Origin of the sequence: Streptomyces virginiae (genome assembly GCF_000720455.1) — a bacterium.
Classification (GTDB): Bacteria; Actinomycetota; Actinomycetes; order Streptomycetales; family Streptomycetaceae; genus Streptomyces; species Streptomyces virginiae.
On the sequence record NZ_JOAK01000010.1, the window covers coordinates 1 to 115,343 of the forward strand.

At 72.4% G+C, this 115,343-nt stretch carries 96 protein-coding genes, 1 tRNA gene, 1 rRNA gene and 1 pseudogene (1 of these 99 running past the window's edge); 56 read left to right on the plus strand and 43 right to left on the minus strand.

Features of this window, described 5'->3' with window-relative positions; translation table 11 throughout:
* Window positions 1-97 (plus strand): 5S ribosomal RNA (rrf, locus tag IG86_RS39995); the annotation flags it as partial.
* A 5-nt stretch (window positions 98-102) separates the two neighbouring features.
* Window positions 103-178: transfer RNA gene (locus IG86_RS0116930), tRNA-Thr, on the plus strand.
* A gap of 50 nt (window positions 179-228) precedes the next feature.
* Here IG86_RS0116930 and IG86_RS0116935 read toward each other — a convergent pair.
* Entirely contained in the window at window positions 229-741 is a 513-nt protein-coding gene (locus tag IG86_RS0116935) for a DinB family protein (RefSeq protein ID WP_030821142.1), read from the minus strand.
* A gap of 42 nt (window positions 742-783) precedes the next feature.
* On the minus strand, window positions 784-3,366 hold the full coding sequence (locus tag IG86_RS0116940; protein WP_063761540.1) for a SpoIIE family protein phosphatase: 2,583 nt from the start codon (window positions 3,364-3,366) through the stop codon (window positions 784-786).
* 168 nt (window positions 3,367-3,534) lie between these two features.
* On the opposite strand from IG86_RS0116940, the gene IG86_RS0116945 reads away from it, so the two are divergent.
* The 9 genes from IG86_RS0116945 to IG86_RS41255 all read left to right on the plus strand — a co-directional run bounded on the left by IG86_RS0116945 (window position 3,535) and on the right by IG86_RS41255 (window position 17,826).
* A complete protein-coding gene (locus IG86_RS0116945) occupies window positions 3,535-9,060 on the plus strand; it encodes a HAMP domain-containing protein (protein WP_173429187.1) in 5,526 nt (1,841 codons plus the stop codon).
* A 274-nt stretch (window positions 9,061-9,334) separates the two neighbouring features.
* Complete coding sequence (locus tag IG86_RS0116950; protein WP_030897637.1) at window positions 9,335-10,018, plus strand: response regulator; 684 nt, start codon at window positions 9,335-9,337, stop codon at window positions 10,016-10,018.
* 115 nt (window positions 10,019-10,133) lie between these two features.
* Complete coding sequence (locus IG86_RS0116955; protein WP_045937230.1) at window positions 10,134-12,938, plus strand: FtsK/SpoIIIE family DNA translocase; 2,805 nt, start codon at window positions 10,134-10,136, stop codon at window positions 12,936-12,938.
* Window positions 12,939-13,158: 220 nt separating this feature from the next.
* On the plus strand, window positions 13,159-14,055 hold the full coding sequence (locus tag IG86_RS0116960; protein WP_030821154.1) for a helix-turn-helix domain-containing protein: 897 nt from the start codon (window positions 13,159-13,161) through the stop codon (window positions 14,053-14,055).
* A gap of 126 nt (window positions 14,056-14,181) precedes the next feature.
* Window positions 14,182-15,687 carry a 30S ribosomal protein S12 methylthiotransferase RimO gene (gene rimO / locus IG86_RS0116965; protein WP_030821156.1) on the plus strand — a complete coding sequence of 502 codons (1,506 nt, stop codon included), beginning with the start codon at window positions 14,182-14,184 and terminating at the stop codon, window positions 15,685-15,687.
* Entirely contained in the window at window positions 15,684-16,340 is a 657-nt protein-coding gene (pgsA, locus tag IG86_RS0116970) for a CDP-diacylglycerol--glycerol-3-phosphate 3-phosphatidyltransferase (protein ID WP_030821158.1), read from the plus strand. Before rimO ends, pgsA begins: the two co-directional genes overlap by 4 nt.
* A 23-nt stretch (window positions 16,341-16,363) precedes the next feature.
* Window positions 16,364-16,903, plus strand: a complete 540-nt coding sequence (locus IG86_RS0116975; RefSeq protein WP_051785260.1) for a CinA family protein — start codon at window positions 16,364-16,366, stop codon at window positions 16,901-16,903.
* 109 nt (window positions 16,904-17,012) lie between these two features.
* Window positions 17,013-17,390 (plus strand): helix-turn-helix domain-containing protein, encoded by a 378-nt coding sequence (locus IG86_RS0116980; RefSeq protein ID WP_030664971.1) that lies wholly within the window; start codon window positions 17,013-17,015, stop codon window positions 17,388-17,390.
* Window positions 17,391-17,532: 142 nt separating this feature from the next.
* Complete coding sequence (locus IG86_RS41255) at window positions 17,533-17,826, plus strand: hypothetical protein (protein ID WP_078848556.1); 294 nt, start codon at window positions 17,533-17,535, stop codon at window positions 17,824-17,826.
* Here IG86_RS41255 and IG86_RS0116985 read toward each other — a convergent pair.
* Window positions 17,774-18,544 carry an SDR family NAD(P)-dependent oxidoreductase gene (locus IG86_RS0116985; RefSeq protein WP_030897653.1) on the minus strand — a complete coding sequence of 257 codons (771 nt, stop codon included), beginning with the start codon at window positions 18,542-18,544 and terminating at the stop codon, window positions 17,774-17,776. The genes IG86_RS41255 and IG86_RS0116985 overlap by 53 nt on opposite strands.
* A 114-nt stretch (window positions 18,545-18,658) precedes the next feature.
* Entirely contained in the window at window positions 18,659-19,453 is a 795-nt protein-coding gene (locus tag IG86_RS0116990) for an Fpg/Nei family DNA glycosylase (protein ID WP_030821166.1), read from the minus strand.
* Between the two features lie 306 nt (window positions 19,454-19,759).
* Here IG86_RS0116990 and IG86_RS0116995 point away from each other — a divergent pair, with 306 nt between their 5' ends.
* Window positions 19,760-20,467, plus strand: a complete 708-nt coding sequence (locus IG86_RS0116995; RefSeq protein ID WP_030897656.1) for an NADPH-dependent F420 reductase — start codon at window positions 19,760-19,762, stop codon at window positions 20,465-20,467.
* Here the strand turns inward: IG86_RS0116995 and IG86_RS0117000 are convergent, their stop codons facing one another.
* A complete protein-coding gene (locus IG86_RS0117000) occupies window positions 20,468-25,057 on the minus strand; it encodes an ATP-dependent helicase (RefSeq protein WP_030897659.1) in 4,590 nt (1,529 codons plus the stop codon). It lies immediately after the preceding gene.
* 80 nt (window positions 25,058-25,137) lie between these two features.
* On the opposite strand from IG86_RS0117000, the gene IG86_RS0117005 reads away from it, so the two are divergent.
* The 3 genes from IG86_RS0117005 (at window position 25,138) to IG86_RS0117015 (ending at window position 27,124) form a co-directional block, all read left to right on the plus strand.
* Entirely contained in the window at window positions 25,138-26,037 is a 900-nt protein-coding gene (locus tag IG86_RS0117005; RefSeq protein ID WP_051785239.1) for an AraC family transcriptional regulator, read from the plus strand.
* Window positions 26,038-26,129: 92 nt separating this feature from the next.
* Window positions 26,130-26,819: an AzlC family ABC transporter permease gene (locus IG86_RS0117010; RefSeq protein ID WP_030821174.1), complete on the plus strand. Its 690-nt coding sequence runs from the start codon at window positions 26,130-26,132 to the stop codon at window positions 26,817-26,819.
* A complete protein-coding gene (locus IG86_RS0117015; protein WP_030664986.1) occupies window positions 26,816-27,124 on the plus strand; it encodes an AzlD domain-containing protein in 309 nt (102 codons plus the stop codon). The genes IG86_RS0117010 and IG86_RS0117015 overlap by 4 nt, the downstream gene beginning before the upstream one ends.
* On the opposite strand, the gene IG86_RS0117020 is transcribed toward IG86_RS0117015, so the two are convergent.
* Window positions 27,093-28,151, minus strand: coding sequence for a hypothetical protein (locus tag IG86_RS0117020; RefSeq protein WP_234316293.1), 1,059 nt, complete (start codon window positions 28,149-28,151; stop codon window positions 27,093-27,095). The genes IG86_RS0117015 and IG86_RS0117020 overlap by 32 nt on opposite strands.
* 81 nt (window positions 28,152-28,232) lie before the next feature.
* On the opposite strand from IG86_RS0117020, the gene IG86_RS0117025 reads away from it, so the two are divergent.
* On the plus strand, window positions 28,233-28,427 hold the full coding sequence (locus IG86_RS0117025; protein WP_030033419.1) for a DUF3046 domain-containing protein: 195 nt from the start codon (window positions 28,233-28,235) through the stop codon (window positions 28,425-28,427).
* Window positions 28,428-28,652: 225 nt separating this feature from the next.
* Entirely contained in the window at window positions 28,653-29,849 is a 1,197-nt protein-coding gene (locus IG86_RS0117030) for an AI-2E family transporter (RefSeq protein ID WP_045937233.1), read from the plus strand.
* On the opposite strand, the gene IG86_RS0117035 is transcribed toward IG86_RS0117030, so the two are convergent.
* Entirely contained in the window at window positions 29,803-30,558 is a 756-nt protein-coding gene (locus IG86_RS0117035) for a Clp protease N-terminal domain-containing protein (RefSeq protein WP_030650229.1), read from the minus strand. The genes IG86_RS0117030 and IG86_RS0117035 overlap by 47 nt on opposite strands.
* A 117-nt stretch (window positions 30,559-30,675) precedes the next feature.
* On the opposite strand from IG86_RS0117035, the gene IG86_RS0117040 reads away from it, so the two are divergent.
* Window positions 30,676-31,311, plus strand: a complete 636-nt coding sequence (locus IG86_RS0117040) for a class I SAM-dependent methyltransferase (protein WP_030897666.1) — start codon at window positions 30,676-30,678, stop codon at window positions 31,309-31,311.
* A gap of 49 nt (window positions 31,312-31,360) precedes the next feature.
* Here IG86_RS0117040 and IG86_RS0117045 read toward each other — a convergent pair whose 3' ends face one another.
* The 3 genes from IG86_RS0117045 to IG86_RS0117055 form a co-directional block, all read right to left on the minus strand.
* Window positions 31,361-32,404 carry a S66 family peptidase gene (locus IG86_RS0117045; protein WP_030897670.1) on the minus strand — a complete coding sequence of 348 codons (1,044 nt, stop codon included), beginning with the start codon at window positions 32,402-32,404 and terminating at the stop codon, window positions 31,361-31,363.
* 119 nt (window positions 32,405-32,523) lie between these two features.
* On the minus strand, window positions 32,524-33,132 hold the full coding sequence (locus tag IG86_RS0117050; RefSeq protein WP_030897673.1) for a cadmium resistance transporter: 609 nt from the start codon (window positions 33,130-33,132) through the stop codon (window positions 32,524-32,526).
* Window positions 33,133-33,213: 81 nt separating this feature from the next.
* Window positions 33,214-34,269, minus strand: a complete 1,056-nt coding sequence (locus IG86_RS0117055; RefSeq protein WP_037848126.1) for a PP2C family protein-serine/threonine phosphatase — start codon at window positions 34,267-34,269, stop codon at window positions 33,214-33,216.
* A gap of 236 nt (window positions 34,270-34,505) precedes the next feature.
* On the opposite strand from IG86_RS0117055, the gene recA reads away from it, so the two are divergent.
* Window positions 34,506-35,624, plus strand: a complete 1,119-nt coding sequence (gene recA / locus IG86_RS0117060; RefSeq protein WP_030821191.1) for a recombinase RecA — start codon at window positions 34,506-34,508, stop codon at window positions 35,622-35,624.
* Window positions 35,625-35,627: 3 nt separating this feature from the next.
* Complete coding sequence (gene recX / locus IG86_RS0117065; protein WP_045937228.1) at window positions 35,628-36,194, plus strand: recombination regulator RecX; 567 nt, start codon at window positions 35,628-35,630, stop codon at window positions 36,192-36,194.
* Between the two features lie 432 nt (window positions 36,195-36,626).
* On the opposite strand, the gene IG86_RS0117070 is transcribed toward recX, so the two are convergent.
* The 8 genes from IG86_RS0117070 to IG86_RS0117105 all read right to left on the minus strand — a co-directional run bounded on the left by IG86_RS0117070 (window position 36,627) and on the right by IG86_RS0117105 (window position 44,379).
* On the minus strand, window positions 36,627-37,052 hold the full coding sequence (locus IG86_RS0117070; RefSeq protein ID WP_051785240.1) for a rhodanese-like domain-containing protein: 426 nt from the start codon (window positions 37,050-37,052) through the stop codon (window positions 36,627-36,629).
* Window positions 37,043-37,588, minus strand: a complete 546-nt coding sequence (locus tag IG86_RS0117075) for a cupin domain-containing protein (protein ID WP_030821197.1) — start codon at window positions 37,586-37,588, stop codon at window positions 37,043-37,045. The genes IG86_RS0117070 and IG86_RS0117075 overlap by 10 nt, the downstream gene beginning before the upstream one ends.
* A 78-nt stretch (window positions 37,589-37,666) precedes the next feature.
* On the minus strand, window positions 37,667-37,753 hold the full coding sequence (locus tag IG86_RS45525; RefSeq protein WP_311318651.1) for a putative leader peptide: 87 nt from the start codon (window positions 37,751-37,753) through the stop codon (window positions 37,667-37,669).
* A 40-nt stretch (window positions 37,754-37,793) separates the two neighbouring features.
* On the minus strand, window positions 37,794-39,395 hold the full coding sequence (locus tag IG86_RS0117080; protein WP_030897679.1) for an FAD-dependent monooxygenase: 1,602 nt from the start codon (window positions 39,393-39,395) through the stop codon (window positions 37,794-37,796).
* A gap of 1,609 nt (window positions 39,396-41,004) precedes the next feature.
* Complete coding sequence (locus IG86_RS0117090) at window positions 41,005-41,898, minus strand: amino acid ABC transporter permease (RefSeq protein ID WP_030897682.1); 894 nt, start codon at window positions 41,896-41,898, stop codon at window positions 41,005-41,007.
* Complete coding sequence (locus IG86_RS0117095) at window positions 41,895-42,569, minus strand: amino acid ABC transporter permease (RefSeq protein ID WP_030650261.1); 675 nt, start codon at window positions 42,567-42,569, stop codon at window positions 41,895-41,897. Before IG86_RS0117095 ends, IG86_RS0117090 begins: the two co-directional genes overlap by 4 nt.
* Window positions 42,570-42,652: 83 nt before the next feature.
* Window positions 42,653-43,504, minus strand: coding sequence for a glutamate ABC transporter substrate-binding protein (locus tag IG86_RS0117100; protein WP_030897699.1), 852 nt, complete (start codon window positions 43,502-43,504; stop codon window positions 42,653-42,655).
* An 89-nt stretch (window positions 43,505-43,593) separates the two neighbouring features.
* Window positions 43,594-44,379, minus strand: a complete 786-nt coding sequence (locus IG86_RS0117105; protein WP_030650266.1) for an amino acid ABC transporter ATP-binding protein — start codon at window positions 44,377-44,379, stop codon at window positions 43,594-43,596.
* Between the two features lie 348 nt (window positions 44,380-44,727).
* Here IG86_RS0117105 and IG86_RS0117110 point away from each other — a divergent pair, with 348 nt between their 5' ends.
* A complete protein-coding gene (locus tag IG86_RS0117110; RefSeq protein WP_030650269.1) occupies window positions 44,728-45,432 on the plus strand; it encodes a response regulator transcription factor in 705 nt (234 codons plus the stop codon).
* A 12-nt stretch (window positions 45,433-45,444) separates the two neighbouring features.
* Window positions 45,445-46,857, plus strand: coding sequence for a sensor histidine kinase (locus IG86_RS0117115; protein WP_030821212.1), 1,413 nt, complete (start codon window positions 45,445-45,447; stop codon window positions 46,855-46,857).
* A gap of 21 nt (window positions 46,858-46,878) precedes the next feature.
* Here IG86_RS0117115 and IG86_RS0117120 read toward each other — a convergent pair whose 3' ends face one another.
* Together IG86_RS0117120 and IG86_RS0117125 are read right to left on the minus strand one after the other, a co-directional pair.
* Complete coding sequence (locus tag IG86_RS0117120) at window positions 46,879-49,074, minus strand: endo-beta-N-acetylglucosaminidase (RefSeq protein ID WP_420711508.1); 2,196 nt, start codon at window positions 49,072-49,074, stop codon at window positions 46,879-46,881.
* A gap of 129 nt (window positions 49,075-49,203) precedes the next feature.
* Window positions 49,204-50,457: a glycoside hydrolase 5 family protein gene (locus tag IG86_RS0117125; RefSeq protein ID WP_030821219.1), complete on the minus strand. Its 1,254-nt coding sequence runs from the start codon at window positions 50,455-50,457 to the stop codon at window positions 49,204-49,206.
* A gap of 393 nt (window positions 50,458-50,850) precedes the next feature.
* Here IG86_RS0117125 and IG86_RS0117130 point away from each other — a divergent pair, with 393 nt between their 5' ends.
* The gene (locus IG86_RS0117130) at window positions 50,851-51,966 is read left to right on the plus strand and encodes a LacI family DNA-binding transcriptional regulator (protein WP_107056247.1); all 1,116 of its coding nucleotides are present in this window, start codon (window positions 50,851-50,853) and stop codon (window positions 51,964-51,966) included.
* A gap of 21 nt (window positions 51,967-51,987) precedes the next feature.
* On the plus strand, window positions 51,988-53,019 hold the full coding sequence (locus IG86_RS0117135) for an ROK family protein (protein ID WP_385872701.1): 1,032 nt from the start codon (window positions 51,988-51,990) through the stop codon (window positions 53,017-53,019).
* Window positions 53,020-53,022: 3 nt separating this feature from the next.
* On the opposite strand, the gene IG86_RS0117140 is transcribed toward IG86_RS0117135, so the two are convergent.
* The gene (locus IG86_RS0117140) at window positions 53,023-54,018 is read right to left on the minus strand and encodes a TAXI family TRAP transporter solute-binding subunit (RefSeq protein ID WP_030821226.1); all 996 of its coding nucleotides are present in this window, start codon (window positions 54,016-54,018) and stop codon (window positions 53,023-53,025) included.
* 175 nt (window positions 54,019-54,193) lie between these two features.
* Here IG86_RS0117140 and miaB point away from each other — a divergent pair, with 175 nt between their 5' ends.
* Both miaB and IG86_RS0117150 read left to right on the plus strand, forming a co-directional pair.
* The gene (gene miaB / locus IG86_RS0117145; protein WP_037942627.1) at window positions 54,194-55,717 is read left to right on the plus strand and encodes a tRNA (N6-isopentenyl adenosine(37)-C2)-methylthiotransferase MiaB; all 1,524 of its coding nucleotides are present in this window, start codon (window positions 54,194-54,196) and stop codon (window positions 55,715-55,717) included.
* A 35-nt stretch (window positions 55,718-55,752) separates the two neighbouring features.
* Window positions 55,753-56,475 (plus strand): class III extradiol ring-cleavage dioxygenase family protein, encoded by a 723-nt coding sequence (locus IG86_RS0117150; protein ID WP_030897708.1) that lies wholly within the window; start codon window positions 55,753-55,755, stop codon window positions 56,473-56,475.
* Between the two features lie 79 nt (window positions 56,476-56,554).
* On the opposite strand, the gene IG86_RS0117155 is transcribed toward IG86_RS0117150, so the two are convergent.
* Window positions 56,555-56,800, minus strand: coding sequence for an antitoxin (locus IG86_RS0117155; protein WP_030027316.1), 246 nt, complete (start codon window positions 56,798-56,800; stop codon window positions 56,555-56,557).
* Window positions 56,801-56,823: 23 nt separating this feature from the next.
* The gene (locus tag IG86_RS0117160) at window positions 56,824-56,991 is read right to left on the minus strand and encodes a gliding motility protein (RefSeq protein ID WP_234316294.1); all 168 of its coding nucleotides are present in this window, start codon (window positions 56,989-56,991) and stop codon (window positions 56,824-56,826) included.
* Between the two features lie 227 nt (window positions 56,992-57,218).
* Between IG86_RS0117160 and miaA the strand changes: the two genes are divergently transcribed.
* The 6 genes from miaA (at window position 57,219) to hflX (ending at window position 65,359) form a co-directional block, all read left to right on the plus strand.
* Window positions 57,219-58,157: a tRNA (adenosine(37)-N6)-dimethylallyltransferase MiaA gene (miaA, locus tag IG86_RS0117165; protein WP_030821236.1), complete on the plus strand. Its 939-nt coding sequence runs from the start codon at window positions 57,219-57,221 to the stop codon at window positions 58,155-58,157.
* 132 nt (window positions 58,158-58,289) lie between these two features.
* Window positions 58,290-58,802 carry a hypothetical protein gene (locus tag IG86_RS0117170; RefSeq protein ID WP_030821237.1) on the plus strand — a complete coding sequence of 171 codons (513 nt, stop codon included), beginning with the start codon at window positions 58,290-58,292 and terminating at the stop codon, window positions 58,800-58,802.
* A 53-nt stretch (window positions 58,803-58,855) separates the two neighbouring features.
* The gene (dapF, locus tag IG86_RS0117175; RefSeq protein WP_030897711.1) at window positions 58,856-59,731 is read left to right on the plus strand and encodes a diaminopimelate epimerase; all 876 of its coding nucleotides are present in this window, start codon (window positions 58,856-58,858) and stop codon (window positions 59,729-59,731) included.
* A gap of 140 nt (window positions 59,732-59,871) precedes the next feature.
* The gene (locus IG86_RS0117180) at window positions 59,872-61,953 is read left to right on the plus strand and encodes a RelA/SpoT family protein (protein WP_030821240.1); all 2,082 of its coding nucleotides are present in this window, start codon (window positions 59,872-59,874) and stop codon (window positions 61,951-61,953) included.
* Window positions 61,954-62,118: 165 nt separating this feature from the next.
* Window positions 62,119-63,720 (plus strand): M1 family metallopeptidase, encoded by a 1,602-nt coding sequence (locus IG86_RS0117185; RefSeq protein WP_051785241.1) that lies wholly within the window; start codon window positions 62,119-62,121, stop codon window positions 63,718-63,720.
* Between the two features lie 133 nt (window positions 63,721-63,853).
* On the plus strand, window positions 63,854-65,359 hold the full coding sequence (gene hflX / locus IG86_RS0117190; protein WP_030821245.1) for a GTPase HflX: 1,506 nt from the start codon (window positions 63,854-63,856) through the stop codon (window positions 65,357-65,359).
* A 107-nt stretch (window positions 65,360-65,466) separates the two neighbouring features.
* On the opposite strand, the gene IG86_RS0117195 is transcribed toward hflX, so the two are convergent.
* Entirely contained in the window at window positions 65,467-66,636 is a 1,170-nt protein-coding gene (locus tag IG86_RS0117195) for a trypsin-like serine peptidase (protein ID WP_030897715.1), read from the minus strand.
* A 294-nt stretch (window positions 66,637-66,930) separates the two neighbouring features.
* Between IG86_RS0117195 and IG86_RS0117200 the strand changes: the two genes are divergently transcribed.
* From IG86_RS0117200 to IG86_RS0117220, 5 genes are all read left to right on the plus strand, one after another.
* Window positions 66,931-68,280, plus strand: coding sequence for a diaminobutyrate--2-oxoglutarate transaminase family protein (locus tag IG86_RS0117200; protein WP_078848560.1), 1,350 nt, complete (start codon window positions 66,931-66,933; stop codon window positions 68,278-68,280).
* A gap of 20 nt (window positions 68,281-68,300) precedes the next feature.
* Window positions 68,301-70,658, plus strand: a complete 2,358-nt coding sequence (locus tag IG86_RS0117205; RefSeq protein ID WP_078905933.1) for an IucA/IucC family protein — start codon at window positions 68,301-68,303, stop codon at window positions 70,656-70,658.
* Between the two features lie 33 nt (window positions 70,659-70,691).
* The gene (locus IG86_RS0117210; protein ID WP_078848561.1) at window positions 70,692-71,399 is read left to right on the plus strand and encodes a GNAT family N-acetyltransferase; all 708 of its coding nucleotides are present in this window, start codon (window positions 70,692-70,694) and stop codon (window positions 71,397-71,399) included.
* A gap of 98 nt (window positions 71,400-71,497) precedes the next feature.
* Entirely contained in the window at window positions 71,498-73,354 is a 1,857-nt protein-coding gene (locus IG86_RS0117215) for an IucA/IucC family protein (RefSeq protein ID WP_030897720.1), read from the plus strand.
* Between the two features lie 54 nt (window positions 73,355-73,408).
* Window positions 73,409-75,379 carry an ATP-dependent DNA helicase gene (locus tag IG86_RS0117220; protein ID WP_030821259.1) on the plus strand — a complete coding sequence of 657 codons (1,971 nt, stop codon included), beginning with the start codon at window positions 73,409-73,411 and terminating at the stop codon, window positions 75,377-75,379.
* Window positions 75,380-75,451: 72 nt separating this feature from the next.
* Here the strand turns inward: IG86_RS0117220 and lexA are convergent, their stop codons facing one another.
* Window positions 75,452-76,246: a transcriptional repressor LexA gene (gene lexA, locus IG86_RS0117225; RefSeq protein WP_030027001.1), complete on the minus strand. Its 795-nt coding sequence runs from the start codon at window positions 76,244-76,246 to the stop codon at window positions 75,452-75,454.
* A gap of 473 nt (window positions 76,247-76,719) precedes the next feature.
* Here lexA and nrdR point away from each other — a divergent pair, with 473 nt between their 5' ends.
* A complete protein-coding gene (gene nrdR / locus IG86_RS0117230; RefSeq protein WP_030821262.1) occupies window positions 76,720-77,232 on the plus strand; it encodes a transcriptional regulator NrdR in 513 nt (170 codons plus the stop codon).
* A 145-nt stretch (window positions 77,233-77,377) separates the two neighbouring features.
* Window positions 77,378-80,269, plus strand: coding sequence for a vitamin B12-dependent ribonucleotide reductase (locus IG86_RS0117235; RefSeq protein ID WP_030821265.1), 2,892 nt, complete (start codon window positions 77,378-77,380; stop codon window positions 80,267-80,269).
* A gap of 112 nt (window positions 80,270-80,381) precedes the next feature.
* Here the strand turns inward: IG86_RS0117235 and IG86_RS0117240 are convergent, their stop codons facing one another.
* Window positions 80,382-80,777, minus strand: coding sequence for a winged helix-turn-helix transcriptional regulator (locus tag IG86_RS0117240; protein ID WP_045937237.1), 396 nt, complete (start codon window positions 80,775-80,777; stop codon window positions 80,382-80,384).
* A gap of 68 nt (window positions 80,778-80,845) precedes the next feature.
* On the opposite strand from IG86_RS0117240, the gene IG86_RS0117245 reads away from it, so the two are divergent.
* Window positions 80,846-81,535: a nitroreductase family protein gene (locus IG86_RS0117245; RefSeq protein ID WP_037848131.1), complete on the plus strand. Its 690-nt coding sequence runs from the start codon at window positions 80,846-80,848 to the stop codon at window positions 81,533-81,535.
* 7 nt (window positions 81,536-81,542) lie between these two features.
* Here the strand turns inward: IG86_RS0117245 and IG86_RS45700 are convergent.
* A pseudogene (locus tag IG86_RS45700) lies at window positions 81,543-81,650 on the minus strand (DUF1152 domain-containing protein); the annotation flags it as partial.
* Window positions 81,651-81,737: 87 nt separating this feature from the next.
* Between IG86_RS45700 and IG86_RS0117250 the strand changes: the two are divergent.
* The 5 genes from IG86_RS0117250 (at window position 81,738) to IG86_RS0117270 (ending at window position 86,833) form a co-directional block, all read left to right on the plus strand.
* On the plus strand, window positions 81,738-82,586 hold the full coding sequence (locus IG86_RS0117250) for an arylamine N-acetyltransferase family protein (protein ID WP_030821281.1): 849 nt from the start codon (window positions 81,738-81,740) through the stop codon (window positions 82,584-82,586).
* Window positions 82,587-82,618: 32 nt separating this feature from the next.
* Entirely contained in the window at window positions 82,619-83,224 is a 606-nt protein-coding gene (locus tag IG86_RS0117255; RefSeq protein WP_030650343.1) for a YdbC family protein, read from the plus strand.
* 72 nt (window positions 83,225-83,296) lie between these two features.
* Window positions 83,297-83,956, plus strand: coding sequence for a histidine phosphatase family protein (locus IG86_RS0117260; RefSeq protein WP_030821283.1), 660 nt, complete (start codon window positions 83,297-83,299; stop codon window positions 83,954-83,956).
* Between the two features lie 11 nt (window positions 83,957-83,967).
* The gene (locus IG86_RS0117265) at window positions 83,968-84,882 is read left to right on the plus strand and encodes an ADP-ribosylglycohydrolase family protein (protein WP_030821285.1); all 915 of its coding nucleotides are present in this window, start codon (window positions 83,968-83,970) and stop codon (window positions 84,880-84,882) included.
* Between the two features lie 163 nt (window positions 84,883-85,045).
* The gene (locus IG86_RS0117270) at window positions 85,046-86,833 is read left to right on the plus strand and encodes a DUF4153 domain-containing protein (protein ID WP_030897727.1); all 1,788 of its coding nucleotides are present in this window, start codon (window positions 85,046-85,048) and stop codon (window positions 86,831-86,833) included.
* A gap of 67 nt (window positions 86,834-86,900) precedes the next feature.
* Here IG86_RS0117270 and IG86_RS0117275 read toward each other — a convergent pair whose 3' ends face one another.
* On the minus strand, window positions 86,901-88,454 hold the full coding sequence (locus tag IG86_RS0117275; RefSeq protein ID WP_030897730.1) for an MFS transporter: 1,554 nt from the start codon (window positions 88,452-88,454) through the stop codon (window positions 86,901-86,903).
* A 143-nt stretch (window positions 88,455-88,597) separates the two neighbouring features.
* On the opposite strand from IG86_RS0117275, the gene IG86_RS0117280 reads away from it, so the two are divergent.
* From IG86_RS0117280 to IG86_RS0117290, 3 genes are all read left to right on the plus strand, one after another.
* On the plus strand, window positions 88,598-89,200 hold the full coding sequence (locus IG86_RS0117280) for a TetR/AcrR family transcriptional regulator (protein ID WP_030897731.1): 603 nt from the start codon (window positions 88,598-88,600) through the stop codon (window positions 89,198-89,200).
* A gap of 115 nt (window positions 89,201-89,315) precedes the next feature.
* On the plus strand, window positions 89,316-90,026 hold the full coding sequence (locus IG86_RS0117285) for a ribonuclease HII (protein ID WP_030821293.1): 711 nt from the start codon (window positions 89,316-89,318) through the stop codon (window positions 90,024-90,026).
* A gap of 59 nt (window positions 90,027-90,085) precedes the next feature.
* Complete coding sequence (locus tag IG86_RS0117290; RefSeq protein WP_030821296.1) at window positions 90,086-90,724, plus strand: hypothetical protein; 639 nt, start codon at window positions 90,086-90,088, stop codon at window positions 90,722-90,724.
* 205 nt (window positions 90,725-90,929) lie between these two features.
* Here the strand turns inward: IG86_RS0117290 and IG86_RS0117295 are convergent, their stop codons facing one another.
* Window positions 90,930-91,559: a hypothetical protein gene (locus IG86_RS0117295; RefSeq protein WP_030821299.1), complete on the minus strand. Its 630-nt coding sequence runs from the start codon at window positions 91,557-91,559 to the stop codon at window positions 90,930-90,932.
* Between the two features lie 302 nt (window positions 91,560-91,861).
* Here IG86_RS0117295 and IG86_RS0117300 point away from each other — a divergent pair, with 302 nt between their 5' ends.
* From IG86_RS0117300 to IG86_RS0117315, 4 genes are all read left to right on the plus strand, one after another.
* The gene (locus IG86_RS0117300; protein ID WP_030897735.1) at window positions 91,862-94,021 is read left to right on the plus strand and encodes a RecQ family ATP-dependent DNA helicase; all 2,160 of its coding nucleotides are present in this window, start codon (window positions 91,862-91,864) and stop codon (window positions 94,019-94,021) included.
* Window positions 94,022-94,164: 143 nt separating this feature from the next.
* Entirely contained in the window at window positions 94,165-95,358 is a 1,194-nt protein-coding gene (locus IG86_RS0117305) for a serine hydrolase domain-containing protein (RefSeq protein WP_063761541.1), read from the plus strand.
* Window positions 95,359-95,466: 108 nt separating this feature from the next.
* The gene (locus tag IG86_RS0117310; protein ID WP_030650380.1) at window positions 95,467-96,276 is read left to right on the plus strand and encodes an SDR family NAD(P)-dependent oxidoreductase; all 810 of its coding nucleotides are present in this window, start codon (window positions 95,467-95,469) and stop codon (window positions 96,274-96,276) included.
* A gap of 70 nt (window positions 96,277-96,346) precedes the next feature.
* Window positions 96,347-97,099, plus strand: a complete 753-nt coding sequence (locus IG86_RS0117315) for a TylF/MycF family methyltransferase (RefSeq protein ID WP_030821305.1) — start codon at window positions 96,347-96,349, stop codon at window positions 97,097-97,099.
* A 111-nt stretch (window positions 97,100-97,210) separates the two neighbouring features.
* Here the strand turns inward: IG86_RS0117315 and IG86_RS0117320 are convergent, their stop codons facing one another.
* Genes IG86_RS0117320 through IG86_RS0117335 form a run of 4 tightly spaced genes read right to left on the minus strand, consistent with a single transcriptional unit; the run spans window position 97,211 to window position 100,913 of the window.
* On the minus strand, window positions 97,211-98,143 hold the full coding sequence (locus IG86_RS0117320) for an aromatase/cyclase (RefSeq protein ID WP_030897741.1): 933 nt from the start codon (window positions 98,141-98,143) through the stop codon (window positions 97,211-97,213).
* 3 nt (window positions 98,144-98,146) lie between these two features.
* Window positions 98,147-98,404, minus strand: a complete 258-nt coding sequence (locus IG86_RS0117325; RefSeq protein ID WP_030650389.1) for an acyl carrier protein — start codon at window positions 98,402-98,404, stop codon at window positions 98,147-98,149.
* Between the two features lie 35 nt (window positions 98,405-98,439).
* Window positions 98,440-99,651, minus strand: a complete 1,212-nt coding sequence (locus IG86_RS0117330) for a ketosynthase chain-length factor (protein ID WP_030897745.1) — start codon at window positions 99,649-99,651, stop codon at window positions 98,440-98,442.
* Window positions 99,648-100,913, minus strand: coding sequence for a beta-ketoacyl-[acyl-carrier-protein] synthase family protein (locus IG86_RS0117335; protein WP_030650395.1), 1,266 nt, complete (start codon window positions 100,911-100,913; stop codon window positions 99,648-99,650). The genes IG86_RS0117330 and IG86_RS0117335 overlap by 4 nt, the downstream gene beginning before the upstream one ends.
* Before the next feature lie 167 nt (window positions 100,914-101,080).
* Here IG86_RS0117335 and IG86_RS0117340 point away from each other — a divergent pair, with 167 nt between their 5' ends.
* Entirely contained in the window at window positions 101,081-102,217 is a 1,137-nt protein-coding gene (locus tag IG86_RS0117340; RefSeq protein ID WP_030821315.1) for a glycosyltransferase, read from the plus strand.
* Window positions 102,218-102,310: 93 nt separating this feature from the next.
* On the opposite strand, the gene IG86_RS0117345 is transcribed toward IG86_RS0117340, so the two are convergent.
* From IG86_RS0117345 to IG86_RS0117365, 5 genes are read right to left on the minus strand one after another with little or no spacing between them, the layout of a single operon-like run.
* On the minus strand, window positions 102,311-103,318 hold the full coding sequence (locus tag IG86_RS0117345; protein ID WP_030897748.1) for an NAD-dependent epimerase/dehydratase: 1,008 nt from the start codon (window positions 103,316-103,318) through the stop codon (window positions 102,311-102,313).
* Window positions 103,315-103,929 carry a dTDP-4-dehydrorhamnose 3,5-epimerase family protein gene (locus IG86_RS0117350; RefSeq protein WP_030821319.1) on the minus strand — a complete coding sequence of 205 codons (615 nt, stop codon included), beginning with the start codon at window positions 103,927-103,929 and terminating at the stop codon, window positions 103,315-103,317. Before IG86_RS0117350 ends, IG86_RS0117345 begins: the two co-directional genes overlap by 4 nt.
* Window positions 103,926-104,678 carry a class I SAM-dependent DNA methyltransferase gene (locus IG86_RS0117355; RefSeq protein ID WP_051785242.1) on the minus strand — a complete coding sequence of 251 codons (753 nt, stop codon included), beginning with the start codon at window positions 104,676-104,678 and terminating at the stop codon, window positions 103,926-103,928. Before IG86_RS0117355 ends, IG86_RS0117350 begins: the two co-directional genes overlap by 4 nt.
* 33 nt (window positions 104,679-104,711) lie before the next feature.
* Window positions 104,712-105,836 (minus strand): DegT/DnrJ/EryC1/StrS family aminotransferase, encoded by a 1,125-nt coding sequence (locus tag IG86_RS0117360; protein WP_030897756.1) that lies wholly within the window; start codon window positions 105,834-105,836, stop codon window positions 104,712-104,714.
* Complete coding sequence (locus tag IG86_RS0117365) at window positions 105,833-107,191, minus strand: NDP-hexose 2,3-dehydratase family protein (RefSeq protein WP_030821326.1); 1,359 nt, start codon at window positions 107,189-107,191, stop codon at window positions 105,833-105,835. Before IG86_RS0117365 ends, IG86_RS0117360 begins: the two co-directional genes overlap by 4 nt.
* Before the next feature lie 286 nt (window positions 107,192-107,477).
* On the opposite strand from IG86_RS0117365, the gene IG86_RS0117370 reads away from it, so the two are divergent.
* Both IG86_RS0117370 and IG86_RS38800 read left to right on the plus strand, forming a co-directional pair.
* Window positions 107,478-108,644, plus strand: a complete 1,167-nt coding sequence (locus IG86_RS0117370) for a serine hydrolase domain-containing protein (protein WP_078905934.1) — start codon at window positions 107,478-107,480, stop codon at window positions 108,642-108,644.
* Between the two features lie 32 nt (window positions 108,645-108,676).
* Complete coding sequence (locus IG86_RS38800; protein WP_030821329.1) at window positions 108,677-109,900, plus strand: nucleotide disphospho-sugar-binding domain-containing protein; 1,224 nt, start codon at window positions 108,677-108,679, stop codon at window positions 109,898-109,900.
* Window positions 109,901-109,986: 86 nt separating this feature from the next.
* On the opposite strand, the gene IG86_RS0117380 is transcribed toward IG86_RS38800, so the two are convergent.
* The 5 genes from IG86_RS0117380 to IG86_RS0117400 form a co-directional block, all read right to left on the minus strand.
* The gene (locus tag IG86_RS0117380; protein ID WP_030897761.1) at window positions 109,987-111,021 is read right to left on the minus strand and encodes an LLM class flavin-dependent oxidoreductase; all 1,035 of its coding nucleotides are present in this window, start codon (window positions 111,019-111,021) and stop codon (window positions 109,987-109,989) included.
* A gap of 14 nt (window positions 111,022-111,035) precedes the next feature.
* The gene (locus IG86_RS0117385; RefSeq protein WP_030821333.1) at window positions 111,036-111,767 is read right to left on the minus strand and encodes an SDR family NAD(P)-dependent oxidoreductase; all 732 of its coding nucleotides are present in this window, start codon (window positions 111,765-111,767) and stop codon (window positions 111,036-111,038) included.
* 50 nt (window positions 111,768-111,817) lie between these two features.
* Complete coding sequence (locus IG86_RS0117390) at window positions 111,818-112,285, minus strand: nuclear transport factor 2 family protein (RefSeq protein ID WP_030821335.1); 468 nt, start codon at window positions 112,283-112,285, stop codon at window positions 111,818-111,820.
* A gap of 177 nt (window positions 112,286-112,462) precedes the next feature.
* Window positions 112,463-113,392: an MBL fold metallo-hydrolase gene (locus IG86_RS0117395; protein WP_030821337.1), complete on the minus strand. Its 930-nt coding sequence runs from the start codon at window positions 113,390-113,392 to the stop codon at window positions 112,463-112,465.
* On the minus strand, window positions 113,389-114,129 hold the full coding sequence (locus IG86_RS0117400) for an AfsR/SARP family transcriptional regulator (RefSeq protein WP_244305904.1): 741 nt from the start codon (window positions 114,127-114,129) through the stop codon (window positions 113,389-113,391). The genes IG86_RS0117395 and IG86_RS0117400 overlap by 4 nt, the downstream gene beginning before the upstream one ends.
* A gap of 491 nt (window positions 114,130-114,620) precedes the next feature.
* On the opposite strand from IG86_RS0117400, the gene IG86_RS0117405 reads away from it, so the two are divergent.
* On the plus strand, window positions 114,621-115,343 hold the 5' portion of the coding sequence (locus tag IG86_RS0117405; protein WP_030821341.1) for an acyl-CoA dehydrogenase family protein. It continues 468 nt past the right edge of the window; only the first 723 of its 1,191 coding nucleotides appear in the window; its start codon is at window positions 114,621-114,623; its stop codon lies off the right edge, out of view.

Below are 115,343 nucleotides of genomic sequence, written 5' to 3' on the forward strand. Positions count from 1 at the left end.
GGAAACGCCCGGTTACATTCCGAACCCGGAAGCTAAGCCTTTCAGCGCCGATGGTACTGCAGGGGGGACCCTGTGGGAGAGTAGGACGCCGCCGAACAACCCGCCCTTTTAGCTCAGTCGGTAGAGCGTCTCCATGGTAAGGAGAAGGTCAACGGTTCGATTCCGTTAAAGGGCTCCAAACGAAAAGGCCCCCGCCTCTTGGCGGGGGCCTTTTTGCGTTCTCAGGGCTCAGTAGTAGCCCTTCTCGCCGTCCACCAGTTCGCGGATCGCGTCCAGGTGGCCGGCGTGGCGGGCCGTCTCCTCGATCATGTGGAGCAGGACCCAGCGCACCGAAGCGGCACCGGACTTGAATTCCGTGTTGCGGCCCGTGTCGTCCAGGGAGAGCGAGGCCACGATCTCGTTCGACACCGCGCACTGGCGGTCGTACTCCTCGAGGAGCCGACCGAGGGGTATCCCGTCGGCCTGCATGTCCGCGTCCTCCACGTCCCCGAACTGGGGGTTGGCGTCGGAAGGCCGGTCCAGCAGCATCACCTCGAACCAGCAGTGCTCGACCCAGCGCATGTGGGAGACGAGACCCGCCACCGTCATCAGCGGAGAGGACGGCAGGACGGGGCGGTGGGCGGCCTCGTCGGAGAGGCCCTCGCACTTCCAGCGGATGATCGAACGCTGCATGTCGAGCCAGCCCAGGAGCTGGGTGCGTTCGTCGGCGGTGTAATCAGGGCGTGTACGGGGAGTCGGCATGGGCGCCGACGCTAGCCCAAACCACAGCCGACCGCACTGCGATTAATCGCCCGCCCGCGGGTGGGGCACGCGGAAGGCCAGGATCGCCATGTCGTCCGAGGCGGGCTCGGCCGCGAAACGCTCCACCGCGCGCAGGACACGGGAGGCGACCGCGCCGGCGGTCAGCCCCGTACAGGTCGTCAGGACCTCCGTGAGACCGTCGTCCCCGAGCATCCGGCTGCCCTCGCGCCGCTCCGTCACACCGTCGGTGACGCACAGCAGGACATCGCCAGGGTCGAGGGTGAGGGTCTGCTCGTACAGGTCCAGGTCCTCGATCACACCCAGCAGGGGCTGCGGGTCCGCCGCCGCGTCGACCATGCCGTTCGGACGCAGGCGCAGCGGGAGCGGGTGGCCCGCGCAGACGACCTTCATCAGCGCGCCGCCGTCCGGCTGCGGGTGGAGCTCGCCGTAGAGGAGGGTGAGGAAGCGGCTGCGGGCTCCCTCGTCGAGGATGGCCGCGTTGAGGCGTTCGAGGACGGCCGGGCCGCCGAGGCCCTCGCGGGCCAGCAGGCGCAGCGCGTGCCGGGCCAGGCCGGTCACGGCGGCCGCCTCCGGGCCCGTGCCGCACACGTCGCCGATGGCGAAGCCGTACGCGCCGTCGCGGATCGGGAAGACGTCGTAGAAGTCGCCGCCCACCTCGTTGCCCTCGCCGGCCGCGCGGTAGATGACCTCGACCTCCATCCCGGGGATGGCGGGGGAGCCGGGCGGCAGCAGGCTGCGCTGGAGGGAGCGGCTGATCGCGGTGCGCTCCGAATAGAGGCGGGCGTTGTCCAGGGCGAGGGCGGCCCGGCGGGAGAGGTCCTCGGCGAGTTCGAGGATCTCCTGGCGGAAGTGCTCCTCCCGCGGCTTGCCGAGGGTCAGCATGCCGATCACGCGGTTGCGGGCGAGGAGGGGCAGGACCACCGTCTCGCCGCCGACCGCGAGGGCGGTTTCCGGCCACGGGCGGGCACCGGCCTCACGGACCGGTTCGGGCGGGCTGACCCTGGACAGCAGTGCCTTCAGGCCGTCGATGCGGTCCTCGTCCTCGTGGAGGACGTAACTGAGGTACGGGTCCGAGGACTGGTCGGCGATCGTGTAGACGGCGCACCAGGTGGCGAGCGTCGGGACGGTCATCTGGGCCATGAGGGCCAGGGTCTGGTCCCGGTCCAGGGTGCCGGCCAGCAGGTCGGACGCCTCGACGAGGAAGGACAGGGACCCGCGGCGCAGGCGCTCCAGTTCGCCGAGGCGGGCGGACTCCACCGCCAGGGCGATGCGGTCGGCGGCGAACTGGAGGTGGAGCGCCTCCTCGTTCGAGTAGCGGCCGGCGGCCTCGGCGGCGACGCCGAGGGAGCCGGTGAGGCGGCCCTCGACCTTGAGGGGGACGGTGACCGCGGAGCGCATGCCGGTGGCCTCCAGGAGCGGAACGGCCCCGGGGACGGCGACGAGGTCGTCGTGGACGGCGGGCATGCGGGCGGAGCCGTAGCGGTTGGTGCCGGCCTCGACGGGGACGCGGGCGAAGCGCTGGCGTGTGGAGGGCAAGCCGGTGGTGGCCCGGACCTCCAGCTCGGTCTCGTCGTCGGTGGCGAGCAGCAGGAAGGCGGCGTCGGCGTCCAGGAGGTCGCGGGCGCGCTCCACGGTGCGCTGGAGCAGGCCGTCCAGGTCGTCGGGGGCGGGCGAGCCGATGAAGACCTCGAAGGGGTCCGCGGTGCGGGGCTCGGCGAAGTGGCCGCTGTCCGTGGGGACCCGTACGGGGCTCTGCAGGAGGGCGCGCTCGTCGTCGTGGACGAGCAGGCACACGGTGGACGGTTCGCCGTGGGCGTCACGGACCCGCAGGTGCGAGGCGTAGACGGGGATGACGCGCCCGTCGGCGCCGCGGACGCCGTAGCTGCCCTCCCAGCGGGACAGGCGCAGCGCCTCGGCGATGCCGGTACCGGTGCCCGGGGTCTGCGGCCAGGCGGCGAGCTCGGCCAGGGGGCGGCCCACCGCCTTCTCGGCGGGGTGGCCGAAAATGTGCTCGGCGTCCTCGTTCCAGGCGGAGACGGCGTCGGCCGAGTCGACCTGGAGGACGGCGACGCGGACCCGGCTGTCGGCGAGGGGGAGCAGCTGGTCGGGGACGACGGGGCCCGCAGAGCGGGTACCGACCGGCCGGTCTGGCAGGTCGAGGCGGAACCACACGTGCTTGTGGGTGGCCGTGTACTCGACGCCCCAGCGGGTGGCCAGTGCGGCGCAGAGCATCAGCCCGCGGCCGTTCTCGCGGTCGGGGTCGGCGTAGGGGCGCTCGCCCGGGTGTCCGAGGGGCAGCTCCCGCTCCGGGTAGCGGTCGGCGACCTCGACGCGGACGCCGTCCTCGGTGCGCAGGCACAGCACTTCCGCCCGGGTGCCGGCGTGGACCACGGCATTGGTGACGAGCTCGCTGGTGAGGACCACCGCGTCGTCGACGATGTCCGCGAAGCCCCAGCCCTGCAGGGTGTCGCGGACGAACGCGCGAGCGGCGGCGACCGAGCGCCCGAGGGGGTCGAAGCTGGCAGCCGCCCGTGCCGTGATCACGAATCTCCTTCGACGCGGTTGGACATCGGTTGCCAGGTTACTTACCTTCGCGGACGGCATGGTGCCGTCGTCCGGGAATCCACTCGCAGGGTACGGCGGGTGTGCGATGGTGCCGAAGTGTTATGGCCGGGTTCGGCCAGGGTGAAACACTGGGCAGGCTTGCAGAGCCGGCTTGTGATGAGTCAGGTGTCCGGTGGAACAGCGGTCGACCCTTTCGGGAGGGACACGGTGGAGTCTGGCGCAGTGGTGCGGCGTACGGGGACGCGGCCGAAGGGCGGGCGGTCCCGGCGCAGCGGCACGACAGAGGTCGATACCGCCGCTCTGAACCGGCTGCTCACGGCCCTGGTGTCGATGCGGGACGGAAACTTCCGCAAGCGGCTGACGGTGTCCGGCGAAGGCGTGATGGCGGAGATCGCCGCCGTCTACAACGAGGTCGCCGACCGCAATCTGCACCTGACCGGGGAGCTGTCCCGGGTCCGGCGGATGGTGGGCCGTGAGGGGAAGCTGAGCGAACGGCTGGAAACGGGTGCCTGCGAGGGCTCCTGGGCGGCCGCGATCGACGCCTCGAACCAGCTGGTCGACGACCTGGCCCGGCCGGTGTCCGAGGTGGGACGGGTGCTGTCGGCGGTGGCCGAGGGCGATCTTGACCAGCGGATGGACCTGCGGACGCAAGCCGCCGAGGGGGCCGGGCACCCGCTGCGCGGCGAGTTCCTGAAGGTCGGGCGTACGGTCAACAACCTGGTCGACCAGCTGTCCGCGTTCACCGACGAGGTGACGCGCGTGGCGCTGGAGGTGGGCACCGAGGGCAAGCTCGGCGGCCAGGCCCAGGTGCGCGGAATGTCCGGTTCCTGGAAGGATCTGACCGACTCCGTCAACACGATGGCGTACCGGCTCACCGCGCAGGTGCGTGACATCGCTCTCGTCACGACGGCCGTCGCGAAGGGCGATCTGTCGCGCAAGGTCACCGTGCACGTGGCCGGCGAGATGCTCCAGCTGAAGAACACCGTGAACACCATGGTGGACCAGCTGTCGTCCTTCTCCTCCGAGGTGACGAGGGTCGCCCGCGAGGTGGGTACGGAGGGCGAGCTGGGCGGCCAGGCCAAGGTGCCGGGGGTCGCGGGCGTGTGGAAGGACCTGACCGACTCCGTCAACACGATGGCCGGGAACCTGACGGCCCAGGTGCGCGGGATCGCGCAGGTGACGACGGCGGTCGCCAACGGCGACCTGTCGCAGAAGGTGCGGGTCAGCGCGCGCGGCGAGGTCGCGCAGCTGGCCGAAACGATCAACCAGATGACGGAGACGCTGCGGACCTTCGCGGACGAGGTCACGCGGGTGGCCAGCGAGGTCGGCGCCAAGGGTCTGCTCGGCGGGCAGGCGCAGGTGCCGGGGGCCGCGGGGACGTGGAAGGACCTCACCGACTCGGTGAACACGGTCTTCCGCAACCTCACCACCCAGGTGCGGGACATCGCGCAGGTGACGACGGCAGTGGCCAACGGCGATCTGTCGCAGAAGGTCACCGTCGACGTGGCCGGCGAGATGCTGGAGCTGAAGAACACCGTCAACACGATGGTGGACCAACTCCAGTCCTTCGGTGCGGAAGTGACGCGAGTGGCCCGTGAGGTCGGCGTCGAGGGCGAGCTGGGCGGACAGGCTCAGGTGCCCGGGGCCGCCGGTACCTGGAAGGACCTCACCGACTCGGTGAACACCGCCTTCCGCAACCTCACCGGGCAGGTCCGCAACATCGCGCAGGTGACCACGGCGGTGGCCAACGGCGACCTGTCGCAGAAGGTCACCGTGGACGTCTCCGGCGAGATGCTCCAGCTGAAGAACACCGTGAACACGATGGTCGACCAGCTGTCGTCCTTCGCGGACCAGGTGACGCGGATGGCGCGGGACGTGGGTACGGAGGGCCGCCTCGGCGGCCAGGCCCGGGTGGAGGGGGTGTCGGGCACCTGGAAGGAGCTGACCGACTCCGTCAACTTCATGGCCGGGAACCTGACCTCGCAGGTGCGTCAGATCGCCCAGGTGACCACGGCGGTGGCGCGCGGCGATCTGTCGCAGAAGATCGACGTGGACGCCCGGGGCGAGATCCTGGAGCTGAAGAACACCATCAACACGATGGTCGACCAGCTCTCCGCCTTCGCCGAGCAGGTGACGCGGGTGGCCCGGGACGTGGGTACGGAGGGCCGCCTCGGCGGCCAGGCGCAGGTGCCCGGCGTGGCCGGCGTCTGGCGCGACCTGACGGACTCGGTGAACGGCATGGCCGGGAACCTCACCTCGCAGGTGCGCAACATCGCCCAGGTCGCCACGGCGGTGGCGCGCGGTGACCTGTCGCAGAAGATCGACGTGGACGCCCGCGGCGAGATCCTGGAGCTGAAGAACACGCTCAACACCATGGTCGACCAGCTCTCGAACTTCGCGGAGCAGGTGACCCGGGTGGCCCGGGAGGTGGGCACGGAGGGCATCCTCGGCGGTCAGGCCGAGGTCAAGGGTGTCTCCGGCACCTGGAAGGACCTCACCCAGTCCGTCAACTTCATGGCGAACAACCTGACCTCCCAGGTGCGCAACATCGCCGAGGTGACGACGGCGGTCGCCATGGGCGACCTCTCCAAGAAGATCACCGTCGACGCCAAGGGCGAGATCCTCGAACTCGTCACGACCGTCAACACGATGGTGGACCAGCTGTCCTCCTTCGCGGAGCAGGTGACGCGGGTGGCCCGCGAGGTGGGCACCGAGGGCATCCTCGGCGGCCAGGCCCGGGTCCGCGGGGTCACCGGCATCTGGAAGGACCTCAGCGACAACGTCAACACGATGGCCGGGAACCTGACGGCCCAGGTGCGCGGGATCGCCCAGGTCTCGGCGGCCGTCGCCAACGGTGACCTGACGAAGAAGGTCACGGTCGAGGCGCGGGGCGAGGTCGCGCAGCTCGCCGACACGGTCAACACGATGGTGAAGACCCTGTCGTCCTTCGCCGACGAGGTGACGCGGGTGGCCCGCGAGGTGGGTACGGAGGGCCGCCTGGGCGGGCAGGCGCACGTGCCCGGGGTCTCGGGGACGTGGAAGGACCTCACCGACTCGGTGAACTTCATGGCCTCCAACCTCACCGGTCAGGTGCGGCAGATCGCCATGGTCACGACCGCCATCGCCAAGGGCGACATGACCAAGAAGATCGACATCGACGCCCGGGGCGAGATCCTGGAGCTGAAGACCACCATCAACACGATGGTCGACCAGCTCTCCTCCTTCGCCGACCAGGTGACGCGGGTGGCCCGCGAGGTGGGCACCGAGGGCATCCTGGGCGGCCAGGCCCGGGTGCGCGACGTCGACGGCACCTGGCGGGACCTGACCGAGTCCGTGAACGAGATGGCCGGGAACCTCACCCGGCAGGTGCGCGCGATCGCGGCCGTGGCCACCGCGGTGACCCGCGGCGACCTCAGCCTGAAGGTCGACGTGGACGCGGCGGGCGAGATCCAGGTCCTCCAGGACAACATCAACACGATGATCGTCAACCTTCGCGACACCACCTTGGCCAACAAGGAGCAGGACTGGCTCAAGGGCAACCTGGCCCGCATCTCCGCCCTGATGCAGGGCCGCCGCGACCTCGACGACGTCGCCTCGCTGATCATGAGCGAGCTGACCCCGGTGGTCTCCGCGCAGCACGGCGCCTTCTTCCTGGCGGTGCCGGCCGGCGGTACCACCGAGATCGGGACGGACGGCGGCGCGGACGGCTCGTACGAGCTGCGGATGCGCGGGAGCTACGCGTACGCAGGCGGGCAGATGCCCATCTCCTTCCGGCCGGGGGAGGGGCTGATCGGGGCGGTCGCCGAGGAGAAGCGGACGATCCTCGTCGAGAACACCCCGCCCGGCTACCTGAAGATCTCCTCGGGTCTCGGCGAGGCGCCGCCGGCGCACGTGATCGTGCTGCCGGTGCTCTTCGAGGGGAAGGTGCTCGGCGTCATCGAGCTGGCCTCCTTCACGCCCTTCACGCAGATCCAGAAGGACTTCCTCAGCCAGATCGCCGAGATGATCGGTACGAGCGTCAACACCATCAGCGTCAACTCCAAGACGGAGATGCTGCTGAAGCAGTCGCAGGAGATGACCGAGCAGCTGCGCGAGCGTTCCGACGAGCTGGAGAACCGGCAGAAGGCCTTGCAGGCCGCCAACGCGGAGCTGGAGGAGAAGGCCGAACTGCTGGCCCAGCAGAACCGGGACATCGAGGTGAAGAACACCGAGATCGAGGAGGCTCGGCAGGTCCTGGAGGAGCGCGCCGAGCAGCTCGCGGTCTCGATGCGCTACAAGTCCGAGTTCCTGGCGAACATGTCGCACGAGCTGCGCACCCCGCTCAACTCGCTGCTGATCCTGGCCAAGCTGCTCGCCGACAACGCGGACGAGAACCTGTCGCCGAAGCAGGTGGAGTTCGCCGAGACGATCCACGGCGCGGGCTCCGACCTGCTCCAGCTGATCAACGACATCCTCGACCTGTCGAAGGTCGAGGCCGGGAAGATGGACGTCTCGCCGACCCGGATCGCGCTGGTCCAGCTCGTGGACTACGTGGAGGCGACCTTCCGGCCGCTGACGGCGGAGAAGGGCCTGGACTTCTCGGTGCGGGTCTCCCCGGAGCTGCCCGCCACCCTGCACACCGACGAGCAGCGGCTGCTGCAGGTGCTGCGCAACCTGCTGTCGAACGCGGTGAAGTTCACCGACACCGGCGCGGTGGAGCTGGTGATCCGGCCCGCCGGGGCCGATGTGCCGGCGGCGATCCGCGAGCAGCTGCTGGAGGCCGGCTCGCTCCGGGAGGCGGACGCGGACCTGATCGCCTTCTCGGTCACCGACACCGGCATCGGGATCGCGGCGAGCAAGATGCTGGTCATCTTCGAGGCGTTCAAGCAGGCCGACGGGACCACGAGCCGCAAGTACGGGGGCACCGGTCTGGGGCTGTCCATCAGCCGGGAGATCGCCCGGCTCCTGGGCGGCGAGATCCACGCGGCCAGCGAGCCCGGCCGCGGCTCCACCTTCACGCTGTACCTGCCGCTGCACCCGAGCGAGCTGCCGCCGCAGGGGTACGCGCCGCCCACGCCCGGGGGCGCCCGCGGCGAGCTGTACCGCCGGTCCCTCGACGGGGCGCGCCCCGGGCTGCCGGTGCTGCCGGCCGGAGCCTCGGCGCCGCCGGCGGCGCCGCCCCAGCCCGAGCCGTCGGCGGCGTCTGCGGCCGGAGCGGGACAGAACGGCGGGACCGGGCTGTTCCGGCGCCGGCGCAAGGCGCTGAGCGACCTGGAGCCGCGTACGGCGGTGCCGGGACAGCCGAACGCGACCGGGGCCGAGAACGCCTGGGACAGTGCGGAGGAGGAGCTTCCGGCGGCGGCGCGGACGTACGACTTCCGCGGCGAGCGGGTGCTCATCGTGGACGACGACGTCCGCAACGTCTTCGCGCTCACCAGCGTGCTGGAACAGCACGGGCTGGCGGTGCTGTACGCGGAGAACGGGCGGGAGGGCATCGAGGTCCTGGAACAGCACGACGACGTGAAGGTCGTGCTGATGGACATCATGATGCCCGAGATGGACGGCTACGCCACGACCTCGGCGATCCGGCGGATGCCGCAGTTCGCGGGCCTGCCGATCATCGCGCTGACGGCCAAGGCGATGAAGGGGGACCGGGAGAAGGCGATCGACTCCGGTGCTTCCGACTACGTCACCAAGCCGGTCGACCCCGACTACCTGTTGTCGGTGATGGAGCAGTGGATGCTCGGTAAGTGACAGGAGGGAGAGCGGACGGGAACCGGTCGCTGACGCACTGTGGCCGCAGCGGTGTGGGAGTGCGGTAAACGGGGAACCTTCTGCTCTCCCACCACGTTTCTGCTTCGTGCACAGTGACATCTTGGTGACAGGGTGTGGCGATCTCGGGACTGGGGCTACGATGACCGGCACAAGGACGGACGGCGCACGGGTGTCGTCCTCTGGGGCGGGGCCCGGCGCACAGGCCGGTGCCAAAAGCCGGGGAGGCCCCATGCCGGGGCGAGGAGGACAGGGCATGGTGCAGAAGGCCAAGATCCTCCTGGTCGACGACCGGCCGGAGAATCTGCTGGCGTTGGAGGCCATCCTCTCCGCGCTCGATCAGACACTGGTCCGGGCGTCGTCGGGGGAGGAGGCGCTCAAAGCGCTGCTCACGGACGATTTCGCGGTCATCCTGCTGGATGTCCAGATGCCGGGCATGGACGGGTTCGAGACGGCCGCGCACATCAAGCGGCGCGAGCGCACCCGCGACATTCCGATCATCTTCCTCACCGCGATCAACCACGGACCGCACCACACCTTCCGCGGTTACGCGGCGGGTGCGGTCGACTACATCTCCAAGCCCTTCGACCCGTGGGTGCTGCGGGCCAAGGTCTCCGTCTTCGTGGAGCTGTACACGAAGAACTGCCAACTGCGGGAGCAGGCGGCCCTGCTGAGGCTCCAGCTGGAGGGCGGCGGCTCCAACGGCGTGGACGCCGGCAAGGAGACGGCGGGCCTGCTGGCCGAGCTGTCCGCGCGGCTCGCGGCGGTCGAGGAGCAGGCCGAGGCGCTGACCAAGCAGCTCGGCGAGGACTCCGCCGACGCCGGCGTGGTGGCGACCGCGGCCCATCTGGAGCGCAGACTCACCGGACTGCGGCGGGCACTCGACGCGCTGGAGCCCGGCAGCGCCGGAGGGGCTCCGGCTCTGCCCTCGCAGAACTGACCGCGCACGCGTCCGGCTTGGCGGAGCGTCAAAGCACCTGCCCCGGCGACGACACGAACGGGTGAAGGGGTGGGCACGCGTGTCCACCGGCGTGCGCACCGGTAACCTCGGCCCCATGGCCTCAAGTACGTCCGGCAAGGGTTCCCCTGGCACCGCGGGCACCGCGAAGGGCCGTACCGGCCGTACGACGGCGCCCGCCAAGAAGGCGGCCCCCGCACGCAAGCCCCCGGCGAAGAAGGCCGCGGCCGCCAGGCGCGCCCCGGTCAAGAAGGCACCGGCCAAGCCCGTGCCGTCCCCGACGAGCGGCGTGCTGCGACTGGTGCGGGCCCTGTGGCTGGGCTGCGCGCACGCGGTCGGCGCAGTCTTCCGCGGGATCGGCCAGGGGGCGAGGAACCTCGATCCCGCCCACCGCAAGGACGGCCTCGCGCTGCTGCTCCTCGCCCTCGCGCTGATCGTCGCCGCCGGTACCTGGTCGAACCTGAGCGGCCCCGTCGGGGATCTGGTGACCATGCTGGTCACCGGCGCCTTCGGGCGACTGGATCTGCTCGTTCCGATACTGCTCGGCGTCATGGCGGTACGTTTCATCCGCCACCCCGAGCAGGCCGACGCCAACGGCCGGATCGGCATCGGGCTGTCCGCCCTCGCCATCGGCGTCCTCGGCCTGGTCCACATCGCCTGCGGAGCGCCCGGCCGGGACGAGGGCACCACCGCCATGCAGAACGCGGGCGGGCTCATCGGCTGGGGCGCCTCGAAGCCGCTGATCTTCACGATGGGAGCGCCACTGGCGGTGCCCATGCTGGTGCTGCTCACCGTCTTCGGCCTGCTCGTCGTCACCGCGACCCCGGTCAACGCGATCCCGCAGCGGCTGCGCCGCCTCGGCATCCGGCTCGGGATCATCGCCCCGAACGAGTACGACGAGGGCTACGGCGAGGCCGAGGGCGGCGGCGTCGCCCGGCACGACCCGGAGCAGTGGCGGGCCCGCGCCGGGGCCGGCGCGGGCTCCGGCGACCCCGCGGACGCCGCCGAGGAAGAGGCCCTGAGGCGGCGCCGGCCGCGCAAGACCGCCGCCCGCCCGGCGATGGACCGCGGGATGGACGCCGTCGACGTGGCCGCGGCGGCCGCCGCCGCGCTGGACGGGGCGGTCTACGGCGGCATGCCGCCCTCCCCGCTGGTCGCCGACCTCACGCACGGGATCTCCGGCGAGCGGGACGGCGTGGAGGTCACCGCCCCGGTGCCGACCGCCCGCGGCGGGCGCCCCACCGTGAAGGCGGCGCCCGGGGTGTCCGAGGCCCCCGCCGCGCCCGGGGCCGACGCGGAACCCGCCGGGCAGCCGCACGCCACCACCGCCGCGGTCTCCGGAACGCTGGCGGTGCCCGACCTGACGAAGGCCGCGCCCGAGGCCCAGCCGCTGCCGCCCCGCGCCGAGCAGCTCCAGCTGCGCGGGGACATCACGTACTCCCTGCCCTCGCTGGACCTGCTGGAGAAGGGCGGGCCCGGCAAGACCCGCAGCGCCGCCAACGACGCGGTGGTCGCCGCCCTGCGCAACGTGTTCACCGAGTTCAAGGTGGACGCCGACGTCACCGGCTTCACCCGGGGCCCGACGGTCACCCGCTACGAGGTGACCCTCGGCGCGGCCGTGAAGGTCGAGCGGATCACGGCGCTGACCAAGAACATCGCCTACGCCGTGGCCAGCCCGGACGTGCGGATCATCAGTCCGATCCCGGGCAAGTCCGCGGTCGGCATCGAGATCCCCAACACCGACCGCGAGATGGTCAACCTGGGCGACGTCCTGCGCCTCGCGGACGCGGCCGAGGACGACCACCCGATGCTGGTGGCGCTCGGCAAGGACGTCGAGGGCGGCTACGTCATGGCCAACCTCGCCAAGATGCCGCACGTGCTGGTCGCCGGCGCCACCGGATCCGGCAAGTCCTCCTGCATCAACTGCCTGATCACCTCGATCATGGTGCGGGCCACCCCGGAGGACGTCCGGATGGTCCTCGTCGACCCCAAGCGCGTCGAGCTGACGGCGTACGAGGGCATCCCGCACCTGATCACGCCGATCATCACCAACCCCAAGCGGGCCGCCGAGGCGCTCCAGTGGGTCGTGCGCGAGATGGACCTGCGCTACGACGACCTGGCCGCCTTCGGCTACCGGCACATCGACGACTTCAACCAGGCGATCCGGGACGGGAAGATCAAACTCCCGCCGGGCAGCGAACGGGAGCTCAGCCCCTACCCGTACCTGCTGGTGATCGTCGACGAGCTCGCCGACCTGATGATGGTGGCCCCGCGCGACGTCGAGGACTCCATCGTCCGCATCACCCAGCTGGCCCGCGCCGCCGGCATCCACCTGGTGCTCGCCACCCAGCGGCCCTCGGTGGACGTGGTCACGGGCCTGATCAAGGCGAACGTGCCCTCGCGCCTCGCCTTCGCCACGTCCTCCCTCGCCGACAGCCGGGTCATCCTCGACCAGCCCGGCGCCGAGAAGCTCATCGGCAAGGGCGACGGGCTGTTCCTGCCGATGGGGGCGAACAAGCCCGTCCGCCTCCAGGGCGCCTTCGTCACCGAGGACGAGATCGCCGGGATCGTCCAGCACTGCAAGGACCAGATGGCGCCGGTCTTCCGGGACGACGTCACCGTGGGGCAGAAGCAGAAGAAGGAGATCGACGAGGACATCGGCGACGACCTGGACCTGCTGTGCCAGGCGGCGGAGCTGGTCGTCACCACGCAGTTCGGCTCCACCTCGATGCTCCAGCGCAAGCTGCGGGTGGGCTTCGCGAAGGCCGGCCGGCTCATGGACCTCATGGAGTCCCGGGGCATCGTCGGCCCGAGCGAGGGTTCGAAGGCGCGCGACGTCCTGCTGAAGGCCGACGAGCTGGACGGGGTGCTCGCGGTGATCCGCGGCGAGACGCATTCGTAGCCTTTTGGCGGGCAACCGTTTCCCTTGGGGCCGCGTCAAGTTGAAGAGAGGTGGCGGCACCGTGCACGACGTCATGTACGGCATGGCACCGCCGCGCCGGAGGGGACCTTCCCACGCCATTCGGATGGCGTAGGAAGAGCACCCTCCGGTTGCTTCACCCTTTCGTCACCCCCCTAGACTGGACTTCCAGCAGGTGGCTACACGCTCGAAAGGCGCCCTTGTGTCCATCGGCAACTCCAACTCCCCCGAAGAAGACCGGCCTTCGGCCGACGACCGGTCCGAGGACCGTCTCGTCGAACGTTCCGTCGAAGAGCCGTCCATCGGGACGGCCCTCAAGAAGGCCCGGATCGCCGCCGGGCTCACAGTCGACGAGGTCAGTTCCATCACCCGCGTGCGCATCCCGATCGTGCACGCGATCGAAGAGGACGACTTCACGCGGTGCGGCGGCGACGTCTACGCCCGCGGTCACATCCGTACGCTCGCCCGCGCCGTCCACCTCGACCCGGCACCCCTGGTCGAGAGCTACGACGCGGCCCACGGCGGCCGGCCGGCACCCACCCCCGCCGCGCCGATGTTCGACGCCGAACGGATCCGCCCCGAGCGGCAGCGGCCCAACTGGACCGCCGCCATGGTCGCCGCCATCGTCGCCGTGATCGGCTTCGTGGGCTTCACCGCCTTCGGCGGCGGCGACGAGAAGGAAAAGCGCCCGGTGGCGGAAGGATCCGCCTCCCCCAAGCCCGCACCCAAGCAGACCGGCGGCAAGCCTGCCGCGCAGCCCTCCCAGGTCCCGCCGGCCGCCAAGCCGGAGCCCTCGGACAGCGCCATCGCCGCCGCGCCCAAGGACCTCGTCACGGTCGTCCTGACGGCCGACACGGGCGAGAGCTGGATCTCCGCGAAGGACTCCACGGGCCGGCTCCTCTTCGACGGCACCCTCGTGCAGGGCGAGTCGAAGACGTTCACGGACAAGGAGTCCGTCGACCTCGTGCTCGGCGACGCCGGGGTCGTGAAGCTCTTCGTGAACGGCAAGGAGATCAAGGACGACTTCCAGCCGGGTCAAGTGGAACGCCTCACATACACCAAGGAGGACCCCTCCCGGGACCAGCCGCAGGCGGGCTGACCGAGGGGCCGCCGCAGGGCGGAAGGCGTCAACCGGGATCCCCGGGGTGCTGCTCGCACCCCGGGGATCTTGATGTGCGGGGGCTGGCGGCCGGGGCCGACGCCGGGACGAAGTAGTCTTGAGTCCATGCCCGAACGCCGTACCGTCGCCCTTGTCACTCTTGGCTGCGCCCGTAACGAGGTGGACTCGGAGGAGCTCGCAGGCCGCTTGGCGGCGGATGGCTGGGAGCTCGTCGAGGACGCCGCCGACGCGGACGTAGCCGTCGTCAACACCTGTGGCTTCGTCGAAGCCGCCAAGAAGGACTCCGTAGACGCCCTGCTGGAAGCCAACGATCTCAAGGATCACGGCAAGACCCAGGCCGTCGTCGCCGTCGGCTGCATGGCCGAGCGCTACGGCAAGGAGCTCGCCGAGGCCCTTCCCGAGGCCGACGGAGTCCTCGGCTTCGACGACTACGCCGACATCTCCAACCGCCTCCAGCTCATCCTCAGCGGCGGCAGCGTCGAAGCCCACACCCCACGTGACCGCCGCCAGCTGCTGCCGATCAGCCCCGCCGCGCGCCAGGCCGCCGACGTCGCCCTCCCCGGGCACGCCCAGGCGACCGCCGAGGAGCCCGCCGAGGCCCCCGCCGACCTGCCCGAGGGCGTCGCGCCCGCCTCCGGTCCGCGCGCCCCGCTGCGCCGCCGCCTGGACAAGAGCCCGGTGGCCTCGGTCAAGCTGGCCTCCGGCTGCGACCGGCGCTGCTCCTTCTGCGCCATCCCGTCCTTCCGCGGGTCCTTCATCTCCCGCCGCCCCAGCGACGTGCTGGGCGAGACCCGCTGGCTCGCCGAGCAGGGCGTCAAGGAGATCATGCTGGTCTCCGAGAACAACACCTCGTACGGCAAGGACCTCGGCGACATCCGGCTCCTGGAGACGCTGCTGCCCGAGCTGGCCGCCGTCGACGGCATCGAGCGCGTCCGCGTCAGCTACCTCCAGCCCGCAGAGATGCGCCCGGGCCTGATCGACGTGCTGACCTCGACCCCCAAGGTCGTGCCGTACTTCGACCTGTCCTTCCAGCACTCGGCCCCCGACGTGCTGCGCGCCATGCGCCGCTTCGGTGACACCGACCGCTTCCTGGAGCTGCTGGACACCATCCGCTCCAAGGCCCCGCAGGCCGGTGTCCGCTCGAACTTCATCGTCGGCTTCCCCGGCGAGACGGAAGCCGACTTCGCCGAGCTGGAGCGTTTCCTCACCCACGCCCGCCTCGACGCGATCGGCGTGTTCGGCTACTCCGACGAGGACGGCACCGAGGCCGTCACCTACGAGAACAAGCTGGACGAGGACACGATCGCCGAGCGCCTGGCGCACATGCAGCGCCTCGCCGAGGAGCTCACCGCCCAGCGTGCGGAGGAGCGGATCGGCGAGACCCTGGAAGTGCTCGTGGAGACGGTCGTGCCGTTCGACGAGGCCGAGGACGGCGAGGGCGCCTACGGGCGCGCCGCCCACCAGGCCCCCGAAACCGACGGCCAGGTCGTCTTCACGGACGGCACGGGCCTGGTCCCCGGGCGTATCGTCACGGCGAAGGTCGTCGGCACCCTGGGAGTGGACCTGGTGGCCGAGCCCCTGGACATGGACTTTGAGGAGGCGACCGGATGACCGGTGTCCCGGCATCTGCGGCGGGCGGGACCGGCCGCCGGCCCGTACCCGGCGCGAAGCTGGGGGCCGCGGCGGTCGATCAGGCCAGCCTGTGGAACATCGCCAACATCCTGACGATGATCCGGCTCGTGCTGGTGCCGGGGTTCGTCCTGCTGCTGCTCGCCGACGGCGGCTACGACCCGGCCTGGCGGGCCTGGGCATGGGCGGCCTTCGCCGTCGCCATGATCACGGACATCTTCGACGGGCACCTGGCCCGGACGTACAACCTGGTCACGGACTTCGGGAAGATCGCCGACCCCATCGCCGACAAGGCGATCATGGGCTCGGCGCTGATCTGCCTCTCCTGGCTCGGCGACCTCCCGTGGTGGGTGACCGGGGTGATCCTCGGACGGGAGCTCGGGATCACGCTGCTGCGCTTCTGGGTCATCCGCTACGGCGTGATTCCGGCCAGCCGCGGCGGCAAGCTGAAGACGCTGGCCCAGGGGACGGCCGTGGGCATGTACGTCCTCGCACTGACCGGTGCGCTGGCGACGATGCGCTTCTGGGTGATGGCGATCGCGGTCGTGCTGACCGTCGTCACCGGTTTGGACTACATCCGCCAGGCGATCGTGCTGCGTCGCCAGGGACTCGCCGCGGAGCGGGCCGCGCAGTGACGTACGGGGCGGGGGATTCTCCGGTGGCGCAGGGGCGCTCCGGAGCGAGCGAGGGGCGCACGGCCGCTGCGTACGCGCTCCAGCTGCTCGCGGAGAGTGACCAGACCCTCGCTGTCGCCGAATCCCTGACCGGCGGAATGGTCGCGGCCGAGCTGACGGCCGTCCCGGGGGCCTCCCGGTCCTTCCGAGGATCGGTCACGGCGTACGCGACGGAGATCAAACACCGGGTCCTGGGAGTCGACGCCGGCCTGCTCGCGGCCGAAGGCGCCGTGAACGCCCAGGTGGCCGCCGAGATGGCCGCCGGGGTGCGCCGGGTGATGGGTGCCTCGTGGGGGATCGCGACGACCGGGGTGGCCGGTCCGGAGCCCCAGGACGGCCAACCGGTTGGCACGGTTTTCGTCGCCGTGGACGGTCCGGGGGGCAGGAAAACGGTCCGGCTGAGGTTGAACGGCTCCCGGACGGAAATCCGTAGGGAGAGTGCACGGACAGTGCTCGGGCTTCTCTCGGACGAACTCCGTGAGAATGCGCGGGGGCAGGATACGGAACAGAACGGGGGGATTTGATGTTTGCAGCCCTGAGTGAACACGACATCGCTCCCCGCACGGCCGCGGCGCGAGGCGGTACGGTGGGGCGTGAAGGATGCGGCTACACGGTCAGAGGAGGGAGCCACCGATGATTCTGCTCCGTCGCCTGCTGGGTGACGTGCTGCGTCGGCAGCGCCAGCGCCAGGGCCGTACTCTGCGCGAAGTCTCCTCGTCGGCCCGAGTTTCGCTCGGCTATCTCTCCGAGGTGGAGCGGGGGCAGAAGGAGGCATCCTCCGAGCTGCTCTCCGCGATTTGCGACGCGTTGGACGTACGGATGTCCGAGCTGATGCGCGAAGTCAGTGATGAACTGTCGCTCGCTGAGCTGGCACAGTCGGCCGCGGCAAGCGAACCGGTCACCGTACCGGTCCGCCCGATGCTCAATTCGGTCTCGATGGCTTCGGTCGCGGGTCCGGAACGGGTGACCATCAAGGCGCCTGCGGAAGCGGTGAATGTAGTAGCCGCGTGAGCGAGCACGTGCGTGTTTGAGCTTGGCCGGAGCCCCGGCCGGTGCGTGGAGCACCGGTCGGGGCTCCCGGCCGTTCTGGGTGCGGGCGCGGGGGGCGTGCGAGACGATGGGGCCGTCCGGGTCCCGGCCCCTGGAGGTGGCAGTGCGGACGTCGCTGCGCATACCCGTGCTGTCGGCCCTCGCGCTGACGGTGGGGGCCCTGTGGTGGTGGGCCGTGCTGCGGCTGGTCCTGGCGCCCGCGGAGTCGGGAGCCGTGGAGGGCGCGGTGGCGGTGGGCGGCTGGGGGCTGGGGCTGCTGCCGGTGCACTGTGTGCCCGCTCCGCTGCGCAGGGCACGGCGGCGGGCCGGCCGGGACGCCGGGGTGCCGGGCGGGCCCGGGGCGGTCACCAGGGCATCGACACCCCACCGTTCGGACGCAGGATCTGGCCCGTCATGAAGGACGAGGCGTCCGAGGCCAGGTAGAGCACGGCCTGCGCGATGTCCTCCGGCTCGCCGACCCGGCGCAGGGGGGACATGCGGACCATGGCGGCCTCGGTCTGCTCCTGGACCTCGGGGCCGTGGCGGCCGGTCATCGGAGTGCGGATCCAGCCCGGGGCGACGGCGTTGACCCGTATGCCGTGCGGGCCGGTCTCGGTGGCGAGGGTCTTGGTGAGCTGGACGACCGCGGCCTTGGCTGCGCTGTAGCACAGCAGGCCGGGCTGGGCGGCGTCCACGGCGCCGGAAGCCATGGTGACGATCGATCCGGGACGGCCCGCCGCGATCATGGAGCGGGCGGCTTCCTGGCAGGTGCGCAGCACCCCCTTGAAATTGATGTCCAGGACCCGGTCGAGGTCCTCGTCGGCCGTCTCCAGGACGCTGCTGGTGTGCATGATCCCGGCGATGGCGGCGGCGATGTCGAGCGGGCCCGCCGCGGTGACGGCCGCCCGGATCGCCGCCCGGTCGGTGACGTCGAGCGGGTGGACGGTGGCGCCGCCGCCGGCCTTGGCTGCCAGGGCGGCCGTCTCGGCCAGGCCCTGTTCGTCACGGTCCGCGCAGTGCACGTGGGCGCCGGCCGCGGCGAGGAGGACGGCGGTGGCGCGGCCGATGCCGCTGGCGGCTCCGGTGACCAGGGCGGTGCGGCCGGTGAGGTCGTACGAGGCTGTGGGTGTGGGCATGCCGGGACGGTACGACCGGATCTGACGGGTCGTCAATCATCGCGTCCCGTCGCCTGGACGGGGACGGGCGTGGGCACGGGCGCGGGCGACGCGGCGGGCGGCGGGCACGGGTGCTCAGGGAGTGGGCCCCGGCTGGCAGCGGGGGCACCAGTAGGTGGGCCGGTCGTCCTGGGGGGCCTCACGGACGGGGGTGCCGCAGCGCAGGCAGGGGCGGCGGGCGCGGCCGTAGACGAAGAGCTCCTGGCCGGGGCGGTGGATGCCGGTGGTGTTGCGGTGCCCGGGCCGGTCGCCGATGTTCGCCGACAGCAGCCGGTGGGCGGCGGCGGCCAGCCGCGGCAGCTTGGGCTCGGGGAGCTCGCCGACCGGGGTCCAGGGGGTGACCTGGGCCAGGAAGCAGAGCTCGGCCTTGTAGATGTTGCCGATCCCGGCGAGGTTGCGCTGGTCGAGCAGGGCCTCGCCGAGGGGGCGCTCCGGGGCGGCGAGGAGGTTGGCGGCGGCGCGGGCGGGATCCCAGTCCGGGCCGAGGATGTCGGGACCGAGGTGGCCGACGGCGCGGTCCTCCTCGGCGGTGCGGATCAGTTCCAGGACGGGGAGGCGGTAGCCGACGGCCGTGTGCCCCTGCGTGCCGAGGACGGCGCGGATCTCGTGGTCCGGGCCGCCGCGCCACTTCTCGCCGGCGGCGAAGACGTGCCAGGCGCCGTCCATGCGGAGGTGGCTGTGCAGGGTGAGGCCGCCCTCGAAGCGGGCGAGGAGGTGCTTGCCGCGGGGGGTGACGTCGAGGGTGACGCGGCCGGTGAGGTCCGCCGTGGCGAAGCGGGGGACGCGCAGGTCGCTGCGGGTCAGTTCCCGGCCTGCCAGGGCCGCGTGCAGGCGGGTCGCCGCGCGCCGGATGCTGTCGCCTTCGGGCATGCCCCCATTGTCGTCCGCGGGGGCCCCCGGTGGAACGGTACGGGGCTCCGCCGGTGTGGCCGGGCCGCCCGTTCGCCGGGGGTTCCTCGGCCACCTCGGCGATCCGCTCCCGTCGGTTCGGGTCGTGTCGACGGGTTCGGCGGTGATTCTCGGTCACTGTGGTCAGGCTCCTTCCGGGTACGGAACGCGCTCGCGCGCAGCTGCCGGTACGTCCGTACGGATGTACGGATGTACGGATGTGCCGATGCTGCGGTGGACGCGGGGGCCGGAGGGGACGACACGCATCAGCCAGAACGGAGCGACACCATGAAGATCGCAGTCCTCGGCACCGGCGCGGGCGGCCGGGCGCACGCGGCCAAGCTGCTGAGCCTCGGCCACGAGGTGTACGTGGGCACCCGCGACTCCCAGGTAACCCTGGGCCGCACCGACCCCGACTTCATGGGCGTCGAGCCGTTCGGCCAGTGGCTCGCGGACTACCCGGGCATCGAGCTGCGGAGCTTCGGCGAGGCTGCCGCGGCCGCCGACTTCGTCATCAACGGGATCGACGGCGCCAACGCCGTCAGCGTGCTCGAAGGCATCGGCAAGCACCTGGCGGGCAAGACCCTCATGGACTACGCCGTCCCGTACGTCTACAACCCCGAACAGGCCCACCCCTGGCCGACACCGTGGGGTGTGATGCCCGCCCTGGACCCGGTCGACCACGACAGCCTGGGGGAACGGATCCAGCGTGCGCTGCCGGCGGCCAAGGTGGTCAAGGCCTGCGTCACCCAGGAGCAGGAGACCGTCGTCGACCCGCGGGCCGTGGCGGGCGGCGACCACACCATGTTCATCGCGGGCGAGGACGCCGACGCGAAGGCGGAGGTCACCGAGCTGCTGCGGTCCTACGGCTGGCAGGACGTCCTGGACCTCGGCCCGCTGGTGAGCGCCCGGGGCATGGAGATGTACGCCCACATGCACAGCGCCATCCAGTTCGCGCTCGGCGGTGGCCGCTTCGGCGTCAAGGTGATGCGCTGATCACTGCCGCAGGCGCAGCCCCCGGGGCGTGGCATGGAACCCGGCGGATTCGAGCGGGGGCCCCAGCGGCGAGGTGAGCGCGGCCGCGGCATTGATCCGCTCCACCGTCAGCGCCGGCAGACTGCCCGAGCGGCAGCCCGCGGCGAGGGCGGCGACCGCCGCCGTCAGCCGCGGGTCCTCCGGGCCCGGCCACGCCAGCAGGGTCTTGCCGCCGCGCTCCAGGTACAGGGTCAGCTCCCCGTCCACCAGGACCACCAGGGAGCCCGCCTTGCGGCCCGGCTTGTGGGTGGCGCCGGCCGGGGGCTCGGGCCAGGGCAGGGCCGCGCCGTACGCGTTCGCCGGGTCGGCGGCGGCCAGGACCACCGCCGCCAGCGGGGGCGGGGTGCGCTCGGCGGCCCGGAGCCGGTCCACCGCGCCGTCCATCGCGAACTGGGCCGCGCCCAGCCCCTCGACCACATAGCCCCGACGGGCCTGCCCGCTGTCCTCGAAGGCCGACAGGACGCGGTAGACCGCGCTGAAGCCCCCCTCCACGCCCTCCGCCGCGACCGCGCCGCGGGTCACCACCCCGTGCCGGTCCAGCAGGGTGCGGGCCAGGGCATGGGCGCGGTGCGTCGGGTCCGGCGCCGGGGACGGCAGCAGCGACCAGCGCCCGGAGACCGTGGGCGGGCCCGTACGCGACGCCGTCGCGCTCAGCGTGCCGTACCGGCCGCGCGGGACGGTGCGGCGGGCCCGGTGGGCCGTGGCGCCCGCCGTACGGCCCGAACCGAGCAGCGAGCGCAGCGGGGCGAGGGTGTCGTTGGTGAGCCGGCCCGACCAGGCCAGGTCCCACACCGCGTCGGCGAGGGCGAGGTCCGACGCCTCGGGGAACTCGGCGCGGACCGCCTGGGAGATCTGCCGGAAGAACAGGCCGTATCCGCCCGAGAGAGCTGCCATGACCGCCTGCTGGAGCGGGCTCGGCTCCAGCGGGTGCGGCGGCGGCAGGAGCAGCGGGGCGGCGTCCGCCAGGTAGAGGGACACCCAGCCGTCCTTGCCCGGGAGGGCTCCGGCTCCCGCCCAGACCACCTCGCCCGTGGTGGTCAGTTCGTCCAGCAGGCCGGGGGAGTACCCGGCCACCCGCGACGGGAGGATCAGCCGCTCCAGCGCGGACGCCGGGACCGGGGCGCCCTGGAGCTGCTCGACCGCCCGGGCCAGGCCGTCGAGACCGCGCAGGGCTCCGCCCAGGTGCTGCCACTGGGGCAGGAACGTGGCCAGCGAGGTCGGCGGGACCGGCTCCAGCTCCTGGCGGAGCGCGGCCAGGGAGCGGCGGCGGAGCCGGCGCAGAACCGTCGCGTCACACCACTCCTGACCGATGCCCGCCGGATGGAACTCGCCCTGCACCACCCGCCCCGCCGCCGCGAGACGGTTCAGGGCGCCCTCGGTCACCGCCGATCCCAGACCGAAGGCGGTGGCCACGGCGGCCGTGGTGAACGGCCCGTGGGTGCGCGCGTACCGGGCCAGCAGGTCCCCCAGCGGGTCCTTGACCGGCTCGGTGAACGCCTCCGGGACGCCGACGGGCAGCGCCGTGCCCAGCGCGTCCCGCAGCCGGCCCGCGTCCTCGATCGCCGCCCAGTGGTCCGCGCCGCCGATCCGGACCCGGATGGCGCGGCGCGCCGCCGCGAGCTCCTGAGCCCAGGCCGGATCCGCGCCTCGCGCCGTCAGCTGGTCCTGCGTCAGCGGGCCCAGCAGCCGCAGCAGGTCGGCCACCGACTCGGCGTCCTTGGCCCGCCGGTCCTCGGTGAGCCACTGCAGCTCCCGCTCCAGCTCCTCCAGCACCTGCGCGTCGAGCAGCTCGCGCAGCTCCGCCTGGCCGAGCAGCTCCGCCAGCAGCCGCGAGTCCAGCGACAGCGCGGCCGCCCTGCGCTCGGCCAGCGGGGAGTCGCCCTCGTAGAGGAACTGGGCGACGTAACCGAAGAGGAGGGAACGGGCGAAGGGGGAGGGCTCCGGGGTGGTGACCTCGACCAGCCGGACCCGGCGCGCCTCGATGTCACCCATCAGCTCGGTCAGGCCGGGCACGTCGAAGACGTCCTGCAGGCATTCGCGTACGGCTTCGAGCACGATCGGGAAGGAGCCGAACTCGGACGCCACCTGCAGCAGTTGGGAGGCCCGCTGGCGCTGCTGCCACAGCGGGGTGCGGCGGCCCGGGCTGCGGCGCGGCAGCAGCAGTGCGCGGGCCGCGCACTCGCGGAAGCGGGAGGCGAACAGCGCGGAGCCGCCCACCTGGTCGGTGACGATCTGGTTGATGTCCCCGTGGTCGAAGGCGACGTCGGCGGCGCCCAGCGGCGCCTGCTCGTCGTCGAACTCGAAGGAGGGGGCTCCCGCCGGGTCGTGGTCCAGGAGGTCCATGGACAGCAGGTCCGCGTCGGGAAGACGCAGCACGATGCCGTCGTCGGCGTGCATCACCTGCGCGTCCATGCCGTACTTCTCGGCGAGGCGGGCCCCGAGGGCCAGCGCCCACGGGGCGTGCACCTGCGCGCCGAACGGCGAATGGACGACGACCCGCCAGTCGCCCAGCTCGTCGCGGAACCGCTCCACCACGATCGTCCGGTCGTCCGGGACGTGGCCGCACGCCTCGCGCTGCTCTGCCAGGTACGCCAGCACGTTCTCCGCGGCCCAGGCGTCCAGCCCGGCCGCCACCAGCCGCAGCCGGGCGTCCTGCGCGGAGAGGCCGCCGAGCTCGCGCAGGAACGCGCCCACCGCGCGGCCCAGTTCGAGCGGGCGGCCGAGCTGGTCGCCCTTCCAGAACGGCAGCCGGCCCGGCACCCCCGGGGCGGGCGTGACCAGGACCCGGTCGCGGGTGATGTCCTCGATGCGCCAGGAGGTGGTGCCCAGCGTGAAGACGTCCCCGATGCGGGACTCGTAGACCATCTCCTCGTCGAGCTCGCCGACCCGGCCGCCGCCCTTCTTCGGGTCCGAGCCGGCCAGGAAGACGCCGAAGAGCCCGCGGTCCGGGATCGTGCCGCCGGAGGTGACCGCGAGGCGCTGCGCCCCCGGCCGGCCGGTGACCGTCCCCGCCACCCGGTCCCACACCACGCGCGGCCGCAGCTCGGCGAACGCGTCCGACGGATAGCGGCCGGCCAGCATGTCGAGCACCGCCGTGAACGCCGACTCCGGGAGCGCCGCGAACGGCGCCGCCCGCCGCACCAGCGCCAGGAGGTCGTCCAGCTGCCAGGTGTCCATCGCGACCATGGCGACCAGCTGCTGCGCCAGGACGTCGAGCGGGTTGGCGGGGATGCGCAGGGACTCGATCGCACCCGTCCGCATCCGCTCGGTGACCACCGCCGCCTGCACCAGGTCACCCCGGTACTTGGGGAAGACCACCCCGGTGGAGACCGCGCCCACCTGGTGCCCGGCCCGGCCCACCCGCTGGAGCCCGGAAGCCACCGACGGCGGGGACTCCACCTGCACCACCAGGTCCACCGCACCCATGTCGATGCCCAGCTCCAGGCTGGAGGTGGCGACCACGGCCGGCAGCCGGCCCGCCTTCAGGTCCTCCTCCACCAGCGCCCGCTGTTCCTTGGACACCGAGCCGTGGTGCGCCCGGGCCAGCAGGGGCGGGGCGCCCAGGGCCGCACCCGACTGGGCCATCACCTCGGCCGGCGACGCGTGCTCGGGCAGCTTCTCGCCGACGGCCCGCTCGTACGCGATCTCGTTGAGCCGGTTGCACAGCCGCTCCGCGAGGCGGCGGGAGTTGGCGAACACGATCGTCGAGCGGTGCGCCTGCACCAGGTCGGCGATCCGCTCCTCCACATGCGGCCAGATCGACGGCTTGTCCCCGCCCTCCCTGCCCTCCGTCGCGGGGGAGCCGCCCAACTCGCCCATGTCCTGCACCGGGACGACCACGGACAGGTCGAACTCCTTGTCCGAGGGCGGCTGGACGATCTCCACCCTGCCGCGCGGCGCGAGGTACCGGGCCACTTCCTCCACCGGCCGGACCGTCGCCGACAGCCCGATCCGGCGCGCCGGCCGCGGAAGCAGCTCGTCCAGCCGCTCCAGCGACACGGCGAGGTGCGCGCCGCGCTTGGTCCCGGCGACCGCGTGCACCTCGTCCACGATCACGGTCTCGATCCCGGCCAGCGCCTCGCGCGCGGCCGAGGTCAGCATCAGGAACAGCGACTCGGGGGTGGTGATCAGGATGTCCGGCGGCCGGGTGGCCAGCGCCCGCCGCTCCGCCGCGGGGGTGTCGCCGGAGCGGATCCCCACCCGGATGTCGGGCTCGGGCAGCCCGAGGCGGACGGACTCCTGCCGGATCCCGGTCAGCGGGCTGCGCAGGTTGCGCTCGACGTCGACGGCCAGGGCCTTCAGCGGAGACACGTACAGCACCCGGCAGCGCTTCTTCGCCTCGGCGGGCGGCGGGGTCGAGGCGAGCCGGTCGAGGGCGGCGAGGAACGCGGCCAGGGTCTTGCCGGAGCCGGTGGGCGCCACCACCAGCACGTCCGAACCCTCCCCGATCGCCCGCCAGGCGCCCTCCTGAGCGCTGGTGGGCGCGACGAAGGCCCCCGTGAACCAGGAGCGGGTCGCGGGGGAGAACGAGTCGAGCGCAGCGCCTGCCATGCCCCCATCGTGCACCCCACCACTGACAACGCCCCGGACCTGGGCAAACGCGCGTCGGCGAGGGGGCGCAGAATGGGGGGATGGGGAAGGACGAAGGCCGCGGGGAGTGGGCCCGGCACTGGCAGTACCCGGAACTGCCCGGGCTCGACCTGCTGCGCGCCCACTACGTGCGCCACACCTTCCCGCGCCACGCGCACGACGGCTACGTCATCGCGGCCGTCACCGGCGGCATCGAGGAGGTCGGCCTCCCCGGCCACATCGTGCGCGCCGGACCGGGCAGCGTGGTCCTGATCAACCCCGAGGTGCCCCACACGGCGCGCGCCGGGGCTCCCGAAGGGTGGGCGTACGCCACCCTCTATCCGTCCAGCGGCCTGATCGCCGAGGTCGCGGCCGAGATCGGCACGCTGCGCGGCACCCCCGGCTTCACCGCCGACATCGTCGCCGACCCGCAGGCCTCGCGCACGATCACCGAGGTGCACCGGGCCGCCGAGGCCGGCAACGCGCTCGCCGCCGACACTCTCCTGCGGGGCGTGGTCGCCCGCATGCTGACCCGGTACGCAGGACCGCTGCCCGTCCGTACGGTCCGCGGCACGGGCGGCCCCGAAGCGGCGGCGGCCCGGGCCGTGCTGGAGGAGCGCCTCGCCGACCCGCCGTCCCTGGAGCAGCTCGCGGCGGAGCTGGGTACGAGCCCCTTCGCCCTGCTGCGGGCCTTCCGGGACCGGTACGGGATGCCGCCGCACACCTGGCTGACCGACGCCAGGGTCCGGCGGGCGCGCCGGCTGCTCGACGCGGGCACCCCGCCGGCGGAGGCGGCGCTCGCCGTCGGCTTCACCGACCAGCCCCACCTGAACCGGCACTTCACCCGCATCGTGGGGGTCCCACCGGGGGCGTACCGGCGGGAGCGGACCGCCTGGCTGCCGATCATGGACACCGGCGGCGGATCCCCGAACGCCCGCCGCCCGGCGCGGCGCCGGGACTGACGCCCGGGCGCGCAAGAACGTACAAGACCATCCGGCCGGGCTCCGCGTAGTTTCGCGGTGTGGGAGAGAAGCAGCTGGTCACAGAGCCAGAGATACGAGAGACACCGGCGCCCGACGGGCGGCCGCGGGCCGCGGTCGTACGGGACGCGCTCGGGGTCGGCGTCGCCGTCGGCCTGTCCGGGTTCGCCTTCGGGGTGACCGCGGCCGGAGCCGGCATCAGCACCCTCCAGGCCTGCGTGCTGAGCCTGCTCGTCTTCACCGGGGCCTCGCAGTTCGCCCTGGTCGGCGCGCTGGCCGCGGGCGGGAACCCGTTCACCGCAGCCGCCGGGGCCTTCTTCCTCGGGACCCGGAACGCCTTCTACGGCCTGCGCCTGTCGCAGCTGCTCCGGCTGCCGCGCGCCCTGCGGCCCCTCGCCGCGCACTGGGTGATCGACGAGACCACCGCCGTGGCGCTGGCCCAGCCCGACCGCAGGTCGGCCCGGCTCGGCTTCACCGTCACCGGGCTCACCCTGTACGTGCTGTGGAACGTCACCACCCTGCTGGGAGCGCTCGGAGCCGAGGCCATCGGCGACACCAAGGCCTGGGGGCTGGACGCCGCCGGACCCGCCGTGTTCCTGGCCCTGCTCGCGCCGATGCTGAAGACGGCCACGGAGCGGGCCGTCGCCGCCCTCGCGCTCGTCCTCGGGCTGGGATTCCTGCCCGTGCTGCCCGCCGGGGTGCCCGTGCTGATCGCGGCCCTGGCCGCACCCGTCGTGCTGTGGATGAAGGGACGCCGCTCGTGAACGTCTGGATCGCCATCGGGCTCACCGTCGTCGGCTGCTACGCCGTGAAGTACGCGGGGCTGCTCGTTCCCGCCGGGGCCCTGGAGCGGCCGCTGGTGCGCCGCCTGGCCGCGCTGCTGCCGGTCGCGCTGCTCGCCGCGCTCACGGCCCAGCAGACCTTCAGCACCGGCTCCGCGCTCGTCGTCGACGCCCGCGCCGCCGGGCTGGCCGCCGCCGGGCTCGCGCTGCTGCTGCGGGCCCCGTTCCTGGTCGTGGTCGCGGCCGCCGTCGTCGTCACTGCGGGGGTACGGGCCCTGGGCGGCTGACCCGCGCCGGCAGGCGGCCGTACGCCCGCAGGGTCAGCAGCGCCTCCAGCGTCGCGATCGGCCGCCGCTCCAGGGAACTCCCCGGCGCCCAGGCCTCGCGGCGGACCGGCCAGCCCCCGTCCGGCTGCTGCTGGGCGGCCAGGAAGTCCAGCGAGCGGCGCATCTCCTCGTCCGTGAACCAGCCGCGGGCCAGCGACTCCGGCCGCCGCGCGAAGTCGTGCGGGAACAGCTGCTCGCCCGGGGCGTATCCCGGAGCCGGCGGGAACTCCGCCCGCCGCCGCGGATCCAGCACCACCAGGCGCTGCTCGCGCACCAGCCGTCCCAGCCGGTCCGCGGCCGCCGCCGCCCGCGCCCGGTCGGGGACGCCGTCCAGGAACGCCACGGCGCTCTGGACCTCGTACGGGTGCGTGCGGTGCAGGTTCTCGACCCGGTCCCAGCAGAAGTCCGTGGCCCGGAAGAGCCAGGCGTGCCAGACGCGGTTGCGGTGCAGCAGGCCGACGACCGGGCCGGTGGTCAGGAGCTCACCCGGAGGGTTGTCGTGCGTCGGGTGGTACGGGGCCGTCGGGTAGTCGTGCGGGGCCGGGAAGACCACCGGAAGCGCGCCGTCCGGGGTGGAGACCCCGGTCAGGTGGCGGCAGAGCCGCTCGATGCGCTGCCCGGCGCAGCGGCCCAGGCCGTCCAGTACGCGCAGGGCGTGCGCGGTGTGCAGGGGCTGGCTCAGCGGGCCGCGCAGATCCGGATCGAGCGCGTGACCGTAGCCGCCGTCCGGGTTGAGGTACGAGCCGAGGGCGGTGTCCACCGGGTCGGCGTCCCCGCCGAGGAAGTGGAACGCGAACCTGCGCTGCTCCAGTACGCGGGCGGTGAGCCAGATGAAGCGCTCGGCGCGCTCCAGCGCGGGCAGCGGGTCCGAAGGGGGCCGGGGGCCGGGCGGGGCGGGCGGTGTGCGCGGGGTGTGCGCGGGAGCCTGTGGGGGGCGCGGGGAACGCGGGGATTGCGGGCTCTGCGGGGAAGCTTCGTCTCCGGGCATGCCTGCAACGTAGGACGCGGTGACGCGGGGGCGCGGGGCGAACGCCGCCGGTGCACTCTCCCGGGGCGGGATACTGGGGGCATGCGGTTGACGATTTTCTGGGAGCGGATGGCCGAGCACTTCGGCGCCGGCTACGCCGACTCCTTCGCACGGGACCACGTGATGGCGGAGCTGGGCGGCCGGACCGTCCACCAGGCGCTGGAGGCCGGCTGGGAGGCCAAGGACGTGTGGCGCGCGGTGTGTTCGGCGATGGACGTGCCGGCCTCGCTGCGCTGACGCTCCGAGGGGCGGGAGCGTGGTGGGGGACGCCCCTTTCGCGGCACGGGCCGTCGGTGGGACAGACTTGGCCGCGTGGGAGCCACCGAAGAGACGACCGACCAGCCCGTAGCCGTCCCGGGCGCGCTGCCGCCGCCCCGGGCGGCCGACCGGGGCGCCGACTCCGCCGCACCGGTCGCCTCCGGCCCGGAACCGGAGCCGGTCGCGGGCGCGGCAGGCAGGCCGGTGGCGGGCACGGCGGCGGCCCGGCCCGCCGATCCCGCCTCGCCGGGCGGCCCCGCCGGCCCCGGCAGGCCGCCGGCCGGAGCTCCGCCGACCGGGGGAGAGGAACGCATGCCGCGCTGGCTGCCGCGCGCGGTGGTCCTCGTACTGGCCCTCGTCGCCTGCTTCCAGCTCGGCAGCTGGGCCTTCCACCAGCTGATCGGGCTGCTCGTCAACATCCTGATCGCGTTCTTCCTCGCGCTCGCGATCGAACCCGCGGTCGCCAGGATGGCGGCCGGCGGCATGCGCCGGGGACTCGCCACCTTCCTGATGTTCACCGCGGTGGTCGTCGTGACCGCGGGATTCCTCGCACTGCTCGGCTCCCTGCTCGCCGGGCAGATCGTCGCCATGGTGGAGGGCTTCCCCGGCTACCTCGACTCGGTGATCAACTTCATCAACTCCACCTTCCACACCGATCTGTCCCGGCTGGAGATCCAGGAGAGCGTGCTGCGCTCGGACTGGCTGCGCAAGTACGTGCAGAACAGCGCGTCCGGCGTGCTCGACGTGTCCGCCACCGTGCTCGGCGGTCTGTTCAAGCTGCTGACGATCGGGCTGTTCTCCTTCTACTTCGCCGCCGACGGGCCACGGCTGCGGCGCGCGCTGTGCTCCGTACTGCCGCCCGCCAAGCAGGCCGAGGTGCTGCGCGCCTGGGAGATCGCCGTCGCCAAGACGGGCGGCTACCTCTACTCGCGCGGGCTGATGGCGCTGATCTCGGGTGTCGCGACCTACATCGTGCTGGCGGTCCTCGGGGTGCCGTACGCGCCCGCGCTCGCCGTGTGGGTGGGGCTGGTCTCGCAGTTCGTCCCCACCATCGGGACCTATCTCGCGGGCGCGCTGCCGGTCCTGCTCGCCTTCACCGTCAATCCCTGGTACGCGCTGTACGTCCTCGTGTTCGTGGTGGTCTACCAGCAGTTCGAGAACTACATGCTCCAGCCGAAGCTGACCTCGAAGACCGTCGACATCCATCCCGCGGTGGCCTTCGGATCGGTCATCGCGGGCACCGCCCTGCTGGGCGCGGTCGGGGCGCTGATCGCGATCCCGGCCGTCGCCACGCTGCAGGCCTTCCTCGGCGCGTACGTCAAGCGCTACGAGCTGACGCGGGACGCGGATTCCTCTACTTCCCGTCCTCGCCGCCGAGTACGGCTGCCAAGGCTTCGTTGACGGTCGCCTCGGCGGCGGCCTTGTCCAGGCCGAGGCCGCTCAGCAGGCCCTCGCCGTTCTCCAGCTCCAGGAGCGCGAGCAGGATGTGCTCGGTGCCGACGAAGTCGTGGCCCAGGCGCAGGGCCTCACGGAAGGTCAGCTCCAGGGCCTTCTTCGCCGAGGCGTCGAAGGGTACGAGGGCTGGGAGCTCGGCCTGGGCCGGCGGGAGCGCGGCGGTCGCGGCGGCCCGTACGTCGTCCGGCGAGACCTCCTGGGCGCGCAGGACGAGCCCCGCGAGGCCGTCGGCCTCGGCCATCAGGCCCAGGACCAGGTGCTCGGTGCGGATCTCGGTGTTGCCCGCGGCGCGGGCCTCGTTCTGCGCGGTCACGACCACGTTGCGGGCGCGGGGGGTGAAGCGGCCGAAGCCCGCGTTCGGGTCGAGGCCGCCCGCGCCCTCCTTGTCCGCCTTGGGCACGAAGCGCTTCTGGGCCGCCTGGCGGGTGACGCCCATGCTGCGGCCGATGTCGGTCCAGGAGGCGCCGGAGCGGCGGGCCTGGTCGACGAAGTGGCCGATGAGGTGGTCCGCGACGTCCCCGAGGGCCTCTGCCGCGACGACGGCGCCGCTGAGCTGCTCCAGGGGGTCGGTGTGGACCTTGTTGATGGCCTCGATCAGGTCGTCGAGGCGTACCGGATTGGTCATGCGAACGGGTTCCACCGAAGGGTTCGTCATAGATGCAACCCTAGGTTGACAGTCGAAGGAGTGTCAACCTCTGGTTGTCAGTGGGTGGCGGTCCCGGCCCGCCCCGGCCGCCGGTGCCATGCTGGGAACTCCGAGACGGAGGCTGTGATGGGTTTCTACGCCGAACGGGTCGTGCCGCGGATCGTCGACCTCGCCTGCGGGGCGCAGTCGGCCCGTCCGCTCAGGCGCCGCGTCTGTGCCGGCCTGACCGGGGAGGTCGTCGAGATCGGCTTCGGCACCGGCCACAACGTCCCCTTCTATCCGCCGGGCGTCACCGGCGTGGCCGCGATCGAACCCTCCGACCTGGGGTGGAAACTCGCCGCCGACCGGGTACGCGCCTCGCGGGTCCCGGTGCGGCGGGCCGGTCTGGACGGCCGATCACTGCCCTTCGAGGACGCCACCTTCGACGCCGCCCTGTCCACCTGGACGCTGTGCACCATCCCGGACCCCGTGGCGGCGCTGCGCGAGGTGCGGCGCGTGCTCAAACCCGGGGGCGGCCTGCACTTCGTCGAACACGGACTCGCCCCGGCGGAGGACGCCGGCGTGCGCCGCTGGCAGCGGCGGATCGAACCGCTGCACAAACGGCTCTGCGGCGGCTGCCACCTCACCCGGCAGACCGTCGGCCTGCTGACCGCCGCCGGCTTCACGGTCGCGGAGCTCGACGTCTTCTACGAGGAGCGCGCGCCGAAGCCCTTCGCCGCCGACTCGCTCGGCGTCGCGCTCTCGCCCCGGCCGGGCGGGTGACGGCTCGGCCGGTGTCGGCTCAGCAGGCGGCGGCTCAGTAGGTGACGGCTCAGTAGGTGACGGTGATCCGCCGGGCCGGCCCGTCCACCCGGATCCGCCCGCCCACGGGGATCACGAGCTGAGGGTCGGTGTGGCCGAGGTCCACGTCGAAGACCGCCATGGTGTCGGGGGCGTACTGCCGCAGCGCGCGCAGGACGGCCTCGCGCTGTTCCTCGCGGTAGCGCTCCTTCCGCCCGGCGTCGAACCGGTTCTCGAACGACCAGCTCTTCGCCCTGCCCATCAGCAGCGCGGGGAACTGCCGCAGCAGGCCGCGCTCGCCCATGTTCCGGAGCATCCGGTAGACCTCCTCCGCGCGCGGCATCTCCTCGGAGGTCTCCAGGAAGAGCACGTCGCCGGCGTAGGACTCGGCGGGCAGCACCGCGCGGTCGGCCGCCATCATCCAGGAGAGGATCTCCAGGTTGCCGCCCCAGCCGGCGCCCTCGACCACGCGGTCGTCGTTGTGCCAGGTCCAGCCGTAGGAGCGTTCCATCGCCGGCTCGGACTCGAAGGTGCGCGGGTCCTCCCAGGGCAGGTTCTCGTCCCCGTACTCGCCCGACCGGTTGAGCTCGTACGCGCCCGAGGTGAACAGCGCCGCCCGCAGGGAGGCGGCGGTGGCCGGGTGCATCGCGCCGGGCCGGCCCAGCTCGACCATCACCGAGGCGCCGTGGTAGCCGACGATGCCCAGGTTGCGCAGGAACAGCAGGAGGTTGGTGTTGTCGCTGTAGCCGACGAACGGCTTGGGGTTGGCGCGCAGGAGGTCGCCGTCGAGGTGGGGGAGGACGGTGATCTGGTCGTCGCCGCCGATGCTGGCGATCACGGCCTTGATGCCGGGGTCCGCGAAGGCGGCGTGGACGTCCGCGGCCCGCTCCTCGGGAGTCGCACCCATCTTCCGCGTCGTCGGGTACTCCACGGGCTCCAGCCCGAAGTCGTCCCGGAGCCTGCGCAGGCCCAGCTCGTAGGGGAGCGGGAAGAGGCCGGGCAGCCCGGACGAGGGCGACAGGATCGCGACCCGGTCCCCCGGGCGGGGCTTGGGCGGATACAGGAATTCGATCATGAGGCGATCGTATGAGCCCCCCGGCCGCGGGCCCCGGCAATTGTTCGAGGCCGTCGCGGCGGTGCCGGGACGGCCCGGCGGGGCGCACGGCCACACCGCCGACGGGCGGGCCCGGCCGCTCAGAGCCCGAAGGCGCCGCCCTCGACGAGGATGAGGAGGCCGACGGCGACCAGGACGACGGGCAGCAGGACGTGGCCCCGGCGGGCCAGGGCCCCGGCGATGACCGGGCGGGTGGCGAAGAACCGTCCCGCGAGGCACCACACGCCGACCAGGACCAGGAACACCACGGCGTACACGGCCATGCCGCCGGCGCCCGCCGTGGCGAAGACAGGAACGTAGACGCCGATGTTGTCGCCGCCGTTGGCGAACGTCACGGCGGCGACCGTGAGGGACGCCGGACCGCCCTGTCCGGACACCGCCGCGGCCTCCCCCTCGTCGCCCTCCTCGCCCCGCTGCCGCCACGCCTGCCAGCCGGCCTTCAGACCGAGGGCGAGGGGCAGCAGGCCGAGGTACGGGACGGCCCGCTCCGGCAGGAAGCCGGTGCCGAAAGCGGCCGCCACGGCCACGGCCAGGATCGCGGCGAACCCGAGGTACTGGCCGATCACGATCCTGCGCGTCGACCCGCGGTGCCCCGCGCCCTGCGCGAAGAACAGCGCCAGGATGACGATGTCGTCGACGTTGGTGACGGCGAACAGCCCGATCGCCTGCCCGATGGCGCCCAGATGCACGGATCAGCCGTTCCCCTCGTACGACAGGACCGGCCCACCGTACGCAGCGCCCCGCGCGGCTGGGGCGCCGGGGCGGGCCCTCTACGGGGACTCCGTGGCCTGGGGGCCGCGCAGGCGGACGGCGAGGGCCGCGATGTCGTCGTCGAGCCGGCCCCTGCTGTAGCGGAGGAGGTCGCGGTGGAGGGCCGTGAGCAGTTCGTGGGGCGGTGTCGCGGGCTGCCCGCCCATCCAGGCCGCCAGCGGGAAGAACTCGCCGTCGCGGGCGCGGGCCTCGGCGATCCCGTCGGTGTAGAGGAGCAGCAGGTCGTCGGGGGCGAAGTCGAAGGTGTCGATGCTGTACTGATCGCCGATCAGGTCCGCGAGGCTGAGCAGCGGCGACGGGGTGACCGACTCGAGGGTGCGCAGTGTCCCGTGGTTCAGGAGCAGTGGCGGTGGATGTCCGCAGTTGAGGATGTCGATGCGTCTGCCCTCGTGCGGGATCTGGACGAGGAGGGCCGTGGCGAAACGTTCCATCGGCCCCTCCGGGGGGAAGGCGGCGTTGTAGCGCATGCTGCTGGCGTCCAGCCGGCGGGCGACGTCGACCAGGTCGGTCTCGCCGTAGGCGGCCTCCCGGAAGGCGTTGACGATCGCCGCGGCCGCCCCCACCGCGGGCAGGCCCTTGCCCCGCACGTCACCGATGAGCAGCCGGACGCCGTACGGCGTGTCCACCACCTCGTAGAAGTCCCCGCCGATGCGCGCCTCCGCGGCGGCCGCGAGGTACAGCGATTCGATCTCGATCCTGCCGAAGCGGCGCGGCATGGGACTCAGGACCACCTGCTGCGCCGCGTCGGCGACGAGCCGCACCTGGAAGAGCGTGCGCTCGCGCTGGAGCCGGACGTGGCTCCCGTACGCGGCGGCCACGGTGACCGCGATGATCCCGGCGGCCGTCCACCACGTGCCCAGGTCGGGGAAGACGAGGCTGAGGCCGATCATCAGGACGAGGCAGACCGTCCCGAGCAGAACGGTGGGGAGCACCGGCCACATGGCGGCGGCCAGGGCCGGCGCCGCGGGCAGGAGGCGGCTGAAGGCCATCTCCGGCGGAGTGTTGTATGCCAGGCTGGCGATGACGACGGTCAGGATGACCGGCGACAGCCGCACGAGCCTTCCCGGGCCGGGGCGCCTACGAAGTCGTGGCCGTCCAGACTCGATCACACTTCATAGGATATCTACGTAATGAGGGCATAGCGCTCTGGCGTGGTGAGCTTGACAGGGAAATCGAACATCCATTCTGATGAGTTATCCACAGCCGAACCGGTCGTGGAGGCGCATTGTCAGTGGCAGGCATTAGCGTCAGTGGCGTGAAGCGATCGACTCAAGCAAACCGGGTGGAACCCATGGCAGGCACCGACCGCGAGAAGGCTCTCGACGCCGCGCTCGCACAGATTGAACGGCAATTCGGCAAGGGTGCGGTCATGCGCCTCGGCGACAAGCCGAACGACCCCATCGACGTCATCCCCACCGGGTCGACCGCGCTGGACATCGCCCTCGGTGTCGGCGGGCTGCCCCGCGGCCGCGTGGTCGAGGTGTACGGGCCGGAGTCCTCCGGTAAGACGACCCTGACCCTGCACGCCGTGGCCAACGCGCAGAAGGCCGGCGGCACCGTCGCCTTCGTGGACGCCGAGCACGCGCTCGACCCCGAGTACGCGAAGGCCCTCGGCGTCGACACCGACAACCTCATCCTTTCCCAGCCGGACACCGGCGAGCAGGCGCTGGAGATCGTGGACATGCTCGTCCGCTCCGGTGCCCTCGACCTGATCGTCATCGACTCCGTGGCGGCCCTCGTGCCGCGCGCCGAGATCGAGGGTGAGATGGGCGACTCCCACGTGGGTCTCCAGGCCCGTCTGATGAGCCAGGCCCTCCGGAAGATCACCGGTGCGCTCAACCAGTCCAAGACCACCGCGATCTTCATCAACCAGCTCCGCGAGAAGATCGGCGTGATGTTCGGCTCGCCGGAGACCACCACCGGTGGCCGCGCGCTGAAGTTCTACGCCTCGGTGCGCATCGACATCCGCCGCATCGAGACCCTGAAGGACGGCACGGAGGCGGTCGGTAACCGCACCCGCTGCAAGGTCGTGAAGAACAAGGTCGCGCCGCCGTTCAAGCAGGCCGAGTTCGACATCCTCTACGGCCAGGGCATCAGCCGCGAGGGCGGCCTGATCGACATGGGCGTGGAGCACGGCTTCATCCGCAAGGCCGGTGCCTGGTACACGTACGAGGGCGACCAGCTCGGCCAGGGCAAGGAGAACGCCCGCAACTTCCTCAAGGACAACCCGGATCTCGCGAACGAGATCGAGCGGAAGATCAAGGAGAAGCTGGGCGTGGGTGTCCGCAAGGACGGCGCCGAGGACGCGGCGGCCGGCACCGCGGCCGCCGCACCCGCCGATGCCGCGGCAGTCCCCGCGCCCGCGTCGAAGGCCAAGACGACGGCCAAGGCCGCCGTGGCCAAGAGCTGACCCGTGCGCGAGCAGGAAGGGGGCGGCAGGAGCCGAGGAGGCCGTGAGGGCCGCCAGGAGCTGCCGCCCCAGAGCCCCGAGGAGCAGGCGCGGGCCATCTGCCTGCGCCTGCTCACGGGGAGCCCGCGCACCCGTCGCCAGCTCGCGGACGCCCTGCACAAGCGGGGCATCCCCGACGAGGTGTCGCATGAGGTCCTCTCCCGGTACGAGGAGGTGGGCCTGATCGACGACGCGGCGTTCGCCGGAGCCTGGGTCGAGTCCCGCCACCGCGGCCGGGGCCTGGCCCGCCGGGCGCTCGCCCAGGAGCTGCGGACCAAGGGGGTGCACACCACCCTCGTGGAGGAGGCCCTGGAGCTGCTGGACTCCGACCAGGAGGAGCAGACCGCCCGCGAGCTCGTGGAGCGCAAGCTCCGCTCCACCCGGGGCCTGGAGCGGGACAAGCGGATCCGGCGCCTGGCCGGGATGCTCGCCCGCAAGGGATACCCGGAGGGCATGGCCCTGCGCGTGGTCCGCCGCGCCCTGGAGGCGGAGGGCGAGGACGCCGACGACCTCGGGTACCCGGGGGAGTGAGCCGCAGGGCCCGGGGTGGGGGCAGCCCCCGGGCCGGAACACCGGACGACTCCCATGGCAAGAGGTACGCCGCGCAGCAGAGTTGACGCCATGATGCTGCGTTACGCCCTCCAGGCCGTCAGGGGCCGCAGGGCCGGATTCCTTGGCGCCTTCGTCGCACTGTTGTGAGCGACCATTCTTGTCACCGTCTGCGGCGCGCTCCTCGAAACGGGACCCGCGGGAAGATCCGCACCGAGCTGATCGACGCCTCCGGCCGGCCCGGACCCTCATACAGGCACGCCTGGAACTCCGTGGCCCTGACCCCCTTCACGATCGCCGACGGCCGGGCCCCCGAGGTGGCGCTGCGGGTGGCCCCGGTGGAGGCCGCCACGGCGAAGGGCCGGCCGACGGTGGTGCGGGTCCGCGCCGCCGGAAGGGCGCGGACCCGGGGGCCTACGGGTGCGGCGGCGCCGCCGTGGGCCCGTCACCCGCGACGACGGGGAGACCGGCCGACTTCCATGCCTGGAAACCACCGGTCAGGTCGGTCGCGCGATGCAGGCCCAGGGCGTGCAGTGAGGCCGCCGCGAGGCTGGACGCGTAGCCCTCGTTGCAGATCACCACCACCCGCAGGTCGTGGCTCGTCGCCTCGGGGGCGCGGTGGCTGCCCGTCGGATCCAGCCGCCACTCCAGCTCGTTGCGCTCGACCACCAGCGCCCCCGGGATCAGCCCGTCCCGGTCCCGCAGGGCCTGGTAGCGGATGTCCACCAGGAGCGCCCCGGCCGACGCGGCCGCGTACGCCTCCTGGGCGTCGACGCGGGTGTACCCCGCCCGGACGCGCTCCAGCAGCTCGTCGATGCCGACCGGGGCGCTCACTGCCAGTCCGCCGGACGCTCGACGTGCTCCAGGTGCAGGACGGGTCCGCTGCGGCTGTACCGGCGGATCAGCGGCAGCGGCGGGTAGTAGGCGTGTACGGAGACCGCGTGCTCGTCCGGGGAGTCGTTGAGGACCTCGTGCACGTGGTGACGCCCGAAGGCCCGTCCGCCGCCCGCCGCCAGCGTCCGGCTGCGGTCGACGCCCGGGGCCAGCTCCAGCGACCGCCAGCCCTCCGAGGGCAGGCGTACGGCCAGCGAGCGCTCCGTGAGGCGGCCGCGCGCGGTGGCGAACGCGCCGAGCGACTCGGCGTGGTCGTGCCAGCCGGTGCCGGTGCCCGGCGGCCAGCCGATCAGCCAGGCCTCGCTGCCGCCGGGGCCGTCGAGGCGGATCCAGGTGCGGCCCTCGGGATCGAGCGGGAGCGAGGCCACGATCTCGGGGTCGGACGCGGTGCGCAGGGCGAAGTCGAGGAGCTCGGTGGCCGTGGGGCCCCCGGCCGGCACGGACTCAGGGATGTACGCGGGTGCGGATGCGGGTGCAGACATGGAGAAGGACCGTTCCTGGGTTCGCGGAAGTGCGCGCAGGCCGGTGGACGGCACGGGGCGCGCGGAGGGAAGGGCGAATCAGCAGGAAGGGCGACACACGCAGCCCGCGTAGCGGAGCAGGTCCATATGGACCCTCCGCCACAGGCGTACGTCGTTGCCGGTCATTTCGCGAGTGAACCACGCGGGCCCGCGCACGGTCAATCGATCACACGGTCGGCGAAGTCGAAGTCGAAGTCGAAGTCGAAGTGGAAGTCGTGGGCGTGGGCGCGGGCACCCGGGACTCGGGCGCACCGGCCCGGACGGCGTCCGCCGCCTCGTACAGCTCCGCCGGGCGGACCCCCGCGAAGGTCGCCGCCAGATGTCCGTCCGGCCGCACCAGCAGCACGGTGTGCGCCGGGGCACCCGGGTAGCTGTCCGCGACCAGCAGGTCGGTGCGGACCGGCAGGGCGCTGACCGCTGCGGCCAGGCGGGGCATCAGGCCGGCGCCCAGCCAGTGGCGCCGGTCCCAGACCCCGGTGCCGGGGGCCACCAGGACCACCAGCAGCCGGCCCTGCCCCAGCAGGTCGCGCAGCGGTACGGTCGCTCCGTCGGGTGCGGTGACCGGGACGTTCGCCACCGGACCGCCCGGTTCCGTGGCCGTCGGCACCTCGCGTACGGCAACGGGCGGGGCGTAGGCTGGCTCCGCGCCCAGCGGCCCCCGCCCCAGATGCCCGTCGGTGAGCAGGGACTCGGCGGAACGCGAGGCCCCGGGGAGGTAGTTGCGCAGCCCGCCCCCGGAGCGCAGCGTCGGCATCGCCTGGTCGGCCGCGCGCAGCCGGGACGCCACCGCGGTGCGCCGCTCGCCCTCGTAACCGTCCAGCAGCGCGTCGGAGGCACCCTGGTGCCAGGCCAGGGAGAGCTTCCACGCCAGGTTCTCGGCGTCGCGGAGCCCCTCCTCGACGCCCTGGGTGCCGAGTGCGCCCAGCAGGTGCGCGGCGTCGCCGGCGAGGAAGGCCCGCCCGTCGCGCCAGCGCCGGGCCAGCCGGTGGTGCAGCGTGTGCACGCCGGTGTCCAGCAGGTCGTACGGGGGAGTCGTGCCGCCGCACCACTGCGCGAGGGTGTCGCGGATCAGGGTGACCAGCGCGTCGGGGGTCACCAGATCGCCGCGTGCCGGGAGCAGCCAGTCCAGCCGCCAGACCCCGTCGGCCAGCGGCCGCGAGGTGACCTCCTGCTGCGCGCCGCGGTGCAGCAGGGCCTCGCCGGGCCAGGGCAGTTCGGTGCGCAGCGCGGCCACGGCATGGCGCTCGACGGCGGTACGGCCCGGGAAGCGGATGCCGAGCAGCTTGCGCACGGTGGAGCGGGCTCCGTCGCAGCCGACCAGGTAGCTCCCGCGCCACCAGGTGGTCTCCGCGCCCCGGGTGTGCGCGGTGACGCCCCGGTCGTCCTGTTCCAGGGCGTCCAGCCTGCTGTCGCAGACCAGCTGGACGAGGGGGTGCGCGGCGGCACAGTCGCGCAGTCCGCGCGCGAGGGCGTGCTGCGGCACGTGCAGGGGGGCCGGATGGTCCTCGAAGGTCAGCCGGTGGGTGTCACGGCTGCGCCGCATGGTGCGCCAGGCGGCGAAGTACGCCCCCTCGTCGCGCAGCGTCGTACAGCCCAGCCGGTGCGCCATGGCCGCCGTGTCCGCGTGCAGGACGACCGTACGGGCCGGCCGGACCTCGTCCTTGCCGGGCCGTTCGTCGAGCACGACGGAGGGCACGCCCGCGCCCGCGAGGGCGAGGGCCAGGGACAGTCCGACGGGCCCCGCGCCGACGACGATCACCGGGTCCATGGCGCGGCTCCCGATGTCCGGTATGTGATCACAGAACGTATGCAACCCATTGGAGGTGTCTGCGTCAAGTGACACCCGACGGCGCACAGCAGTGTGGTGCGGCGGATGCCCGGCCACCGGCACTTGACAGGTTCGGCTTGCGCGAGTGGCGACCGCGTTGCGCTCGCCGAGGTGCGGGCTCGGCCGCATGTCCTTGCGAGCCATGGCAGACCGCCCCCCAAGCGAATTTGACCATGGGGAACGGTTCGGTGAGTTCCAGCCGAAATGCAGCCGGAATTCACTGGTAGGCGATTTACGCCACGGGTCCGGCTGGAATCTTATTTCATAGCATCTGGCCAGTTTGGCCGGAACTTATTCTTTCGTATTCTGGCGCGCCTCGCCGGTACGTCGCGGTTTGCCCTTGTGATCCCTCTCTTGGGCGGTGGGATGCTCAAGTATTCCTCAAAGGGTTGGTATCTCGCTTGCCGGGCTCTTGTGCGCGTGTAATTGTCATGTCTGCGCAGGGGGCGAGAATTGCTCCGTGTGTAGGAGGTGGTTCGGTGCATCGAATCCAAACCCCTGTCGTCCAATCGGGCGACGCCTCAAAGCTTCCAGTGAAGGAGAAAGGTGAAGAATTTGTTGAAGAGTGGTCGCGTTGGGCGGATCGTGGTCGCGCCCGTGGTCGGGGCACTGTTGGTCGGCCTCTCGTCGCTAGCCACGGCGTCTACCGCGTCGGCTTCTGAATCCGGCGCCATGGCTCGTCCTACCGATTGCCGCTCTGATGTCGCCGGGCACTGGGGGACGACCGCCCGTTGCGGTAGCCACAACGGCGGCTCCTTCCGCGCATATGCATTATGCCGCGACGGCGACGGGAACATGTCGGACTCCTTCGGTCCGTGGCGGCAGTGGGGCGATTCCATCGCCTACTGCATGGGCTCGTCCTGGGCCGTTTCTGCAGGGGTCCAGACGTCCGTTCGCAACAACGGCTGAACGCGGCCGCTTCTATTGAGAGGGGCATGGAAATGAGGAAGCTCTGCACAGCGCTGCTGGCTGCAATGGCGGTGGCGGTTCTGGGGCTCCAGGGTACGGCGACTGCGGCGCCTGCAGGCTGGCCGACCGGGTGTGAGGATGCTAAGTACGACAACGGCTGGTACGCCGCATGTCGTCAGGCCAATGGTGGTAGGTGGAAGGCGTCGGTGACATGCGTGCCTCTCCATGGTGGCCCTGATGTCACGCGGGATGGTGCTTGGGTGACGAGTGGAATGTCCCTCGTCTTCTGCCCGCCACTCACTGTGGTTAAGACCGGGGGCGTCTGGACGAGGTCGTACTGATAGTCCGAATGGCGGCTTGGATGCGGGTTGCATTGCATTCCACGTAGCGGCTGCATGTGAGTGGTCGGAATCTGCGGCGTTTCAATGGACCCGCCTGTAAAGCGCCGCAGGTTATCAGGACGCCCGCCAAGGCTGCCGACTGGGATTTTTACCTTGAGTGCAGATACCCGCAAACGCCATGTGGTGCGGCGGATGAGATCCGCCGCACCACATGCGCCATGTCGGCGTGCTGGAGGAGTGTCGAGCACTCCGGCGGCACCGCCTCATGCAAGGAGGCCCCGACCTGTTGTTCTGCCGGGTCAGGGGGCCTTGCCCACGCCGGCCGCGCCGCCCGCGTCGACCTCGGCCACGTCGCCCTCGACGACGGCGCCGGTGCCCTTCTTCGACTGCCTCAGCCGCCTCTCCAGCCAGGAGGCCAGGGTGGTCAAGGCGAAGTTGACGGCGATGTAGATCACAGCGATCACGACCATGGTCGCGATGGTGTTGCTGTAGTTCGCGGAGATCTGCCGGTTCATCGACATCAGGTCTGCGAAGCCCAGGACGGCGCCACCGAGGGCCGTGTCCTTGAGGATCACCACGAGCTGGCTGACCAGCGCGGGCAGCATCGCCGTGACGGCCTGCGGAATCAGGACATACAGCATGGTCTGGCCCTTGCGCATGCCGATCGCCTTGGCCGCGTCCGTCTGGCCGCGGGGCAGCGACAGGATGCCGGCCCGGACGATCTCGGCGATGACCGAGGCGTTGTACAGCACGAGACCGGTGACCACCGCGTAGAGCGGCCTCAGGTCGGAGCTGACGGTCCCGAGCATCACGTACAGGGCAGAGCTGAAGATCATCAGGATGAGGACCGGGATGGCGCGGAAGAACTCCACGACCGCGCCGACCGGCACGCGCACCCATGCGTGGTCCGAGAGCCGGGCGATACCGAGGAGCGCGCCCAGCGGCAGGGCGATCACCATGGCGATCAGACCGGCCTTCAGCGTCTCGCCGAGGCCGGGCAGCAGGAACGTCGTCCAGATCTGGCTGTCGGTGACGAAGGGGGTCCACTTGTCGGCGTCGAGCTGGTTCTTCTCCGCCATGCGGGCGAGGACCCACCACAGGGCCAGCCCGACGAGCACCAGGAAGATGCCGGTGTAGATCCAGTTGCGGGCCTTGGCCCTGGGGCCGGGGGTGTCGTACAGAACGGAGCTCATCGCTTCACCGCCACTCGCTTGGCCACCCAGCCCAGCAGCAGGCCGGTGGGCAGGGTCAGCAGGACGAAGCCGAGGGCGAAGACCCCGAAGACCGCGAAGAGCGCGTCCGCCTCGTTCTCCAGCATTTCCTTCATCAGCAGGGCCGCCTCGGCCACGCCGATGGTCGCCGCCACGGTGGTGTTCTTGGTGAGGGCGATCAGTACATTGGCGAGCGGTCCGACGACTGCCCGGAAGGCCTGGGGGAGCACGATCAGGCGGAGCACCTGGAAGAAGCTCAGCCCCAGCGCACGAGCCGCTTCGGCCTGGCCGACGGGCACGGTGTTGATGCCGGAGCGCAGAGCCTCGCAGACGAATGTGCCCGTATAAGCGATCAGGCCGAGGACGGCGAGCCGGAAGCCGGCCTCCTTGGAGGTGTCACCGCCCAGGTTGATGCCGAGGGTCTGGTACAGGCCCAGCGAGCATCCGAGGATCAGCAGGGTCAGCGGCGTGTTGCGTACGGTGTTGACGTACGCGGTGCCGAAGGCCCGCATGAGCGGGACCGGGCTGACCCGCATCCCTGCCAGCAGGATGCCCCAGATCAAGGACCCGATCGCCGAGTAGAGGGTGAGCTGAACCGTCACCCAGAAGGCTCCGAGCACGTCGTACTGCCCGGAAGTAAGAAAGTCGAACACGTTGCCCTGCGCTCTCCCCAGGATGGCCGGTGGGGCGCGCCGCCGCCCACTACGGGCGGGCGGCGGCGCGCCCCACCGATGAATCAGCTGCCTTCGGTGATCTGCGGGGCCGGGTCGGCCTTGTAGCCGGCGGGGCCGAGGTTCGCGTCCACGGCCTTCTGCCAGGAGCCGTCCTCGACCATCTTCTTGAGCGCGGCGTTGACCTTGGTCTGGAGCTCCTTGTCGCCCTTCTTCAGACCGATGCCGTAGGGCTCGTCGCTGAGCTTCAGGCCGGCGAGCTTGAACTTGCCCTTGTTCTTCTCCTGCGCGGCGTAGCCGGCCAGGATCGAACCGTCCGTGGTCACGGCGTCGACGGCCTTGTTCTCCAGGCCCGTCAGGCACTCGGAGTAGCCCGGGTACTCCTGCAGGTCGGCGTCGGGAGCCAGCTTGGTCTTGACGTTCTGCGCGGACGTGGAACCGGTGACCGAGCAGAGCTTCTTCTTGTTGAGGTCCTCGGCCTTGGTGATCGAGGTGTCGTCGGCGCGGACCAGCAGGTCCTGGTGGGCCAGGAAGTACGGGCCGGCGAAGTCGACCCGCGCCTTGCGCTTGTCGTTGATCGTGTACGTCGCGACGACCAGCTTGACGTCACCGTTCGAGATCAGGTTCTCGCGCTCGGCGCTGACGGCCTGCTTGAACTCGATCTGGTCGGGCTGGTAGCCGAGCTCCTTGGCGACGTAGGTCGCCACGTCGACGTCGAAGCCCGTGAACTTGCCGTCCGGGGTCTTCAGGCCCAGACCGGGCTGGTCGTACTTGATGCCGATGACGATCTTGTCCTTCTTGGCGTCACCGGACGCGCCGCCATCACTCGCCTTGTCGGCGCCGCCGCCACACGCGGTCGCGGTCAGGGACAGGGCGACGGCGACGGCCGCGGCCGCAGCAGCCTTGGAGATCTTCATGATGAACTTCCCTCGGATGAGACGTTGTTGGACGACGAGCGACGACGCGTGCGCCGGGCCGCCAGGGGATCACTACCAGACGGCAGCCGTCAGTGGTGCAGGATCTTCGACAGGAAGTCCTTCGCCCGATCACTGCGCGGGTTGCTGAAGAACTGCTCGGGGGTGGCTTCTTCGACGATCTTTCCGTCTGCCATGAAGACGACCCGGTTCGCCGCGGAGCGGGCGAAGCCCATCTCGTGCGTGACGACCACCATGGTCATCCCCTCGCTGGCGAGCTGCTGCATGACCTCCAGCACCTCGTTGATCATCTCCGGGTCGAGCGCCGAGGTGGGCTCGTCGAAGAGCATCACCTTCGGCTCCATCGCCAGCGCCCGGGCGATCGCCACGCGCTGCTGCTGGCCGCCGGAGAGCTGGGCCGGGTACTTGTCGGCCTGCGACGCGACGCCGACCCGCTCCAGCAGGGACAGCGCCTTCGCGTGGGCCGCGGCCTGGTCGGTCTTGCGGACCTTGAGCTGGCCCAGCATGACGTTCTGCAGCACCGTCTTGTGCGCGAAGAGGTTGAACGACTGGAACACCATGCCGACGTCGGCGCGCAGACGGGCGAGCTCCTTGCCCTCCGAGGGCAGCTCCTTGCCGTCGAGCGTGATGGTGCCCGAGTCGATGGTCTCCAGGCGGTTGATGGTCCGGCACAGCGTGGACTTGCCCGATCCCGAAGGACCGATCACCACGACTACCTCACCGCGGGCAATGCTCAGATCGATGTCCTGAAGCACGTGCAGCGCGCCGAAGTGCTTGTTGACGTTGCTCAGCACGACCAGGTCGTCCGCGGCACCGGCCGCGTCCTGAACGTCCTTGGTCACTGATACTCCGCTCATCGGCTTCTAGCTCCGTCCTCCTCGGTTGGGAGGACAGTAGTGACGACCCGCGCACAACGTCATCACATCTGAGGGAGAATTGAGCATAACGATCCGGCCTCTTCCGGATACGCTCCGTGCGCGGCACCGGCGTGGTCGATCATGTACTCGTACCGGGTGCATAACGGTAGGCGCGCCGCGCCGGAACCCTCTTGACGTGGGACTCCGCATGGGCGTGGATGCAGGGTGGCCATTTCTGCGGCCGTACGCGCGGCACCGACCGGCCGCATCGGAGCCGTACGAGCCGTGACGGGGCCCGGGCGTGGGCCGCCCGAGTGACCCGAGAGAGATGAAGGAGAGGGGGACGACATGAGACTGCTGCTCGTCGAGGACGACGATCACGTCGCCGCCGCCCTGTCCGCGATCCTCGCCCGGCACGGCTTCCAGGTCACCCACGCCCGCAACGGCGAAGAGGCCCTCCAGGCGCTCCTGCCCGCCGGCGCCCCGCCCTTCGGCGTGGTCCTGCTCGACCTCGGCCTGCCCGACCAGGACGGCTACGAGGTGTGCGGCCGGATCCGCAAGCGCACCGCCACGCCCGTCATCATGGTCACCGCGCGGGCCGACGTACGCTCCCGCATCCACGGCCTGAACATGGGAGCCGACGACTACGTCGTCAAGCCCTACGACACCGGCGAACTCCTCGCCCGCATCCACGCCGTCGCCCGGCGCACCGGAGCCTCCGAGGAGGCCGTCGCCACCGGCACCGGTGCGCCCGCCACCGTCCGCCTCGGCCCCGTCAGCATCGAGCTGCCCACCCGACGGGTCAGCGTGGACGGCACCGACGTACCCCTCACCCGCAAGGAGTTCGACCTGCTGGCCCTGCTCGCGCAGCGGCCCGGTGTCGTCTTCCGCCGCGAACAGATCATCAGCGAGGTGTGGCGCACCAGCTGGGAGGGGACCGGGCGCACCCTGGAGGTCCACGTCGCCTCGCTGCGCTCCAAGCTGCGCATGCCCGCCCTCATCGAGACCGTCCGCGGGGTGGGCTACCGGCTCGTCACCCCGGCCGCCCCCTAGGGACCTCCTGCCGTGCGTGCCCGCCTGCTCCCCCTGCTCGTCATCCTGATGGCGGGCACCCTGCTCGCCCTCGGCTTCCCGCTCGCCGTGAGCCTGGCCGCCGGACAGCAGCAGCGGGTGGTCGTCGACCGCATCGACGACAGCGCCCGCTTCGCCGCCCTCGCCCAGTTCGTCATCGACGCCCGGGGCTCCGGCTCCACCGGAGCCGACGAGCGCGAGCAGACCCTCCAGCACGAACTCGGCCGCTACCACGAGCTGTACGGCATCCGCGTCGGGATCTTCAACCGCGACGACAACGCCATGGTCCGCTCCCCGGGCTGGTGGCACCTCCCCGAGTCCGGCGAGGGCCGCAGGGCCTTCGAGGAGGCGCTCGCCGGGCGCCGCAGCCACGACCCGCCCCAGGTGTGGCCCTGGCAGACGCACGGCAAGCTGCTGGTCGTCTCCCCGGTCGTCCTCGACGGCGACGTGGTCGCGGTCGTCGCCACCGAATCGCCGACGGACCTCATGCGGGGCCGGATCCTGAAGGGCTGGCTGCTCATCGCGGGCGGCCTCACCGCCGCCATGCTGGTCGCCTTCGGCGCCGCCCTGCGGCTCACCAGCTGGGTGCTCAAGCCCGTACGGACCCTGGACACCGCCGCCCACGGCATCGCCACCGGGCGGATGAACTCCCGCGTCGCGGCCGCCAGCGGCCCGCCGGAACTCCAGCGCCTGGCGCACTCGTTCAACGAGATGGCCGACAACGTCGAAGAGGCACTGGAGCAGCAGCGGGCGTTCGTCGCCGACGCCTCGCACCAGCTGCGCAACCCGCTCGCTGCACTGCTCCTGCGCATCGAGCTGCTCGCCCTCGAACTGCCCGAGGGCAACGAGGAGATCGCGTCCGTGCGCACCGAGGGCAAGCGCCTGACGCAGGTCCTCGACGATCTCCTGGACCTGGCACTGGCCGAGCACGCCTCCGCCGAGATAAGCCTCACCGACATCGGCGCGCTGGCCGCGGAACGGGTCGCCGCGTGGCGGCCGTACGCCGAGGAGAAGGGCGTACGGCTCACCGAGACGGGCCGGAGCGCCGTCACCGGCTGGGCCGACCCCATCGCCCTGTCCAGCGCGCTCGACGCCGTCATAGACAACGCCCTCAAGTTCACTCCCGCCGGTGAGGAGGTCGAGGTGTCGGTCTCGGCCGAGGGCCGCTCGGTCCGCGTGGTCGTCGCCGACCGCGGCCCCGGCCTGACCGAGGAGGAGCTGCAGCGCGTGGGCGACCGCTTCTGGCGCAGCGGCCGCCACCAGAACATCAAGGGCTCCGGACTCGGCCTGTCGATCTCCCGGACCCTGCTCGCCGGGGGCGGCGGGACCCTCTCCTACGCGACGAACCCGCCGCACGGGCTCCGGGTGACCGTGACCGTCCCGCGCACCGGCCCCGAGGCCTCCTGACCCCGACCGGCACGACGCCCCCTACGGCTCCCAGGGCAGGGTCGTGCGGGCGGGCGCGGACACCGCGTACAGCTCGTCGACGGCCCGCACCTCGAAGACGGCCGCCCGCTCCCGGCCGGCGCGCGCGACCCCCGGGAGGTACAGGGCGGTGCCGCAGGTGCCGCCGAGGAAGCGGCGGCCGCCGTCGGGCAGCACCCGGTGCACCTCGTAGTGGCGCGGCCGCCCGCCCGGACCGGACCCCGCCGCCCGCCACGACAGGCGCAGCCAGGCCCTGCCGTCCTGGCGGGCCGCGGCGTCCACGGCCGGCGCGACGGGCGGGGCCGGGCGCCGGGTGCGGGCGCCGTCGTGCACCGACAGGGCGCCGAGCCGCCACGCCACCGCAGTGCTCCCGGGCGCGGTGATCCGTACGGCGAGGGCGTACGCGGTCCGGCCCGCCAGCGGCGCGAGCGCGGCACGCGCCGTGCGCCAGCCGGCAGCGCCGGCCGCCCCGGCGCCCGTGCTCCCGGTCCGCAGCCAGGTGTACGGGACCGGATCCCCCGGGGCGGAGGGCTCCCGGGTGGCCACACCCACCTCGACGGTCACCGGAGCCGGTCCGGTGGCGTGCACCAGCTCCACGACGCTCCCGCGGGTCAGCGGCAGCCGCGTGGAGTGCAGCCCGACGGCCACCGGGGCCGTCAGGGAGCCCGAGACCAGCAGGCTGGAGCCGCCGCGCCAGGCGTCCGCGAAGTCCAGGGTGACGGACGGACGCGTTCCGGCGGTGTCCACCACCCAGCGGCGGCCCGGCAGCCGGTCCTGGAGCCCGAGGTGGTTCCACGGCGTGTCCGAGCTGACCTCGCCGTTCTCGTACCAGCGCAGCCCGTGTCCGGTGTTGAAGGAGCAGGCGAAGGGCAGCCCGGCGACGGTGGACCGGTCGGCGACGGCTGTCGCGGGAGCCCGCCAGGAAGCCTCGACCGCGGGCCGGGCCGGGTCCAGGGACTCGCCCGTCCAGAACCGGTCGTCCGCGTGGTGGAAGGCCCCGGGGGAGCGGTCGGTGAGGTGGTTGCGGGTCCATTCGGGCCGGTAGAAGCCGTAGCTGACGACGTGGTCGCCGCTCCGCGGGACGATCGCGTCCCAGCGGACGTCGGCGTCCCAGCCCCGGGACTCCGTGTCCACGGCCGCCCACAGCTCGTGGCGGGAGCGGCCCAGCCGGTCGGCGAGCGCGCCCGAGGCGGCCAGCGTGTCCGGGGTCCAGCGGAAGTCCACGAACATCGTGTCCGCGACCTTGCCGGCCCGGTCCTCGTAGAACTCCTGGTTCAGGGCGTTCAACGCGCCCTGCCAGCCGACCCGGCCGGTGCTGTTCATGGCGTCGTACCAGGTGATCCGCAGACCGTGCGGCTCGCCCGCCGCCCGCAGGGCGCGCAGGAACTCCCGCATCCGGGTGGCGAGGGCGCTGTCGCCGCCGTCGGTCTCCGCGTTGACGAACCAGCCGTCGAAGCCGTACGTCCGCGCCACGCGGACGAGCTGCTCCGCGATCGGGAAGCGGCCGAGGCGGTCGCGCCGCACCAGGTCGCGGGTCCACCGCAGATCGCCGCCGTACGCCACGGGCGGCAGGAACACGTTGCCCAGCACCCGCACCCCGTTGCGGTGGGCGGCGTCGACCACGGGGGCGTTCGGGGCCAGGACGATCCCCTCGCCCGCCGAGCCGCCCCAGAAGACCAGCTCGTCGATGTACGCCCAGTGCGTGAGCGCGTAGTAGTCGGCGGTGGGGGAGCCCTGCGCGGGGTTCCCGGCGGTCGGTGCGAAGGAGACGAGGGAGGCGATACGGGCCTGGCCGGCGCGGGCCGTCCTGTTGGCCGGGACGGGGGTGAACCGCTGCGCGAGCGGCACGGTCGCGGTGTTGTGGGCCAGGTCGGGGTCGTCCTCGGGGCTCCACCGGCTGAGCGAGCGCCACACGATCCCGGGGCCCGGGGTGCCCGCCGGGAGGGAGTCGGGGAACCAGTAGGAGGCGTACGGAGCCGGCCCGGCCGGGACCGGCTCGGGTACGACCGGCTCGGGCGCGGCCGCCGCCGGCAGGGTCGCCTCCGCGGCCGTCGCGGCCCGTGCGCGCCCCGCCACGCCCAGCAGCGCGGCGGCGCCGGCCCCGGCGGCCAGCACTCTGCGCCGGGTCGGCCGTAACGGGATGGGCCCTGAGGGGGCGGGCGTCGTACGGCGCTCGACGCCGTGGTCGGTCTCGGACACGAGGGGCTCCTCACGAGCGGTCGGACCGGATCGGGTCGGATCCGGGCAGGGCGGATCGAGGCAGGGCGGATCGGCGCGGTTCGGTCGGGGCGGGTCGGATCGGGGCGGGTCGGATCGGGGCGATTCGGGTCACACGACGTCGCGGACGTGCAGCACCTCGGTGATGCCGCGCGCCGCCCGATGGGCCGGGTCCTCGGCGCGTTCCGCCAGCACCACCGCGGGTCGCACCCCCTGGGCCGTCAGCACGGTCCAGGCGTCGAAGAACGCGCCCCCCGGGGCGCACACGGAACGGCCCGGGGCCCGCTCCGCCCCGCCCACGTCCACGGCGAGCGCCGTGGAGCGGGGAGCGGGACGGTGCGCGCGGCCGCGCCACTGCGCGGCGATCCGGGCGATGGCGGCGCCGGCCGGCTTGGTCCTGCGGTCGTTGGTGAGCAGGCCGAGGCCGTACTCCAGCTCCGGGAAGTCGGCCAGGTCCCGGGACACGTCGTGCGAGCACCACCAGGTCACGCCCCACAGGTCCGGGCAGTCCAGCGCGTTCACGACGGTGGCCTCGGTGAACCGCGCCGCCTGCGCCGGCCCGATCAGCGGCGCCGGGGCGCCGGCCTCCTGGAGCCACACCGGCCGGTGCGGGTCCAGGGCCCAGGCCTTGGAGAGCTCGATCAGGTACGCGGCGTGGTGCTCGGTGGCCGTACCGCGTGCCCCGTGGCGCTGCGCGGTGCCGTCGAACACCCAGGAGTGGACGGCGGTGGCCGCGCCCAGCCCGGCGGCCTGGGCGGGCGTGAAGGGGTGGTCGTCCCGGTACCAGACGGCGTCGTACTCGGCGTGCAGGTGGAGGCGGCCGGGCGCCCCCCGCTCGCAGGCGGCGAGCATCCGCTCCAGCCAGCGGGCGGCCTGTGCGGGGGTGATGCGGTCGGGGTCGGGGTGCGGGGCGCCGGAGAACTGGTTGATCTCGTTGCCGACGGTCATGCCGAGGAAGTTCGGCCGGTCGGCGAGGGCCGCGGCGAGCGTGCGCAGGTACTCCTCCTGCCCGGCGACGACGTCGGGGTCGGTGAAGATGTTGCGCCGGTGCCAGGTCCGGGTCCACGCGGGCAGGAAGTCGAAGCTCGACAAGTGCCCCTGCAGGCCGTCCACGTTGACGTCGAGGCCGCGCTCGGCGGCCGCGTCCGCGAGCGCGACGAGCTGCTCGACGGCGCGCGGCCGGATCAGCGTGCGGTTCGGCTGGAAGACCGGCCACAACGGGAAGACGCGCACGTGGTCCAGCCCGAGCGCGGCGATCGCGTCGAGGTCGGCCCTGACCTCGTCGAGGTCGAAGTCCAGCCAGTGGTGGAACCAGCCCTGGGCCGGCGTGTAGTTGGCACCGAAGCGGAGCGGGTCGTCCTGCACGAGGCGTCCTGGGGTTCTGGAGTTTGCACGAATTCACCGGACGAGCCACAAAATGCCGGTGTCGGTGCGGAAAGTCAACAGGGCCTCCGGCGCGGCTACTTATGCGCTTCAGCCCAGTCGTCCCAAGGGATCTGTCGTCAAGTGCCCGATCGACTAATGCGGTTTAGTGGTGGCGCCGTCCAGGGGAGTGTGCGGAAATGTACAGCGGTTTTCCGGTCAGGCCCTCGCGGAGAGCGGCGGTTGACGGGTCGTCCGCCGCGTCCGGGTCGCGTACGGTCCGGCAGGTGCCGTCCGTGGTCCGCAGGCGTTGTCCGCGCCCGTGGTCCGCAGGCGTTGTCCGCACCCGGTCGTCCGCACGCAGTCGTCCCCACCCCGTAGTGAATGAGGCAGGCCATGGCCCGCAGACCCACGATCAAGGACATCGCCCGACGGGCCGGAGTGTCGGAGAGCGCCGTCTCCTTCGCACTGAACGACCGCCCCGGAGTCTCGCGGGACACCCGGGCCCGGATCCGCCGCGTCGCGGAGGAACTCGGCTGGCAGGCCAACAGCGCCGCCCGCGCCCTGTCCGGCGAACGCTCCGGCGCGGTCGGGCTCGTGCTGGCCCGGCCCGCGCACACCCTCGGCGTCGAGTCCTTCTTCCTGCAGCTCGTCTCCGGAATCCAGGAGGTCCTCTCCGCCGCCCGGACCGCGCTGCTGTTCCAGGTGGTCGAGGACGTGGACGCCGAATGCGCGGTCTACCGCCGCTGGTGGGCGGAGCGGCGGGTCGACGGCGTGCTGGTCGTCGACCCGCGTACGGGGGACCCGCGCCCGGCGCTCCTGGCGGAGCTGGGCCTGCCCGCGGTCACCATCGGCGAGCCCGGCCCGCCGGCCGGCCCCTCGGCGGTCCCCGGTCCCTCGGCGGTCCCCGGTGCCTCGGTCCCAGGGCCCTCGACCGGCGCCGGAGCCTCGCCGGTCTCCTCGGTCCGGGCCGACGACGCCGGGGCGATGGCGCAGGTCCTGGAACACCTCCACGGGCTGGGCCACCGCCGGATCGTCCACATCGCCGGGCTGCCCGGCCTCGCCCACACCGTCCGCCGGATGGAGTCCCTGCGTGCCGAGGCCGAGCGGCGCGGCCTCGGCCCGGACCACGTGCGCTCGGTGGTCACCGACTACTCCGACGCGGAGGGCGCGGCCGCCACCCGCCGGGTCCTCGCCGAGCCGCGGCCCCCGACCGCGCTCGTCTACGACAACGACGTGATGGCCGTCGCCGGCAGCGCGGTCGCCGCCGAGCTGGGCATCCCCGTGCCGCACCGGCTGTCGATCGTGGCCTGGGACGACTCCGCGCTGTGCCGGGTCACCCACCCCCGGCTCACCGCCCTCGTCCGCGACACGGCCGGCTTCGGGCGGCTGGCCGCCGAGGAACTGCTGTCCGTACTCGCCGGCGGTCCGGCCGGGGTGCGGGAGAGCGAGCGGCCGCGGCTGGAGCCTCGCGAGAGTACGGCGCCGGCCCCCGCGCATACTGATTCCTGAACCCTTCCTGGAGCCGCCACCGTGATCACCCCCATCACCCCGTCGCCCACCCCGCGTGCCGCCGCGGCGACCACCGGACCGACGGTGGCGATCGACATCGGCGGCACGAAGATCGCCGGGGCGCTGGTGCACCCCGACGGCACGATGTCGGCCACCACCCGCCGGGCCACCCCGCGCCGGGTGGACGCCGAAGGCGTCATGGCGGCGGTGGCCGAGGTCGTCGCCGACCTGGCCGAGTCGCCGCTGTGGTCCTCGGCGGTCCGCTGCGGCATCGGCAGCGCCGGCCCCGTGGACACCTCCCGGGGCACGGTCAGCCCGGTCAACATCGGGGCGTGGCGGGAGTTCCCGATCCAGGAGCGGGTGGCGGCGGCGCTGGCGGCGCGCGGAGCCGAACTGCCGACCGTACTGGCCGGCGACGGCGTGGCGATGACCGCGGCCGAGCACTGGCTGGGCGCGGCCCGCGGCTACGCGAACGCCCTGTGCATGGTGGTCTCCACGGGTGTCGGCGGCGGCCTGGTCCTGAACAACCAGCTCCACCCCGGCCCCACCGGCAACGCGGGCCACATCGGTCACATCACCGTGGCCTTCGACGGCGAGCCGTGCGTCTGCGGCGGCCGCGGCTGCGTCGAGTCGATCGCTTCCGGCACGGCGATCGCCCGCTGGGCCCTCGATCAGGGCTGGAAGCCGTCGGACGGCTCGGGCGGGGGCGCCGCGCACGACGCCTCGGCGGCGGGCGTGGCCGCGGCCGCCGCGCAGGGCGATCCGATCGCCCTGGCGGCCTTCGACCGGGCCGGCCGCGCCCTGGCAGCCGCCATCGCGGCCAGTGCCACCCTCGTGGAGACGGACATCGCGGTCATCGGGGGTGGAGTGGCCGCCGCCGGAGAGACCCTCTTCGGCCCGATCCGCTCCCACCTCGCCCAGTACGCCACGCTCTCCTTCGTCCAGGAGCTCCAGGTGGTGCCGGCGACGCTGGGCACCCACGCGGGCCTGATCGGCGCGGCCGCGGCGGCGACGATGCTGCTGCCACCGTCCGCCCCCGCGCCCACGGCGTGAGCGTCAGGGCTTGACGGACCGGTAGTACCGGCCGGCTCCCTCGTGGAGCTCCAGCGGGTCGGTGTAGATCGCCGTGCGCAGGTCCACCAGCTGCGCGGCGTGCACCGCGCGCCCGACCTTGTCGCGGCTGGCGATCACCGTCCGGGTCAGCTGCTCGGTCAGCTCGGGGTCGGCCTTGGCCGTGGTCACCAGCAGGTTCGGCACGGCCAGAGTGGTCACCGCACTGGTGTTGCGGGCCCGTGCGTAGGCGTCCTGCGGCATGACGGCCGTGCGGTAGTAGCGCGCCGGGCTGCCGCTGCCCTGGAGCGCCTCCACCAGGTCGCCGAGCTGGACGAGCCGGATGTCGAAGCGCTCCGACAGCTCGCGCACCGCGTTCGTCGGCAGGCCGCCCGACCAGAAGAACGCGTCGATCCGGCCCGCCTCCAGCTCGGTCGGCATGGTGTCGATACCGATGGACACCGGCGTGAGGTCCAGCACCGGGTCGATGCCCGCCGCGGTGAGCAGCCGCTCCGTGACCAGCCGCACCCCGGAACCGGGCTGGCCGATCGCCACCCGCTTGCCCCGCAGGTCCCGCGCCGACTGCACCGGGGACCCGGCCGGCACCACCAGCTGCACGTAGTCGTCGTAGAGCCGTGCGCATCCGCGCAGCAGGTCCGCGCCCGGCTTCCCGTCGAGCCGGTACTTGGCGACCGCGTCCGCCGTCGCCACGGTGAAGTCCGCCTCGCCGGTGGCCAGCCGCCTCAGGTTCTCCTGCGAGCCCTCGCTGGTCACCAGCTCCACGTCCACACCGGGCATGTCCTGCCCGAGCGCCTGCTGCAGGAGCTGCCCGTAGCGGTGGTAGACACCGGTGCGCGCGCCCGTGCTGAAGGTCAGTTCGCCCTGCAGCTCCGGCTTCCCGAAGGGCTTCAGCCACCACGTGAGGACGCCGAGCACGGCGAGTACGGCCACCAGGACCCGCAGGGCATGGCGCCTGCTGATCCGGGGCGGTACGAGAGGCATGGGCGCGATCCTGCCACCCGGCCGCCGTCCTGTCACGGCGCGGGCCGTCCCCCCACCCCGCCCCCGGCCGCCGTCCGCGCCCCTGACCTGCGGCTCCACCGGTTCGGCCGGGTCCCGCCCGGGGACCGGCCGCACAGCGACCGGAGGGCTCCCGTCCACCGCCTACCCTTGTTGCATGACCAGCAGCGACCGGAGCCAGGCAGTGGACGAGAAGCGAAGCTACGAGGTGCGCACCTACGGGTGCCAGATGAACGTGCACGACTCGGAGCGGCTCTCCGGTCTGCTGGAGGACGCCGGCTACGTCCGGGCGCCCGAGGGCTCCGACGGCGACGCCGACGTCGTGGTCTTCAACACCTGCGCGGTCCGCGAGAACGCCGACAACAAGCTCTACGGCAACCTCGGCCGGCTCGCCCCGATGAAGACGAAGCGCCCCGGCATGCAGATCGCCGTCGGCGGCTGCCTGGCCCAGAAGGACCGCGACACGATCGTCAAGAAGGCCCCCTGGGTCGACGTCGTCTTCGGCACGCACAACATCGGCAAGCTCCCCGTGCTGCTGGAGCGCGCCCGCATCCAGGAGGAGGCGCAGGTCGAGATCGCCGAGTCGCTGGAGGCCTTCCCCTCCACGCTCCCGACCCGCCGCGAATCCGCGTACGCCGCCTGGGTCTCGATCTCCGTCGGCTGCAACAACACCTGCACCTTCTGCATCGTCCCCGCGCTGCGCGGCAAGGAGGAGGACCGCCGGCCCGGCGACATCCTCGCCGAGGTGGAGGCCCTGGTCGCCGAGGGCGTCTCGGAGATCACCCTGCTCGGCCAGAATGTGAACGCCTACGGCTCCGACCTCGGCGACCGCGAGGCCTTCAGCAAGCTGCTGCGCGCCTGCGGCCAGATCGAGGGCCTGGAGCGGGTCCGCTTCACCTCCCCGCACCCGCGCGACTTCACCGACGACGTGATCGCGGCGATGGCCGAGACCCCGAACGTGATGCCGCAGCTGCACATGCCGATGCAGTCCGGCTCGGACCCGATCCTGAAGGCGATGCGCCGCTCGTACCGGCAGGAGCGCTTCCTCGGCATCATCGAGAAGGTGCGCGCCGCGATCCCGCACGCCGCGATCTCCACCGACATCATCGTGGGCTTCCCCGGCGAGACGGAGGAGGACTTCCAGCAGACGATGCACGCGGTGCGCGAGGCCCGCTTCGCGAACGCCTTCACCTTCCAGTACTCCAAGCGGCCCGGCACCCCCGCCGCCGACATGGACGGGCAGATCCCCAAGGAGGTCGTGCAGGACCGCTACCTGCGCCTGGTCGCCCTCCAGGAGGAGATCTCCTGGGAGGAGAACAAGAAGCAGGTCGGCCGCACGCTGGAGGTCATGGTCGCCGAGGGCGAGGGGCGCAAGGACGGCGCCACGCACCGCCTGTCGGGCCGCGCCCCCGACAACCGCCTGGTGCACTTCACCAAGCCGGAGCAGGAGGTCCGCCCCGGTGACGTGGTCACCGTGGACATCACCTACGCCGCCCCGCACCACCTGCTGGCCGAGGGCCCGACGCTGACGGTGCGCCGTACCCGCGCCGGCGACGCCTGGGAGAAGCGCAACGCGGCCCCCGCTCAGCCGGCGGGCGTCATGCTCGGCATCCCGACGCTGGGCGTCCCGGCGCCCCTGCCGGCCGCCGTCTCCGGCTGCTCGGTGCCCGCCTCCTCCTGAGGCTCCGCCGCGGCGCTCCGGCTAGGCTGCGGATCATGCTCGTAGCCGCCGCAGTCTGTCCCGCCCCGCCGCTGCTCGTGCCGGAGGTCGCCGCGGGCGCCGCCGCCGAACTCGGCGACGCCCGCACCGCCTGCTCCGACGCGCTCGCGGTGCTCGCCGCCTCCCGGCCCGACCTGCTGGTCGTGGTCGGGGCCGCGCAGGAGGGCGGCGGGTACGACCAGGGCACGCCCGGCAGCTTCGCCGGATTCGGCGTGGACCTGACCGTCACGCTCGGCCCCGAGCCGGGCGGACCGCCGAGCGGCCACGCCACCGGGACCACCCTCCCGGCTTCCCTCGCGGTCGGGGGCTGGCTGCTCGGCCGGGCCGGCTGGGCGGTCGCCCCGGTCGCCGGAGTGGCCGTCGCCGAGGACCTCCCGTCCAGCGGCTGCGGCCTCCTCGGGGCGGACCTGGGCCGTTCCGCCGAACGCGTGGCGATGCTCGTCCTCGGGGACGGCAGTGCCTGCCGCACCCTCAAGGCCCCCGGTTACCTGGACGAGCGCGCCGCGGGCTTCGACGCGGCCGCCGCACGCGCCCTGGGCGCCGCCGACGCGGCCGCGCTCGCAGCGATCGACGCCGGGCTCGCCGCCGAACTCCAGGCCGCCGGCCGCGCCCCCTGGCAGGTGCTGGCCGGCGCCGCCGAGGGCGCTGACCTCGCAGGCCGGCTGCTGTACGAGGACGCCCCGTACGGCGTGGGGTACTTCGTCGCCGTCTGGTCCTAGCGTCCGGGACGGTGAACGCCGAAGGGGCGCGGAACCAGGATCAGCTGGTTCCGCGCCCCTTCGGCGTTCCCGTACCGCGTCAGGAGGCGGCCGGCGGCGTCTGCCCGCCGGGGGCGTCCTTGTGCGCGATCTTTCCCAGGGCGTCCTTCGCCTTGCCCGTCCCGCTCGTGATCTGGCCGCTGTACTTGCCCTTGGTCTTGGAGTCCACGGCCTTGGCGACCTTGTCCAGACCCTCGCTGATCCTGCCCTCGTGCTGGTGCGCGAGATCGCCGACCTTGTCCTTCGCCGGAGCGAGCTTGGCCTTCAGATTGTCCAGCAGGCCCATGGGTCACCTTCCGTTGGCGTTCGCTACGTACGGGCGCCCTCGCCGGCCTCGCTGTCCGCGGCCACCTCGGCCGACTGCTGCTTCGGGATCTCCACGGCTTCCGCCGGCTCGCTCTCCGCGACAGCAGGCTCGGCCTCGCCCTCCGCACCGGACTCCGCCACCGGAGCCGCGGCCGCGACCTCCTCGGTCACGGCCTCGTCCTTACGACGAAAAAACCGATCAAAAACGCCCATGTCTACTCCCGTAACGTTACGCGTGTGAGTGAAGTTCCGCGTTCGCCGAACCGGTCTGCGCCGGTCGTACGCACGGCGTACGCCCGGCCGGAACCCCGCCAGGGCAACGACCTCCCTCCCACCCCGTCACGTAGCTCGATCGGGTACATGAGCGTGTCTTGACCGGGGGCTGCGAGACTGGGGCGGTGAGGAATGCAGCCCCCGCCCCGCGGGTCATCGCCGTCGTCGGTCCCACCGCGGCAGGAAAGTCCGACCTGGGCGTAGCCCTGGCCCGCCGGTTCGACGGCGAAGTCGTCAACGCCGACTCCATGCAGCTGTACCGGGGGATGGACATCGGCACCGCCAAGCTGACGACCGAGGAGCGCGGCGGCGTCCCGCACCACCTCCTCGACATCTGGGACGTCACCGACACCGCCAACGTCGCCGAGTACCAGCGGCTGGCCCGTCTGGAGATCGACAAACTGCTCGCCGAGGGCCGCACGCCCGTCCTCGTCGGCGGTTCCGGCCTGTACGTCCGGGGTGCCCTGGACGTCATGGAGTTCCCCGGCACCGACCCCGAGGTCCGCGCCCGGCTGGAGGAAGAGGTCACGCTGCGCGGCCCCGGCGCCCTGCACGCCCGGCTCGCCGCCGCCGACCCCGAAGCGGCCCGGGCGATCCTGCCCAGCAACGGCCGCCGCATCGTCCGCGCGCTGGAGGTCATCGAGATCACCGGCAAGCCGTTCACGGCGAACCTGCCCGGCCACGAGTCCGTCTACGACACCGTCCAGATCGGCGTCGACGTCGCCCGGCCGGAGCTCGACGAGCGGATCGCCCTGCGCGTCGACCGGATGTGGGAGGACGGCCTCGTGGACGAGGTCCGCGCGCTGGAGGCCCGCGGGCTGCGCGACGGGATCACCGCCTCCCGGGCACTGGGCTACCAGCAGGTGCTCGCCGCGCTCGCCGGCGAGTGCACCGAGGACGAGGCCCGGGCGGAGACCGTGCGGGCGACCAAGCGGTTCGCCCGCCGCCAGGACTCCTGGTTCCGCCGCGATCCGCGGGTCCACTGGCTCAGCGGGGCCGCCGCGGACCGGGCGGAACTCCCCGGACTCGCGCAGTCGTTGGTCGAACGAGCGGTTACAGCCTGATCACGTGATGGCATCGGGACGCCCCGGGCGCCCGTAGCGGGGCTGAGGGCGTGCCATCATCAAACTCCAGCGGGTGCGATCACCTGCGATGCATGGCGGCGTACTGAGTCCGAGTGGGGAGGGCGCGTGGCGATGGAGGCCGGCCCTCGCGACACCGGGCGGGACGACACCCGGCGGGAAGCGGACCCGATGCTTCTCGGCGGAACGGACGGACCCGCGGGCCTCGGGCTGCCCGCCGACCCCGCGCGGCTGACCCCCGACGGCCCGGACGCCCCGGACACCGCCGAGGCGGAGGCGGCCGCCGGACCCGAGTTCGAGGTCGAACTGCGACCGCAGCGCCGCCTGCGCGTGTGGCAGATCGCCCCCATCGTGATGCTCGCCGCCGCCGGTTCGCTGATGTTCGCCTTCCCCCTCGCCTTCGAGTTCGGCGACGGCGGAGCCGTGGTCGCCATGCTCGGCTTCCTCATCAGCTGCTGCGCCGGAGGCTGGGGGATGATGGCCGCCCGCCGGGTCGGCTACACCTGGCCCGGGCTGCCGGCCCGGGGCAGCGGCCGCCGCCCCGACTGGCGCATGGCCGCGCTGTACGCCGTGGTCGCGCTGGTCGTCGTGGGCCTCGCCGTGTACCGGGTGGCCCGGCTCCGCTGACCGCCCCTCGGACGGTCCGGCCCCTCTGAGCTGCGGCTGGGTACGATGGGCGGGTGACGCAGACCACCCTCTCCTTCCTCAAGGGCCACGGCACCGAGAACGACTTCGTGATCGTCCCGGACCCGGACAACGCCATCGAGCTGCCCGCCTCCACCGTCGCGAAGCTCTGCGACCGGCGCGCCGGCATCGGCGGCGACGGGGTGCTGCACGTCGTCCGGTCCGCCGCGCACCCGGAGGCGGCGCACCTGGCCGACGAGGCGGAGTGGTTCATGGACTACCGCAACAGCGACGGCTCCGTCGCCGAGATGTGCGGCAACGGCGTGCGCGTCTTCGCCCGCTACCTGCAGCACGCCGGCCACGTCGAACCGGGCGACCTCGCCGTCGCCACGCGCGGCGGCGTCAAGCGCGTGCACCTCGACAAGGCGGGCGACGTCACCGTCTCCATGGGCCGCGCCGCGTTCCCCGAGGGCGAGGTCACCGTCAGCGTCGGACCGCGCAGCTGGCCCGCCCGCAACGTGAACATGGGGAACCCGCACGCCGTCGCGTTCGTGGAAAGCCTCGACGACGCCGGGAACCTGTACACCGCCCCGCCGTTCAGCCCGGCGTCCGCCTACCCGACGGGTGTCAACGTCGAGTTCGTCGTCGACCGCGGCCCCCGGCACGTCGCCATGCGCGTCCACGAGCGCGGCTCCGGCGAGACCCGCTCCTGCGGCACCGGCGCCTGCGCCGTCGCCGTGGCCGCCATCCGCCGTGACGGCGCCGACCCCGCCGTCACCGGCGAACCGGCCACGTACACCGTCGACCTCCCCGGCGGGACCCTCGTCATCACCGAACACCCCGACGGCCGGATCGACATGACCGGCCCGGCCGTGATCGTGGCCGCCGGTGAGTTCGACGCGGCCTGGCTCACCGAAACGGCTTTCTCCTGAAGCTTCCCTCTAATGGGTGATCCGTTTCACGCTGTGCGAGAGGTGGACTGCGCCACGTGGTGGGGTCGGTAACATCAGGCACCGGCCCTGAGGGCGCACCCCATGCCCGCCACCGCCGGTCGAAGCCGCCGGAGGTGCCCATGAGTGCAGAGGCCACGAACCCCGAAGCACACCCCGAAGCGCGCCCTGAGCTCCGCAGACGGGGCCGGAGCAGGATCGATCTGCGCCGCCTCGGGCGCGCGGCGCTGCTCGGGCCGACGTCCCGGGACCGCCTCCCGGACGCGATCGGCCACGTCGCGGAGGCGCACCGCGCCCACCATCCGGACGCCGATATGTCCATTCTCCGGCGCGCTTACCTCCTCGCGGAGAGCTCCCACCGCGGCCAGATGCGAAAAAGTGGTGAGCCGTACATCACACATCCGCTCGCCGTCACCCTGATCCTCGCCGAACTGGGCGCCGAAACGACCACCTTGACGGCCTCTCTGCTCCACGACACCGTCGAGGACACCGATGTGACCCTCGATCAGGTCCGGGCGGAGTTCGGTGACGAGGTCTGCTTCATCGTCGACGGCGTCACCAAGGTCGAGAAGATCGACTACGGCGCCGCCGCCGAACCGGAGACCTTCCGCAAGATGCTCGTCGCCACCGGCAACGACGTCCGCGTGATGTCCATCAAACTCGCCGACCGGCTGCACAACATGCGCACCCTGGGCGTGATGCGCCCCGAGAAACAGGCCCGCATCGCCAAGGTCACGCGCGACGTCCTCATCCCGCTGGCCGAGCGGCTCGGCGTGCAGGCCCTCAAGACCGAACTGGAAGACCTCGTCTTCGCGATCCTGCACCCCGACGAGTACGAGAGCACCCGCGCCCTCATCGCCGCCCACGCCGGCGAACGCGACCCGCTGCCCGGCATCGCCGACTCCGTACGAACCGTCCTGCGGGAGGCGGGCATCAGCGCCGAAGTGCAGGTCCGGCCGCGGCACTTCGTCTCCGTGCACCGCATCGCCCGCTCGCGCGGCGAGCTGCGCGGCTCCGACTTCGGCCGCATCCTCGTACTCGTCGGCGAGAACGCCGACTGCTACGGCGTGCTCGGCGAGCTGCACACCTGCTTCACCCCGGTCGTCTCGGAGTTCAAGGACTTCATCGCCACCCCGAAGTTCAACCTGTACCAGTCCCTCCACACCGCCGTCGCCACCCCCGAGGGGTACGTCGCCGAGGTCATCGTGCGCACCCGGCAGATGCACCGCGTCGCCGAGGCCGGTGTGGTCGCGCTCGGCAACCCGTACGCCACCGCGACGCCGGACGCCGCCGCCGACCCGGACGAGGAGCGGGTGGACCCCACCCGGCCCGGCTGGCTGTCCCGGCTGCTCGACTGGCAGCAGTCCGCCCCCGACCCCGACACCTTCTGGACCGTGCTCCGCGCCGAGCTGGCACAGGACCGGGAGATCACCGTGTTCCGGGCCGACGGCGGCACCCTGGGCCTCCCGGCCGGAGCCAGCTGTATCGACGCCGCCTACGCGCAACACGGCGAGGCGGCCCACGGCTGTATCGGCGCCCGCGTCAACGGGCGCCTCACCTCCCTGTCCTCGGCGCTGTCCGACGGGGACACCGTCCAGCTTCTGCTCGCCCAGGACGCCTCCTCCGGACCGGCGGCCGAATGGCTGGACCACGCCCGGACCCCCGCCGCCCGCATCGCCATCAGCAGCTGGCTGGAGACCCACCCCGACCGCGCCATGGCCACCACCACGGCCGCGCGGGCACCGCTGTCGGTGGTCGGGGCCCGGGGCGGCGGGGCCAACGCCGTCGCCGACCTGCCGGACGCCACCGTGCGGCTGGCCGGATGCTGCACCCCGGTGCCGCCGGACGCCGTCGCCGGTTTCCTGGTCCGCGGCGGGGCCGTCACCGTGCACCGCATCCACTGCGCGGCCGTGGCGCAGATGCGCGCCGTCGGGCGCACCTCGGTCGCCGTGCACTGGCGGGCGACCGCCGACTGCCGGGTCACCCTGCTCGCTGAATCGTTCGGCCGCCCCCATCTGCTGGCCGACCTGACCGAGGCCATCGCCCACGAGGGCGTCGAGGTGGTCTCCGCGACCGTGGAACCCCCGGTCGAGGGACGGGTCCGGCACACCTACACCCTCCAGCTGCCCGACGCGGCCGGGCTCCCCGCCCTGATGCGCGCCATGCGGGACGTACCGGGCGTGTACGACGTCAGCCGCGCGTAGGGAGCGTCTCGCCGGTCCTGCCGGACTCGCGGGGTGCGCCGCTCCCCGATCCGGCCTGATCGACAGGACACCTCCTAGGCCGGTACGGCGCCGGAAGGTCCCGTTCGGGTGGTCCCGTCGCGCGCCGTACACGGCCCCGCGGCGGGCGCTGGTAAGCGGTGGTGGATGCAGCTCTCCTCCCGCCGCCTGCGCGCCGCCCTGCTCGCCGCGGCCTCCCTCACCCTCGTCGCCGCCGTACTGCCCCCGCCGAAGGCCCTGGGCATCGGCGACCGGCTCTTCCCCGATCTCGGGAACCCGGGCTACGACGTCCTCTCGTACGACCTGTCCTTCACGTACAAGGACAACAAGAGCCCCCTCGACGCGGTCACCGTGATCGACGCCCGGGCGACGGCGCCGCTGGAGCGGGTCAACCTGGACTTCACGCACGGCAAGGTGGCCTCGGCCGAGGTCAACGGGGAGCCCGCACGGTTCGAGAGCGTGGGGGAGGACCTCGTCCTGACCCCGCGGCGCGCCGTGGCGGACGGCGGCCCGCTGCGCATCACGGTCCGGCACACCAGCGACCCGCGCGGCCGCGGGGACGGCGGCTGGGTGCCCACCGAGGACGGTCTGGCCATGGCCAACCAGGCGGACGCAGCCCACCGCGTGTTCCCCTGCAACGACCATCCCGCCGACAAGGCCCTCTTCACCTTCCGCATCAGCGCCCCCGCCGGGCTGACGGCCGTCGCCAACGGGTACCAGGTGGCCCCTGCCCTGCGCATCGGCCCCTCGACGACGTGGACGTACCGGACCAGGCACCCGATGGCCACCGAGCTGGCCCAGGTCTCCGTGGGCCGCTCCGCCGTCGTGCACGGGACCGGACCGCACGGGCTGCCGCTGCGCGACGTGGTGCCCGCCGCCGACCGGCAGCGGCTCGACCCCTGGCTGAAGAAGACCGCCGGCCACATCGAGTGGATGGAGGAGCGGGTCGGCCGCTACCCCTTCGAGAACTACGGGGTGCTGATCGCACGGGCGACGACCGGCTTCGAGCTGGAGACGCAGACCCTCTCGCTCTTCGAGAGCAGCCTGTTCTCCGGCGACGGCTACCCCGAGTGGTACGTCGAGTCGGTGATGGTCCACGAGCTCGCCCACCAGTGGTTCGGCGACAGCGTCACCCCGCGGACCTGGTCCGACCTGTGGCTCAACGAGGGACACGCCACCTGGTACGAGGCCCTGTACGCGGACGGGCTCGGCAAGTACTCCCTGGAGCGGCGCATGCGCGAGGCGTACCAGCGCTCCGACCAGTGGCGGGCGGCGGGCGGCCCCCCGGCCGCCCCGAAGGCCGCCGCACCCGGCGAGAAGATCGGGCTGTTCCGGCCGGTGGTCTACGACGGCGCCGCGCTGATCCTGTACGCACTGCGGCAGGAGATCGGCGCCCCGGCCTTCGACCGGATCGAGCGGCGCTGGGTCGCGCAGTACCGGGACGGGATCGCGGGCACGGCCGACTTCGTACGCCTGGCCTCGCAGGAGGCGGGCCGCGACCTCGGGGCCTTCCTGGAGCCGTGGCTGTACGGGACGAAGACCCCGCCGATGCCGGGGCACCCGGAGTGGAGCACCCCGGCCCCGGCCCCGGCCGGCAAGTCGGCGGTCAAGGCGGCGGTCAAGGCGGCGGGCAAGTCGGCGGGCAAGGCCGCACCGGGCAAGGCCGCACCGGGCAAGGCGGCACCGGGCAGGGCGGCACCGGGCAGGGCCGCAGCGGGCAAGGCACTGCCCGGCGGGAAAAGGGTGTGACCGCCGAGGAACGGGCATGTCACCATCGACGGGTCCGTTCGGGGAATCCCCGGGCGGTGTGACACGTTGGACGTGACAGTTACCGTGTCCCCGCCAGGCGTGACACCGCTATTCGAATCGACGTAAGGATCCAATGACCTCCTCTTCTTCCCCTTCCCAGGACGCGCGGGACGCAACGGACGTGCGTGACTCGCAGAGCTTCACCGAGAGCCTTCGGGCCGATGCCCTGATGGAAGAGGACGTCGCCTGGAGCCACGAGATCGACGGAGAACGGGACGGCGACCAGTTCGACCGCTCCGAGCGCGCGGCCCTGCGCCGCGTGGCCGGCCTCTCCACCGAGCTCGAAGACGTCACCGAGGTCGAGTACCGACAGCTCCGCCTGGAGCGCGTCGTCCTCGTCGGTGTCTGGACCTCCGGCACGGTGCAGGACGCGGACAACTCCCTCGCGGAGCTCGCCGCCCTCGCCGAGACGGCTGGTGCTCTCGTACTGGACGGCGTGATCCAGCGCCGCGACAAGCCGGACCCGGCCACCTTCATCGGTTCGGGCAAGGCCCGCGAGCTGCGTGACATCGTCATGGAGAGCGGCGCCGACACCGTCGTCTGCGACGGTGAGCTCAGCCCCGGCCAGCTCATCGCCCTCGAAGACGTCGTCAAGGTCAAGGTGGTCGACCGGACCGCCCTGATCCTGGACATCTTCGCCCAGCACGCCAAGTCCCGAGAGGGCAAGGCACAGGTCGCACTCGCGCAGATGCAGTACATGCTGCCGCGACTGCGCGGCTGGGGTCAGTCGCTCTCCCGGCAGATGGGTGGCGGCGGCGGTGGCGGCATGGCCACCCGAGGCCCCGGTGAGACCAAGATCGAGACCGACCGGCGACGGATCCGCGAGAAGATGGCGAAGATGCGCCGGGAGATCGCGGAGATGAAGACCGGCCGCGACATCAAGCGGCAGGAACGGCGCCGCAACAAGGTGCCCTCGGTCGCCATCGCCGGCTACACCAACGCGGGCAAGTCCTCGCTGCTCAACCGCCTCACGGGCGCGGGCGTGCTGGTGGAGAACGCGCTGTTCGCCACCCTCGACCCGACCGTGCGCCGGGCCGAGACGCCGAGCGGCCGGATCTACACCCTGGCCGACACGGTCGGATTCGTCCGGCACCTGCCCCACCACCTCGTCGAGGCGTTCCGATCCACGATGGAGGAGGTCGGCGACGCCGACCTGATCCTGCACATCGTGGACGGATCGCACCCGGCGCCGGAGGAGCAGCTGGCGGCGGTGCGCGAGGTCATCCGCGAGGTCGGCGCGGTCAACGTGCCCGAGATCGTGGTGATCAACAAGGCCGACGCCGCGGACCCGCTCGTCCTGCAGCGGCTGCTGCGGATCGAGCGGCACTCCATCGCCGTCTCGGCGCGGACGGGCATGGGCATCGAGGAACTCCTCGCGCTCATCGACTCCGAGCTGCCGCGGCCCGAGGTCGAGGTGGAGGCCCTGGTGCCGTACACCCGCGGCTCGCTGGTCGCCAAGGCGCATGCCGAGGGCGAGGTGATCTCCGAGGAGCACACCCCGGAGGGCACCCTGCTCAAGGCACGCGTCCACCAGGAACTGGCGGCGGACCTGGCGCCGTACGCGCTGGCGAAGCAGTAGCCCTGAGCTTCTGACGACTGAGGGCCCCCCGCGGTGTGCGGGGGGCCCTCAGTGGTTCGTCATCGCTCCGGGCGGTCTGCCGGCGGCCACCGGCTGCCGGCCAGCGGCTACTTGAACTTGTTGCTGACCGCGGTGAAGATGCCCTTCGCCTCCGGACCCAGCCGCGGTCCGGCCAGCCAGCCCGCCTTGGCCGGGCCGATCGAGGTGTTCGACACCAGCGCCGGCTTGCCGTCGGCGCCCGCGGCGACCCAGCCGCCGCCCGAGGCGCCGCCGGTCATCGTGCAGCCGATGCGGTACATCACCGGCTCGTTCGCCCTCAGGGTCAGCCGGCCCGGCCTGTCCGTGCACTGGAAGGCCTTCTGGCCGTCGAACGGGGCCGCCGCCGGGTAACCCGTCGCCGTCAGGCTCGCCACCTTCGGCACGGCGGGCGCCGCGAACTCCACCGGGAGCGCCGAACCGACCGTCTCCTCAAGGGACTTGCCACTGCCCTTCTCGGGCGTCACGTGCAGCACGGCGAAGTCGTACGGAGCGCCCGCGCCGCCGGTCGGACCACCGGTCGCGATCCACTGGTCGGAGGTCTGCGCCCAGTCGCTCCACCACACGCCGAACGGGGCCACCTGCTCACGGGGCGCGCCCTTGAGCTGCGCCGACGGCTTGCCCGCGTTGTTGTAGGAGGGCACGAAGGCGATGTTGCGGTACCAGCCGCCGGCCTTGCCCGCGTGCACGCAGTGCCCCGCGGTCCAGACCATGTTCGACTTGCCGGGGTGTGCGGGGTCCTTGACGACGGTCGCCGAGCAGACCATCGAGCCCTCGGGGCCGTCGAAGAAGACCTTGCCGGACTCCGGAACGCTCTGGTGGTAGGGCGCGTTGGCGGGCTTGGCCGCGACCGGCGCCGGGGTCGGGTCGGTGACGCCCTGGTCCCTGCCCGCGTCCGGGTCGACGGACGGGCGCTGCGGCTGCTCCGCGTCACGCATGCGGTCCGGGTCCCAGAGGTCCTCGATGATCGGGTTTATGTAGTCGCCCGCTTCGCGGAGCCAGTCCTCCTGCTTCCAGTTCTTCCACTCACCCCCCTTCCACTTCTCCAGGTCGATGCCGCGTTCCTTGAGCTTTTGCTTGAGCTGGTCCGGGATCTTGATCCCGTCCGTGTTCGGCAGGCTCGCCGCCACGGTCGGCTTGGCGTCGGCGCCGGCCTCCCCGTCGCCGGGGCCGCAGGCAGCGGCGGTCAGCACGAGGGCGGCCGCGCACAGCGTCGCGGTGACCGGTCGGTTCGGTCGCATGTCGTTCGTCCCCCTGGAGGTTCGAGGCGTGGAGTGGAGCCCCCCACTATGCCGCTGCCGCCGAGGACGACACAGCCCGGGTCAGTGGTTCCTTTTGCTCATTTCTTGAGTACCAAGGATCTTGCCTCCACCCGTGATCCGTCGCCGTCACCGTCGTTGGTACGTACGGGGGATGGGGGAGCGTTGGTGTTCGAAGCGCAATCCGTAAGTGAAGTCAGTGCGGGAGGAGCGACACTCGTGGCATTCACCGAGCCTGCCGGGGCGGCGGCCGCGACACAGGCCCCGCCGCAGGAAATGCCGCAAGGAGAGCCCCGGGCAACGCCCCAAGTGCCGCCGCAGACCGGCCGGGCGGCAGGCCCCGACGGCATCCTGCGCAGGCAGGCGCAGCGGGAGTCCGCGGCCCGGACGTACGCCCGCTCCCTGCCCATCGTCCCGGTACGGGCGCGCGGGCTGACCATCGAGGGCGCCGACGGCCGGCGTTACCTCGACTGCCTCTCCGGCGCCGGCACCCTCGCGCTCGGGCACAACCACCCGGTGGTCCTGGAAGCCGTCCGCGGCGTCCTCGACTCGGGTGCGCCGCTCCACGTCCTGGACCTCGCCACACCGGTCAAGGACGCCTTCACCACCGAGCTGTTCGCCAACCTGCCGCCGGCGCTGGCCGCCGACGCGCGCATCCAGTTCTGCGGGCCCGCCGGCACGGACGCCGTGGAGGCCGCCCTCAAACTGGTCCGCACCGCGACCGGCCGCTGCGGACTGCTCGCCTTCACCGGGGCCTACCACGGCATGACCGCCGGCGCCCTGGAAGCCTCGGGCGGCGCCGCCGATGGCCGGGTGACCCGGCTTCCCTACCCGCAGGACTTCCGCTGCCCGTTCGGCGTCGGCGGGCCCGAGGGAGCCGAACTCGCCGCGCGCTGGACGGAGAACCTGCTCGACGACCCCAAGGGCGGCATCCCCCTCCCCGCCGGCCTGATCGTCGAACCCGTGCAGGGCGAGGGCGGGGTCAACCCCGCACCGGACGGCTGGCTGCGCCGCATCCGCGAGATCACCGCGTCGAGGGGGATCCCCCTCATCGCCGACGAGGTCCAGACGGGGGTCGGCCGGACCGGAGCCTTCTGGGGCGTCGACCACGCCGGGGTGGTGCCCGACGTGATGGTCCTGTCCAAGGCGATCGGCGGCAGCCTGCCCCTCGCGGTGATCGTGTACCGGTCGGGCCTGGACGTGTGGGCACCCGGAGCCCACGCCGGCACCTTCCGCGGCAACCAGCTCGCCATGGCCGCCGGCACCGCCACGCTCGCCTTCGTCCGTGAGAACCGGCTCGCGGAACGCGCCGCCGTCCTCGGCGACCGGATGACGGCGGCCCTGCGCGGCCTGGCCGCCGGGCAGCCCTGCATCGGGGACGTCCGGGGCCGCGGCCTGATGATCGGCCTCGAACTCGTCGATCCCGACACCGGGGCCGCCGCACCGGCCCTCGCCGCGGCCGTCCGCCAGGAGTGCCTGGAACGCGGCCTGATCGTCGAACTCGGCGGCCGCCACAGCGCCGTGGTCCGCCTGCTCCCACCGCTGACCCTCACCGACGAGCAGGCCGCGGCGGTCCTCGACCGCCTGGCCGACGCCATCCCGGCCGCTGCCCGACGGCCCCGCTGACCCGCACCGGAGGACCCGTGATGCCAGAGCCGCACCAGTCCACCCCGACCACTCCCCTCACCCCGACCACTCCCCTCACCCCGACCACTCCTCTCACGCCGATCCAGCCCAACCCCCTTCCGGAAAACCCGGCTTCCAACGCCTCCCCGCCCGAGGCCGCCCCGGAAGGGCCGGCTCACCCGCAGCCCCTGCCCGACCCGGCCCGGACGGCGCCCCCGCGCCCCGAGCCCGGAGCCTGCGCCCCGGGGCCGGCGCCGGCGCCCGCCGCCGCACCCGCGGCCACCGCCGACCCCGTACGGGACCCTGCCCCGGTGCAGCCGCCCACCGCGCCCGCCCCTGCCACCGGCGCGCCGGCCCCGCCCGCCGCCGCCACGCCCCGTAGCGCGGAGCACGTCCAGGCCGCTGACCCGCACACCCCCTCGGCCGAAACGGCCACCGGGCATCGCCCCGCCGCCGACGCCCACACCGACGGGACCACGGCCGAGCACCCCCCGACAGCGGCCTCGACCCCCGCCGTGCCGTTCCCGCAGCCCGCCACGGCCGACGCCGGGGCGACCGCCACCGTGCCGCGGCAGAAAGACGGCACGCCCAGAGCCCGCACCGGCTGGCCGGGCTTCATCCGACCGGAGCCGACCGCCGGACCCGACCCCCTGGACCACCCCGACCCGGCCCTCGCCGCCGAAGCCGCGGCAGTGGAGAACCTCCTGCGGTGCTGGGTCCGCGAATCCGGACTCCACCGCCCCGACGGCCCCACCGGCAGCCCCCTGCGCATCCCCCTTCCCGCATCCGGCACCGCCGTGCTGGTCGGTGTCCGCCACTGGTCCCACGCGGGCTGGCACCGCTTCGGCCCCGCCCGCCTCGAAGGCACCGCCGCCACCGCGCCGTGCCTGGACGCCGTCACCCTCGCCGCGCTCATCGCCCGTGAGGGTGCGGGCGACGGCCGCGGCAGCTCCGACCTCGTCGGCCGGGTCGCCGACTCGGTGCGCCGTACCACCGAGTTCATCGCCGACCGGCGAGAGCGTCCCACCGCCCCGGCCCCCGCCTGCGCGGACCGCTTCCTCACCGCCGAACAGTCGCTCCTCCTCGGCCACCCCCTCCAGCCGGACCCGAAGAGCCGCGAAGGACTCTCCGAGACCGAGGCCCGTCGCTACTCACCCGAACTCCACGGCTCCTTTCCCCTGCACTGGTTCGCGGTCGATCCCTCCGCACTCGCCACCGAATCCGCATGGACCGAGCGCGGCCGCCCCGTCTCCGCGCCACAGCTCCTCGGCCGACTCGCCCCCGGACTTCCGCTGCCCAACGGCACCACCCCCCTTCCCCTGCATCCCTGGCAGGCCCGCGAACTCCTCCAGCGCCCCTCCGTCACCGCCCTCCGCGACGCGGGGCTCCTGCACGACCTGGGCCCGCACGGAGAGGCCTGGTACCCGACCTCGTCCGTCCGCACCGTCCACCGGCCGGGCGCCCCCGCGATGCTGAAGCTCTCCCTGGCCTTGCGCATCACCAACTCCCGCCGCGAGAACCTCCGCAAGGAACTCCACCGAGGCGTGGAGGTGCACCGGCTGCTCCGCACCGGCCTCACCGAGCAGTGGCAGGCGGCCCACCCCGGCTTCGACATCGTCCGCGACCCCGCCTGGGTGGCCGTGGACGCCCCGGACGGCACCCCCGTCCCCGGCCTCGACGCCCTGCTCCGTCACAACCCCTTCCGCTCGGGCGACGACGCCGTCTGCATCGCCGCGCTCACCTCTCCCCGCCCATGGCCCGGCCGGACCACCATGAGCTCCCGGCTCGCCGAGATCGTCACCGCTCTCGCCTCCGCCACCGGACACACCACCTCAGCGGTCGCCGCCGAGTGGTTCCTGCGCTACCTCGACCACGTGGTCCTGCCCGTCCTCGCCTTCGACTCCCTCGCCGGCATCGCCCTCGAAGCGCACCAACAGAACACGCTGGTCCTCCTCGACCCGGCCGGCTGGCCCACCGGCGGCCGCTACCGCGACAACCAGGGCTACTACTTCCGCGAATCCCGCCGCGCGGAACTGGAGCAACGCCTCCCCGGCATCGGCGGCCGCAGCGACACCTTCGTCTCCGACTCCGTCACCGACGAACGCTTCGCCTACTACCTCGGCATCAACAACGTCCTCGGCCTGATCGGTGCCTTCGGCTCCCAGCGCCTCGCCGACGAACGCGTCCTCCTCGCCGCCTTCCGCCGCTTCCTCGCCAAGGCCGCGGGCCTCGGCCCGCTCCCCACACGGCTGCTCGACTCGCCCACCCTGCGCTGCAAGGCGAACCTGCTCACCCGCCTGGGCGGTCTCGACGAGCTGGTCGGCCCCGTCGACACCCAGTCCGTCTACGTCACCATCACCAACCCCCTTCACGATTGACGCGTCGGCGCCCGACGCGGAGGAGAGCCCCCGATGCGCCTCACGGACACCGCCGCCGGTCTCGCCGGACCCGGCCTCGACGCCGCTGACGCGGTCGACGCCTACGGCGCCCGCCGGCACACCCACGCACATCGACTCGACGTCGACCTGCTGCCCCTGCTCGCCGAGGCCGACCTGCTCGATTCACCGGCCACCTGGGGCAGCGTCACCACCCGGGCCGGGGCCTTCCGCCTCGAACCCGTACGGCCGGGCCGAGACCTGGAGCTCCTCACCGCGTGGATGAACGATCCCGAAGTGGCCGCCTACTGGGAGCTCGCCGGCCCCGCCGCGGTCACCGCGGCCCACCTGCGGTCCCAGCTCGACGGCGACGGCCGGAGCATCCCCTGCCTCGGCCTCCTCGACGGCACGCCGATGAGCTACTGGGAGATCTACCGGGCCGACCTCGACCCGCTCTCCCGCCACTACCCGGCGCGCCCCCACGACACGGGTATCCACCTGCTCATCGGAGACGGCACGAACCGGGGCCGCGGGCTGGGCACGACCCTGCTCCGTGCCGTCGCCGACCTGGTACTCGGCAACCGCCCCCGCTGCACACGCGTCGTCGCGGAACCGGACATCCGCAACACCCCCTCCGTATCGGCCTTCCTCGGCTCAGGCTTCCGCTGCCATGCGGAAATCGATCTTCCCGAGAAGCGCGCCGCCCTGATGGTCCGGGAACGGGTGCTGCGCAATCTCCTCTGATCGCCGCCCCGCACGCCCCGACCGCCGTCGTCGCTCCGCACCTCTCCCTTCGAAAACTCTGCGTCGCGCAGCAAAGTTCCCGATCTTCGAGGAGTCCCGTGCCGAACTTCCCCGCAGCCCCCGACCCGACGCAGCCGGTCCTGCCGCCGTTGCCCCAGCACCCCTGCACGCCGCCCGAACTCACGCTCCCGACCTGGGACTTCGCCGCCCGCAGGCTCCTCGCCAAGATGCTCGCCGAATTCGCCTACGAGGAGATCATCCGCCCCGTCCCCGCCCCGGCCGCCGCCGGCGACGCATGGACGCTGACCCTCGACGACGGCAGCGTCCTCGGCTTCCGCGCCCGCCGCCGCGCGTACGGCAGCTGGCACGTCACCCCGGACTCCATCACCCTCATCCCGCCCCCGCCCGCACCGGCCGCCCCGGCCTCCTTCGGGGACCCGTACGACTTCCTCGTCCGCGCCCGCACCCTCCTCGGCCTCGACGGAGCCACCCTCGGCCACCTCGTCCGCGAGCTGAGCGCCACCCTGGCAGCCGACGCGCGGATCGACCACACCGCCCTCACCGCCGACGTCCTCGCCGACCTCGACTACGCCGCCCTCGAAGGCCACCAGACCGGACACCCCTGGCTCGTCCTGAACAAGGGCCGCATCGGACTGTCCTCCTCCGACACCGCGGCCTGGGCCCCCGAGGCCCGCAACCGCCAGCGCCTGCCCTGGCTCGCCGCCCACACCTCGCTCGCCGCCTACCGCGGGACCGCAGGTCTGGAGGACCCCGCCCGCCTCTACTGCGCCGAGCTCGACCCGGCCACCCGCGCGGCCTTCGACCAGACCCTCCGCGACCGCGGCCTCGACCCGCTGCGCTACCTCTACTTCCCCGTGCACCCCTGGCAGTGGGACGAGGTCGTCGTCCCCCTCTTCGCCCCGGCGCTCGCCTCCGGCGACCTCGTCCCGCTCCCCGCCGATCCGGACGTCCGCCTGCCCCAGCAGTCGATCCGCACGTTCCTCAACCTCAGCCGGCCCGACCGGCACAGCGTCAAACTCCCCTTGTCCGTCTTCAACACCATGGTCTGGCGCGGACTGCCCTCCGACCTCGCCCTCGCGGCCCCCGCCGTCACCGCCTGGATCCACTCCCTCCGCGACGCCGACCCCTTCCTGCGCGACGAGTGCCGGGTCGTCCTGCTCGGCGAGGTCGCATCCGTCACCGTCCGCCACCCCGTGTACGACCGGCTCCCCGAGGTCCCGTACCAGTACAAGGAGCTCCTCGGCGCGATCTGGCGCGAGCCCCTCACCGGCCTCCTCGCCGCGGGGGAGCGCGCCCGCACGCTCGCCTCACTTCTCCACACCGACGCGCGCGGCCGGTCCTTCACCGCCGAGCTCGTCGCCCGCTCCGGCCTGACGCCCGCCGTCTGGCTGCAGCGGCTCTTCGCAGCCGTCCTGCCCCCGCTGCTCCATTTCCTGTACCGCTACGGCACCGTCTTCTCCCCGCACGGCGAGAACGCCGTCGTGATCTTCGACGAGCACGACGTACCGGTCCGCCTCGCGGTCAAGGACTTCGTGGACGACGTCAACATCAGTGACGAGCCGCTGCCTGAGCTGGCCTCCGTGCCCGCCGAGGTCCGGGCCGTCCTGCTCACCGAGCCCGCCGACTTCCTGCCGCAGTTCATCCATTCCGGTCTGTTCATCGGAGTATTCCGCTACCTGTCGGCCCTCTGCGAGGACCGCCTCGGCGTCCCGGAGAGCGATTTCTGGTCGCTCGTACGGGCCGAGATCCTGCGCCACCAGGCCCGCTTCCCGGAGCTGAAGGACCGCTACGAGCTGTTCGACCTGCTCGGCGAGCGCATCACACGGCTGTGTCTGAACAGGAACCGGCTGTACGAGGACGGCTACCGCGACCGCCCCGACCGCCCGCACGCCGTGCAGTACGGCACCGTGCCCAACCCCCTCCACCGGCCATGAATCCCCGCCGGTGTGCACCCGGTGTCAGCGGGGCCCCGTAGGGTTGGCAGTGCTATGACGAAGCCCTCCCTCCCCGACCTGCTGCACGCCGCCGTCTCCGCCGTCGGCGGTACGGAGCGCCCCGGCCAGGTGGCCATGGCCGAAGCCGTCGCCGAAGCAATCGACGACACCTCCCACCGGCTCATCCAGGCGGGAACCGGCACCGGTAAGTCCCTCGGCTACCTGGTGCCGGCCCTCGCCCACGGCGAGCGCGTGGTCGTGGCCACCGCGACCCTCGCCCTCCAGCGGCAGCTCGTCGAGCGTGACCTGCCCCGGACGGTAGACGCACTGCACCCGCAGCTGCGCCGCCGGCCGCAGTTCGCCATGCTCAAGGGCCGGTCCAACTACCTGTGCCTGCACCGCCTGCACGAGGGCGCTCCGCAGGACGAGGAGGAGGGCCTCTTCGACCAGTTCGAGGCGGCCACCCCCACGAGCAAGCTCGGCAAGGACCTGCTGCGCCTGCGTGACTGGGCCGACGAGACGGAAACCGGCGACCGGGACGACCTGACACCGGGCGTTTCGGACAAGGCCTGGTCGCAGATCTCCGTCTCCTCCCGCGAGTGCCTGGGCGCGACGAAGTGCGCGTACGGAGCCGAGTGCTTCGCCGAGGCCGCGCGTGAGCGGGCCAAGCTCGCGGACGTGGTCGTCACCAACCACGCGCTGCTGGCCATCGACGCCATCGAGGGCGCGCCGGTGCTGCCGCAGCACGAGGTGCTGATCGTGGACGAGGCCCACGAGCTGGTCTCCCGGGTGACCGGTGTCGCGACCGGCGAGCTCACTCCCGGCCAGGTCAACCGAGCGGTGAAGCGCGCCGCCAAGCTGGTCGACGAGAAGACCGCGGACGCGCTCCAGACCGCCTCCGAATCCTTCGAGCGCGTGATGGAGCTGGCGCTCCCGGGCCGCCTGGAGCAGATCCCCGAGGACCTCGGCTACGCCCTGATGTCCCTGCGGGACGCCGCGCGCAATGTGATCTCGGCGATCGGCGCCACCCGCGACAAGTCCGTCCACGACGAGGACGCGGTCCGCAAGCAGGCCCTGGCGGCGGTGGAGAGCATCCACACCGTGGCGGAGCGGATCACGAACGGCTCCGAGTACGACGTCGTCTGGTACGAGCGCCACGACCGCTTCGGCGCCACCCTCCGGGTCGCCCCGCTGTCGGTGTCGGGGCTGCTGCGCGAAAAGCTCTTCGAGGACCGTTCGGTGGTCCTGACCTCGGCCACCTTGAAGATCGGCGGCGACTTCAACGGTGTCGCCGCGTCCCTGGGGCTGTCCCCGGAGGGCGTCGAGGGGGACGACGTGCCCGTGTGGAAGGGCCTGGACGTCGGCTCGCCCTTCGACTACCCGAAGCAGGGCATCCTGTACGTCGCCAAGCACCTGGCCACGCCGGGACGCGAGGGCACCCGAGGCGACATGATGGACGAGCTCGCCGAGCTGATCGAGGCGGCGGGCGGCCGCACCCTCGGGCTGTTCTCCTCCATGCGCGGCGCCAAGGCGGCCGCCGAGGAGCTGCGCGGCAGGATCGACAACCCGATCCTGCTCCAGGGCGAGGAGACGCTCGGCGAACTGATCAAGGCCTTCGCCGCCGACCCGAAGACCTGCCTGTTCGGAACGCTGTCACTGTGGCAGGGCGTGGACGTGCCCGGTCCCAGCTGCCAGTTGGTCGTCATGGACCGGATCCCCTTCCCGCGCCCCGACGACCCGCTGATGAGCGCCCGCCAGAAGTCGGTGGAAGAACACGGGGGGAACGGCTTCATGGCCGTCGCCGCCACGCACGCCGCCCTGCTGATGGCGCAGGGTGCGGGCCGGCTCGTGCGAGCCACGGGGGACCGTGGCGTCGTCGCGGTCCTGGACCCCCGCCTGGCCACGGCCCGGTACGGGAGCTTCCTGCGGGCCACGCTGCCGGACTTCTGGTACACCACGGACCGCAACCAGGTCCGCCGCTCGCTCGCCGCGATCGACGCGACGGCCCAGGCCGACGGCAAGTAGAGAAGAGAGAAGACAGAACAACCCCCGGGACCGGCGCAGTGGGTCCCGGGGGCTGGCTAGGGAGCGGCGGGGTCAGACGCGGCGCAGGACCGCGACGACCTTGCCGAGGATGGTCGCCTCGTCGCCGGGGATCGGCTGGTAGGCGGCGTTGTGCGGGAGGAGCCAGACGTGGCCGTCCTCGCGCTTGAAGCGCTTGACGGTGGCTTCGCCGTCCAGCATCGCGGCGACGATGTCGCCGTTCTCGGCGACGGGCTGGCGGCGGACGGTGACCCAGTCGCCGTCGCAGATGGCGGCTTCGATCATCGAGTCGCCGACGACCTTGAGGACGAAGAGCTCACCGTCGCCGACGAGCTGGCGGGGGAGCGGGAACACGTCCTCGACCGACTCCTCGGCGAGGATCGGGCCGCCGGCCGCGATCCGGCCGACCAGGGGAACGTAGGAGGCGGCGGGCTTGCCGGTGGTGTCCGTGGGCTGCGAGCTGGGCTGGTCCGAGCCGCGCACCTCATAGGCCCTGGGCCGGTGCGGGTCGCGACGCAGGAAGCCCTTGCGCTCCAGGGCCATCAGCTGGTGTGCCACCGACGACGTGCTGGACAGGCCGACGGCCTGGCCGATCTCCCGCATCGACGGCGGGTAACCCCGCCGCTGCACGGAGTCGCGAATGACCTCGATGACCCTCCGCTGCCGGTCCGTGAGCCCGGAGCTGTCGGCGCGGATGCCTGGAGGTCGACCTGGCAGCGAGCGTGCGGGGCGCACTGCGGCCTCCGCATCCGGGTTCAGGTTTGCGTCGTTCATGGCATGCACCGGCTCAAGTCGGCTCTGGGAGCGGTTCTGGGCAGTGATGGCGGCACTGTCTGCGGTCGTGGTCACGTCGGTCGGCCCCTCTCGAAATGTTCTCCCTAGCTGGACAACGGTAGTTGCTTTCGAAAGGTTGCGCCAAACACACGTTCGAGTGAAAAATCGCAGATCGCCCTGCGTGGGTAAATCGCGGGGTGTATGGGCGATCGGATCGACGAACGCGGGTTCGGTCCGTTCCCCGCTGCTTACGGTACCCTTCCCGGTCGGGTCGCCGCCGTCCGGCCCTGCGCACAGTGTGGCACCGGGAGACCTCGTATCCGGCTATCGGACGCCCCGACACGCAGAGGCATCCAAATCCACCGCAACCCAAGATCTAGTGGTTGGATGAGCGCGGCCACCCAGAAGTTGTGGTCCCTGGGTCCGCTGAGACTCCTGGGATCGCATATGCTTGTGGCTGCTCCGCGAGCCCCCGACAGAGCCCGTCTCCGTCGTTCAGGGGCCCTGTGGGGTGATTCAGTCGTGCCGAGAAGGAGGGTGAGGGAACCATGCACTGCCCCTTCTGCAGGCACCCCGACAGCCGCGTCGTCGACAGCCGCACCACGGACGACGGTACGTCGATCCGCCGGCGCCGTCAGTGCCCCGACTGCTCCCGTCGCTTCACGACGGTGGAGACGGCCTCGCTGATGGTGATCAAGCGCAGCGGGGTGACCGAACCCTTCAGCCGTACCAAGGTCATCTCCGGCGTGCGCAAGGCGTGCCAGGGGCGGCCGGTCACCGAGGACGCCCTCGCCAAGCTCGGCCAGCGGGTCGAGGAGGCGGTGCGCGCCACCGGGAGCGCCGAGCTGACCACCCACGACGTGGGTCTGGCCATACTCGGCCCGTTGCAGGAACTCGATCTGGTCGCGTACCTGCGGTTCGCGTCCGTTTACAAAGCGTTCGACACCCTCGAAGACTTCGAGACCGCCATCGCGGAACTGCGCGTGCCGCGGCCTCACCCTGAAGAGTGCGAGCACGGCGGGACCGGTTCGGTCCCCGTGCCCGCCTCCGCCGCCGACTGACCGGGCTGCCCGCGGCGTGGTGCTCGTGCACCGGGTCGCGGCCGGTCGGCCGTGCGAAGAGACGTAGATACAGAGACACAGCACTGTGCCGCGGAATATCGCTGGCACTTTAGGGCGTTTTTGCCCGCATATGGGAGGCAGCGGCATGACAGAGACGGCGAGCAGCTCGGCACGTGGTTCCCGCGCCAAGGGGACCAAGGCTGCCAAGGGCGGCCTGCGTATCGAGCGCATCCACACCACCCCCGGCGTGCACCCTTACGACGAGGTGAACTGGGAGCGCCGTGACGTCGTCATGACCAACTGGCGCGACGGCTCGGTCAACTTCGAGCAGCGCGGCGTCGAGTTCCCCGACTTCTGGTCGGTGAACGCGGTCAACATCGTCACCAGCAAGTACTTCCGCGGCGCGGTCGGCACCCCGCAGCGCGAGACCGGTCTGAAGCAGCTGATCGACCGGATCGTGAAGACGTACACGAAGGCCGGCGAGGACTTCGACTACTTCTCCTCGCCCGCCGACGCGGAGATCTTCGAGCACGAGCTGACCTACGCCCTCCTGCACCAGATCTTCAGCTTCAACTCCCCGGTGTGGTTCAACGTCGGCACGCCCCAGCCGCAGCAGGTCTCCGCCTGTTTCATCCTGTCCGTCGACGACTCCATGGAGTCGATCCTCGACTGGTACAAGGAAGAGGGCATGATCTTCAAGGGCGGCTCCGGCGCCGGCCTGAACCTCTCCCGCATCCGCTCCTCCAAGGAGCTCCTCTCCTCCGGCGGCAACGCCTCCGGCCCGGTCTCCTTCATGCGCGGCGCCGACGCGTCCGCTGGAACGATCAAGTCGGGCGGCGCCACCCGCCGCGCGGCCAAGATGGTCGTCCTGGACGTGGACCACCCGGACGTCGAGGCCTTCATCGAGACCAAGGTGAAGGAGGAGGAGAAGATCCGCGCGCTGCGCGACGCGGGCTTCGACATGGACCTGGGCGGCGACGACATCACGTCCGTCCAGTACCAGAACGCCAACAACTCCGTCCGCGTGAACGACGAGTTCATGACGGCCGTCGAGAACGGCACCGAGTTCGGCCTGCGTGCCCGCATGACCGGCGAGGTCATCGAGAAGGTCGACGCCAAGGCGCTCTTCCGCAAGCTGGCCGAGGCCGCGTGGGCCTGCGCCGACCCGGGCATCCAGTACGACGGTGTGATCAACAACTGGCACACCTGCCCCGAGTCCGGCCGCATCACCGCGTCCAACCCCTGCAGCGAGTACATGCACCTGGACAACACGTCCTGCAACCTCGCCTCGCTGAACCTGATGAAGTTCCTCAACGACGACGGCAAGGGCGACCAGTCCTTCGACGCCGAGCGCTTCGCCAAGGTCGTCGAGCTCGTCATCACCGCGATGGACATCTCCATCTGCTTCGCGGACTTCCCGACGCAGAAGATCGGCGAGAACACCCGCGCCTTCCGCCAGCTGGGCATCGGCTACGCCAACCTCGGCGCCCTGCTGATGGCCACCGGCCACGCGTACGACTCGGACGGCGGCCGCACCCTCGCCGCCTCGATCACCTCGCTGATGACCGGTACCGCGTACAAGCGCTCCGCCGAGCTGGCCGCCATCGTCGGCCCGTACGACGGCTACGCCCGCAACGCCGAGGCGCACAAGCGCGTCATGAAGCAGCACGCCGACGCCAACACCGTCGCGCCGCGCACCGACGACCTGGACAACTCGATCTGGGCCGCGGCCACCGAGGCCTGGCAGGACGTCCTGCGCCTCGGCGAGAAGAACGGCTTCCGCAACTCCCAGGCCTCCGTCCTCGCGCCGACCGGCACCATCGGTCTCGCGATGTCCTGCGACACCACCGGTGTCGAGCCGGACCTGGCCCTGGTGAAGTTCAAGAAGCTCGTCGGCGGCGGCTCGATGCAGATCGTCAACGGCACCGTCCCGCAGGCCCTGCGCCGTCTGGGCTACCAGGAGGAGCAGGTCGAGGCGATCGTCGCCCACATCGCCGAGCACGGCGTGGTCGTGGACGCCCCGGGTCTGAAGACCGAGCACTACGAGGTCTTCGACTGCGCCATGGGCGAGCGTTCCATCTCCGCGATGGGCCACGTCCGCATGATGGCCGCGATCCAGCCCTGGATCTCCGGCGCTATCTCCAAGACGGTCAACATGCCGGAGTCGGCGACCGTCGAGGAGATCGAGGAGATCTACTTCGAGGCGTGGAAGCTCGGCGTCAAGGCGCTGGCGATCTACCGCGACAACTGCAAGGTCGGCCAGCCCCTCTCCGCCAAGAAGAAGGAGGAGGAGAAGGAGGAGGTCACCGCCAAGACGGAGGAGACCATCCGCGCCGCCGTCGAGAAGGTCATCGAGTACCGCCCCGTCCGCAAGCGCCTCCCCAAGGGCCGCCCGGGCATCACCACCTCCTTCACGGTGGGCGGCGCCGAGGGCTACATGACCGCGAACTCCTACCCGGACGACGGTCTGGGCGAGGTCTTCCTGAAGATGTCCAAGCAGGGCTCGACCCTCGCGGGCATGATGGACGCCTTCTCGATCGCCGTCTCGGTCGGCCTCCAGTACGGCGTGCCGCTGGAGACCTACGTCTCGAAGTTCACCAACATGCGCTTCGAGCCGGCCGGCATGACGGACGACCCGGACGTGCGGATGGCGCAGTCGATCGTCGACTACATCTTCCGTCGCCTGGCGCTGGACTTCCTGCCCTTCGAGACCCGCTCGGCCCTCGGCATCCACACCGCCGAGGAGCGCCAGCGCCACCTGGAGACCGGCTCCTACGAGCCGCTCGACGAGGAGCTGGACACCGAGGCGCTGGCCCAGTCCGCCCCGCTCGCCGCGGTGCCTTCGGCCCCGAAGCAGGCCCCGGTCGCCGTCCCGGCCCCGGAGCGGAAGACGGCCCACAGCAGCGCCGAACTGGTCGAGATGCAGCTCGGCGTCTCCGCGGACGCCCCGCTCTGCTTCTCCTGCGGTACGAAGATGCAGCGCGCCGGTTCCTGCTACATCTGCGAGGGCTGCGGCTCCACCAGCGGCTGCAGCTGACACCAGCGGTATCGCGTCGGGTGCGACACCCGGCGCGGCTGAACCCGGAGCGTGATCTCCGGCAGGAAGGGGCGTCGGCCATGGGCCGGCGCCCCTTCGGCGTTCCGCGGCCTCAGGGGGCCTTGCCGGCCTCCGGCGTGGCCCGGGCCCGGGCCCGTTCGATCTCGTTGATATGGGTTTCCGTCCACTGACGGAGCGCGGTGATCGGCTCGGCGAGGCTGCGGCCGAGCTCCGTCAGGTCGTATTCGACGCGGGGCGGAACGGTGGGGTACACGGTGCGGGCGACGAACCCGTCGGCTTCGAGGCCGCGCAGGGTCTGAGTGAGCATCTTCTGTGATACGCCCTCGATGCGCCGGCTCAACTCGGTGTACCGCAGGGTGCCTTCGAGGAGGGCGTCCACGACCAGGATGGTCCACTTGCCGGAGATGTGATCGAGGACCTGGCGTGTAGGGCACTTCGCGGAGTAGACATCGGCCGGCAGCCCGGACGATTCCACAGTGGTTTTCATGCGGGGAGAGTAACGCACAAAAAGGTGCCCTCTTCCCGATGAAGAGTGACTCTCCAATAGTGAGTGGCATGACGAGTCCCACGATGTCCGTCGCAGAAGCGATCCGCACCCGCCGCACCGTCCGCCACTATCGGCCCGACCCCGTCCCGCGGGCCACGCTCGACGCACTGCTCGATCTGGCCGTTGAGGCCCCCACCAGCTGGAACCTGCAGGACCGGTCGATCGTTGCGGTCCTCTCGGACGAGGGCCGTGCGGGACTGGCATGGGCCACGGGGGGCCAGCCCCAGCCGCAAGAGGCTCCGGTCGTACTGGTCTTCGTCGCCGAGCCCCAGGCGTGGCGTGACGACCACAGCGATGTCCACGAGCAGGCGCGCCGCAGCGGAGCCTGGAACGACGAGTTCATCGAGATGTTCTCCGCCGCGTCACGGGCCTTCCAGAAGGATCTCGACCAGCGGGGTCTGCTCCGGGAGTACGCGGTCAAGGACGCCGTGATCGCGGCCTCCTTCGTGATGCTCGCCGCTACGGAGATGGGCCTGGCGACTTCGCCCATGAACGGCTGGGACGAGGCGAAGGTGAAGAAGGTGATCGGGATCGCCGGCCGCGACGACCTGGCCATCGCCCTGCTGGTGTCGGTCGGCTATCCGGCGGAGGGCCGGCGCCATCCAGGCCGGCGTGCCCGGGAGCGCAACGTCTTCCGCGAATCGTACGGGGCCGGCGGGGCGGGGGACCGCGGCATTCGACGTCGTCCGCGCCCGTAGCCGACCCGACGGGGAGGCCGGAGTAGGCGTCGAAGCCGCCGCCCGCGCCCGCCACGAGGATCCGTTCGGCATCGGCGAGGCGGGCGAAGAGCGGGTTGGTGTGCAGGGCGGTCATGGCGATCATTGTGCGGGGCGCGGACGTGCCCCTGCCCGGGATTTCCCGGGCCGTGCGGGGCCGGAAGGCAGCGGGGGAACAGGGGAGATGGGGAACATGTGGAGCGGTGACGAGCTGGACCTGGACGCGTACCTGGCGCGGATCGGCCTCGGGGACGGTTCCGGGGCGGTGGGGGAACTCCGGCCGGACCTGCCGACGTTGTACGCAGTGCACCGGGCCCACACCGCCGCCATCACCTTCGAGAGCCTGGACGTCCTGCTCGGCCGCCCCGTCGCGCTGGACGTCCCGTCGATCGAGGAGAAGCTCGTGCACGGCCGTCGCGGAGGCTACTGCTACGAGCAGAACTCGCTGCTGGCCGCCGCCCTGGAGCGGATCGGCTTCGAGGTCACGGGGCGCGGGGCCCGCAACCGCACCCGCGGGGACGCGCTGCTGGCGGTGACCCATGCGGTCCTCGTCGTGACCGTCGACGGTGAGGAATGGCTGTGCGACGCCGGGTTCGGCCACCAGGGGCCCTGCGAGCCGGTTCCGCTGGGGCGCCCCGGTGCCGAGGTGGAGCAGGGGAAGTGGACGTACCGCATCCGCGAGGAGGCGGACGGGGTCCTCGCGCTGTGCATGCTGCGCGGGGAGGCCTGGCGTGACCTGTACGCCTTCTCGCCGCAGCGCTACCACCCCGTCGACTACGTCGTGCTCAACCACTACAGCTCCGGTCACCCCCGCTCCTCCTTCGTCGGGCGGGTCGTCGTGCAGCGTCCCGGCGACGACGTCCGCCGGGCGCTCGTCGGGCGGGAACTCACCGCCCTGCACCCCGACGGGAGCACCGAGCGGCGCCTGGTCGCACCGGACGATCTCCTCGCCGTGCTCGACCGGGAGTTCGGTCTTCGCCTGCCCGATCGGGACGCGGCGGAACTGGTGGGGATGTACCGCGCCGGGGACTGACCGGGGCCGCGCCTGGCCCGTACGATGGCGCAGTGCTGGTCAAGTGGATTCGCTGCACGGTGACGGACCGACGCGGGTTCGAGCGCGGACAGCGAAAATGGGCGGGGCTGCCGGGCGAGCCGGGATTCCGGGGGCAGGGCGGCGGCTGGAGCAGAGGCCGGCAGGGGGTCGCGCATGTCTTCGCGTTCTGGGAGAGCCGGTCCTTCTACGACTCCTTCATGGCGCGCTCCCACGACAGACTGGCCGCGGCCCAGCACGGTACCTACACCGATCTGCGGGTCACCCTCTTCGACCACCGCTTCGACGTGAAGACCGGCTTCGAGCCGCGCTTCACCGATGCCGACGTGGTCCGGGTCGCGCACACCCGCGTCCGGGAGGGCCGGGTCGACCACTTCGCCCTCATGCAGGAGAAGGTGTGGAACCCGGCCATGGCTGGCTCGCCCGGCATGATCCGGGGCCTCTTCGGGGAGGCCCCGGGCCGGGAGTTCCTGGTGCTCTCCATGTGGCACGCCGCCGCCGAGCACGGCAAATACCGGCAGGAGCGGGTCGAGCGGCTGTCCCTGCGCGCCCAGATCCAGGCGGACGTGGAAGCCCTCACCGGGGACGTCGTCGACCTCGAACCGTCCTGGACGGTGTGACCGTATGACGAGCGCCAGGCCGACCGGCGTGCCCGGTCGGCCGGTCCGGCCGTGGCCGAATAGGGTCGTGGGATGGTTCGACCACGGCGCATCGTCCTTGTCCGACACGGGGAATCGGAGGGAAACGCCGACGACTCGGTGTACGAGAGGGAGCCCGACCACGCCCTGCGGCTGACCCGCAACGGCCGGGAGCAGGCCGCGGCGGCCGGGGTCCGGCTGCGCGAGATCTTCGGCAACGAGACCATCAGCGCGTACGTCTCCCCCTACCGCCGGACCCTGCAGACCTTCCGCGAGCTCGGGCTCGACCCCACACGGGTCCGGATGCGGGAGGAGCCCCGGCTGCGCGAGCAGGACTGGGGCAACTGGCAGGACCGGGCGGACGTACGGCTCCAGAAGGCCTACCGGGACGCCTACGGGCACTTCTTCTACCGCTTCGCGCAGGGCGAGTCGGGGGCCGACGTGTACGACCGGGTCGGGTCCTTCCTGGAAAGCCTCTACCGCAGCTTCGAAGCCCCGGACCATCCCCAGAACGTGCTCCTGGTGACGCACGGGCTGACGATGCGGCTGTTCTGCATGCGCTGGTTCCACTGGTCGGTGGCCGAATTCGAGGCCCTGTCCAACCCCGGGAACGGCGATTTCCGGATGCTCCTGCTGGGTCCCGACGGCCGGTACCGGATGGACCGCCCGTTTGAGCGGTGGACCACACCGGAGCCTTATGACCTGGACGGCTAGAGTGACCCGCGATGACGCCTGACTCCACTCCCGAACGGCGCTACGCACGCGCCATGGCCAGCCTCCGCGGGCTGGCGCTGGGTGACGCCCTCGGCTCCCAGTACTTCGTTCCCGTGAACTACCCGCTGCTCAAGCGGCGCGAGGTGCCCACCGGCACCGAGACGTGGCAGTGGACCGACGACACCGAGATGGCCTGCTCGGTGGTGGCCGTGCTGGCCGGCCACGGTCGGATCGATCAGGACGCGCTCGCGATGTCCTTCGCGCACCACCACGACTTCGACCGGGGCTACGGGCCCGCGGTGAACCGGATGCTGCGCCTGGTGCGCGAGGGCGAGGACTGGCGCACGCTGGCCGCCGAACTGTTCAACGGGCAGGGCTCGTGGGGCAACGGCGCCGCCATGCGGATCGCACCGCTCGGCGCCTGGTACGCCGACGACCCGGAGCAGGCCACGCACCAGGCGGAGATCTCCGCCTACACGACCCACCAGCACCGCGAGGCGGTGTGCGGTGCGATGGCCGTCGCCGCGGCGGCCGCGCTGGCCGCGGGTACGCAGGCCCCGCCGAAGGCGGCCGATCTGCTGGACGGGGTGATCGCGCTCGTGCCCCGCAGCGCGGTCGGGGCCGGGCTGCGGCGTGCTCGGGACATGCTGGACTACGGCGACGCGACCACGGTCGCGGCCGTGCTGGGCTGCGGGCGGCGCACGAGCGCCCACGACACCGTGCCGTTCGCCCTGTGGTCGGCGGCCCGGGCCCTGGACGACTACGAGCGGGCGTTCTGGACCACCGCGCAGGTGGGCGGGGACGTCGACACGACCTGCGCGATCGTGGGCGGAGTGCTGGGCGCGCGCGGGGACGCCGTGCTGCCGGCCCAGTGGCTGGCGCGCACCGAGGCGCTGCCGGCCTGGCTGCCGCAGTCGGCGCAGTAGCCCCGCCACGCCTTCCGCGCGGGGTGAAGGCCCGCGTTCCGATTGTCACGGTCCTGCCACAGCAAGCTTTTGATCCTGTTCAAAACCTTGTGGCTGCTGCCTACCCTGTCCCCATCGCCGCCCCAACCTGAACGCCGGGGCGGCCGACAGGGGAGGGGACCCGATGTCAGAGAACACCGGCGGGGCGCACGAAGCCCGGCCCGAGGCGGCGGCCAACGCAGAGGCCGTGACAGGGGATTCGCCCAAAGATCCGGCCGCGGCTTCGGCCCCGGCCCAGGCCGCGGCTCCGGCTCCGGCTCCGGCTCCGGCTGCGGCCGGCGGCCCGTCCTCCGACGCGGCCCGGCCGCAGCCGGGCGCACCGGCCGACGCCGCCGCATGGACGGCCTGGCAACAGCAGCAGCACCAGCAGCGACAGCAGCAGCAGCAGCGCCCATGGGGTGCCCCGGGCGCGCACTCACCCGTGAAGCCCTCCTGGGCCACGGTGGTCCGCCCCGCCGAGGCCGCACCCGTCCGGACCGCGACCCTCGTCGCCGTCCTCGCCTCCGGCCTCGCCGCCGCGCTCCTCCTGGCCGACGGCATGGGGTCCGGGCTGCTGCTCGCGGTGGCGCCCGCCGTCGTCGCCGCGTACGTCGCCGCCCGCGCGGCCGGCCGTACGGCCCGGCCCTGGACCCTGGCCTGGGTGATCGGCTGCCTCGCGCTCCTCGCCGTACCCGCCCTGCGCGACTCCGCGTGGCCGGTCACGCTCGCGATCCTGGCCGCCGTACTGCTGGGCGCGCTCGCCCTGCACGGCAGCCGCACCTGGCCCGGGGTCTTCCTCAGCCCGCTCGGCTTCGCCGACTCCACCGTGTCCGGCATCGCCTGGATGCTCAAGGGGCTGCGCTCGCGCGCAGGGATCGGCAAGGACCGCTGGCTGCCCGTCGCCAAGGCGGCCGCCGTGGCGGTGGCCCTGCTCGTGCTCTTCGGCGCGCTGTTCGCCTCCGCCGACGCGGCCTTCGCCGATCTCCTGGGCGGCCTGATACCCGACGTGTCGGTGGAGGACGGGCCCATCCGCTTCATGCTCTTCGTCCTCGGCGCGGTGATCGCGGTCGCGGCGGCCCGCACCGCGGCCGCCCCGCTGCGGTGGGACCGCATCGAGGTCGCCCCGGGCAAGCCGCGCTCTCGGGTCGAATGGGCCCTTCCGCTCGTCGTGCTCAACCTGCTCTTCGCCGGTTTCAACGCCGTCCAGCTGGCCGTTCTGTTCGGCGGCTACGACAAGGTCCTGGACAGCACCGGCCTCACCTACGCCGAATACGCCCGCCAGGGATTCTGGCAACTGCTCTGGGCCACCCTGCTCACCCTCGCCGTGATCGCGCTCGCCCTGCGCTGGGCACCGCGCTCCGGGGCCGGCGACCGGCGCCTCGTCCGGATCGTCCTCGGATCCCTGTGTGCGCTGACGCTCGTCGTGGTGGCCGCCGCCCTGCGCCGCATGGACCTCTACGTCGACGCGTACGGCCTGACCCGGCTGCGCGTGTCGGTGGCCGCGATGGAGCTGTGGCTCGGGCTGGTCATCGTACTGATCATGGCGGCCGGGGTGTTCGGCGCGCGCTGGCTGCCCCGCGCGGTCGCCGGCAGCGCGGCCGCCGCGGTCCTGGCCTTCGGACTGCTGTCCCCGGACGGGATGATCGCCGAGCGGAACGTGGCCCGCTTCGAGAAGGACCGGAAGATCGACCTGGCCTACTTCCAGTCCCTCTCGGCGGACGCCGTCCCGGCCCTGGACCGGCTGCCCGAGCCCCGGCGGTCCTGCGCCCTGCGCGGCATCAACGACGACATGGCCAGGGCCGGCGACGTCCCCTGGTACGCGATGAGCATGGGCGAGTACCGGGCCCGGGAGATCCTGCGCGAGCGCCCGGTGACGGCGTCGTACGAGGTCTGCTCGCGCCTGGGCACCTTCGGCAGCCGCGCCGAGTACTAGAGACCGACGGGGCCGGGCGCGGGGAGAGTTTCCCGCGCCCGGCCCCGTGCGTACGCGGGGGAGCGGCTCAGGCGGCCGGACCGGCCTTCGCGGCGGCGCCGGCCAGGGCTTCCAGATCGCTCTTGCGCACCCGGATCACCAGCAGGGCGGTGGCCAGGGCCAGGCCGGCCATCGCCACGGCGGCCATGAACGAGGTGGAGATGCCCTGGGCCAGGACGAGGTCCCCCCAGGGGTCGGGCAGCCGTCCGGTCTCCTGGAAGGCGGCCGCGGCCCCGGGATCCGCCTGGGCCAGGAAGGCCGGGACCTGCTTGGTGGCCTCCTCGCGGCTGGCCGTGCCGAAGACGGTGACCAGGATGGACAGGCCGAGCGAGCCGCCGACCTGCTGGCTGGCGTTCAGCAGCCCGGAGGCGGCGCCGGCCTCCTTCGGGTCCACGCCGGAGACGGCCGTCAAGGTCAGCGTCACGAAGTTCAGGCCCATGCCGAAGCCGAACAGCAGCATCGGTCCGAGCACGCCGGAGAGGTAGGAGCTGTCGGTCCGCAGGAGGGTCAGCCAGGCCAGCCCGGTGCCGGTGAGCGCGGAGCCGATGACCATGAAGGGCTTGGGGCCGAAGCGCGGCAGGAAACGCTGCGAGAGGCCGGCGGCGGTGACGATGGCGACGGTGACGGGCAGGAAGCCCAGCCCCGACTGGATCGGGGAGAAGCCCAGCACGTTCTGTACGAACTGGACGATGAAGAAGAACATGCCGAACATCGCCGCGGCGAGGCCCAGCATGATCACGTACGTGCCGGTGCGGTTGCGGTCGGCGAACATGCGCAGCGGGATGATCGGCTCACGGGCCTGCGACTCGATGACGACGAAGAGCGCCAGCAGGGCCAGGGCCGCGGTGAACGAGCCGAGGGTGAGCGGGTCGCGCCAGCCCTCCTCCGAGGCGCGGATGAAGCCGTAGACGAGCGAGGCCATACCGCCGGTGGAGGTGAGCGCTCCGGCGATGTCGAAACGGCCGGGGTGGCGTTCGGACTCGCTGATGTAGAGCGGCGTGAGCACCGCGATCAGCGCGCCGACCGGCACGTTGACGAAGAGGACCCAGCGCCAGTCGAGCCACTCGGTCAGCATGCCGCCCGCCAGCAGGCCGATCGCGCCACCGCCCGCGGAGACGGCGGCGAACACCCCGAACGCCCTGTTCCGCTCAGGTCCTTCGGCGAAGGTCGTCGTGATCAGGGCGAGCGAGGTCGGGGAAGCGATCGCGCCGCCGACGCCCTGGAGGGCCCGGGCGGCGAGCAGCTGCCACGGTTCCTGCGCGAAGCCGCCGAGGAGGGAGGCCAGGGTGAAGAGCAGGATTCCGGCCAGGAAGACCCGCCGCCGGCCGAGGATGTCGCCGGCCCGGCCGCCGAGCAGCAGCAGCCCGCCGAAGGTGAGGGTGTAGGCACTGAGCACCCAGGAGAGGTCGGTGGTGCTGAAGTCGAGTGCGGTCTGGATGTGCGGGAGCGCGATGTTCACGATGGTCGCGTCGAGGACGACCATGAGCTGGCAGGCGGCGATGACGGCGAGCGCCACACCGGGGCGTCCCTCCCGGCGCGCCGCGCCCGGTATCCGGGGCGCGGCGAGTTGAGAGCTTGTCACTGAGGATCCCCCCCAAAGTGAAATAGTGAACGTCGTCGTTCACTACGGGGTCCACGGTAGGAGTCCCGAGTTAGTGAACGCAAGCGTTCACTAAGGCTGAAAATGCGTGCGGCGGCGTCTCGGGCCGGTCGGAGGGTGGGGAGATGGTGGGTTCGCGCTGGTCGTCGGCGTCGCCGGGGCGCAGGCGGGGTCCCGAACTCGAACGGGCGATTCTCGACGCGGCGTTGGAGCAGCTGAGTACGGTCGGCTGGAACGCGCTCACCATGGAGGGCGTCGCCGCCGGTGCGCAGACGGGCAAGGCCGCGCTCTACCGGCGCTGGCCCTCGAAGGCGGACCTCGTGGCCGACGCGCTGCGGTCCGGTCTGCCGCGGATCGGTGAGATTCCCGACTCCGGCTCGATCCGTGAGGACCTCTGCCTGCTGTGCGTGCGCACCAGGGAGGTCATGTACTCGCGCGCCGGGCAGGCCCTCTGGTCGGTCCTTCACGAATGCGATCGCATGACTGCGGAGCGCTTTCACGGGGTCATCTGGTCCGGGCTCCAGGAGCCCGCCCAGCGTCTGATCAGGGAGCTTGTGCTGCGTGGAATCGAGCGGGGGGACGTGCGACCGGACGCCACTGGTCCGTTTGTCGTGGATGTCATTCCGGCGATGCTGATGTACCGCGCCAAGGTGTGCGGTAGCGAATGGGGGGACTCGGACATCGCCGCGTTGATCGACGAGGTGATGGTGCCGCTGCTCAGGGTGTGAGACGGGGGAGGGCGGCCGCGGGCGGGCAGGAGGGGGGCTCGTGGCCGATCGCGGGCCCGTAGGACCCGGGCGGGGGTGTGCAGTGGGCTCGGGGCGGCGTAACCTTGCTGGCGCCATGCCGTACGAAGCACCCACCCACACCGTCGAGCGCTCCCTCCGTGCAACCACCGGCGCCAAGGTCATCGCCGGGGTCGACGAAGTCGGACGAGGGGCCTGGGCCGGTCCCGTCACCGTGTGCGCGGCGATCACGGGCCTGCGCCGGCCGCCCACCGGGCTCACCGACTCCAAACTGCTCACCCCCAAGCGACGCGACGCCCTGCTCGACGTCCTGGAGGACTGGGTCACCGCGTACGCGCTCGGGCACTCCACGCCCGAGGAGATCGACGAGCTCGGGATGACGGCCGCCCTGCGGCTCGCGGCGGAACGCGCCCTGGAAGCCCTGCCGGTGCGGCCCGACGCGGTGATACTCGACGGCAAGCACGACTATCTCGGCCCGCCCTGGCGGGTCCGTACGGTGATCAAGGGCGACCAGTCCTGCATCGCCGTCTCCGCGGCTTCGGTCATCGCCAAGGTCCGCCGCGACCGCATGATGGCCGAACTCGGCGAACAGGGCGGCGGGATCGAGGACTTCGCCTTCGCCGCCAACGCCGGGTACCCCTCGCCCGTACACCGCGCGGCCCTGGAGGAGCGGGGGCCCACCCCCTACCACCGGCTCTCGTGGTCGTACCTCGACGCGCTGCCCCGATGGCGCCACCTGAAGAAGGTGCGCCGCAGCGAGGAGTCGATGGAGCTGGAAAACGGAGGCCAACTCGGCTTCGATTTCTGATCGCACCCATGTGCCACCGGCCGGTACGTTTCGTACCGGTGTTTGATAGATGTCAACTCATGCCTCTCACCCCCGCCATCGAGGAGCCTCAGATTCACGAGAGTGCCCAGGGTCCCCGCGTCACGCCGGCCGCGAGCCGCACCGCGCAGACCCCCCGCCCCGTACCTGGTCCGCGTCCCGCCGCCGTCCCGCGGCCCGGTCGCCCCGGTCCCGCCCGGCCCGCACCCCCCGCGCAGCGTGCGGCGCAGGCCACCCCCGGACCCGTTCCCGCAGCCCCTGCCCCCACCGCACCGTCCGTCTCCGCGGCGGTGCCGCAGATCCAGCTGATCCCGGCGTCCGCCGAGGGTGCGCTGGACGCGGCCGAAGAGGCCGTGGACCTGCTGCTCGACACCGGGCGCGCGCCCGGCGACATCCTGGTGCTCACCACCGGCGACCCGCACCCGTGGGCCGCTCACGAGCTGTCCTTCGGCGAGGCCGCGTACTGGGCCCTGCACGACGCCGGGGACGACGTCTTCTACGCGGACGCGGCGCAGGTCCAGCGTGCCGCCGGCCGTCCCGTCGTGGTCTTCGCGGCCAACGGCGGAGCGGTCGACACCGTCGCGGGCTCCCTCCCGGTCGCGCTCACCCGTGCGGGTGCGCTGCTGATCGTGTGCGGTGACCCGCAGCAGATCAACTCCGTGCTGGGTGCGGGCGTCTGACGCCCTGTACCCCGGCACGGGCGAGGGGCGGGGCGGGCGCTGAGCCGGCCCCGCTGAAGCCCGGGCCGGGACCCGGGCCGAGGTCCGCGCCGCAGCCCGAGCCGACGCCCGCAAGGGTGCCCGAAGCCTGATCCGCCGTACGCCCGGTCCCGGGTGTACGGCCGTGAGGCCTGCCCGCGGGCAGGCCGTGCGCCGGGTACGGGCGTCAGCGCGCGGCGGTCCGGCGCAGGGCCTCGACTGCGCCGCCGCCGGTGTGCAGGGCGAGCGGAGCGAACTCGGCCACGGTGTCACCGAGCCGCTGGGGCCGCGAATCCGAACTGGGCCGCCGGCCGCCACGGCCTTCGCCCAGCACCTGCCAGCCGTCGCGGGTCAGCGTGATGTACGCCCCGCAGCGCAGCCCGTGCAGGGTGCAGGCGTCCCGCAGCCCCCACATCCACGCGCCGTCCTCCGGGGTCCACCGCTCGTCGCCCTCGCGGCAGTAGAGCAGCACGGCCGTCCGTACCGGGGTCCGGCGCCGCAGGTCGTGCGGGAGGACCCGGCGCAGCCGGGACAGCAGGGCGTTGCGGTACTCCCAGCCGTCGGCCGACGCCGAGCGCTGCACGAAGGAGGCGCTCGCCACGAGCTGGTCCTCCGGGCCGAGGACGGCGATCACCGCGGTCGAGGGCACCGGGCTGTGCCGGGAGTGCAGCCCGCTGACCACCTCGCGCGGATTGCGCAGCAGGGGAATGCCCGCCGACGTCCACTCGGACGGTTCCAGCAGTCTGCCGTGCCGGCTCGCACCGCCGGTGGCCGTTGCCAGGGACGATGTCGAAGGCGGCGTGAATCCGAAGGTCACGTTCCTCCCTTCGGGTACACGCCCGCGGACGGGCACGGCTGGAGTCAGGGCGCGCCGCAGCGCGGCCCAGGAGGGTGCCGGGGAGCCGAGCGGGAGCACTCCGATTCTCGCGTGGCTTCCGAGCATGCGGCAACGAGCAATTGACGACGCCGACCGGAATTCGCCGGTATGCCGTTCATATCCTTGCCCCGCCACGCCGAGAATGACGCATCCGGTCGTCCGCGGAGCGTCGGCACCAGCGAGAACGCCTCCTTCGCGGGGTGAAGTGGCCGAGTGTCGTAGCCATCGGGTTGCATGGGGGTATGGAAAACCAGGAGCTGCGCACCGAAGCCGACACGATCCTCGCCGAGCTGGTCGGCGACCCCGGGGGGTCGGCGCGGCTGCGGGAGGACCAGTGGCAGGCGGTGGCGGCCCTGGTCCAGGAGCGCCGCCGGGCACTGGTGGTGCAGCGCACCGGCTGGGGGAAGTCGGCGGTGTACTTCGTCGCCACCGCCCTGCTGCGCCGTCGCGGCTCCGGCCCCACGGTGATCATCTCGCCGCTGCTGGCTCTGATGCGCAACCAGGTCGAGTCGGCGGCGCGGGCCGGCATCCGGGCCCGCACCATCAACTCCGCCAACCCGGAGGAGTGGGACACCATCTACAAGGAGGTCGAGCACGGCGAGACCGACGTCCTCCTGGTGAGCCCGGAACGACTCAACTCCGTCGACTTCCGCGAACAGGTGCTGCCCAAGCTCGCGGCCACGACCGGTCTGCTGGTGGTCGACGAGGCCCACTGCATCTCCGACTGGGGCCACGATTTCCGCCCCGACTACCGCCGGTTGCGGGCCATGCTGGCCGAACTCGCCCCCGGGGTGCCGGTGCTGGCCACCACGGCGACCGCCAACGCGCGCGTCACGGCGGACGTGGCGGAACAGCTGGGCACCGGCGCCGGCGAGGCCCTGGTGCTGCGCGGCCCGCTGGAGCGGGAGAGCCTGCGGCTGGGCGTGGTCCGGCTGCCGGACGCCGCCCACCGGCTGGCCTGGCTCGCCGAGCACCTGGACGAGCTGCCGGGCTCCGGGATCATCTACGCCCTCACCGTCGCCGCGGCCGAGGAGGCCACCGCCTTCCTGCGCCAGCGCGGCTTCGCGGTGGCCCCGTACACCGGGCGCACGGAGAACGCCGACCGCCTGCAGGCGGAGACCGACCTGCAGGAGAACCGGGTCAAGGCGCTGGTCGCGACCTCCGCGCTGGGCATGGGCTTCGACAAGCCGGACCTCGGATTCGTGGTCCACCTCGGCTCGCCGTCATCGCCGATCGCCTACTACCAGCAGGTGGGCCGCGCCGGTCGCGGCGTCGAGCACGCCGACGTGCTGCTGCTGCCCGGCAAGGAGGACGAGGCCATCTGGCGCTACTTCGCCGACACCGCCTTCCCCCCGGAGGCACAGGTCCGCCAGACCCTCTCGGCGCTCGCCGACGCGGGACGGCCGCTGTCCGTGCCAGCGCTGGAGGCGGCGGTGGACCTCCGGCGCACCAGGCTGGAGACGATGCTGAAGGTCCTCGACGTGGACGGCGCGGTCAAGCGGGTGAAGGGCGGCTGGGCGTCCACCGGCCGACAGTGGGTCTACGACTCCGAGCGGTACGCGTGGGTGGCCCGCCAGCGGGCCGCCGAACAGCAGGCCATGCGCGACTACGTGAGCACGACGGGGTGCCGCATGGAGTTCCTGCGCCGTCAGCTCGACGACGAAGGGGCCGCCCCGTGCGGCCGCTGCGACAACTGCGCGGGGCCCTGGGCCGATTCCGCCGTCTCGGCGGAGATGCTGACCGGGGCGGCGAAGGAACTGGACCGTCCCGGCGTGGAGGTCGAACCGCGCCGCATGTGGCCGACGGGCATGCCGGCCCTGGGCGTCAACCTCAAGGGGCGGATCCCCGCCGGCGAGCAGTGCTCCACCGGCCGCGCCCTGGGCCGGCTCTCGGACATCGGCTGGGGCAACCGGCTGCGGCCCCTGCTGGCCGAGAACGCCCCCGACGTACCGGTCCCGGACGACGTCCTGAACGCCGCGGTGGCCGTCCTCGCCGACTGGGCGCGCTCTCCCGGCGGTTGGGCGCCGAACGTCGCGGACGCCTCCGCCCGCCCCGTCGGGGTCGTCGCCCTGCCGTCCATGACCCGACCGCAGTTGGTCGGTTCCCTGGCCCAGGGGATCGCTGCCGTCGGCCGGCTCCCGTTCCTCGGCACGCTGGCGTACACCGGGCCGGGCGGGGCGCACGCGGCACGCCGCAGCAACTCCGCCCAACGCCTGCGGGCGCTGTCCGACGCGTTCACCGTGCCCGAGGAGCTGGCCGGTGTGCTGGCCGGCGCTTCCGGCCCCGTCCTGCTCGTGGACGACTGCACCGACTCCGGCTGGACCCTCGCGGTCGCCGCCCGGCTGCTCCGCCGGGCGGGCGCCGACCAGGTCCTCCCCCTGGTCCTCGCCTCGGCGGGGTGACCTGACGGCGGGAGCCCGGCCGGGCCCCGCCGCGCCGCCGCCCCGTCCGCCGCTCGAGCGATGCCCGAGCGGCGGTTCGTAGAGAGACGGCAGTCGGCCGTCAGGAAGGAGGGCCGCTCTCCCGGCGCGAAGGACGGAAGACTGTGCACGAATACCCCCAGGCAGGGCTGGCGGCGGACGCGTTCGGCGAGGTCGCGGCCGTCTTCGAGGAGAACTTCGCGGCGGGCGAGGAGCTGGGCGCGGCCGTGGGCGTCTACCACCGGGGCCGCCCCGTGGTGGACCTCTGGGGCGGCTGGGCGGATCCCGCGCGCACCGATCCGTGGCGTTCGGACACGCTGGCGGTGCTCGCCTCCCCGACCAAGGCACTGGTCACCGCGGCCTATCTGCACCTGGCCGACCGGCAGCGGCTGGACCTGGACGAGCCGGTCGCGGCGCACTGGCCCGAGTTCGGCGCCAACGGCAAGGCGGCCATCACCCCCCGCATGATCCTCACGCAGCGCTCCGGGATCGTCTGCCTGGACCACGCGCCCCTCACCCCGTCCGCCCTGCGCGCCCACACCCCGGTCGCCGAGGCGCTGGCCGCGGCCCGCCCCGAGTGGGAACCGGACACCTCGCACGGCTACCACGCCACCACCTACGGGCACCTGCTGAGCGAGCTGATCCGCCGCCGCACCGGGCTCACCGCAGGCCGCTACTTCGCCCGCCACCTGGCGGGCCCCCTCGGCCTCGACGCGTACATCGGGCTGCCCGCCGGCACCGACGCCCACCTCGCCACGATGCTGGAATCCAAGGCGGAGGCCCTGATGGACGGCGCGGACCCCGGTACGGAGCTGGACATGCTCCGAGCCCTCGGCGAACCCGGGTCGCTCACCCACCGGGCCATGATCGGCAGCATGCGGCTGTACGACGCCCTGGATCCCTCCGTCGAGGACCCCTCGTACGGAGGGCTGGCCGGCGCCGGCTCGCTGTCCCGGCTGTTCGCCGCCCTCGTCGGCGAGGTCGACGGCATCCGTCTCATCGGCCCCGACCGCACCGACGAACTGGCCCGCCCCTACTCCCGCGGTACGTGCGAGGTGGTGCTGCTGCCCAGCACCTGGGGCCTCGGCTTCATGCTCCCGGACAGCCCGGTCTTCCCGGCCTCCGCCGGACTCGGTCCCCGCGCCTTCGGCTTCGACGGCGCCAACGGCACCTTCGTCTTCGCCGACCCCGACCACGAACTGGCCTTCGCATACGTCCAGAACGCCGGCTCGCGCACCATCGGCCGCATGAACGACCGGGCCCACCGCCTGGTCGCGGCCGTGTACCGGTCGCTCGGGGGGAGTGCGCGCGGGGCGTGAGCCGAGGGCCCCGGCCCGCGCTCTAGCGGTTTTCCAGGGCTCGTGAAGGGCGCTTTGAGCGGCCGCTGCGAGCGTGACGCCTCCCAGCCGACCCTTCGCGGAGGAAACATGGCCAACGCCAACGCCAACGCCCCTGCCCACGCAGACGTACGCACCGCCCTCGTCACCGGAGCCACCAGCGGAATCGGCCTGGAGATCGCCACCCGGCTGGCCCGCGCCGGCCACCGCGTCTTCCTGGGCGCCCGCACCGCCGACCGTGTGGAGCAGACCGTCGCCGCACTGCGGTCCGAGGGACTGGACGTCGACGGCCGGAGCCTGGACGTGACCTCCCGCGAGGACATCACCGCCTTCGTCCGGGCCGCGACCGAGCGCTTCGGCCCGGTGGGGATCCTCGTCAACAACGCCGGCCGCTCCGGCGGCGGCGTGACCCGGGAGGTCCCCGACGAGCTCTGGCTCGACGTCATCAACACCAACCTCAACAGCGTGTTCCTGATGACGAAAGACGTCCTCAACCACGGCGGCATGCTGGAGCAGGGCTGGGGCCGGATCATCAACATCGCCTCCACCGGCGGCAAGCAGGGCGTCCTGCACGGCGCCCCCTACTCGGCCTCCAAGCACGGAGTCGTCGGCTTCTCCAAGTCCCTCGGCCTGGAGCTGGCCCGGACCGGGGTCACCGTCAACGCCGTCTGCCCCGGCTTCGTCGAGACGCCGATGGCCGCCCGGGTCCGCGAGACGTACGCCGGCCTGTGGGACGTCACCGTCGACGAGGCCCACGCCCGCGTCAGCGCCCGCGTGCCGGTCGGCCGGTACGTGCTCCCCGAGGAGGTCGGCGCGATGGTCGACTACCTCGTCGGCCCGGGCGCCGCCTCCGTCACCGCGCAGGCCCTCAACGTCTGCGGCGGCCTGGGCAACTACTGACCGGCCGCCGCCCGTACGCACTCCCGGCGCGCCCGCGCCGCCCGAAGCCCCGAAAGGACCCGCACCCCGCATGGAGAACACGGCCGAGCTGTACCTGGACCTGCTGGAAAAGGTCGTCACCAACCTCGTCTACGAGGACGCCCCGATCCCCAACGAGTGGTTCCCCGAGCACGAGTTCCGCCCCGAGAACCGTGAGACCGGCACCGACTGGCCGAGCGTCGCGCACACCATGGTGGGCCTCAAGCGCATCCGCAACATCCGCACGCTCCTCGACCGGGTCGTCGCCGACGGCGTACCCGGGGACTTCATCGAGACCGGCGTCTGGCGCGGCGGCGTCTGCATCTTCGCCCGCGGATATCTCAAGGCCCACGGGATCACCGACCGGAACGTCTGGCTCGCCGACTCCTTCGAGGGCATCCCGGACACCGGCGAGGACGGCCACCCCATGGACCGGGAGATGGCCCTGCACCGCTGCAACGGAGTGCTCGGCGTCACCGCCGACACCGTGCGGGAGAACTTCGGCCGCTACGGACTCCTCGACGACCAGGTCCGGTTCCTTCCGGGCTGGTTCAAGGACACGCTGCCGACCGCTCCCGTCGAGCGCCTCGCGGTGCTGCGCCTCGACGGCGACCTGTACGAGTCCACCCTCGACGCCCTCGACAACCTCTACCCGAAGCTCTCCGCCGGGGGCTTCGTCGTGATCGACGACTACTTCATCCCGGCCTGCCGCAAGGCCGTGGACGAGTTCCGCGAGAAGCACGGCATCACGGACGAGATCGAGGCCATCGACGAGTACAGCGTCTTCTGGCGCCGCTCCGCCTGAGCCGCCCGCCCGACCGCCCCCGTCGTCCGTCCCACCGCACACGCCATCGGCCTCCAGGATCTCCCAGGATCCTGGAGGCCGGTGGCATGGGCCGGTTGCGCCTCGGACGGGTCAGGCGGCGGTGGTGCGGTCCGCCAGCTCCAGCGTCGTACGGCTGTTCCTGCCGAGCACCTCGCGCAGGTGCCGGCGGGCGTCGGCCACCGTGGCGCCCGCCCCGAGGACCTCCTCCACGGCGGCGGGGTCGATCACCACCGTGTGCTCGGCCGTGACCCGGGCGCCCGTCCCGGCCCCGGAGTCGGTGAACTCCCAGACACCGCTGTGTCCGAGCAGCAGCCGCGGCGGCACCAGCTGCTTGTAGGCGATCCGCTCCCCGGGCCGGCAGACGCGCAGCGAACGGGTGGTGTGCGCCGCACCGTCGGCGGTGACGGTGTCCATCTCCATCTCCTGCACCCCGGCGGCGTCCTCGGTGAGCTCCACCCGGCCCACGTGGGGCAGCCGCTCGGGCCACAGGTCCGCGCGGTGCACGAACGCGTAGGCCTCCTGCGCGGTGCAGGCCAGGGTGACGGTGTCGGAGAAGGAGAACACCAGGTCCCCCGCGTCCGCGCCGAGCTCGGCGATGCGGGCCAGAGCCGCCAGTTCCAGCGGGCTGTTGCGGTCCAGCGCGGCGTTGATCCAGTCCACGGTGTCCGGGTCGTCGCCGACCGCCGTGAAGTCGTGCAGCAGCACGATGTCCGTACCGCCGTCCTCACGCACCTCGAAGATCCATTCGCCGCCCATCGAGGCGATGGGCGCAGCGCTCTCCTCCTGGTCGAACCGGATCCGCAGGTTCAGCGGGTCCAGGGTGCGGCGCGATACCCACGTCTTGACCTCGCCCCCCACCGTGGCCCACAGCCGGAACCGCTCGGAGAGCTCGCCGCGCTCCAGATAGTGCGCGGCGACGCTGGGCGCGAACACGGCCGGCCACCGGCCGACGTCGGCGGCGAGGTCGTACAGCGCCTGCGGCGGCGCGGTGGAGGTCAGGGCGTGCCGGGTGTGCCGACGCATGCCTCAGCCCGCCGCGGGGAGGGAGCCGTTGACGGAGTCCAGCAGCTCGCGCGGGGTGGCGACCTTGTCCGGGATCTCCACCCCGTACTCGCGCTGGATGACGGCCGAGGTCTCCAGCAGAGCCAGCGAGTCGTATCCCAGCTCCGTGAAGGCGGTGTCGAGGATGTCTCCGTCGAGCTGGCCGCCCTCGCTGCCGGCGGACTCCGACAGGATCCGGCGCAGGTCGTCCAGGGTCATCGTGGTGGTGGTCGGGTCGCTCATCGTTCCCATCTCCTTCATCGTTACTGCTCGTTCCATCAGTGGTCGTACGTCCGGACGACGGCGGCCGAGTTGAAGCCGCCCGTCCCCCGGGCCAGGACGAGGGCCGTCGACAGCCGCGCCTCCCTGGGGGCCTTGCGGACCAGGTCGATGCCGTACTCCTCCGGTACGTCGTCGGTGTTCGCGGTCGGCGGGATCACCCCGTCGCGCAGCGACAGCAGCGCGGCCACCACGTCCAGCGGCCCGCCCGCGGAGTGCAGCCGCCCGGTCAGCGCCTTGGGTGCGGTCACCGGGACGCCGTGGGCGCCGAACACCTCGCGCAGGGCCTCGGCCTCGCCCCGGTCCAGGGCGGGCAGGCCCGCCGAGTCCGCGAAGACCACGTCCACTTCGGCCGGGGCGGTCCCGGCCTCGGCCAGCGCGAGCTCGACGGCTCGGCGCAGGGCCGGCGGCCTCGGCGACCCGGGCGGCGGGTCGAAGGTGGAGGCCTGCCCGGCGAGTTCGCCGTACACGCGGGACACGCCGCGCCCGCGGGCCGCGTCCGCGTCCTCCAGGACCAGGATCGCGGCGCCCTCGCCGGGCACGTGCCCGCTCGCCGTACGGTCGAACGGCCGGTACTCCCCGGAAGCGGCCACCCGGCCGCCCGACCACTGCGCGGCCCAGCCCCACGGGTCGAGCGCCGAGTCCGCGCCGCCGGTGACGACCAGCTTCGCCTCGCCGCGGCGCAGCGCCCTCCGGGCGTGGCCGAGTGCGTCCAGCCCGCCCGCCTGCTCGGCGACGAGGGCCTTGCCCGGGCCGCGCAGCTGGTGGCGGATGGAGATCTGGCCGGTGTTGACGGCGTAGAACCAGGCGAAGGACTCGTACACGCTGACGAACTGCGGCCCCTTGGACCACAGCTTCGCGAACTCGCGGTGGGTGAACTCGAAGCCGCCGAACGCGTTGGCGGTGATCACGCCCATGTCGTAGTCGACGAGCGCGCCCGGATCCACGCCGCCGTCGGCCAGGGCCAGTTCCGCGGCGGTCAGCGCGAACCGGGTGGACCGGTCGGTCTGCGGCAGCAGCCGGTTCGGCAGGTGCGCCGCCGGGTCGAAGCCCCGTACCTCGCCGGCCTGCCGGGCCGGATAGCCGGAGGCGTCGAAGGCGGTGATGTCGGCGATGCCGCTGCGGCCCTCCAGGGTCGCCGACCAGAACTCCTCGGTGCCGGCTCCGTTGGGGGCGACGACTCCCAGCCCCGTGAACACTGTGGTCGTCATGACACTCCTTCCGGCCGCCGCAGCAGCATCGCGCTCTGGAAACCGCCGAACCCGCTGCCCACGGTCAGCACGGTGTCCACGCGCTGCTCGCGGGCGGTCAGCGGCACGTAGTCGAGGTCGCACTCGGGGTCGGACCGGTAGAGGTTGGCGGTGGGCGGCACCACGTTGTGCTTCATGGCGAGCGCGCACGCCGCGATCTCCACGGAGCCGATGGCCCCGAGCGAGTGGCCCACCATGGACTTGATCGAGCTGATCGGGGTGCGGTAGGCGTGGTCGCCCAGAGCGCGCTTGAACGCGGCCGTCTCGTGCCGGTCGTTCTGCACGGTTCCCGATCCGTGGGCGTTGACGTAGTCGATCGCGTCGGCGTTCAGCCGGGACTGGTCCAGCGCGACCCTGATGGCCTCGGCCATCTCACGGCCGTCCGTCTTCAGACCGGTCATGTGGTAGGCGTTGAGGCGGGTGGCGTACCCGCTGACCTCGGCGTAGATCGTCGCGCCGCGGGCCCGCGCCCGCTCCAGCTCCTCCAGGACGAAGACGGCCGCGCCCTCGGCCAGGACGAAGCCGTTGCGGGAGGCGTCGAAGGGGCGGGAGGCGTGCGCGGGGTCGTCGTTGCGGTTGGTGGTGGCCTTGATCGCGTCGAAGCTGGCCACCACGACCGGGGTCACCGGGGTGTCGGCCGCTCCGGCCAGCATCACGTCGGCGGTGCCGTCCGCGATCAGCTGTACGGCGTTGCCGACGGCGTCCAGCCCGGAGGTGCAGCCGTTGGACACCAGGGCCACCGGGCCCTCCGCGCCCACCGTCCACGCGACCTCGGCGGGCATCTTCCCGGGGGTCAGATAGTCGTACATGTGCGGCGACAGGTAGCCGGGGTCGACCTCCCACTGCCGTCCGGCATCGGACAGCACCAGGTACTCGCGCTCCAGGCTGGTCGCGGCGGCCACGGCGCTGCCCAGGCTCACGCCGACCCGGGACGGGTCGAGCGCGCCGAAGTCGAGGCGGCTGTCCGACACCGCGTCGCGGGCGCAGACCACGGCGAACTGCGTCGCCCGGTCCATCCTGCGGACCTCCCGCGGGGTGAGCCCTTCGGCCCCCGCGTCGAAGTCGCACTCGCCCGCGAGCTGGGAGCGGAAGGGGGTGGGGTCGAAGAAGCTGATCCGGCGGGTCGCGGTACGACCCGCGGCCAGCAGGGACCAGAACTCCTCCGTGCCGCTTCCTCCCGGTGCGCGCACCCCCATACCGGTTATCACGACACGACGGGACATCGAATCGGTTTCCTTCTCGAAGAGGTGACTCGGTAGGACCGGGAGAAACCCGGCCGGATCCCTTGGTAGGCGCAGGCGGTCAACCTCGGCTCAAGAGGCGCTCGATGTGCGCTCAGGACGGACGGCGGTCCAGCGGTTCTCTAGTGCCGCGGTGCACCGTCCGTGCGATGAAGATCCTCTTTATCACCGGGGGGAGTCCGGCGACCGTGTTCGCCCTCGCCCCGCTCGCCTCGGCGGCCCGTCTCGCCGGCCATGACGTCCTCGTCGCGTCCCCGGAGGACATGGCCCCGTACGTCACGGGCACCGGGCTGCCCGTCCTGCCCGTCACCGACGGGACCATGCGCCGCTTCATGTTCGAGGACCGTGCCGGGCGCGAACTGTCCATCCCCGGCGACCCGCAGGAGCGGATCCGCTTCAACGGGGAGGGGTTCGGACGGCTCGCCGCCGCCTCCCTGCCCCGGCTGCGCGCCCTGGCCGCCGACTGGAGCCCGGACCTCGTGGTCGGCGGGTCGCTCTGCTACGCGGCGGCGCTGCTCGCCCACGAGCTCCGCGTCCCGTGGGTGCGGCACACCTGGGACCTCGGCGAGCCGCCGGGCATGGACGCCGGAGCCGCCGCCGAGCTGTCCGCCGAACTCGGCGGGGCCGGGCTGGACGGACTGCCCGTGCCGGAGCTCTGGGTGGACATCTGCCCGCCGGGGCTGCGCGCCGCGGACCCGGCCCCCGGCCCCCGGCAGTCGATGCGGTTCGTCCCCGCCAACCTGCGCCGGCCGCTGGAGCCGTGGATGCTGCGCAGGCCGGACCGGCCCCGGGTGTGCGTCACCGCGGGCAGCCGGGTCTCCGGGCCCGACGGGGTGGCCGAACTGGTCGAGCTCGCCCGGACGGTGGAGGGCCTCGACGGGGAACTGGTGGTCGCCGCCCCGCAGGACGTGGCCGACGCGCTGACCGCCGAGGTGCCCGGGGTCCGGGCCGGCTGGTTCGCCCTGGACACCCTGCTGGCCACGTGCGACCTCATCGTCCACCACGGCGGCGGACAGACCGCCATGACCGCCCTGCACGCGGGCGTGCCGCAGCTGCTGGTGCCCACGATCCCGAAGATGCTGGAGCCGTGCCGCCGCATCGAGGCCCGTGGCGCGGCCGTGGTGCTGGCCGACGGCGAGCAGTCCGGCGCCCGGATCGCCCGTGCGGCGGCCACCCTGCTGGCCGGTCCCGGCCCCCGGGAGCGGGCCGCGGAGATCGGTGCGGAGATCGCCGCGCAGCCGGCCCCGGCCCGGGTGGTCTCCGTACTGGAGTCGCTGCGGGCGTGACCCGCCTGCCCGACGCACGACGACGGCCCCGCCCGGACCGGGCGGGGCCGTCGTGTGCTCTCCCCGTGCGCTCCTCGTGCCGCGGCGCCGGGGTCAGGGCCGGGACGCCGCGCCGGCCTCGCGGGCCACGGCGCTCACCGTCCGGTCCAGGGCCTCGTCCAGCGCGGTACGTGCCCGCCAGCCCGTCGCGGCCGTGAACGCCGAAGGGTCGACCTCCAGGCTGCGGAAGTCGGTCGGATCGGCGTGCGCGGGCGGCTCCACCGACACCACCGGTACCGGCTCGGCTCCCGTGTGGCGCGACACGGCGTGCGCCACCGCCCCGAAGACCTCGCCGAGCGGCCGCGCCCGGCCGGTACCGATCAGGAAGTGGCGGCCGGACAGCGCCTCCGCGTGCGCCAGGGCAGTCGTGAACGCCCGGGCGGCGTCCTCCACGTACAACAGGTCGCGGCGGACCGTGCCGTCGTGCCACATCGTCAGCGGCTCCCCGGCCAGCGCCCGCCGGATCATGGTGGACACCACCCCGCGGTCGTCGGCCGTCGCAGTGCCCGGCCCGTACACGGGCGGCAGCCTGAGACTGACGGCCCGGGCCAGGCCCCGCGCCGCGGCTTGCTTCAGCAGGGACTCGGCGGCGTGCTTCTGCCGGTCGTACACCCCCTCGGGGCGGTCCGGTTCGGAGCCGTCGATGCGCTCGGCGGTGACCCGCCCCACCTGGGTGTTGCTGGCCGGGAAGACGACCGCGGGCGGGCCCCCGGCGCCGGGGGGACGTTCGGCGAGCAGCGCCACCAGGTCCCGGACCAGGCCGACGTTGACCCGCTCCGCCTCCTGGTCGTCCTCGGACAGCCGCCACCCCGACACCCCGCGGATCCGGGCCGTGAAGGGCAGTACGGCGTCGGCGCCGGCCACCGCCCGGGCCAGGACGTCCCGCTCGGTGAGGTCGCCGGTGAGCACCTCCACCCGCCCGGCGAGCCGCTCCGGGAGCGGGACCGGCCGCCGGGAGACCGCGCGCACCCGGACGGTAGGGTCGGCGGCCAGCTCCCGGACCACGGCCGACCCGAGGAAGCCCGACGCCCCGAGCACCACGACCTGCCGCGGCGCGCTCACCGCCCGCCTCCACCGAGGGCGCCGGCGCCGGCCTGCACGCAGTCGGCGTACGCGGGCAGCAGCCCGGCCTCGCGGGCAGCGGCCAGCGTCGGCGCCACCCGGTCGCGCTCGGACAGCACCGCGTCGTGCCCGCCGGGCAGCTCCAGGCCCAGCGCGGGGTCCAGCGGGTGCACGGCCCGCTCCTTGTCCGCCCGGTAGGCCGCCGACAGCAGGTACACCATCACGGTGTCCTCCTCCAGCGCGGCGAACAGGTGCCCCACACCCGGCGGCAGGTAGAGCGCGGTGCCCGCCTCCGGGGAGAGCTCCACCCGCTCGCTGCGCCCGAAGGTGGGCGAGCCGAGCCGGAGGTCGACCACCACGTCCAGGGCGCGGCCGCCGGTGCAGAGCACGTACTTGGCCATGGACCCGGGCGTGGCCGTGTAGTGCACCCCGCGCACCACCCCGCGCCGCGACCGGCTGGTGCTGACCTGGGCGACCGGGAAGAGCGGGCCGCCCAGTGCCGTGCCGAAGGCGGCCTCCTGGTGCGGCGAGCGGAACGAGCCGCGCTCGTCGTGGAAGACCTCGGGTTCGAAGGCGTACGCGCCCTCGACCGCCAGCTCGCGGACCTTCACGCGCCACCGCCGGGGCGGGTGGCGACGAACAGCCCCGGTCCGTACAGCTCGTGGCGCACGTACGTGGGCTCCAGACCGGCCCGCAGGAACGCGTCCCGGTACTCCGTGCGCTCGAACAGGCTCATGACGTGGGTGTCGGTGAAGTGCTCGATGCCGGTGCGGGGGTCCGCGACGGTGTAGTGCACCTCCATCCGGCTGGTCCGCCCGGCGCGGACGGTGTGGGAGACCCGGGAGATGGTCCGCTCCCCGGTGCGGACCACATCGGCGCCGACCCAGCCGGGCACGAAGCTCTCCGGGCACCACCAGGGTTCGACGACGAGGACGCCGCCGGGCTCCAGGTGCCCGGCCAGGTTCGCGACGGCCGCGTCCAGGTCGGCGGGGGTCTCCAGGTAACCGACCGAACTGAACATGCAGGTGACGGCGGAGAAGGTGCGGCCGAGCCGGAAGTCGCGCATGTCGCCCTCCGTCAGCGGCGTCCCGGGGTTGTCGCGGGCGGCGACGGCGAGCATCTCGGCGGACAGGTCCACCCCGGCCACGTGGCCGAAGAAGCCGTTGTGCTCGGCCAGGTGGGAGCCGGTGCCGCAGGCGACGTCCAGCAGCGAGCCGTCGGCCGGGGGCACCGCGGCGCGCTGCTCGACGAGTTCGCGCACGACGGCCGCCTCGGCCCGGTAGTCCTTGCCGCGGCCGTGGTAGAAGTCGTGGTAGACGTCGGCGCGGCGGTAGATGAGGGTGTCCGTGCTGGCAGGCATGGTGTGGGCCTTTCGATCGGGCGGTTGGGGCGGCTAGAGCGTCCGCAGGACCTCGTGGAGGGCCTCGATGACCTTGTCCTGCACGGCCTCCGGCAGCGACGGGTACATGGGCAGCGAGAAGATCTCCCCGGCCAGCCGCTCGGTGACCGGCAGCGAGCCGGCCTCCACACCGAGGTGGGCGAAGCCGCGCATCGTGTGGACCGGCCACGGATAGCTGATGTTGAGGGAGATGTCGTAGCGCTCCTTGAGGGCGCTGATGATCTCGTCGCGGCGCGGGTGGCGCACCACGTACACGTAGTACACGTGCTCGTTGCCCGCGGCCGTGGCCGGCAGGGTCAGCCCGCCCGGCCCGCACAGCCCGGCGAGCCCCTCGGCGTAGCGGCGCGCCACCCGGCGCCGGCCCGCCACGTAGGCGTCGAGCCGGGTCAGCTTGCGGCGCAGGATCTCGGCCTGGACCTCGTCGAGCCGGCTGTTGTGGCCGGGCGTCCGCTCGACGTAGTACACCTCCTCCATGCCGTAGTACCGCAGCCGGCGCAGCGCGCGGTCGGTGTCGGCGGAGCCGGTCAGGACGGCCCCGCCGTCGCCGTACGCCCCCAGCACCTTGGTCGGGTAGAAGGAGAACGCCGCGGCGTCGCCCATGGTCCCGGCCGGCGCTCCGTGGTGCCGGGCGCCGTGGGCCTGCGCGCAGTCCTCCACGATCGCCAGCCCGTGCTCGTCGGCCAGGCGCCGCAGCGGGGCCATGTCCACGCACTGGCCGTACAGGTGCACCGGCAGCAGCGCCTTGGTGCGCGGGGTGATCGCCGCGGCCACCTGGTCGGTGTCCATCAGGTGGTCCTCGGCGCGGACGTCCACGAAGACCGGGACGGCGCCCGCCGCGTCGATGGCGACGACGGTCGGCGCGGCGGTGTTCGAGACGGTGACGACCTCGTCGCCGCGGCCCACGCCGAGGGACTCCAGCGCCAGCTGGACCGCGTTGGTGCCGTTGTCGACGCCGACGCAGTGCGGCAGGCCGTGGCGGGCGGCGAACTCGGCCTCGAAGCCGCGCACGCTCTCGCCCAGCACCAGCCGGCCGCTGGCGAAGACCTGCTGCACGGCGTCGAGGATGTCCTCCCGCTCCGCCTCGTACTCCGGAAGGTAGTCCCAGACATGGGTGGTCACTCGTCGTCCTCCTTGTAGAAGCCCGCGAACGTCAGCAGGCTCCGGGCCTCGACGTTCAGGTGGTTGCCGTAGCGCACGAAGTCGGTGAGCTGGCGCAGGGTGATCCAGGCGTAGTCGTCGGGCACCCGCAGCGGGAAGTCGTCCCCGACCTCGACCAGCAGGTAGCGGTTCTGCGCGTGGTAGAAGCGACCGCCCTCCTCCGAATGGACCCGGTCGAAGCGGATCCGCTCCGGGGGCGCCTCCAGCACCTCCGAGAGGAACCGCGGCCGGCGTTCCTCGGGCAGGCCGCGGTAACTGTCGGGCTGGCACTGCACGGTCGGGGCCATCTCCACGCCGTCGAAGCCGCCCGTCTCGGTCCGGGCCTGCATCAGGACGTGCAGCACGCCCCCGATACGGCGGACCAGGAAGGCGATGACGCCCTGGCTGCGCGGTTCGAACATGGGCTGGTGCCAGCGCGCCACCTCCCGGCTGTCGGTCTCGACGGACACCCCGATGACGGCGAAGTGCTGGTCCCGGTCGTGGACCAGGGCACCGTCGCGCCGGCTCCACCCCTCGACCTTGGTGAGCGGGACCAGCTGCCGGGTCAGCGTGCAGCGGTTCTTGGCCTCGGTGAACCAGCTCAGCAGGTGGGTGGTGTCGTGCAGGGCCACGTTGCCGGGGGCCCAGGAGCGGGCCAGCGCGCCCCGGAAGGTGTCCGCGACCAGATCGGCGTCACGGTCCCGCCACGAGGCGGCGCCGGCCAGGACCGTCCGGGTGTCCATGTTGACCAGGTTCGGCTCGCGCAGCAGCAGGGCGATCTGCTCGAAGTCCAGCCAGCAGAAGTCCTCCAGCACGGGGACGTCCCCGTCGACCTGCACGATCATGTTGCGGTTGCGCTTGGCCAGGAACCAGGACGCCTGCTCCGACTGCAGGACGTCCGACAGGACCCGGCCCGAGCGCGGCGCCGTGAAGTACTCCAGGTAGGGGACCGACCTGCCGCCGTGCGCACCGGTGAAGTTGGACCGGGTCGCCTGCACGGTCGGCGAGAGCTGGAGGCCGTTGACGTTGCCCGGCTCCATCTTGACCTGGAGCAGGAAGTGCGGGACGCCCCCGAACTCCTTGACCAGGATGCCCAGGACGCCCTGCTCCGGCTGGACGATGATCGGCTGCTGCCAGGCACTCACCTCCCGGCCGGAGTCCGCCACGTCCAGCCCCTCGACGGTGAAGAACCGCCCGGTGCGGTGGACGAGGTTGCCCGAGTCGGGGTCGGTGCGCCAGCCGTCGAGGGCGTCGAGCGGGATCCGATCCACCCGGTAGCCGTGGGCACGGCGCCGCCCCGCGTACCAGTCATGGAATTCAGCTATGCCGGAGAACACGCGGCCACCTTCCGTGCGGAAAATTCCATCCCATTCCCCCAGAGGAATGCCTGCTTTCCGAGGAGAACAGCCTTTGTGCGGAATCGCATGGCGCCGATCCTGCCAGACGATTTCCCTTCCGGTCACCCCGCGCGGGCTTCTGTATTCCCTTACGAGCGGAACATGACCGGTATTCGAGCGGGGCCCGAGCGGCGGTCGGATCATCACAGGTCGGAGCCGACCGAAAGCCGCCCCGGGACCCACCCGGGCGAAGCGGCCGCACCTCCCTCGCGAAGGACGGAAGACTGTGCAGCAATATCCCCAGGCAGGGCTGGCCGAGGACGCGTTCGCCGACGTCGCGCGCGCCTTCGAGGAGAACTTCGCCGCGGGCGAGGAGGTGGGCGCGGCCGTCTGCGTCTACCACCGGGGCCGTCCGGTGGTGGACCTGTGGGCCGGCTGGTCCGACCCCGACCGCGCCGACCCCTGGCGGGCCGGCACGGTGGGCGTCCTCGCCTCCCCGACCAAGGCGCTGGTCACCGCGGCCTTCCTGCACCTGTGGCAGGAACAGGGCCTCGACCTCGACGAGCCGGTCGCGGCGCACTGGCCCGAGTTCGCCGCCAACGGCAAGGCGGCCATCACCCCCCGGATGATCCTCTCCCACCGCTCCGGGGTGGTCTGCCTCGACCACGCCCCGCTGTCACTGGCGGCCCTGCGCGCCCACACTCCGGTGGCCGAGGCGCTGGCCGCGGCCCGCCCCGAGTGGGAGCCGGACACCGCGCACGGCTACCACGCCACCACCTACGGGCACCTGCTGAGCGAGCTGATCCGCCGCCGCACCGGCCTGACCGTCGGCCGCTACTTCGCCCGTCACCTGGCGGGCCCCCTCGGCCTCGACGCGTACATCGGGCTCCCCGCCGGCACCGACGCCCACCTCGCCACCATGCTGGAGTCCAAGGCGGAGGCCCTGATGGCCGGCGCCGACCCCGGCGAGGTCGTCGAGCTGCGCGAACCCAGCACGCTCACCTACCGGGCGACCATCGGCAGCATGTCCCAGGATCCGGCCGACCCGGCCGTCGAGGACCCCTCGTACGGCGGCCTCGCCAGCGCCCACGCCCTGGCCCGGCTCTTCGCCGCGCTGGTCGGCGAGGTCGACGGCGTCCGCCTCGTCGGAGCCGACGTCACCGCCGAACTGGCCCGCCCGCACTCCAGCGGCACCTGCGAGGTCATGCTGACCCCGCTCACCTGGGGGCTGGGGGTGCAGCTCCCGGACAGCGCGGTTTTCCCCGCCGACGCCGGACTGAAGAATTCCTTCGGGTTGAGCGGGGCGAACGGCGTCTTCACTTTCGCCGACCCCGAGCGCGAGCTGGCATTCGGATACGTCCCGAATATGGGCTCCGCGGTGATGGGAAGCATGGACGGCAGGATCCGCAGGCTCGTCGAGGCCGTTTTCCGCAGCGTCGACCGAATTCTGTGAACCACCGCACCGTCCGAATCTAAGGAGTCCTCATGCGGATCCTGTTCCCGGCCGCACCGGGATACGGGCTGATGCTGCCCCTCGTACCGCTCGTCTGGGCGGCGCGCGCGGCGGGCCATGAAATCCTCATCGCCACCACCGCCCACATGGCCAAGGCGGCCGCCTGGGCGGGGGCGCCGGTGGTCGACGTGTTCCCCCTGCGCGACGTCGGCGAGGACCTCGTCGCCGGCCCCGACGCGCCCGGCTGCGAGGACGATCCCCGCCTGCCCGAGGGGTACTGGGAACTCGCCCGCGCCATGCGTCCGTTCGAGCTGTTCACCCTCGCGATGACCCGGGGCACGGTCGACGCCGGCCGCGACTTCGGCGCGGACCTCGTCGTCTACTGCTCCGACCACCAGGCCGGCAAACTGGCCGCCGTAGCCCTCGGAGTGCCCGCACTCGAAGTCGGCAACCGGGTGTCCTGGTCCATGCGCGACCCGGGCGTGCGCGAGGCCGCGCGGACCAATGCCCGTTTCGGTGTCGTCCCCGACGACAGCCCCGTCGTACTACGGCTGCGCGAGGCACTCGGCCTCGGCGAACGCGAACCGGACCTCCTCGGCCGGATCGACCCGCGCGCCCCCAGCCTCGGCGGCCTGGAGCACGAGGAGGCCGACCCGTACGACGGCGTGCCCTGGCTGCCGATGCGCTACGTGCCGTACAACGGCGGCGCCGTACTGCCCGACTGGGCGCTGCGCAAGGCCGCCAGGCCCCGCATCTGCCTCACCCTCGGCACCGTCGCACCCCTGCTGCCGGGCGGCACCGGCGCCCTGCGGCTGCTGATCGACGCCCTTGCCGCCCTGGACGCGGAAGTGGTCCTCGCCGACGACGAGACCGACCTGAGCGCGCTGGGCCCACTGCCCCCCAACCTCGTCCCGGCCGGCTTCGTACCGCTCTCCGGGATCCTGCGCGACTGCGCGCTCGTGGTCCACCACGGAGGATCGGGCACCACCGCGGCCGCCCTGCACTACGGAGTGCCCCAACTGCTGGTCCCCAGTGGCGCGGACAACGAGCTGTGCGCCCGCCGGGTGACGGACCGCGGCGTGGGCCTCGCCGTGCCACCCGCGACGGCGGACGCCGCCGTGATCGCCGAGGCCGCCGCGCGGCTCCTCACGGAGGAGTCCTTCCGGCACGCGGCCGGGCAGGTGCGCCGCGAGATGGCCGGACAGCCGTCCCCGGCCGAGCTGATCGACCGCATCACCGCAGGCGTGGCGGCCTAGAGAGAGTCCTGAACGCCCGCGGGCGGGACACCTCTTCAGGTGTCCCGCCCGCGTTTTCGCTGCCGCTTGCGGCGCCGCCAGTGGCGTCAGCCGCGGACACCGGACCGGTCCAGCGCGGCCATGGCCCCCTCCAGGACGGAGATCCGCTCCTCCGTGCTGCCGGCCATCGAGGAGATCATGATGCCGAGCGTGGTGACGCCCGCCTCCGCGTACTGCCGCATCCGCTCCGCGACCCGGTCCACCGGCCCGGTCAGCGCGGTCAGCTCCACGAACCCGGCCGGCACCGCCGCCACGGCCCCCGCCCGGTCGCCCTCGCCCGCCAGCCGCCCCACCTCGGCGGCCTGCGCCCCGAAGCCCAGCCGCGTGGCGAGCGCGATGTAGAAGTTCCGCTCCGGCGCCCCGATGCCCATCAGGTAGGCGTAGTGGGCCCGCAGCCGGTCGACGCAGCCGTCGGTGTCCTCGCCGATCGCGGTCGCGAGGCACGGCATCACGTCGAAGCCGGCCAGTGGCCTCCCGGCCCGCGCCCGGCCCGCCTCGATGTGCGCGACCGACTCGGCCACCTGCTCGGGAGCGGCGAACACCCCGATCCACCCGTCGGCGATCTCGCCGGCCAGCGCCAGGTTCCCCGGACCGACCGCCCCCAGGTACACCGGTACGGGCGCACCCGCCGGCTCGGTGATCACGTGCAGCGGGGCCGCACCGGAGCCGGAGGAGGGCAGCCGGTAGTGCCGGCCCTCGTAGCGGACCGGCTCGCCCGTCAGGGCCCGCCGTACGATCTCCACGTACTCCCGGGTCCGGGCCAGGGGCTGCCCGAAGGGGACGCCGTACCAGCCCTCGGACACATCCGGGTTGGACACTCCCAGCCCCAGCCGGAACCGGCCGCCCGAGAGCGACTGGAGGGTCGCGGCGGTCAGCGCGGCCAGCGCGGGGCTGCGGGCGGGGATCTGCATCACGGCGGACCCGAGCGCGATCCGCTCGGTCCGCCCCGCGACGAGCCCGAGCACGCTGGCGGCGTCCGAGCGGTATCCCTCGGGGGCGAGTGCCACGTCGTAGCCGAGCCGTTCGGCCGCCACGGCCAGCTCCGCGGCGCCCTGGTAACTCAGGTTCACGCCAAGCTTCACGGTCTGTCGTCCTCTCAGATCAGCAGGTGGGCGCCGCCGTCGGCGAGCACCACCTCGCCGGTGGTGTAGGCGGCCCGGTGCAGACCCACCACCAGCTCGGCCATGTCCTGCGGAGTGCCGGTGCGGCGCAGCGGCACGGCCTCGCGCACCCGCTCGCGGATCTCGGTGAAGGCCTCCGTCCACGGGGTGTCGACGAGCCCGGGGGCGATGGCGTTCACCCGCACCTCCGGGCCGACGGCGGCCGCCAGCAACCGGGTCATGTGGTTGACGGCGGCCTTGCTGACCGCGTACGGGATGGAACTGCCGGCGGGCCGGACCCCGGCGACGGAGGAGATGTTGACGACGTGGCCGGCGCCCGAGGCGCGCAGCAGCGGCATCGCGGCCACCGTCGTCTGCCAGGTGCCGACGACGTTGACCCCGAGGATGGTGCGCCACACCTCGCCGGTGGCCGCCTCGAGATCCTTGTGGGGGATGCCCCGGGTGACACCGGCGTTGTTGACGAGCAGGTCGAGGACCCCGTACTCGGCGGCGACCTCGTCCAGCAGCCGCCGTACCTGCTCCTCGTCGGAGATGTCGGCCTGGACGAACCGTGCGTCGGGCAGCGACTCGGCGAGCCTGCGGCCCGCGTCGGCGCTCCTGGCCGCGTTGACCACCACCGTCATCCCCTCGTCGGAGAGTCTGCGGGCGACGGCGGCGCCGATTCCGGACGAGGATCCGGTCACCAGGGCGACGGGCTTGCGGGACATGACGGGGGGTTCTCCCTTCGGAGGCGGGCGGGTTGACGCGGAGCCGCTGCTCAACGGGCCGCGTGCTGGAGCGGCTGGACGTGCTGGACGTGCTGGTCGTGCTCGACGCGGCGGGAGCGGTTGCGCACCGCCCCGTCCGTGATCTCCAGGACGTCGCGGACCAGGCAGCTGGGTCCGACCTGCGGTTCCTTGACGCCGGGCCGGACGGTGAGCACCAGCGCGTAGAACACGGCGTCGAAGTCGCCGTCCTCGCGCGGGCTCAGGTCGATCATGTTGAACCAGTGCCGGCGCTGCACCGGGTCGTCGGCGAACCGCTCGTGGAAGGCGTGCAGTTCGGCGACGATCCCGGCCGGGGTACGGGCCGGAGGGACGCCGGGGGTGTGCTGGAACTCGCCGTCCTCGGTGAAGGTGGCGGCGTACTCCTCGAACTTGCCGCCGTCGAGGAACTGGACCTGGCGGGCGTAGTGCTGCCCCACCGCGGCGTAGAGGTCGGCGAAGCGGCTGGCGGCGGACGTCATCGGGTACTCCAGACGGCTCGGGTACGACGGAGCGGGCGCCCGGCGCACAGGTGCTGTGCGCCGGGCGCCCGCGAGCGTCGCCGATCCTGCGAGCCCTTCCTCAAGGCCCGCTTGAAGCACCGTCAAGCCGCGGACCGCGACCGCCGACGGGGCGCGACCGCCGACGGGGCGCTGCCGTCAGGCGTGGCAGACCGGCGGAGCCCCCCGGTAGGCGGCCATCTCCTCGAACATGGTGTCCATCTCGGCGATGACGGCCGACATGTCCAGTGCCCCGCCGTGTGCCCGGCCCCGTTCCTCGGCGAACGCCCGGTACAGATTGGGCACGATCCGCTCAGGATCGAGCAGGCCGGCGAAGGGCCCGAGGTCGGCCTCCCGTGCCACCTGCGGCGCCGTCAGCCCCGCGGACACGCCCTGCCGGGCCAGTTCCTGCAGCCACAGCAGGTACGCCTCCGTGGTGTCGAGCACCTCGATGCCGCCGACGACGCCGTGCCCGGCCACCACCACCGCGGGGTCGAGCGCGCGCATCCGCGCGACGGCCCGCAGCGAACCGGCCACCGAGCCCATCGGCAGGAACGGCGTCACTCCCGACATCACCACGTCCCCGGTGAACAGCACCCGCCGCTCGGGCACCCACACGGCGGTGTCGTTCGTGCTGTGGGCCACCTCCAGGTGGATCAGGCGGGCGGTCACCGCTCCCACGTGCAGGGTGAGTTCGTCCCGGTAGGTGACCTCGGGGAGAACCACCTCCAGCGCCCCCCACTCCACCTGGGGCCACAGGCCGGTCAGGTGCAGGCCCGCCGCGGCCATCTCCCGACGCGTCTCGTGGTGGGCGTGCACGACCGCCTCCGGGAACACGAAGTTGCCGAAGGTGTGGTCCCCGTGCGAGTGGGTGTTGACCACCGCGTACGGCACGGGCCGCCCCTGCGCCACGACCGCCGCCCGCAGGCTGCGGGCACGCGCCTCGGTGGCCGCGGTGTCGACGAGGACGGCCCGGCCCTCGGAGACGATGAGCCCGGCGTTGTTCACGCACCAGCTGCCGTCCGGCTGGACGTAGGCGAACACCCCGTCGGCGACCTCGCCCAGTACCCCTGACCTGTCCGCGCTCACGTCAGGACGTATTCGCGCAGCGAAAGGTCGGTGGCGTTCGACAGCAGCTCCTGGTGGAGGCTCTGGAGGCGGCTGGACGGCTCGACGCCGAGCTCGTTGATGAGCGCCTTCCTCAGGTCGCGGAAGACCTCGAGGGCGCGCCAGCCCGACCCCGACCGCTGGTGGGCGATCATCAGACAGGCCGCGAGCTTCTCGTGCAGCGGATGCTGTTCCACGAGCTTGCGCAGTTCCGGAACGAGACTCGCACTCTTACCGAGCCAAAGATCGGCGAGAATGCGCTGTTCGAGAACCCGCATTCTTACTTCGTTGAGTCCCATGAGTTCCATGGAGAGCACCCGGCCGACGGGCACGTCCATCAAAGCCGGACCGCGCCACAATTCCAATGCCTGGTGAAGGTATTTCGAGGCGGCCTCGGCGTCTCCGCGCTCCAGCGCGTTGTCTCCGGATCCGGCCAGTGACTCAAATTCGATCAGGTCGAACGACTTGGGCTTGACGGAGAGCTGATAGCCGTTGAACCGGGTGGCCAGCAGGTCCTTCGGGGTGCGCTCGGAGCCCTCGGGCAGGGCTTCCACGATGAGTCTGCGCAGGTGGAGGACGTAGGTTTGCAGGGTGGTCATCCCGCTGCGGGGGATGTCCTCACCCCACACCTCCTCCATCAGGGTCGGCACCTGGACGACCCGGCCGCAGCGCAGGGCGAGGAGCGCGAGCAGTTGCCGCGGTTTTCCCGCGGTGGGCACGATGGACTGTCCGTTGATTTCGACGCTCAATGATCCGAGAACGCTGATTTCCGCGAACGGTAGCGACTCGGACGGTCGAGAGGAATCTTTTGACATTCTGTTAAAACCCCCGATGGCAAGATCGGGCCATGCGTGGGGAGCCGGCCCGACGTCTCGCCAGGCTACGACTTCGGCAACCCAAGATCAAGTAAAGTGTGAGCGGTCGGAGAGGTTCCGGATCGGTCATTGTGTACGCCCGATTCACATCTCCCGCCCCGTCGTGATAAAGCGCGCGGGGGCGGTGATCGGGCACCTTCGCAGGCCGTACCGACCGGTCTCCACGTCCGTCCTCCGCCCGCGCCGCCGGCCGGTCTCCGCACGCTGTGACATATGTCCCACGCGGTGCCGGCGGCTCTAGCGGGGCTGTAGCGGTGCCCTAGGGGACCTGTAGCGGTGCCCGATCGGGTCGGCCGACGTTGGCTCCTCGCACCGACCGCAAGGAGAGCCGGCCCATGCCCCAGCAGACACAGTCAGCGCCCGAACCGGCCCTCACCGCCCGCGAAGTGGGCGCCCTCGCGGCCGACCGTGCCGAAGCGGCCGAAGCCGTCCGGTCGCTGGACCCGGACGTCGTACGGGCGCTGCTCGACGCCGGCTTCGCCCGCCACTTCGTGCCCGTCGCCCACGGTGGCCACGGGGGTGGCTTCGGCGCCCTCACCGACGCGGTCACCACGATCGGGGCGTCCTGTCCGGCCACCGCCTGGTGCGCCTCCATCGCCCTCAGCCTCTCCCGGATGGCCGGATTCCTGCCCGAGGAGGGCCGCAAGCGCATCTGGCAGGACGGCCCGGACGTCCTGGTGGTCGGCTCGGTCTCGCCGCGCGGCCGGGCCCTGCCGGCGGACGGCGGCTGGCGGCTGACCGGAACGTGGCCGTACGTCAGCGCCGTCGAGCACTCCGACTGGGCGCTCGTGCTGGGCCTGGCCAAGACCCCTGACGCCGCGAGCGAGCGGCGGATCTTCGCCATACCGCGCTCCGCCTACGCCATCGATCGGACCTGGTCCGACATCGGCATGCGGGCCAGCGGCAGCCACACGCTCACCGTCGACGACCTCCACGTGCCGGCGGAGATGTCCTTCCCGGTCGACGACCTGATGACCGGTCGTCCCTCCGCCGACGGCAGCGCCAGCGGCGGGGCCGGCGGTGACGGTGCCGTCGCAGCCGCGCCGGGCGTACCGCTC

Coding starts and splice junctions, on each gene's coding strand:
- IG86_RS0116935 (WP_030821142.1), bottom strand. CDS start 741: ATGCCGACTCCCCGTACACGCCCTGATTACACCGCCGACGAACGCACC.
- IG86_RS0116940 (WP_063761540.1), bottom strand. CDS start 3,366: ATGCCGTCCGCGAAGGTAAGTAACCTGGCAACCGATGTCCAACCGCGT.
- IG86_RS0116950 (WP_030897637.1), top strand. CDS start 9,335: ATGGTGCAGAAGGCCAAGATCCTCCTGGTCGACGACCGGCCGGAGAAT.
- IG86_RS0116955 (WP_045937230.1), top strand. CDS start 10,134: ATGGCCTCAAGTACGTCCGGCAAGGGTTCCCCTGGCACCGCGGGCACC.
- rimO (WP_030821156.1), top strand. CDS start 14,182: ATGCCCGAACGCCGTACCGTCGCCCTTGTCACTCTTGGCTGCGCCCGT.
- pgsA (WP_030821158.1), top strand. CDS start 15,684: ATGACCGGTGTCCCGGCATCTGCGGCGGGCGGGACCGGCCGCCGGCCC.
- IG86_RS0116980 (WP_030664971.1), top strand. CDS start 17,013: ATGATTCTGCTCCGTCGCCTGCTGGGTGACGTGCTGCGTCGGCAGCGC.
- IG86_RS0116985 (WP_030897653.1), bottom strand. CDS start 18,544: ATGCCCACACCCACAGCCTCGTACGACCTCACCGGCCGCACCGCCCTG.
- IG86_RS0116990 (WP_030821166.1), bottom strand. CDS start 19,453: ATGCCCGAAGGCGACAGCATCCGGCGCGCGGCGACCCGCCTGCACGCG.
- IG86_RS0116995 (WP_030897656.1), top strand. CDS start 19,760: ATGAAGATCGCAGTCCTCGGCACCGGCGCGGGCGGCCGGGCGCACGCG.
- IG86_RS0117000 (WP_030897659.1), bottom strand. CDS start 25,057: ATGGCAGGCGCTGCGCTCGACTCGTTCTCCCCCGCGACCCGCTCCTGG.
- IG86_RS0117005 (WP_051785239.1), top strand. CDS start 25,138: ATGGGGAAGGACGAAGGCCGCGGGGAGTGGGCCCGGCACTGGCAGTAC.
- IG86_RS0117020 (WP_234316293.1), bottom strand. CDS start 28,151: ATGCCCGGAGACGAAGCTTCCCCGCAGAGCCCGCAATCCCCGCGTTCC.
- IG86_RS0117025 (WP_030033419.1), top strand. CDS start 28,233: ATGCGGTTGACGATTTTCTGGGAGCGGATGGCCGAGCACTTCGGCGCC.
- IG86_RS0117035 (WP_030650229.1), bottom strand. CDS start 30,558: ATGACGAACCCTTCGGTGGAACCCGTTCGCATGACCAATCCGGTACGC.
- IG86_RS0117040 (WP_030897666.1), top strand. CDS start 30,676: ATGGGTTTCTACGCCGAACGGGTCGTGCCGCGGATCGTCGACCTCGCC.
- IG86_RS0117045 (WP_030897670.1), bottom strand. CDS start 32,404: ATGATCGAATTCCTGTATCCGCCCAAGCCCCGCCCGGGGGACCGGGTC.
- recA (WP_030821191.1), top strand. CDS start 34,506: ATGGCAGGCACCGACCGCGAGAAGGCTCTCGACGCCGCGCTCGCACAG.
- IG86_RS0117075 (WP_030821197.1), bottom strand. CDS start 37,588: ATGTCTGCACCCGCATCCGCACCCGCGTACATCCCTGAGTCCGTGCCG.
- IG86_RS45525 (WP_311318651.1), bottom strand. CDS start 37,753: ATGACCGGCAACGACGTACGCCTGTGGCGGAGGGTCCATATGGACCTG.
- IG86_RS0117080 (WP_030897679.1), bottom strand. CDS start 39,395: ATGGACCCGGTGATCGTCGTCGGCGCGGGGCCCGTCGGACTGTCCCTG.
- IG86_RS0117090 (WP_030897682.1), bottom strand. CDS start 41,898: ATGAGCTCCGTTCTGTACGACACCCCCGGCCCCAGGGCCAAGGCCCGC.
- IG86_RS0117100 (WP_030897699.1), bottom strand. CDS start 43,504: ATGAAGATCTCCAAGGCTGCTGCGGCCGCGGCCGTCGCCGTCGCCCTG.
- IG86_RS0117105 (WP_030650266.1), bottom strand. CDS start 44,379: ATGAGCGGAGTATCAGTGACCAAGGACGTTCAGGACGCGGCCGGTGCC.
- IG86_RS0117110 (WP_030650269.1), top strand. CDS start 44,728: ATGAGACTGCTGCTCGTCGAGGACGACGATCACGTCGCCGCCGCCCTG.
- IG86_RS0117130 (WP_107056247.1), top strand. CDS start 50,851: ATGGCCCGCAGACCCACGATCAAGGACATCGCCCGACGGGCCGGAGTG.
- IG86_RS0117140 (WP_030821226.1), bottom strand. CDS start 54,018: ATGCCTCTCGTACCGCCCCGGATCAGCAGGCGCCATGCCCTGCGGGTC.
- miaB (WP_037942627.1), top strand. CDS start 54,194: ATGACCAGCAGCGACCGGAGCCAGGCAGTGGACGAGAAGCGAAGCTAC.
- IG86_RS0117150 (WP_030897708.1), top strand. CDS start 55,753: ATGCTCGTAGCCGCCGCAGTCTGTCCCGCCCCGCCGCTGCTCGTGCCG.
- IG86_RS0117155 (WP_030027316.1), bottom strand. CDS start 56,800: ATGGGCCTGCTGGACAATCTGAAGGCCAAGCTCGCTCCGGCGAAGGAC.
- IG86_RS0117170 (WP_030821237.1), top strand. CDS start 58,290: ATGGAGGCCGGCCCTCGCGACACCGGGCGGGACGACACCCGGCGGGAA.
- IG86_RS0117180 (WP_030821240.1), top strand. CDS start 59,872: ATGAGTGCAGAGGCCACGAACCCCGAAGCACACCCCGAAGCGCGCCCT.
- IG86_RS0117185 (WP_051785241.1), top strand. CDS start 62,119: ATGCAGCTCTCCTCCCGCCGCCTGCGCGCCGCCCTGCTCGCCGCGGCC.
- hflX (WP_030821245.1), top strand. CDS start 63,854: ATGACCTCCTCTTCTTCCCCTTCCCAGGACGCGCGGGACGCAACGGAC.
- IG86_RS0117195 (WP_030897715.1), bottom strand. CDS start 66,636: ATGCGACCGAACCGACCGGTCACCGCGACGCTGTGCGCGGCCGCCCTC.
- IG86_RS0117200 (WP_078848560.1), top strand. CDS start 66,931: ATGCCGCAAGGAGAGCCCCGGGCAACGCCCCAAGTGCCGCCGCAGACC.
- IG86_RS0117205 (WP_078905933.1), top strand. CDS start 68,301: ATGCCAGAGCCGCACCAGTCCACCCCGACCACTCCCCTCACCCCGACC.
- IG86_RS0117210 (WP_078848561.1), top strand. CDS start 70,692: ATGCGCCTCACGGACACCGCCGCCGGTCTCGCCGGACCCGGCCTCGAC.
- IG86_RS0117220 (WP_030821259.1), top strand. CDS start 73,409: ATGACGAAGCCCTCCCTCCCCGACCTGCTGCACGCCGCCGTCTCCGCC.
- nrdR (WP_030821262.1), top strand. CDS start 76,720: ATGCACTGCCCCTTCTGCAGGCACCCCGACAGCCGCGTCGTCGACAGC.
- IG86_RS0117235 (WP_030821265.1), top strand. CDS start 77,378: ATGACAGAGACGGCGAGCAGCTCGGCACGTGGTTCCCGCGCCAAGGGG.
- IG86_RS0117240 (WP_045937237.1), bottom strand. CDS start 80,777: ATGAAAACCACTGTGGAATCGTCCGGGCTGCCGGCCGATGTCTACTCC.
- IG86_RS0117245 (WP_037848131.1), top strand. CDS start 80,846: ATGACGAGTCCCACGATGTCCGTCGCAGAAGCGATCCGCACCCGCCGC.
- IG86_RS0117250 (WP_030821281.1), top strand. CDS start 81,738: ATGGGGAACATGTGGAGCGGTGACGAGCTGGACCTGGACGCGTACCTG.
- IG86_RS0117260 (WP_030821283.1), top strand. CDS start 83,297: ATGGTTCGACCACGGCGCATCGTCCTTGTCCGACACGGGGAATCGGAG.
- IG86_RS0117265 (WP_030821285.1), top strand. CDS start 83,968: ATGACGCCTGACTCCACTCCCGAACGGCGCTACGCACGCGCCATGGCC.
- IG86_RS0117270 (WP_030897727.1), top strand. CDS start 85,046: ATGTCAGAGAACACCGGCGGGGCGCACGAAGCCCGGCCCGAGGCGGCG.
- IG86_RS0117280 (WP_030897731.1), top strand. CDS start 88,598: ATGGTGGGTTCGCGCTGGTCGTCGGCGTCGCCGGGGCGCAGGCGGGGT.
- IG86_RS0117285 (WP_030821293.1), top strand. CDS start 89,316: ATGCCGTACGAAGCACCCACCCACACCGTCGAGCGCTCCCTCCGTGCA.
- IG86_RS0117290 (WP_030821296.1), top strand. CDS start 90,086: ATGCCTCTCACCCCCGCCATCGAGGAGCCTCAGATTCACGAGAGTGCC.
- IG86_RS0117300 (WP_030897735.1), top strand. CDS start 91,862: ATGGAAAACCAGGAGCTGCGCACCGAAGCCGACACGATCCTCGCCGAG.
- IG86_RS0117310 (WP_030650380.1), top strand. CDS start 95,467: ATGGCCAACGCCAACGCCAACGCCCCTGCCCACGCAGACGTACGCACC.
- IG86_RS0117315 (WP_030821305.1), top strand. CDS start 96,347: ATGGAGAACACGGCCGAGCTGTACCTGGACCTGCTGGAAAAGGTCGTC.
- IG86_RS0117320 (WP_030897741.1), bottom strand. CDS start 98,143: ATGCGTCGGCACACCCGGCACGCCCTGACCTCCACCGCGCCGCCGCAG.
- IG86_RS0117325 (WP_030650389.1), bottom strand. CDS start 98,404: ATGAGCGACCCGACCACCACCACGATGACCCTGGACGACCTGCGCCGG.
- IG86_RS0117330 (WP_030897745.1), bottom strand. CDS start 99,651: ATGACGACCACAGTGTTCACGGGGCTGGGAGTCGTCGCCCCCAACGGA.
- IG86_RS0117335 (WP_030650395.1), bottom strand. CDS start 100,913: ATGTCCCGTCGTGTCGTGATAACCGGTATGGGGGTGCGCGCACCGGGA.
- IG86_RS0117340 (WP_030821315.1), top strand. CDS start 101,081: ATGAAGATCCTCTTTATCACCGGGGGGAGTCCGGCGACCGTGTTCGCC.
- IG86_RS0117355 (WP_051785242.1), bottom strand. CDS start 104,678: ATGCCTGCCAGCACGGACACCCTCATCTACCGCCGCGCCGACGTCTAC.
- IG86_RS38800 (WP_030821329.1), top strand. CDS start 108,677: ATGCGGATCCTGTTCCCGGCCGCACCGGGATACGGGCTGATGCTGCCC.
- IG86_RS0117385 (WP_030821333.1), bottom strand. CDS start 111,767: ATGTCCCGCAAGCCCGTCGCCCTGGTGACCGGATCCTCGTCCGGAATC.
- IG86_RS0117390 (WP_030821335.1), bottom strand. CDS start 112,285: ATGACGTCCGCCGCCAGCCGCTTCGCCGACCTCTACGCCGCGGTGGGG.